84 protein-coding genes and 1 pseudogene are annotated in these 104,490 nt (G+C 67.2%); 54 read left to right on the forward strand and 31 right to left on the reverse strand.

Annotated features, from left to right (window positions below):
• From ACWF99_RS32290 to ACWF99_RS32300, 3 genes are all read right to left on the reverse strand, one after another.
• Positions 1-6,297: amino acid adenylation domain-containing protein (locus tag ACWF99_RS32290; RefSeq protein ID WP_452538234.1), on the reverse strand; the 6,297-nt coding region annotated here is incomplete at its 3' end.
• A gap of 144 nt (positions 6,298-6,441) precedes the next feature.
• Positions 6,442-6,861, reverse strand: coding sequence for an AMP-binding protein (locus ACWF99_RS32295; RefSeq protein WP_378633226.1), 420 nt, complete (start codon positions 6,859-6,861; stop codon positions 6,442-6,444).
• 189 nt (positions 6,862-7,050) lie between these two features.
• Entirely contained in the window at positions 7,051-7,854 is an 804-nt protein-coding gene (locus ACWF99_RS32300) for a VOC family protein (RefSeq protein ID WP_378633228.1), read from the reverse strand.
• A 297-nt stretch (positions 7,855-8,151) separates the two neighbouring features.
• Between ACWF99_RS32300 and ctaD the strand changes: the two genes are divergently transcribed.
• From ctaD to ACWF99_RS32350, 10 genes are all read left to right on the forward strand, one after another.
• Entirely contained in the window at positions 8,152-9,894 is a 1,743-nt protein-coding gene (gene ctaD, locus ACWF99_RS32305) for an aa3-type cytochrome oxidase subunit I (protein WP_378633231.1), read from the forward strand.
• Between the two features lie 81 nt (positions 9,895-9,975).
• Positions 9,976-11,205, forward strand: a complete 1,230-nt coding sequence (gene serB / locus ACWF99_RS32310) for a phosphoserine phosphatase SerB (protein ID WP_378633477.1) — start codon at positions 9,976-9,978, stop codon at positions 11,203-11,205.
• An 80-nt stretch (positions 11,206-11,285) separates the two neighbouring features.
• Complete coding sequence (locus ACWF99_RS32315) at positions 11,286-11,711, forward strand: hypothetical protein (RefSeq protein ID WP_452538235.1); 426 nt, start codon at positions 11,286-11,288, stop codon at positions 11,709-11,711.
• 110 nt (positions 11,712-11,821) lie between these two features.
• On the forward strand, positions 11,822-12,604 hold the full coding sequence (locus tag ACWF99_RS32320) for a peptidyl-tRNA hydrolase (RefSeq protein WP_378633235.1): 783 nt from the start codon (positions 11,822-11,824) through the stop codon (positions 12,602-12,604).
• A gap of 140 nt (positions 12,605-12,744) precedes the next feature.
• Positions 12,745-12,903: a hypothetical protein gene (locus ACWF99_RS32325; protein WP_378633237.1), complete on the forward strand. Its 159-nt coding sequence runs from the start codon at positions 12,745-12,747 to the stop codon at positions 12,901-12,903.
• An 18-nt stretch (positions 12,904-12,921) separates the two neighbouring features.
• The gene (locus ACWF99_RS32330; protein ID WP_358063630.1) at positions 12,922-13,758 is read left to right on the forward strand and encodes an ABC transporter ATP-binding protein; all 837 of its coding nucleotides are present in this window, start codon (positions 12,922-12,924) and stop codon (positions 13,756-13,758) included.
• Between the two features lie 209 nt (positions 13,759-13,967).
• A complete protein-coding gene (locus ACWF99_RS32335) occupies positions 13,968-14,774 on the forward strand; it encodes an NUDIX hydrolase (RefSeq protein WP_378633240.1) in 807 nt (268 codons plus the stop codon).
• A 9-nt stretch (positions 14,775-14,783) separates the two neighbouring features.
• Positions 14,784-15,560, forward strand: coding sequence for an enoyl-CoA hydratase-related protein (locus ACWF99_RS32340; RefSeq protein ID WP_378633242.1), 777 nt, complete (start codon positions 14,784-14,786; stop codon positions 15,558-15,560).
• Between the two features lie 216 nt (positions 15,561-15,776).
• A complete protein-coding gene (locus ACWF99_RS32345; protein WP_101466273.1) occupies positions 15,777-16,754 on the forward strand; it encodes a class I SAM-dependent methyltransferase in 978 nt (325 codons plus the stop codon).
• Positions 16,755-17,996 carry a THUMP-like domain-containing protein gene (locus tag ACWF99_RS32350; protein WP_452538236.1) on the forward strand — a complete coding sequence of 414 codons (1,242 nt, stop codon included), beginning with the start codon at positions 16,755-16,757 and terminating at the stop codon, positions 17,994-17,996.
• A 35-nt stretch (positions 17,997-18,031) separates the two neighbouring features.
• Here the strand turns inward: ACWF99_RS32350 and ACWF99_RS32355 are convergent, their stop codons facing one another.
• Both ACWF99_RS32355 and ACWF99_RS32360 read right to left on the reverse strand, forming a co-directional pair.
• A complete protein-coding gene (locus ACWF99_RS32355; RefSeq protein WP_452538237.1) occupies positions 18,032-18,571 on the reverse strand; it encodes a DUF1697 domain-containing protein in 540 nt (179 codons plus the stop codon).
• Between the two features lie 102 nt (positions 18,572-18,673).
• Positions 18,674-19,420, reverse strand: coding sequence for an acyltransferase (locus tag ACWF99_RS32360; RefSeq protein ID WP_378633250.1), 747 nt, complete (start codon positions 19,418-19,420; stop codon positions 18,674-18,676).
• Between the two features lie 122 nt (positions 19,421-19,542).
• Between ACWF99_RS32360 and ACWF99_RS32365 the strand changes: the two genes are divergently transcribed.
• The gene (locus tag ACWF99_RS32365; protein ID WP_378633252.1) at positions 19,543-20,835 is read left to right on the forward strand and encodes an outer membrane protein assembly factor BamB family protein; all 1,293 of its coding nucleotides are present in this window, start codon (positions 19,543-19,545) and stop codon (positions 20,833-20,835) included.
• Positions 20,836-20,844: 9 nt separating this feature from the next.
• Here ACWF99_RS32365 and ACWF99_RS32370 read toward each other — a convergent pair whose 3' ends face one another.
• Positions 20,845-21,834 (reverse strand): polysaccharide deacetylase family protein, encoded by a 990-nt coding sequence (locus tag ACWF99_RS32370; protein WP_452538238.1) that lies wholly within the window; start codon positions 21,832-21,834, stop codon positions 20,845-20,847.
• A 175-nt stretch (positions 21,835-22,009) separates the two neighbouring features.
• Between ACWF99_RS32370 and ACWF99_RS32375 the strand changes: the two genes are divergently transcribed.
• Positions 22,010-23,308, forward strand: coding sequence for a putative glycoside hydrolase (locus ACWF99_RS32375; protein ID WP_452538239.1), 1,299 nt, complete (start codon positions 22,010-22,012; stop codon positions 23,306-23,308).
• 119 nt (positions 23,309-23,427) lie between these two features.
• Here the strand turns inward: ACWF99_RS32375 and ACWF99_RS32380 are convergent, their stop codons facing one another.
• The 4 genes from ACWF99_RS32380 to ACWF99_RS32395 form a co-directional block, all read right to left on the reverse strand.
• Positions 23,428-25,368 (reverse strand): TerD family protein, encoded by a 1,941-nt coding sequence (locus ACWF99_RS32380; protein WP_452538240.1) that lies wholly within the window; start codon positions 25,366-25,368, stop codon positions 23,428-23,430.
• Positions 25,369-25,543: 175 nt separating this feature from the next.
• Positions 25,544-26,797 carry a glycosyltransferase family 4 protein gene (locus ACWF99_RS32385; RefSeq protein ID WP_378633263.1) on the reverse strand — a complete coding sequence of 418 codons (1,254 nt, stop codon included), beginning with the start codon at positions 26,795-26,797 and terminating at the stop codon, positions 25,544-25,546.
• Positions 26,794-28,338 carry a 1,4-alpha-glucan branching protein domain-containing protein gene (locus ACWF99_RS32390; protein WP_378651583.1) on the reverse strand — a complete coding sequence of 515 codons (1,545 nt, stop codon included), beginning with the start codon at positions 28,336-28,338 and terminating at the stop codon, positions 26,794-26,796. Before ACWF99_RS32390 ends, ACWF99_RS32385 begins: the two co-directional genes overlap by 4 nt.
• Positions 28,335-29,138 (reverse strand): class I SAM-dependent methyltransferase, encoded by an 804-nt coding sequence (locus ACWF99_RS32395; RefSeq protein ID WP_452538241.1) that lies wholly within the window; start codon positions 29,136-29,138, stop codon positions 28,335-28,337. The genes ACWF99_RS32390 and ACWF99_RS32395 overlap by 4 nt, the downstream gene beginning before the upstream one ends.
• Before the next feature lie 187 nt (positions 29,139-29,325).
• Here ACWF99_RS32395 and ACWF99_RS32400 point away from each other — a divergent pair, with 187 nt between their 5' ends.
• The 5 genes from ACWF99_RS32400 to ACWF99_RS32420 all read left to right on the forward strand — a co-directional run bounded on the left by ACWF99_RS32400 (position 29,326) and on the right by ACWF99_RS32420 (position 34,292).
• A complete protein-coding gene (locus tag ACWF99_RS32400) occupies positions 29,326-30,111 on the forward strand; it encodes an electron transfer flavoprotein subunit beta/FixA family protein (RefSeq protein ID WP_358105111.1) in 786 nt (261 codons plus the stop codon).
• A 37-nt stretch (positions 30,112-30,148) separates the two neighbouring features.
• A complete protein-coding gene (locus ACWF99_RS32405) occupies positions 30,149-31,105 on the forward strand; it encodes an electron transfer flavoprotein subunit alpha/FixB family protein (protein ID WP_378633270.1) in 957 nt (318 codons plus the stop codon).
• Between the two features lie 91 nt (positions 31,106-31,196).
• Positions 31,197-31,544: a hypothetical protein gene (locus ACWF99_RS32410; RefSeq protein ID WP_452538242.1), complete on the forward strand. Its 348-nt coding sequence runs from the start codon at positions 31,197-31,199 to the stop codon at positions 31,542-31,544.
• Between the two features lie 172 nt (positions 31,545-31,716).
• Complete coding sequence (locus tag ACWF99_RS32415) at positions 31,717-33,270, forward strand: protein kinase domain-containing protein (protein WP_452538243.1); 1,554 nt, start codon at positions 31,717-31,719, stop codon at positions 33,268-33,270.
• A 35-nt stretch (positions 33,271-33,305) separates the two neighbouring features.
• Positions 33,306-34,292: an aminoglycoside phosphotransferase family protein gene (locus ACWF99_RS32420; protein WP_452538244.1), complete on the forward strand. Its 987-nt coding sequence runs from the start codon at positions 33,306-33,308 to the stop codon at positions 34,290-34,292.
• A gap of 20 nt (positions 34,293-34,312) precedes the next feature.
• On the opposite strand, the gene ACWF99_RS32425 is transcribed toward ACWF99_RS32420, so the two are convergent.
• The gene (locus ACWF99_RS32425) at positions 34,313-35,167 is read right to left on the reverse strand and encodes a LysR family transcriptional regulator (RefSeq protein ID WP_378633279.1); all 855 of its coding nucleotides are present in this window, start codon (positions 35,165-35,167) and stop codon (positions 34,313-34,315) included.
• A 145-nt stretch (positions 35,168-35,312) separates the two neighbouring features.
• Between ACWF99_RS32425 and ACWF99_RS32430 the strand changes: the two genes are divergently transcribed.
• Complete coding sequence (locus tag ACWF99_RS32430) at positions 35,313-36,641, forward strand: NAD(P)/FAD-dependent oxidoreductase (RefSeq protein WP_452538245.1); 1,329 nt, start codon at positions 35,313-35,315, stop codon at positions 36,639-36,641.
• Between the two features lie 75 nt (positions 36,642-36,716).
• Here the strand turns inward: ACWF99_RS32430 and ACWF99_RS32435 are convergent, their stop codons facing one another.
• From ACWF99_RS32435 to ACWF99_RS32455, 5 genes are all read right to left on the reverse strand, one after another.
• Complete coding sequence (locus tag ACWF99_RS32435) at positions 36,717-37,478, reverse strand: ABC transporter ATP-binding protein (protein WP_378651563.1); 762 nt, start codon at positions 37,476-37,478, stop codon at positions 36,717-36,719.
• Positions 37,475-39,307, reverse strand: a complete 1,833-nt coding sequence (locus ACWF99_RS32440; protein ID WP_452538246.1) for a dipeptide/oligopeptide/nickel ABC transporter permease/ATP-binding protein — start codon at positions 39,305-39,307, stop codon at positions 37,475-37,477. Before ACWF99_RS32440 ends, ACWF99_RS32435 begins: the two co-directional genes overlap by 4 nt.
• Positions 39,304-40,245 carry an ABC transporter permease gene (locus ACWF99_RS32445; protein WP_378633289.1) on the reverse strand — a complete coding sequence of 314 codons (942 nt, stop codon included), beginning with the start codon at positions 40,243-40,245 and terminating at the stop codon, positions 39,304-39,306. The genes ACWF99_RS32440 and ACWF99_RS32445 overlap by 4 nt, the downstream gene beginning before the upstream one ends.
• A complete protein-coding gene (locus ACWF99_RS32450; protein ID WP_452538247.1) occupies positions 40,242-41,783 on the reverse strand; it encodes an ABC transporter substrate-binding protein in 1,542 nt (513 codons plus the stop codon). Before ACWF99_RS32450 ends, ACWF99_RS32445 begins: the two co-directional genes overlap by 4 nt.
• A gap of 197 nt (positions 41,784-41,980) precedes the next feature.
• Positions 41,981-43,075: an Lrp/AsnC family transcriptional regulator gene (locus tag ACWF99_RS32455; protein ID WP_378633293.1), complete on the reverse strand. Its 1,095-nt coding sequence runs from the start codon at positions 43,073-43,075 to the stop codon at positions 41,981-41,983.
• A 106-nt stretch (positions 43,076-43,181) separates the two neighbouring features.
• Here ACWF99_RS32455 and ACWF99_RS32460 point away from each other — a divergent pair, with 106 nt between their 5' ends.
• From ACWF99_RS32460 to ACWF99_RS32475, 4 genes and pseudogenes are all read left to right on the forward strand, one after another.
• Positions 43,182-44,477: an amidohydrolase gene (locus tag ACWF99_RS32460; protein WP_452538248.1), complete on the forward strand. Its 1,296-nt coding sequence runs from the start codon at positions 43,182-43,184 to the stop codon at positions 44,475-44,477.
• Positions 44,478-44,573: 96 nt separating this feature from the next.
• Positions 44,574-45,392, forward strand: a complete 819-nt coding sequence (locus tag ACWF99_RS32465) for a GNAT family N-acetyltransferase (RefSeq protein WP_378633297.1) — start codon at positions 44,574-44,576, stop codon at positions 45,390-45,392.
• 47 nt (positions 45,393-45,439) lie between these two features.
• Entirely contained in the window at positions 45,440-46,351 is a 912-nt protein-coding gene (locus ACWF99_RS32470; RefSeq protein WP_452538249.1) for a lysophospholipid acyltransferase family protein, read from the forward strand.
• A gap of 399 nt (positions 46,352-46,750) precedes the next feature.
• Positions 46,751-52,882 (forward strand): annotated as a pseudogene (locus tag ACWF99_RS32475) (amino acid adenylation domain-containing protein); the annotation flags it as partial.
• Between the two features lie 94 nt (positions 52,883-52,976).
• Here ACWF99_RS32475 and ACWF99_RS32480 read toward each other — a convergent pair.
• Complete coding sequence (locus ACWF99_RS32480) at positions 52,977-53,873, reverse strand: MBL fold metallo-hydrolase (protein ID WP_452538250.1); 897 nt, start codon at positions 53,871-53,873, stop codon at positions 52,977-52,979.
• A gap of 127 nt (positions 53,874-54,000) precedes the next feature.
• Between ACWF99_RS32480 and ACWF99_RS32485 the strand changes: the two genes are divergently transcribed.
• From ACWF99_RS32485 to ACWF99_RS32560, 16 genes are all read left to right on the forward strand, one after another.
• On the forward strand, positions 54,001-55,317 hold the full coding sequence (locus tag ACWF99_RS32485) for an NAD(P)/FAD-dependent oxidoreductase (protein WP_452538251.1): 1,317 nt from the start codon (positions 54,001-54,003) through the stop codon (positions 55,315-55,317).
• Entirely contained in the window at positions 55,314-56,582 is a 1,269-nt protein-coding gene (locus ACWF99_RS32490; protein ID WP_452538252.1) for a cation:proton antiporter, read from the forward strand. The genes ACWF99_RS32485 and ACWF99_RS32490 overlap by 4 nt, the downstream gene beginning before the upstream one ends.
• Complete coding sequence (locus tag ACWF99_RS32495; protein WP_452538253.1) at positions 56,579-57,115, forward strand: hypothetical protein; 537 nt, start codon at positions 56,579-56,581, stop codon at positions 57,113-57,115. Before ACWF99_RS32490 ends, ACWF99_RS32495 begins: the two co-directional genes overlap by 4 nt.
• 7 nt (positions 57,116-57,122) lie before the next feature.
• Positions 57,123-57,581 carry an SRPBCC family protein gene (locus tag ACWF99_RS32500; RefSeq protein ID WP_452538254.1) on the forward strand — a complete coding sequence of 153 codons (459 nt, stop codon included), beginning with the start codon at positions 57,123-57,125 and terminating at the stop codon, positions 57,579-57,581.
• 705 nt (positions 57,582-58,286) lie between these two features.
• Positions 58,287-59,645 carry an acyl-CoA dehydrogenase family protein gene (locus ACWF99_RS32505; protein ID WP_452538255.1) on the forward strand — a complete coding sequence of 453 codons (1,359 nt, stop codon included), beginning with the start codon at positions 58,287-58,289 and terminating at the stop codon, positions 59,643-59,645.
• An 11-nt stretch (positions 59,646-59,656) separates the two neighbouring features.
• Positions 59,657-60,814 carry an SDR family oxidoreductase gene (locus ACWF99_RS32510; RefSeq protein ID WP_452538256.1) on the forward strand — a complete coding sequence of 386 codons (1,158 nt, stop codon included), beginning with the start codon at positions 59,657-59,659 and terminating at the stop codon, positions 60,812-60,814.
• Positions 60,811-61,803 carry an NAD-dependent epimerase/dehydratase family protein gene (locus ACWF99_RS32515; protein ID WP_452538257.1) on the forward strand — a complete coding sequence of 331 codons (993 nt, stop codon included), beginning with the start codon at positions 60,811-60,813 and terminating at the stop codon, positions 61,801-61,803. Before ACWF99_RS32510 ends, ACWF99_RS32515 begins: the two co-directional genes overlap by 4 nt.
• A complete protein-coding gene (locus tag ACWF99_RS32520) occupies positions 61,800-63,278 on the forward strand; it encodes a PEP-utilizing enzyme (protein ID WP_452538258.1) in 1,479 nt (492 codons plus the stop codon). Before ACWF99_RS32515 ends, ACWF99_RS32520 begins: the two co-directional genes overlap by 4 nt.
• Positions 63,268-63,549, forward strand: a complete 282-nt coding sequence (locus tag ACWF99_RS32525) for an acyl carrier protein (protein ID WP_452538259.1) — start codon at positions 63,268-63,270, stop codon at positions 63,547-63,549. Before ACWF99_RS32520 ends, ACWF99_RS32525 begins: the two co-directional genes overlap by 11 nt.
• Before the next feature lie 48 nt (positions 63,550-63,597).
• Positions 63,598-65,313 (forward strand): AMP-binding protein, encoded by a 1,716-nt coding sequence (locus tag ACWF99_RS32530; protein ID WP_452538260.1) that lies wholly within the window; start codon positions 63,598-63,600, stop codon positions 65,311-65,313.
• Positions 65,310-67,091: a PEP/pyruvate-binding domain-containing protein gene (locus ACWF99_RS32535; protein WP_452538261.1), complete on the forward strand. Its 1,782-nt coding sequence runs from the start codon at positions 65,310-65,312 to the stop codon at positions 67,089-67,091. Before ACWF99_RS32530 ends, ACWF99_RS32535 begins: the two co-directional genes overlap by 4 nt.
• The gene (locus ACWF99_RS32540; protein WP_452538262.1) at positions 67,088-67,678 is read left to right on the forward strand and encodes a hypothetical protein; all 591 of its coding nucleotides are present in this window, start codon (positions 67,088-67,090) and stop codon (positions 67,676-67,678) included. Before ACWF99_RS32535 ends, ACWF99_RS32540 begins: the two co-directional genes overlap by 4 nt.
• 46 nt (positions 67,679-67,724) lie before the next feature.
• Positions 67,725-68,678, forward strand: coding sequence for a UbiA family prenyltransferase (locus tag ACWF99_RS32545; RefSeq protein WP_452538263.1), 954 nt, complete (start codon positions 67,725-67,727; stop codon positions 68,676-68,678).
• The gene (locus ACWF99_RS32550; RefSeq protein WP_387447240.1) at positions 68,675-69,976 is read left to right on the forward strand and encodes a beta-ketoacyl-[acyl-carrier-protein] synthase family protein; all 1,302 of its coding nucleotides are present in this window, start codon (positions 68,675-68,677) and stop codon (positions 69,974-69,976) included. Before ACWF99_RS32545 ends, ACWF99_RS32550 begins: the two co-directional genes overlap by 4 nt.
• Positions 69,973-71,187: a ketosynthase chain-length factor gene (locus tag ACWF99_RS32555; RefSeq protein ID WP_452538264.1), complete on the forward strand. Its 1,215-nt coding sequence runs from the start codon at positions 69,973-69,975 to the stop codon at positions 71,185-71,187. The genes ACWF99_RS32550 and ACWF99_RS32555 overlap by 4 nt, the downstream gene beginning before the upstream one ends.
• 31 nt (positions 71,188-71,218) lie before the next feature.
• Entirely contained in the window at positions 71,219-71,458 is a 240-nt protein-coding gene (locus ACWF99_RS32560) for an acyl carrier protein (protein ID WP_452538265.1), read from the forward strand.
• 165 nt (positions 71,459-71,623) lie between these two features.
• On the opposite strand, the gene ACWF99_RS32565 is transcribed toward ACWF99_RS32560, so the two are convergent.
• From ACWF99_RS32565 to ACWF99_RS32580, 4 genes are all read right to left on the reverse strand, one after another.
• The gene (locus ACWF99_RS32565) at positions 71,624-72,436 is read right to left on the reverse strand and encodes an AfsR/SARP family transcriptional regulator (protein ID WP_452538266.1); all 813 of its coding nucleotides are present in this window, start codon (positions 72,434-72,436) and stop codon (positions 71,624-71,626) included.
• 163 nt (positions 72,437-72,599) lie between these two features.
• Positions 72,600-73,451, reverse strand: coding sequence for a 3-hydroxybutyryl-CoA dehydrogenase (locus ACWF99_RS32570; RefSeq protein ID WP_452538267.1), 852 nt, complete (start codon positions 73,449-73,451; stop codon positions 72,600-72,602).
• Positions 73,452-73,597: 146 nt separating this feature from the next.
• Positions 73,598-74,242: a Rid family hydrolase gene (locus ACWF99_RS32575; protein WP_378651542.1), complete on the reverse strand. Its 645-nt coding sequence runs from the start codon at positions 74,240-74,242 to the stop codon at positions 73,598-73,600.
• A gap of 29 nt (positions 74,243-74,271) precedes the next feature.
• Entirely contained in the window at positions 74,272-75,837 is a 1,566-nt protein-coding gene (locus ACWF99_RS32580; protein ID WP_452538279.1) for a flavin monoamine oxidase family protein, read from the reverse strand.
• Between the two features lie 238 nt (positions 75,838-76,075).
• On the opposite strand from ACWF99_RS32580, the gene ACWF99_RS32585 reads away from it, so the two are divergent.
• Positions 76,076-77,569, forward strand: a complete 1,494-nt coding sequence (locus tag ACWF99_RS32585) for an APC family permease (RefSeq protein WP_452538268.1) — start codon at positions 76,076-76,078, stop codon at positions 77,567-77,569.
• The gene (locus tag ACWF99_RS32590) at positions 77,566-78,300 is read left to right on the forward strand and encodes an IclR family transcriptional regulator (RefSeq protein WP_452538269.1); all 735 of its coding nucleotides are present in this window, start codon (positions 77,566-77,568) and stop codon (positions 78,298-78,300) included. Before ACWF99_RS32585 ends, ACWF99_RS32590 begins: the two co-directional genes overlap by 4 nt.
• Positions 78,301-78,357: 57 nt before the next feature.
• Here the strand turns inward: ACWF99_RS32590 and ACWF99_RS32595 are convergent, their stop codons facing one another.
• From ACWF99_RS32595 to ACWF99_RS32615, 5 genes are all read right to left on the reverse strand, one after another.
• Positions 78,358-79,851, reverse strand: coding sequence for an APC family permease (locus tag ACWF99_RS32595; protein WP_378633315.1), 1,494 nt, complete (start codon positions 79,849-79,851; stop codon positions 78,358-78,360).
• Positions 79,848-80,930: a Glu/Leu/Phe/Val dehydrogenase dimerization domain-containing protein gene (locus tag ACWF99_RS32600; RefSeq protein WP_452538270.1), complete on the reverse strand. Its 1,083-nt coding sequence runs from the start codon at positions 80,928-80,930 to the stop codon at positions 79,848-79,850. The genes ACWF99_RS32595 and ACWF99_RS32600 overlap by 4 nt, the downstream gene beginning before the upstream one ends.
• A gap of 181 nt (positions 80,931-81,111) precedes the next feature.
• Complete coding sequence (locus ACWF99_RS32605) at positions 81,112-84,585, reverse strand: indolepyruvate ferredoxin oxidoreductase family protein (protein ID WP_452538271.1); 3,474 nt, start codon at positions 84,583-84,585, stop codon at positions 81,112-81,114.
• 198 nt (positions 84,586-84,783) lie between these two features.
• Entirely contained in the window at positions 84,784-85,269 is a 486-nt protein-coding gene (locus ACWF99_RS32610) for an Lrp/AsnC family transcriptional regulator (RefSeq protein WP_378633322.1), read from the reverse strand.
• 46 nt (positions 85,270-85,315) lie between these two features.
• Positions 85,316-85,894: a dihydrofolate reductase family protein gene (locus tag ACWF99_RS32615; RefSeq protein WP_452538272.1), complete on the reverse strand. Its 579-nt coding sequence runs from the start codon at positions 85,892-85,894 to the stop codon at positions 85,316-85,318.
• A gap of 90 nt (positions 85,895-85,984) precedes the next feature.
• On the opposite strand from ACWF99_RS32615, the gene ACWF99_RS32620 reads away from it, so the two are divergent.
• The 6 genes from ACWF99_RS32620 (at position 85,985) to ligA (ending at position 92,757) form a co-directional block, all read left to right on the forward strand.
• A complete protein-coding gene (locus ACWF99_RS32620) occupies positions 85,985-86,248 on the forward strand; it encodes a hypothetical protein (RefSeq protein WP_452538273.1) in 264 nt (87 codons plus the stop codon).
• Between the two features lie 48 nt (positions 86,249-86,296).
• Positions 86,297-86,731, forward strand: coding sequence for an ester cyclase (locus ACWF99_RS32625; protein WP_378633327.1), 435 nt, complete (start codon positions 86,297-86,299; stop codon positions 86,729-86,731).
• Positions 86,732-86,945: 214 nt separating this feature from the next.
• Positions 86,946-88,166: a cysteine desulfurase family protein gene (locus tag ACWF99_RS32630; RefSeq protein WP_378651521.1), complete on the forward strand. Its 1,221-nt coding sequence runs from the start codon at positions 86,946-86,948 to the stop codon at positions 88,164-88,166.
• Positions 88,166-89,284 carry a tRNA 2-thiouridine(34) synthase MnmA gene (gene mnmA, locus ACWF99_RS32635; protein WP_378633331.1) on the forward strand — a complete coding sequence of 373 codons (1,119 nt, stop codon included), beginning with the start codon at positions 88,166-88,168 and terminating at the stop codon, positions 89,282-89,284. Before ACWF99_RS32630 ends, mnmA begins: the two co-directional genes overlap by 1 nt.
• A gap of 201 nt (positions 89,285-89,485) precedes the next feature.
• Positions 89,486-90,544 carry a methionine synthase gene (locus ACWF99_RS32640; protein ID WP_378633482.1) on the forward strand — a complete coding sequence of 353 codons (1,059 nt, stop codon included), beginning with the start codon at positions 89,486-89,488 and terminating at the stop codon, positions 90,542-90,544.
• A gap of 89 nt (positions 90,545-90,633) precedes the next feature.
• Positions 90,634-92,757: an NAD-dependent DNA ligase LigA gene (gene ligA / locus ACWF99_RS32645; protein ID WP_452538274.1), complete on the forward strand. Its 2,124-nt coding sequence runs from the start codon at positions 90,634-90,636 to the stop codon at positions 92,755-92,757.
• Positions 92,758-92,778: 21 nt separating this feature from the next.
• On the opposite strand, the gene ACWF99_RS32650 is transcribed toward ligA, so the two are convergent.
• Positions 92,779-93,135, reverse strand: a complete 357-nt coding sequence (locus ACWF99_RS32650) for a hypothetical protein (protein ID WP_452538275.1) — start codon at positions 93,133-93,135, stop codon at positions 92,779-92,781.
• Between the two features lie 198 nt (positions 93,136-93,333).
• Here ACWF99_RS32650 and ACWF99_RS32655 point away from each other — a divergent pair, with 198 nt between their 5' ends.
• The 3 genes from ACWF99_RS32655 (at position 93,334) to ACWF99_RS32665 (ending at position 95,463) form a co-directional block, all read left to right on the forward strand.
• A complete protein-coding gene (locus tag ACWF99_RS32655) occupies positions 93,334-94,512 on the forward strand; it encodes an AAA family ATPase (RefSeq protein ID WP_378991587.1) in 1,179 nt (392 codons plus the stop codon).
• Positions 94,513-94,532: 20 nt separating this feature from the next.
• Positions 94,533-94,877: a hypothetical protein gene (locus tag ACWF99_RS32660; RefSeq protein WP_378633340.1), complete on the forward strand. Its 345-nt coding sequence runs from the start codon at positions 94,533-94,535 to the stop codon at positions 94,875-94,877.
• A 70-nt stretch (positions 94,878-94,947) separates the two neighbouring features.
• Positions 94,948-95,463, forward strand: a complete 516-nt coding sequence (locus tag ACWF99_RS32665) for a GNAT family N-acetyltransferase (RefSeq protein WP_378633343.1) — start codon at positions 94,948-94,950, stop codon at positions 95,461-95,463.
• A 5-nt stretch (positions 95,464-95,468) separates the two neighbouring features.
• On the opposite strand, the gene ACWF99_RS32670 is transcribed toward ACWF99_RS32665, so the two are convergent.
• Positions 95,469-96,119 (reverse strand): ACT domain-containing protein, encoded by a 651-nt coding sequence (locus ACWF99_RS32670; RefSeq protein WP_358105186.1) that lies wholly within the window; start codon positions 96,117-96,119, stop codon positions 95,469-95,471.
• 235 nt (positions 96,120-96,354) lie between these two features.
• Here ACWF99_RS32670 and gatC point away from each other — a divergent pair, with 235 nt between their 5' ends.
• Both gatC and gatA read left to right on the forward strand, forming a co-directional pair.
• On the forward strand, positions 96,355-96,651 hold the full coding sequence (gene gatC, locus ACWF99_RS32675; protein ID WP_101466314.1) for an Asp-tRNA(Asn)/Glu-tRNA(Gln) amidotransferase subunit GatC: 297 nt from the start codon (positions 96,355-96,357) through the stop codon (positions 96,649-96,651).
• A complete protein-coding gene (gene gatA, locus ACWF99_RS32680; protein WP_378633346.1) occupies positions 96,648-98,135 on the forward strand; it encodes an Asp-tRNA(Asn)/Glu-tRNA(Gln) amidotransferase subunit GatA in 1,488 nt (495 codons plus the stop codon). Before gatC ends, gatA begins: the two co-directional genes overlap by 4 nt.
• Positions 98,136-98,264: 129 nt before the next feature.
• Here gatA and ACWF99_RS32685 read toward each other — a convergent pair whose 3' ends face one another.
• Both ACWF99_RS32685 and ACWF99_RS32690 read right to left on the reverse strand, forming a co-directional pair.
• The gene (locus tag ACWF99_RS32685) at positions 98,265-98,696 is read right to left on the reverse strand and encodes an SRPBCC family protein (protein WP_452538276.1); all 432 of its coding nucleotides are present in this window, start codon (positions 98,694-98,696) and stop codon (positions 98,265-98,267) included.
• A 40-nt stretch (positions 98,697-98,736) separates the two neighbouring features.
• Positions 98,737-99,498 (reverse strand): hypothetical protein, encoded by a 762-nt coding sequence (locus ACWF99_RS32690; RefSeq protein ID WP_378633350.1) that lies wholly within the window; start codon positions 99,496-99,498, stop codon positions 98,737-98,739.
• A gap of 167 nt (positions 99,499-99,665) precedes the next feature.
• Between ACWF99_RS32690 and ACWF99_RS32695 the strand changes: the two genes are divergently transcribed.
• Both ACWF99_RS32695 and ACWF99_RS32700 read left to right on the forward strand, forming a co-directional pair.
• Positions 99,666-100,829 carry a sensor histidine kinase gene (locus tag ACWF99_RS32695; RefSeq protein ID WP_452538277.1) on the forward strand — a complete coding sequence of 388 codons (1,164 nt, stop codon included), beginning with the start codon at positions 99,666-99,668 and terminating at the stop codon, positions 100,827-100,829.
• 9 nt (positions 100,830-100,838) lie between these two features.
• Complete coding sequence (locus ACWF99_RS32700) at positions 100,839-101,504, forward strand: response regulator (protein ID WP_378633355.1); 666 nt, start codon at positions 100,839-100,841, stop codon at positions 101,502-101,504.
• Between the two features lie 10 nt (positions 101,505-101,514).
• Here the strand turns inward: ACWF99_RS32700 and ACWF99_RS32705 are convergent, their stop codons facing one another.
• On the reverse strand, positions 101,515-102,411 hold the full coding sequence (locus tag ACWF99_RS32705) for a serine hydrolase (RefSeq protein ID WP_378633358.1): 897 nt from the start codon (positions 102,409-102,411) through the stop codon (positions 101,515-101,517).
• Between the two features lie 154 nt (positions 102,412-102,565).
• On the opposite strand from ACWF99_RS32705, the gene ACWF99_RS32710 reads away from it, so the two are divergent.
• A partial coding sequence (locus ACWF99_RS32710; RefSeq protein ID WP_452538278.1) for a protein kinase domain-containing protein occupies positions 102,566-104,490 on the forward strand: 1,925 nt, incomplete at its 3' end.

Here is a 104,490-nt window from a genome sequence, read left to right on the forward strand (position 1 = left end):
GGCCGCCCCCGTCTTGGCCAGCGCCCACACGGCGACCACCGATTCCAGCGACCTGGTGAGCGCGAGCACGACGAAGATCTCGGGCCCGATCCCGCGGCGGAGCAGGACCCGGGCGAACCGGTTGGACCAGGCATCGAGGTCGCCGTAACTCATCCGCAGCTCGCCCGAGCTGACCGCGATCGCAGTGGGATCGATGCGCGCGCCGGCCGTGAGGATGTCGGGCAGCGTGCGCATCGGCAAGGGCGGTGGCCCGTGGACCGGTGCCAGCGTGGCCAGTTCCGCGTCGCTGCAATTTCGCAGTTGCGAGACCAGGGCGTGCGGATTCTCGGCGAGCTGGGCGAGCACCCGGACGAACCGGTCCAGGAGTGTCTGTGCCGCAGCGGGTTCCAGCTGATCGGCCATGAACTTCACCGTGATGCGCAAGGCGTCGCCCGCACCGGCCTCGCCGCGCAGCGGAATCACCATGAGGTTCAACGGGTACGGCGTGGCGTCGGTGCCCTCGACATCGAGCACCCGCATGCCCGCGATGTCCAGGGCCTGCGACAGCGCCTCCCGATCGATGGGGTAGGACTCGAAAACAGTGAGGGTGTCGAACAATTCGGCCAGCCCGGCAACGCGGTGGATGGCGGCGAGACCGACGTGCTGGTGGTCCATGAGCCGCGCCTGCTCGGCCTGCACACGGGCCAGCAGGTCGCAGACCTTCTCCGACGGATCCAGCGTCACCCGCACCGGGACGGTGTTGATGAACAGCCCGACCATCTCCTCGACACCGGGCAGCTCCGGCGGCCGGCCGGACACCGTGGCGCCGAACACCACATCGGTGCGACCGGTGAGCATGGCCAGCAGTAGCGACCAACCGGCCTGGACCAGCGTGTTCACGGTCGCACCCGCTTCTCTGGCCGCGGATTCGAGTACCGCGACCGTGGCGCAGGACAGATCGTGCGAGAGCATCGCGGTCTCGGTCGACTCGATGCCGACGAGGGTGGGGACGGCGCGGGTCGGCGTGTCGATCCCGGCCATGGCCTGTTTCCACGCCGACAGCGACGCCTCCGCATCCTGGTCTCCGAGCCAGGACAGGAAGTCGCGGTAGGACGGGGCGGGCGGCAACATCGACGCGTCGCCCGCGGTGACGTACAGGGTGAGCAGCTCCCGCACCAGCAGCGGCGTCGACCAACCGTCCAGCACCAGATGGTGATTGGTCATGACGAGCCGGAACGTTTCCTCGCCGGTCCTGACCAGGGTGAAGCGGAGCAACGGGGGCCGGGTCAGGTCGAAGCGGGTCAGCGCGTCGAGCTCGATCACTCGATCGAGCTCGCGAGCTCGCTGGTCTTCGTCGGCGATCCCGGTGAGATCTACTTCTTCCCAGCGGATCTCGGCGGCGGACAGGACGAGTTGACGAGGGCCGTCGTCGGTCTCGACGAAGGCCACACGCAGGTTCTCGTGCCGGTCGACGAGCGCCTGCGCGGCACCGCGCAGCCGGGTGGCGTCGACCGTGCCCGCGAGGGTGAGCAGCGATTGGACCGTGTAACCGTCGGCGGTGTCGGAGTCGTAGAGCGCGTGGAAGAGCAGGCCGTATTGCAGCGGCGAGAGCGGCCAGACGTCGGTGAGCGTCGGGTAGGCGTGCTCCCAGCGCTCGATCTGCGGCTGATCGACCGTGACGAGCGCGAAATCCGAGGGAGTGCGGCCACCCGCGTCGCCGGTTGCGGCATGGGTGACGAGTGCCCGCAGGGCCTGCGACCACAGCGCTGCCAACTCGCGCACGTCGGCCTCGTCGAGCAGTCTGCTCGCGTAGGCCCAGGTGACTTCCAGTCCGGCATCGGTCAGCACCGCGTTGATGTCGACGACGGCGGCCAGCGGGGCCCGGTCGTCGTTGGTCGCGGCGAAGCGCCGCGGTACCCAGGGATCGTCGCCGGTCACCGCCCTGCCGAGATAGTTGAAGCTCAGCTGGGGTGTCGGCGCGTCGGCCAGTGCCGCGGCGGACTCGTCGTTCAGATAGCGGAGCAAGCCGAAGCCGACACCGCGATCGGGGACCGACCGCAACTGCTCCTTGGCTGCCTTGATCGCCGAACCCGCCGCACGGCCACCGGCGAACGCGTCGCCGAGATCGATCCCGGTCAGGTCGAGCGCGACCGGGTACACGCTGGTGAACCAGCCGACCGTGCGCGCGACATCGGCGCCGGGCAGCAGGGATTCGTCGCGGCCGTGGCCCTCCAGCGTCAGCAGGGCACCGGTCCGGTCACGCCATCGGCACACGGCCATGGCGAGCGTGGCCAGCAGCACATCATCAGCGCCGCAATGGAACTGTTCGGGCACGCCGTGCAAGACGGCCTGCGCGACATCGGAAGGCACCGTCGACTGCCACTGCGCCATCGTGGCGACCACGTCGAGGGCGGGGTCGAAGGCGCAGGGGACCGAAACGGTCTCCGCCACCGAGTCGGACAGCTCGGAGCCGGCAGCCGGCGAGGCGACCTGTGCCGTGTCGCCGGACCGATCGGAAGTAGCCGAGGTGGCCCTCGCGCTGTCGGCGCTCCGACGGCCGGTGCGGGCGAACGGCGGGTCGGGCGTGGCCAGGATTCGCTGCCAGATCGGCAGTTCGTCGAGACGTGTCGCGGCGTTCTCGGGCTGGCCGTGCGCCCACCGGCGGAAGGAGGTGCCGACCTGGTCGAGCGCGCCGCCGAAGGACGCGGTCGCCAAGTCCGGCAACAGGATTCGCCAGGATATGCCATCGGTGACCAGGTGATGCAGGACCAGCCAGCACAGTGGGGCGGCGTCGGCGCGTTCGATCAACACGAACCGGGCAACGACGCCCGCGGTGGGATCGAGCAGGTCCGCGGCGTTCTGCAGGGCGCGCTCGACCGTGTCCTCGGTGTCGGCCCGGGTCACCTCGATCAGATCCTCGGCGTCGACCGAACCACGCTCGGCCACCACCCATTCCCAGCCGTCGGCGGTCGGTCGCAGTGACGAACGAAGGAGATCGTGGTGCTCGAGCAGGACCTGTAGCGCCGCCGCGAGCCGGAGGCGGTCGAAACCGTCGGGCAGCCCGATCAGGACGGCCTGCCCATAGCGGCCCCAGGTGTCCGGGTGCTCGACCATCGCGTGCACGATCGGGGTGAGCTCTACCGCGCCGACCCCGCCGCCGGGCAGCTCGTCCACCACGGGTACCTGGGTGTCGTCGGCGACAGCGGCCAGCGCGGCGACGGTCTTGCGTTCGAAGACGTCGCGGGCGCTGAACGAGATACCGGCGGCCTTCGCCCGCGAGACCAGCTGGATCGACACGATGCTGTCGCCACCGAGCGCGAAGAAGCTGTCGTCGACACCGACGGTGTCGAGTCCGAGCACCTCGGCGAACAGGGCTGCCAAGGCTTCCTCGCGCGGCGTGGACGGTGCCCGGCTCACGACGGTGCGGGCACCGAAGTCCGGTGCGGGCAATGCCTTTCGGTCCACTTTGCCGAGCGGTGTCAGCGGCACCCGGTCGAGCACCATCACGACGGCGGGCACCATATAGGCCGGAAGCGTCTCGCCGACAGCGGCTTTGACCGCCTCGGGATGGACATCGGCACCCGGTTCGGCCGTGACATAGGCGACGAGCGCGGTGGCGCCGGTCGGCGACTCGACACCGAGCGTGATCGCGAAGTCGATCTCGGGAAGCCGCTGCAACGCGGCATCGATCTCGCCGAGTTCGATCCGGTAGCCGCGCACCTTCACCTGGAAGTCGCTGCGCCCCTGGTATTCCAGGGTGACGCGGCCCTCGGTGTCGGTCCAGCGCACCAGATCGCCGGTGCGATACATCCGGTCGCCGGGTGCGTGCGGATTCGCCACGAACCGGCTCGCGGTCAAGCCGCTGCGCCGGTGGTAACCGCGCGCGACACCGGGGCCCGCGAGGTACAGCTCACCCACGGTGCCCGCCGGTACCGGACGCAGCCACGGGTCGAGGACCAGGCCGGAGACGCCACCGACCAGGCTGCCGATCGTCACCGGGGCGCCGGGCACCAGTGGTTCGCTCAGGGTGGTGGTGATGGTCGTTTCGGTGGGGCCGTACCCGTTGATCAGCGAGCGACCGGCCCATTTCGCCACCAGTTCCGGCGGGCACGCGTCACCGCCGACCACGATCGTGCGCAGGTCGGGCAGCGTCACCGGGTCGAGTGAACCGACAACCGCCGGGGTGACGTTGAGATGGGTGACGCGGTGGGTGCGCAGCACGCGCGCCATGTCCTCACCCGCGTAGGCCGACGGCGGGACCACCGCGAGGGTGGCACCGGCGGCCAGGGTCACCACGATCTCTTCGACCGAGATGTCGAAGCTCGGCGAGACCGCATGGGCGACAACAGAGGCCGGCTCGACCCCGAACCCGGCTCCCGAACTCGCCGCGAGGTTCGCCAGGCCGCGATGCGAGACCAGCACGCCCTTGGGCAGTCCGGTCGACCCGGAGGTATAGATGACGTAGGCGACCTGATCCGGCGCGATCGCGGCAGTGCGGTCGGCATCGGTGATCGGCGCGGGGTCATGGGTGGCGAGTTCCGCGGTGGTGGCCGCGTCGTCCAGCGAGAGCCAATCGACCTTGTCGGGCAGGGACTTTCGTACCTCGTCGACCGTCAAGCCGGTGACGACTCCGCTGTCGTCGATCATGTGCTCGATGCGATCGTCGGGGTAGGTCGGATCGACGGGCACGAACGGCGCACCGGTCTTGGCCACCGCGATGGTGGCGAGCACGGACTCCGCGGACCGCGGAATCGACAGTGCTACCGCGTGTTCAGGCCCCGCACCGGCGGCGATCAGCAGGCGGGCCAGGCGATTCGTGTAGTCGTCGACCTCGCGATAACTCAGTGTGTCGTCGGCCCCCCAGCGCAGCGCCACCGCGTCCGGGTCGAGCGCGGCGCCCGCCGCGAGGATCTCGGGCAGGGTGCGCGTCGCGACGCCGGCCGGGCCGCGCGCGGGCACCGAGGCCGCCTGCTCGGCCTCCGAGAGAACGGGCACCGTCGACAGCGGGGCGTCCGGTCCGGCGACGAGGAACCGGTGCAGGAACAGCAGGAATCGTTCGTGATGGCCCGCCAGGTCGGCGTCGCTGTACAGGTTCGCGTTGCCCTGCAGGTCGATGTGGGTGCTCTCGCCGCCGACGCCCGGGTACAGGTTGACGAACAGGTCGTCGATCAGGCCGGAGGTGAGCACGTGGAGCCGCCCGACGACCGGGCCCAGCGCGATCTTGGTGTCCACCATCATGAGATTCACGGCGGGACCGAACGACGCCGCCTCGTCCATCGCCCAGCCGAGATCGCGGACGATGTCCTCCTGGCGGTAGCGCTGGCGTCGCAGCGCACCGGTCAGCTCGCTCTGCACGGCGAGAATCGCCGCCCCGACGGTGGTGGTGGGGTCGAGTCGCACGCGCAGCGGCACGACATTGGCGAGCATGCCGCCCGAACGACGCAGGGTCGCCGAGGTCCGTGCGGAGACCGGCAGGCTCAGCACCACTTCCGGCGCGCCGGTCATCGCGGCGAGATAGGCGCCGAAGGCCGCGACCACGGTCGGCGCGACACCCGAATTCACCGAGGCCGCGACCGAATCCAGCAGGGCTCCGGTCTCGGCGGGCAGCGCGCCCGATACCCGGTTGGGGTGGGCGTCGACCTCGGCGTCGCGGCCGGCGAGCGTCACCGGGTCCGCCAGCGCGGCCAGGTGCTCGCGCCAGTACTCGCGGTCGGTGGTGAAACGGCCGGAGGTGCGGTACGCCAGATCGGCATCGACGATCTTCTGCAAGGGCTCGGCCTTGGTGGCCGGGGGCTCACGGCCGTCGAAGGCGGCGTTGTAGAGCTCGCCGACGCGCTGTACCAGCGCCAGCGCGCCCATCCCGTCCAGCACGATGTGGTGCATGCGCGCGTACCAGAACCAGCGATCCTCGGCGACACGCAGCAGGGCGATGCGGACTAATCGGTCGTGCATCACATCCAGAGGTGCGGTGTACTCGGCGCGCATCCACGCGTGCGCGGCCGCTTCCGGGTCGGGGCGGTCACGCAGATCCAGTTCGGCGACGTCGTCGTCGAGGGTCAGGTCGACGACCTGATGGGGGTGGCCGTCGATATCGACCAGCCGCAGATAGCCGGTACCGAATTCACGACCGGTCCGCTGGACCGCGTCGATCAGCAGCGCGAGGTCGACCGCGCCGGACAGCTCCACGTACTGGGCGATGGAGATGGGGGTATCGCCCGCGATGTGCTGGGCGAACCAGATGCCGCGCTGGGCGGCCGACAGGGGAAAAGGGCCTTCGGGTGCGACGGCATCCGACGCATGCGAAGAGGACTGGATCATGAGCGAACCTGCGTTCTCATGTCTGGAGCTGGGCGTTCACCTCTGGTTCCCGACCGTCGGGTAGCTACCTGGTAGGTAGTACCCGCCGTTGCGTACTGCGCTCTATGTTCATTCTGAACCTGTATCGAGCGCATCGGAATGGGTTCAGCAGACTGCGCGCAGTTCCGTGGCCGCCAGCGGCGCGTCGGAGGTGACCAGATAGCGCTGCAGGGTCGAGCGCTCGTCGAGCACCAGCCAGTCGGCGCCGTCGCCGAGTTCGCCCCGGCGGGCCCTGGTGGTGATCCCGAATCCGGCGCCGTGGGCGGTGGACGCGCCCTCGATCGGCGACACCGGGATCGCACCGATCTTGCGCACCGCGGCCTCGGCGACGACCGACTCGATCCGGGGGTCGACAGCGAGGGCGATCCGGTCGCCGGCGTCGGCGCCACGGGTGAGCAGGAGCCGGGCCAGGCGGTTCGCCCAACGGTCCAGATCGGCGTCGGCGAGGTGACCGGCGACCGGCGCGGCGGAGCGGCTGCGCATCGGGATGACGTTGTCGGCGGGTGCGGTGACCAGGGTGCTCATCGTGTTCCCCTTCGAAGGCTTGACGGGTGTCTGTGGGTACACCTCTAATCTCGTCTTCGGGAGGGGGATCCGACAGCAACCCCAGCGTTGGTGCGCCGACTCCCAGGGGGACCGATTACCACCCCTGGGTGGGCGAACCCCGGCGGCGGCAGCCTCGTGCGCGCGCCACCGGCCGCCGTGGGTTTCGCCTCAGCGGGCGTTTCCGCCGATGCTGAAATGCGCGCCGGTGGGGTCGATCAGGCCGGCGAGGCGGCCGTAGGGGGTGTTCATCGGTTCGAAGGCGACGGTGCCGCCGAGGGCGACCGCTTGTTCGGCGGACTTGTCGACGTCGTCGGCGCCGAAGAAGACCGTCCACGAGCCGGGTACGCCGTCGGCGAGATGGCCGTTGGCGTCGAGGATGCCGCCGCCCATGGGCGGGGTCGCGTGGATGGTGGTGTAGCGGAAGTCCGCGGTGTCGGCGATGGTGAGGGTGTCGCGCCAGCCGAAGATGTCGCGGTAGAAGACCAGGGACTCGTCGTAGGCGCGGGTGATCAGCTCGAACCAGGACGGGACGCCGATGTGGTCGGTCCATGTCCCGTCGGCGACGATGCCGACCGCTTCGAAGCCCGCGAAGGTGTCGGCTTGCCAGACGCCGACGCCGATACCGCTGACATCGGCGATCACCGCCATCGCACCGAGATCGCCGACCGCCATCGGTTCGACGATGACATTGCCGCCCGCTCGACTCACCTTCGCCGTCGTCGCGAGGGCGTCGGGGGAGTTCAGGTAGACGGTCCAGCGATCGGGGTACGGGTCGCCCGGATCGTCGTGCCGACCCATCGCACCGGCCACGGCTCGGCCGTCCTTGCGCAGGGTGGTGTAGCCGCCGAACTCCTCGCCGCCGCGTTCGGCGGTCCAGCCGAACAATTCGCCGTAGAAGGCGATCGCGCGGTCGAGATCAGTGGTGTAGAGGTCGACCCAGGTGGGATCACCGGGCTTCGGGCTGAACGACATGACTTCTCCTCGGCTGAAGGGGTAGCGCGATAGAGACGCTGGCATGTTCGCGCGTCGGCATCGATCATGACGCGCCGACCGCCGAAAAGTCATCGCCGACAACCGTTGCACCCACGCGACCTGCGGAGGAAGATCGGGATCGCGAACTACGGCGCGCCGAATACGACACAGAGTAGGACCCGCGCGGAATGCTGCGGCAGCACGGTTTACGATTCACTCCAACGCATGTCTGCTGCTGTCCGTCATGGAGGCGCGGCCGACGCTGCGAGTGACGTACAGGCATCTTCAGGAGGATCAGTGACTGCGGTAGAGCCCAGGCCAGTCCCTCAGTTGGAAGCGACTCGACCGTATCCGGCCCGGACCGGGCCGAAGGGCTCGTTCCTCTACAAGGCGGTCACCACCACCGACCCCAAGGTGCTCGGCACCATGTACCTGGTCACGGCGATCAGCTTCTTCATGATCGGCGGCCTCATGGCGCTGCTCATGCGTGGTGAGCTCGCACGTCCGGGTCTGCAGTTCCTCTCGCCCGAACAGTTCAACCAGCTGTTCACCATGCACGGCACGATCATGCTGCTGTTCTACGCGACGGCGATCGTGTTCGGCTTCGCCAACATCGTCCTGCCGCTGCAGATCGGCGCCCCCGACGTCGCCTTCCCGCGACTGAACGCGTTCAGCTACTGGCTGTACCTGTTCGGTGCCTCCATGGCGACCGCGGGCTTCGTGACCCCCGGCGGCGCGGCGGACTTCGGCTGGACGGCTTACGTGCCGCTGACCGACATCCTGCACTCGCCCGGTGTCGGCACCGACCTGTGGATCCTGGGTCTGGCCGTCTCGGGTCTGGGCACGATCCTCGGTGGCGTCAACATGCTCACCACCGTGGTCTGCCTGCGCGCACCCGGTATGACCATGTTCCGCATGCCGATCTTCACCTGGAACATCGCGGTCACCTCCGTGCTGGTGCTGCTCGCGTTCCCGCTGCTCACCGCGGCGCTGTTCGGTCTGGCCTACGACCGCCACCTGGGCGGCCACATCTACGATCCGGCCACCGGCGGCATCCTGCTCTACCAGCACCTGTTCTGGTTCTTCGGCCACCCCGAGGTCTACATCATCGCGCTGCCGTTCTTCGGCATCGTGTCGGAGATCTTCCCGGTGTTCAGCCGTAAGCCGATCTTCGGTTACACCACGCTGGTCTACGCGACGCTGGGTATCGCGGCGCTGTCGATCGCGGTGTGGGCGCACCACATGTACGCCACCGGCGCGGTGCTGCTGCCGTACTTCTCCTTCATGACCTTCCTCATCGCGGTCCCGACCGGTGTGAAGTTCTTCAACTGGATCGGCACCATGTGGCGCGGTCAGCTGACGTTCGAGACACCGATGCTGTGGTCGATCGGCTTCCTGGTGACCTTCCTCTTCGGTGGTCTGTCGGGCGTCATCCTGGCCTCGCCGCCGCTGGACTTCCACGTCACCGACTCGTACTTCGTCGTCGCGCACTTCCACTACGTGCTCTTCGGCACCATCGTGTTCGCGACCTTCGCGGGTATCTACTTCTGGTTCCCGAAGATCACCGGTCGCATGATGGACGAGCGTCTGGGCAAGTGGCACTTCTGGACCACCTTCGTCGGCTTCCACACCACCTTCCTGGTCCAGCACTGGCTGGGCGCCGAGGGCATGCCGCGTCGCTACGCCGACTACCTGCCGTCCGACGGTTTCACCACGCTGAACACGATCTCCACGATCGGTGCGTTCATCCTGGGCTCGTCGATGCTGCCGTTCATCTGGAATGTCTTCAAGAGCTTCCGCTACGGCGAGGTCGTCACGGTCGACGACCCGTGGGGCTACGGCAACTCCCTCGAGTGGGCCACCACCTGCCCGCCGCCGCGCCACAACTTCTACGAGCTGCCGCGGATCCGGTCCGAGCGTCCCGCGTTCGAGCTGCACTACCCGCACATGGTCGACCGCATGAAGGCCGAGGCGCACGTCGGCTGGGGCTCGGGTAAGCACAGCACGCACGTGTCCGAAGGCGCGCTCGCGAAGAAGTAGGACACCACCGAACGACAGGGTGTGCACCTGCTGGGTGACCAGCGGGTGCACACTCTTTTTGTGGGTAATCGAACGGAGCAGATCGACTTGGCCGACACCACAGTTCTCGTGACCGTCACCGGCCCCGACCGACCAGGCGTCACCTCGGTGCTGCTGGCGACGTTGTCCCGGCATCAGGTGAGCTTGCTGGACGTGGAGCAGGTGGTCATCAGGGGTCGCCTCACCCTCGGGGTGCTGGTGTCGTGCCCCAACGACCCCGAGGCGTTGCAGGACGAGCTCGAAGAGGCGATGAACACCGTCGGCATGCAGGTCGACGTGTCGGTCGACGCGCAGATCGGCAAGCCGCCGATGTCCACGCACGCGGTCGTGGTGCTCGGCGCCCCGGTCACCGCGAAGGCCTTCAGCGCCATCTCGCGTGAACTCGCCACCGGTGGCGCCAACATCGACTCCATCCGTGGCATCGCCGACTACCCGGTGACCGGGATGGAACTGATGGTCACCGCGACCGACACCAGCGACGAAGGCGACGCGCGGCTGCGCACCGCACTGGCCGAGGTGGCCGTCGCCGAACAGGTCGACATCGCGGTGGAACGGGCCGGGCTGGCCCGCCGCGCCAAGCGCCTGATCGTGTTCGACGTCGACTCCACCCTGATCACGGGCGAAGTGATCGAGATGCTGGCCGCGCACGCCGGCGTCGAAGACCAGGTCCGCGAGGTCACCGAGGCCGCGATGCGCGGTGAGCTCGACTTCGCCGAATCGCTGCGTCAGCGAGTGGCCACCCTCGAGGGCCTCGACGAGTCGGTGATCGAGGAGGTCGCCGACCGGATCGAGCTCACTCCGGGCGCGCGCACCACGATTCGTACCCTGCGCAGGCTCGGCTTCCGCTGCGGCGTGGTCTCCGGTGGGTTCCGGCAGGTGATCGAGCCGCTCGCGCACGAGCTGGAACTCGATTTCGTGCAGGCCAACACCCTGGAGATCGTCGACGGCAAGCTCACCGGGCGGGTCGTCGGCGAGATCGTCGACCGGGCGTTCAAGGCGACCGCGCTGCGCAAGTTCGCCGCCGAGGCGGGGGTGCCGATGGAGCAGACCGTCGCGGTCGGTGACGGCGCGAACGACATCGACATGCTCAACGCGGCCGGGCTCGGCGTGGCGTTCAATGCCAAGCCCGCGCTGCGCGAGGTGGCCGACACGGCGCTGTCGCACCCCTACCTGGACGCGGTGCTGTTCATCCTCGGCGTCACCCGCGACGAGGTGGAAGCGGCCGACGCGCGTGACGGTGGCGTGCGACGGGTTCCGCTGCTCGGCCGGTAGCGTCACGCGGAATCGCGACCTCACCGACGTAGAGTGACGGCACAGGCACGTCGTCACCGCTCGTCACCGGGAGGTTGTTTGTGCGCAGGTCATTGCTCGTCCTGGTCGCCCTGGCGGGGCTCGGCGGATCGACCGCCGCATGCGGTGGCGACGAGACCGAACCGTATGACGTCACCCTCCAGCCGACCGCCGTCGCGCAGTCCGCGGCCGATCCGCTGACGATCGAGCTGCCTGCCAACGGCAGCACGGTCGTGGCGACAGTGGGCCAGCGCCTGTTGGTGCGCCTGCCGCGGGATCCCGCGTCGACCGGCGAGTGGGGGATGGTCAACGCCGAGAAGGGCATCCTGATCACCGACGGTGGGCCGACCAGTGAGGGCAACGCCACGGTGTGGCCGTTCCGGGCGATCGAACGGGGGGTGACCTCGCTGCAGTTCACGTACGGGCCGGCCAGCGAACCATCGATCGGCCCCGAGCCGACCTTCATGGTGGATGTCCGGGTGATCTGAGCCCGGTCGGCGCGAGACCACCCTTGTCCCGGGGAAAGGCCCGGGAAGGCCACGCGCCCGCACTATTAGGCTGGCGGGCGGACTGGTGTCGATCGAACGGGTGTTGTGGCATGGGTAGTGGGTTGGAAACCGAGGAAGAGGCCGAGGTCCCGGTCCGCGACGAAGCGGCCGAATTCGCCGCTCGGCACGCGGAATTGGCGCAGGGCTACGGCGGCGGCGGTGACCCCGACGATCCGGCGATGGTGCAGGCGATGCAGATGGTGTTGCACATTCCCAAGGCTGACCCGCCCGCCCGCAGCGCACTGCTGGAAGCGGCCGCCGCCGCGGCGGTCGCGGTGTGCCTCGACCCGCGTTCGGGGCCCGGCGGGGAGTGGGAGCCGCGGTACCTCGCGTGGAAGCGGTCGCGGATCAGGAAGGTCGCCCGGCGGGCGCGTGGTGCGCAGTGGGTGGCCGCGGGAGACGTCGACGGGGTGACCGTCGAGGTCGACGGCGCGCAGGCCCGTGCGTTCGTTCCCGGCCCGGTCGGGGAGATCGATCAGCGCATCCGCAAACTCCAGATCGGCGGAACCGATCTCGACCACGACGAGCCGGGCCCGGCGGATCCGGCATCGCCGGTGCTGTGGGTGAACGCGGCGCTGGAGATGTCGGTGGGCAAGGCGGCCGCACAGGTCGGGCACGCGAGCATGCTGCTGGCGGGTGCGCTGCCCGTGGCCGCGGCGGCCGCGTGGGCGGAGCGCGGATTCCGCTGCGCGGTGCGCGACGCCGGCGAACAGCAGTGGGCGGGGTTGGTGGCCGAGGTGGCGGCGGGTCGTGCGGTGGCTGTGCGCGACGCCGGTTTCACCGAGGTGGCGCCCGGTTCGATGACGGTGATCGCGGTGCCGCCACGGCAGTGATCGCCGCGACACGCGCGACGCGAATCCGGCAGTTGGGTTGCGGTTTTCGCGACTCGCCGCGATAACGCGGTGTGGCGGCAGCGCCTCACGGGTATACGTAACCGACAGCCGTGCACGTCGAGGTACAGGGAGGTTCCGCGATGATGACGACGATTGTGGTGATCCTGATCGTCTGGGTTGTGCTGTCGGTGCCGGTCTCCTTCGTCGCCGCGCGGATGTTGCGCAGCGAAGTTCGCAGCCCGGGTGACCCGTCGACGACCAGGATCGACGAATCTCGCACGGGCCGGTCGCTGCGCTGAGAGCCCGCGTGGGCCAAGATGGAGCGCGTGTCGCAACCCGATCCCGATCTGCTCATCGACTTCTCCGATGTGACCATCCGTCGCTCGGGCCGAACCCTCGTCGGCCCGGTCTCCTGGCAAGTAGAGCTCGACGAACGCTGGGTGGTGCTCGGCCCGAACGGCGCGGGCAAGACCTCGCTGCTGAGAATGGCCGCCGCCGAACTCCATCCGACCTCCGGTAACGCGAATCTGTTGGGGGAGACGCTCGGTCGCGTCGACGTCAGCGAATTGCGGCCACGTATCGGACTGTCCTCGGCGGCGGTGGCCAGCCGCATCCCGGTGGACGAGAAGGTCAGTGACCTGGTGGTCTCGGCCGGCTACGCCGTGCTCGGCCGCTGGCGCGAACGCTACGAGGACATCGACACCGAACGCGCGGTCGACATGCTGGAAACCCTCGGCGCCGAACACCTTTCCGACCGTACGTACGGCACCCTGTCCGAAGGCGAACGCAAGCGGGTGCTCATCGCGCGCGCCCTGATGACCGATCCGGAACTGCTGCTGCTCGACGAACCGGCCGCGGGCCTCGACCTGGGCGGGCGTGAGGAACTCGTCGAACGGCTCGGCGATCTCGCCGCCGACCCCGACGCGCCCGCGATGGTGCTGGTGACCCACCACGTCGAGGAGATTCCGCCCGGCTTCACGCACGCGCTGCTCCTCAAGGAGGGGGAGGTGGTTGGCCAGGGTCTGCTGGGCGATGTACTCACCGCCGAGAATCTGAGCAACGCCTTCAGTCAGTCGATCGCGCTCGACCGGGTCGACGGGCGGTGGTTCGCGCGGCGGGCTCGTCGTTCGGGCGGGCACCGGCGCCGCAACTGAGCGTCGGCTCGCCGCACCGGCTCGCGGGCCGCGATTGCGTACCGACGGCCGGGCTGACCTGGCTGGGCGTCCGGTCGCCGGGAATCCCGGCTCACGGCCGACCAAGCGAGCGTTAGGGTGCTGACAGGGCTGCGCTCGAAGGAGACAGCCGGTCCGGTCGGCAGATCGGTGTTCGCCGGGCGTGCGGCTCGGTGGTGGAGAGGAACGATATGAGTGAGTCCGGGGTCTCCGTGCGGGACGCGTCGACCGTGATGCTGGTGCGTGACGGCGAGGCGGGTATCGAGGTGTTCCTGCAGCGCCGGGTCAAGGGGATGGCGTTCGCGGCCGGGGTGACAGTGTTCCCCGGCGGTGGCGTCGACGCCGCCGACGGCACTGCCGACATCGCCTGGACGGGCCCCGAACCCGCCTGGTGGGCCGAGCGTTTCGCCACCGACGAACAGACCGCGCAGGCGCTCGTCGCCGCGGCCGTGCGGGAGACGTTCGAGGAATGCGGCGTGCTGCTGGCCGGACCGACCGCGGATTCCGTCGTCGACGACTCGGCGCGCTATCGCGCGGCGCGCGGCAAGCTCGAGCGCCGCGAATTGTCGCTCGCCGACTTCCTCGCGGCCGAGGGCCTGGTGTTGCGCGCCGACCTGCTCCGTCCGTGGTCGAACTGGATCACGCCGGAGGCCGAACCCCGCCGCTACGACACCCGCTTCTTCGTCGCGGTGCTCCCGCAGGGCCAGATCGCCGACGGCGCCACCTCCGAGGCCGCCCAGGTGGCCTGGCGGACACCGCAGGACGCCCTGGCGAGCTGGCGGGCAGGCGAACACGTGCTGATGCCACCGACGTGGTCGCAGCTCGACGCCCTGTGCGGGTTCGCCGACACCGCGGCCGCGCTGGCCGCCGACCGCGTCGTCGAGCCGATCATGCCGAAGTACTCGCCCGGGGCGGGCGGGCGTCCGCTGTCGGACTTCCCCGACAACGAACGGTATTTCGACGAGCTGCCGCAATTGGGTGCACTCGGCGGCCGGTAGGTTGCTCCCATGGCCGAATTCGTGACCCTCGAGCTGCCCGCCGAGCCGACCACCCGTGGCGTCGCGCTGTTGCGCATCGATCGTCCGCCGCTGAACCTCGTCGACGCCCAGCTGGCCCGTGAGGTGGCGGCCGCGGCGGCCACGGTGGCCGAGCATCCCGGGGTCTCGGCCCTGATCGTCTACGGCGACGAGCGGGTGTTCAGCGCGGGCGACGAGATGTCGGAGCTGGCCGAGCTCGACGCCGGACAGGCCGCCGCCATGGCCGCCGATCTCCAGGCCGCGCTCGGCTGCCTCTCGCGGGTTCCGCAGCCGACGGTCGCCGCGATCACCGGCTACTGCCTCGGCGCCGGCCTCGAACTCGCGCTGGGCGCCGACCACCGGATCGTCGGCGACAACGTGAAACTCGGTCTGCCGCAGATCAAAGCGGGCCTGATTCCGCTCTCCGGCATCCGAAGGCTCTCGCTGCTCATCGGCGCGAGCCGGGCCAAGGATCTCGTCTACACCGGTCGTTTCGTCGGCGCCGAAGAAGCCGAGAAGATCGGCCTGGTCGATGAGGTCGTCGCGCCCGACGATGTCCTCACCGCGGCGCGTGCGTGGGCCGCGCAGTTCGTCACCGCCGCACCCCGCGCCCTCGCCGCGGCCAAGGCGGTTTTCGAGTCCGGGCCGCACGGCCATTCCACCGCTGTCACCGAATGGTCGGCGCTGTTCGACACCGACGACGCCCGCACCGGCACCCGCACCTTCGCCGCGGAAGGACCCAACGCCGCGACCTTCACGGGTCGCTAGCAACACCGCCGGAACCTGGGTTAACTTCGTGCGGGCCGGTGTTGTGAGAACCCGGGTAACATCCCAGCCATCCCGCGCTGAGGCGGTGCGAACCGGCCGTCCGGTCCGGTGGCGGCTCGCGCTCGTGGGAGTCCGGCGGCCGGTCGTGAGCGCAGGAAAGAGCAGTCTCTTGTCCCAGCAGCGGCGTGCCCGGGCGCACATATTAGGCTGGCCTGCATGACGGTCCATCCCGACGACCCGGCGCCGAACCCCCACGCCACCGCGGCCCAGGTCGAAGCAGCGCGCAAAGACACCAAACTCGCCCAGGTCCTGTACCACGACTGGGAAGCGGAGACCTACGACGACAAGTGGTCGATCTCCTATGACGAACGCTGTATCGCGTATGCGCGCGGCCGGTTCGACCTCGCCGTCGGCCCCGCTCCGCTGCCGTACGAGCGTGCGCTCGAGCTGGGCTGTGGCACCGGATTCTTCCTGCTCAACCTGATGCAGGGTGGCGTCGCCAAGTCCGGCTCGGTCACCGACCTCTCGCCCGGCATGGTGAAGGTCGCGCTGCGCAACGCCGAGCACCTCGGCCTCGATGTCGACGGTCGCGTCGCCGACGCCGAGACCATCCCGTACGACGACGACACCTTCGACCTGGTGTGTGGCCACGCCGTGCTGCACCACATCCCCGACGTGGAACTGGCGCTCAAGGAGTGCCTGCGCGTGCTCAAGCCGGGCGGACGCTTCGTGTTCGCCGGTGAGCCCACCACCATCGGCAACATCTACGCCCGTCGCCTCGGCCAGGCCACCTGGAAGGTGACCACCGAGATCACCAAGCTGCCGTTCCTGTCGGGCTGGCGTCGTCCGCAGACCGAACTGGACGAGTCGTCTCGCGCCGCCGCGCTCGAGGCCGTCGTCGACCTGCACACCTTCGACCCGAGCGATCTCGAGAAGATGGCGAAGTCGGCCGGTGCCGTCGATGTGAAGGCCACCACCGAGGAACTCGCCGCCGCCCTGTGGGGCTGGCCGGTGCGCACCTTCGAGGCCGCGGTCCCCGACGAGAAGCTGACCATGCCCTACCGCCTGGCGCAGTACCGCGCGTGGCTGGGCCTGAGCTGGCTCGACGAGAACGTGCTGCGCAAGGTCGTGCCGCGCGAGTTCTTCTACAACGCGATGATCACCGGCGTGAAGCCGGGCGCGGCGCAGAAGTAGGTGGGCTATCGCTTCGGCCGCGACGATGTCGCCTATCTCGGCAGCGCGGCAGGCCGTGCCGCGCTCGCCGAGGTCGACCGGCTGGAGCTGACGACCGCGACGCACCTGCGCGATATCGAGCAGGTGCGTCGTGCGCACGGTGCACTCGCGCCCGCCTTGATCGAGACGGTGCGGTTGCGCCGTAAGGCCGTGGTGAAGCTGCCCACGGCAGGGGAGTGGCTGTTCACCGACGACGCGCTGCAACAGGCGACGCCCGCGCTCGTCGCCCGGCATCGGGCGACCCGCCTGGCCGGCCGCGCGGTGCACGACGTGACCTGCTCGATCGGCGCGGAACTGTCCGAGTTGGCAGCGGCCTGTCCGACTGTGGTCGGCAGCGATCTCGACGACGTCCGCTTGGCCATGGCCGCCCACAATCTCGGGGTGGGGCCGGTATCGGCGGTGGACCGCGGCCCGGTGACCGGTTCGGATGCCGCCCCGTCAGCGGCTGGTAGTCGAAACATCGTGTTGGCCAGGGCCGATGCCCTCGTACCGACCACGCGCGACACCGTGATCATCGCCGATCCGGCTCGTCGGGCCGACGGCCGTCGCACCTACGATCCCGCGAAACTCCAACCCCCACTTCCGGATCTGCTCGCCGCCTACGCGGGCCGCGATCTCGCCGTGAAGTCCGCACCCGGCCTGGATTTCGACCGCCTCGGCTGGGACGGTGAGGTGGAGATCGTCTCTCTCGACGGTGCCGTCCGCGAAGCCTGCCTCTGGTCGCCCGGCCTCACCGAGCCCGGCGTCACCCGCCGCGCCACCGTCCTGACTTCCCACGGCGGCGCGACAACGCTCACCGACGCCGCCCCCGACGACATCCCCGACCGCGCCCCCGGCGACTGGATCGTCGACCCCGACGGCGCCGTCGTCCGTGCGGGCCTGGTCCGTCACTACGCCGCGAAACACGGCCTCTGGCAACTGGACCCACAGATCGCCTATCTCACCGGCGACACGGTTCCCACGGGCATGCGGGGCTTCCGCATCGAGGACCGTTTCGAACTCCGCGAGAAGACCCTCCGCCAGGAACTGAACCGCCGTGACTGCGGCTCCCTGGAAATCCTCATCCGCGGCGTCGACGTCGACCCCGATGGACTTCGCAAGAAGCTCAAGCAGCGCGGCTCGACGCCGTACACCCTGGTGATCACCCGCATCGGCCGCGCCGGCGTCGTCTTCCTCTGCCGAGCGGTCGCTCCCACCCGCTGACAGCGCGGCTATGGCCGGCCGCACCTGGTCACGGGTCAGGCTTCCATCTTCCTCACCACGCGCTGCACCGTGAGCCAGGTACGGGTGGTGATGTCCTTGCCGTAGATCTTCTCCAGGCGGGCCATGAAGTCAGGGGTCGCGCCGGTGCTGTTGTCGATGACGGTGAGGAAGGCGCGGGCCTTGCGGTCGTAGCCGATGACGCGGGTGAGGGGGTCGTCGTCGAAGGTCTTGGTGTCGGCTTCGCGCATCTTCGTCTTGAAGAAGGTGACGGTGAGATAGGAGCCGCGTTCGTGGGGGAGACCTTCGAAGGGGTCGCGGTCGAGGAGCGCGCGCAGTTCGGGATGGCTGCGGACGATGGTGCCGCCCGGGATGCCGAGTTCGGCGTTGAGTGCCTGCTGGATGCGATCTTCCAGGTCGGCGGGGTCGTCGGCGGTGCGGAAGACGACATTGCCGCTCGTGAGTACCGACGCGACCTTCTCGAAGCCCAGCCCCTCGAACACCCCGCGCAACTTCTCGTTGCGCATGTTCGGGTTGGTCGGCATGATCCCCCGCAGCAGCGCCGCATAGCTTTCCACGTCGCTGACCGTACCGACCCCCACCGACAGAAACCATCGCATCCGGCGGCCGTGTCAGCGCGATTCGGCCGATTCCCGCGAATCGGCCGAATCACCCGGGAGTCAGGACTGAGCGGCGGCGTTCTTCTTGCGCTCGATGTCGGCCAGCGCCGCCATGTAGGCCTCGCGCTCCTCGGCACTGGCATCCCAGGCGACCTTGCGGTTCTTCACAACCTTGGCGGGAGCGCCGACCGCGATGCTGTAGTCGGGGACATCGCCACGCACCACCGCGTGCGCGCCGAGCACGCAACCGCGTCCGACCCGGGTGTCGCGCAGGACGGTCACCTTCGCCGCGATCCAGGTGTCGGGGCCGATCCGCACGGGACTCTTCACGATGCCCTGATCCTTGATGGGCATGTTGATGTCGTCCATGCGGTGGTCGAAGTCGCAGATGTAGCACCAGTCGGCGACCAGGGTCGACTCACCGATCTCGATGTCGAGGTAGGTATTGACGACGTTGTCCTTGCCGAACACCACCTTGTCGCCGATCCGCAGCGAGCCCTCGTGGCAGCGCAGGGCGTTGCCGTCGCCGATGTGCACCCACCGGCCGATCTCCATGCGCGCGAGTTCCGGGGTCGCGTGGATCTCCACATTGCGGCCGAGGAACACCATTCCGCGCAGCACGATATGCGGGTTGGCCAGGCGGAACTTGGCCAGCCGGTAGTAACGCACCAGGTACCAGGGGGTGTAGGCGCGGTTGGCGAGCACCCAGCGCAGCGAATCCCTGGTCAGAAATCGGGCCTGCTGCGGATCGCGGCGGCGTGATCCACGCCAGCGCGCGCTCAGTGGCGCGCCCCACATGCTCGTCACGAACTACTCTCCCGTCATGATCGCACCGGGCGTGCCCCGGGGATTCGGTCGTCGGGTACACAGAGTACTTTCGCAGGGCACACTTACCGTGCCATACCCCGATTACACAGGGAGATCAGCAGGTGCGAACTCGGACTCGCGTCGTTGCCTCGCTCGCTGCCGCCGGTGTGGTGGCGCTGGCCGGGTGCGGCACGGATGTGGACGACATCACGGTCGGCGCCGGAAAAGGCTGGCCCGCAACGCATCACGATGGCAGCAACGCGAGCGGCAGCCCGGTGCGGGGTGCGGACTCGATGTCGCTGAGCTGGTCACGTCCGGTGGGCGGCCCGATCGCCCAGCCGTTGACGATCGGCGCCGAGGGTCAGATGTTCGTCACCACGAGCACCGGTAACTGTGCGATCTTCTCGTTCCAGATGCTCACCGGCCGCAAACGCTTCTGCAACCCGCTCGGCCCGTCGACGATCGAAGCGCCGACCGTGCTCGACGGAGTCAGCAATGTGTACGTCGGTGACGACGGCGCGGTGAATTCGTTCAACTACCTCGGTCAGCCGCGATGGCGCACCCCGGTGGCGGGCGTGCCGGTGGCGATCCAGTTCACCGGTGACGGCAACGTGCTGACGGTGACGCAGTCCGGTCAGGTCGACGTGCTGAGCCGTCAGACCGGCGGCCGGGTGGTGCCGACCCTGCAGTTGCTCGGTGAACCCGACTTCCTGAAGTACCCCGGTCTCACCCGTCCCGCCTCCGGCGACGGGCTCGACGACTGCCGGACCGGTGGTCCCCGCTGCGCCGTCGCCAATACCACCGCCGTCGACCCGTCGACCGGGCGCTTCTTCGTCACCGTCTGGGAGCCGGGCAAGCAGGCCGCCGCGCTGCGCGCGATGCGCTACGCCGACGGCGCGGTGACCCAGGAGTGGAGCGCCGAGGTACTCACCGGCGGCAGCGCGACCAGCCCCTCCCTCTCCGCCGACGGCGGCACCGTCTACATCGGCGACAACAGCAAGCGCCTGATCGCCCTGAACACCACCGACGGCGCCACCCGCTGGACCCAGCCGTTGCCGTGGGCGCCGCAGGGCGGCATCTCCGTGGCGGGCGACCTGATCATCCCGGCGGGCGACGACGGCTACCTGACCGCGCTGCGCGACCAGGACGACAAGGCCGAGATCGTCTGGGAACGCAAGGACCTCGCCCTGCGTGGCACCCCGGCACACACCTCGGGCGACATCGGCTACACCGTCGCCGCCATCGGCGCGGGCCTGAGCCTCATCACCTTCGACACCACCACCGGCAACACCATCGACTCCGACCCCCTGCCGGCTGCCACCGGCACCACCACGGGCACCTCCATCGGTCCGGAAGGTGAAGTCGTCGTCGCCACCCGCCTCGGCGAGATCTTCGCTTTCACCCCGGACGCCTGAGTACCCGCCTCAGTACGGGTTGGCTCGGTCCAGCCAGCGCGCGTCGAGTTCCGTCGCGCGCTGCCGGGTGAAGGAAATGCGCGCCGGATCGCCGTCGGCGGTATAGCGCTGGTCCGGGTTCGCGGCGAGCCAGTCCAGCCAATAGGCCGAATCGAACGGGACCGCACCCCGGCCCGATCGGATGCGCGGCACCCCGCCGGGGTCGACCGCGCCGTAGGGGGCGGGGGCGGGGTTGGAGCCCACCAGCATCACGGCGTCGAAGCGGTAGGAGGTGCCGTCCCAGTGGCCTGCCGTGGCCAGTGCGTGATCGCGAGGATGGATGCCGAGCGGTAGCGCCATGGTGCGCACGACCGCTCCGGGCGCCGCCGTGGTCACCGCGCGCACGTTCTGCACCAGTTCGCGTTGCACGCCGTCGGCGTCCAGGCTCGCGAGGTTGGCGTGATCGGCTGTGTGCGCGCCGATTTCGTGGCCGTTCGAGACCAGCCATGGCAGCGCGCGCGGGTCTGCGCCGAACGGCTCGTTGTTCACGTAGAAGGTGGCCACCGGGTGGAAGTCGGGGTAGCGGGCGCCGAACTCGGCGAGAATGCCCGCGGCACTGTCCGGTGCCACCGCGCCGGTGTCGGTGAAACCGAGTTGGCTGCCGGTGGAATCGTCGAAGGTGAGTACCACCGGGTGGGTACCGGCGGGCAGGTCGAGGTCGCCGGAGATGTAGTGCGCGGCGGTCACCGGGCGGTAGTTCTCGCGGTACAGCCGTTCGAGTTCGTCCCGGAATTCCGCCGGGGTCTGGTCGTATTCGCCCGCCGGATTCGGGGTGATCTGGTGATACATCAGAACCGGGACGAATCCCAGTTCGTTGGCGGCGATTTCGGCCGGATTCGGCGGTGCCGGTTTCGCCGTCGTCACCGGCACCGTCGTGTGCGCCGGAACCGCGTCATCGTTCACCGTGGTACAGGCCGTGAGTGCGGCCGCCAGCGCTGCCGCCGACACGAGCCGAAACATTGTGTTCGAACCGCCCATCATCAATGCGATATTACGCCGCGGCGACGGATTACAGTCGATCTATCGATACCGAGTACGCCGCGTCGGAACTGCGAAATAGTTGGCGTGTCAATGGTTTTGAAAGGCGGTGTTGACGGTGGAATGGCAGCTCCGATCGGCTGATCGACGGCGATGGATGGCTCCCGTTATCGGTGTTGCCCTCGCGTCGCTGGTCGTCTCCCTGGTAGCCGGATTCGCGCTGAGCAGATCCGCGGAATCGCCCGTCGCCGACACCGTGCCGCCGACATTGCGGATGACACCGACCGATCCGGTGAGCTCCTATCGCGCGCCGGTCGTGGTGCGCGGCACCGCCACCGACACGGCTCGCGTGTCCATCGGACCCGATTCGGTGGTCCCCGCCGCGGACGGGACATTCGAACTCTCGGTGCGATGGGCCCCCGCGTTCGAGGTCGTCGCGACGGACGCCGACGGCAATCAGACCAGCAGCACGGCGGTCACGTCGAGCACGCTGCCGAGGATGCGCGCGGTGCACGTCACCGCGCACGCCTGGTCGCACGAGGGACTGCGCGAAGCTGTCCTCGATCTCGCTCGTGAGGGCCGTATCGACACCGTGCAGCTCGACATCAAAGACGAGGACGGCGTGATCGGCTACGCCTCCCAGGTGCCGCTCGCCCTCGAATCCGGTGCCGCCGCGGCGATCTACGATGCCCCGGCGGCTCTGCGGCAATTGCACGATATGGGCCTGCAGGTAGTCGGGCGTATCGTCGCATTCCGCGATCCGACTCTCGCGGGCTGGGCCTGGCACAACGGCCGACCCGACTGGGTTGTCCAGAATCCTTCCGGGCAACCCTATTCCAGCCACTACGGCCCGATCGCCTTCACCAATTTCGCCAACCCCGACGTTCGTGGATACAACATCGCTCTCGCGGTAGAGGCAGCGCAACTCGGCTTCGACGGCATCATGTACGACTACGTCCGCCGCCCCGACGGCAGCCTGAACAGCATGCGTTTCGCCGGCCTCACCGATACCCCCGCGGTCGCGGTCGCCGGGTTCCTCGCCGAGAGTCGCTACCCCGTGCACGTCGCGGGGGCGCACCTGAGCGCGGCGGTCTACGGAATCGCCTCCACCCGCCCGGACGAGATCGCCCAGGACATCCCGCTCATCGCCCGCAGCGTCGATTTCGTCGCGCCCATGATCTACCCGTCGCACTGGGGCCCCGGCGAATACGGCGTCGCGAACCCCAACGACCAGCCCTACGACATCATCTTCCGCTCACTGCAGGACTTCACGGCGGCCACGGCGGGCACGGGTGCGAAAGTGGCCCCGTGGCTCCAGGACTTCAGCCTCGGCGTCACCTACGGCGACGCCGAACTCCGCGCCCAGATCGCCGCCACCCGAGACGCGGGCATCGACAGTTTCTTCCTCTGGAACGCCGCCACCCGCTACCACGGCGGCGGCCTCCAACCGGCCTGACGCGGAACAGGTTTCGCAACGACAACGAGCTGACCCCCGACAGGACACAGCGCGGATCATCGCCCCCACCTCACCCGTCACCGATGAACCGCCCAGAACCCCCGCCGGGGGCTTTCGAACTACTCGGCTGTTTCCGTCGGGTCCAGGCCGGCCTGTTTCGGCGCTGCGGGAACCCACTCACGCAGCGGTTGCATCACCGCGCCGTAGAAGGCGTCGGTGGCTGTGGTGACGCTGGCGATGAAGCTGGCAGCGGTGCCCGAGCGTTTGTTGCCCATCGGGAAGGTCTGTTCGAGGGTGAACGAGACAATCGGGGTGGTGCGGCCGTCGATGAGTGACTTGGGCGTGGTGCGGACGGTGTCGAGGAATTCGCATGTTTCGTTGCCACGTTCGGCGAAGACTGCTTCGACCTGGACGCGGCCGGGCGCATCGGTGAGCTGTTTGGTCAGCCACGACACACGGCGGGCTTGTGTGCCCTCGTCGGGCGCGGCGATGGTGGTGCGGCAGCGGACCTTGTTCGTCCGCACATCGGCGATGACAGTGAGGTCGCCCGCGGTTTCGGGGATGCGCAGAACGGCCTCGAACGAACCGTCGGTGGCCAGCCGTTCGGCGACGGCGGCGGCCCGCACCGCCGGATCCGACTGGAACTTGCGGGCGAGGACGTGCTTGACCTCGACACCGAGTTCGGCGGTGAGCCGCAGCGCGAGGTGCCTGCACAGCGACACCCATGTGTCGGCGACCGTCAGCGCTTTCGCGTCGCCCGCCCGCAGTGTTCCCTGGGTGACGGCGTCACGGACGGTGACCCAGTGTCTGCCCATGTCGACGAACTCGGCCGCACCCGAACGTGGATGATCGAGGAAGCGCAGGAACTCGGCGAGAATCCAGGCTTGCAGTGCGTCGTCGATACCACCGTGTGTGGTGAGCATGCGCGCCTCGTGGGCCACTTCGGCCCACGACAGGTGACGCAGTGCCACTTTCGTCAGCTTGCGACGGTCCACTTGGACGGGTAGTTCGCCCGGCCCGGCGGGGATGTCGTTGGACAGGCTGACGACGGCGTCATACTTCTTTCGCCGCGCGACGTCGAGGTAGCTCTCCAGCTGATCTCGCCGGAGCTTGCCATTGCCCGTCTTCACTTCCAGCAGCCCGGTCCACTGTTTGGCACCGCGACTCACCTTCAACACCGCGTCCGGGATGACTTTGGTATCGCCCGATTCGTACTGCACTTCGAGATAGCCCTCGAAAGCCCCAGCGGGTGCGCCCATTCGAGCACAGATTGCCCTGGCGAAGGGCCGTACGGCCTGCATGGTGGCGATGAGTGCGGAGGTGGTGCGCCGTTCCTGTTCCTCGCCCGCGCCGACCCCGATGACCGAGAACAACCGAGCGGGTTGCCAGGTATCCGATTCGGCCTGCCTGAATTCGATCGGCTTGGGTTTGCGCACAACGCGCCTGGCGGTTGCTACTCCGCGCGACGGTGTTTGCACGGCGGGGGGCTCGGGGACAACGACTTCCGGCTCAGCGGGTGCCGGCGCAGTGTCCTCGACAGTGACCCCGAAATCGGTTGCCAGCCCGGACAGGCCCGACTCCCAGCCCTGCCCGACAGCCCGCACCTTCCAGTTGCCGTCGCGCCGATATACCTCGCCGAAGACGAATGCCGACTCCGTGTCCGCGTCGGCCGTCAGATATTCGGCCAGCGAATGCCCGGCCGGATCGATGACGTGGAACGCGAGTTTGCCCAGCGCACCGAATGTGCCCTCGCCGACGCTGCCCGCCAATGCGATGGTGTGGACGTGCACGGGAACCGCCGACAGGTCGATCGAGATCCTGGCTTGCTTTCCTTCCTCGGTGGCGCTCGTTCCAAGGAAACATACTGAGCCGTCGGGTGATTCGGTCTGGTTGTAGAAGACGAAGTCGGCATCGGACCCGACGCGCCGGTCGGCGCCGAGTAGCAGCGCGGAGGCGTCGACTTCGATCTCGGGTTCCGGCCAACCGATCACGATGTCGACGCGGTCGACATCCTCGGGAAGCGGAATGTTCTGGCCCTTGGACAGCAGCGGAGACGACACAGTGGCGGTTCACCCTTCGAAGGTCGGCGTTCAGTCGCAAGGCTGATGCAGCCGACCCGCTCGCTGACCCCCTTGGCGCACACCGCGATGGCATGACGGTGCCGAGGGTTGTCGGCGGCGAAACCTACTCTGTTACACGGATCACGTTTGAATGATCGCCCGAATGGAAAGGGAGCTACTTCGGATCGCGTTCCGGTAGGGGTCTTTCCACGATGTCCGGGCGGCCGAGGGAGGTGCGGACTCGGCGTTTGGCGGCGGTGTAGACCTGGGCGGTTTCGGCGGCTACCACGTCCCAGGCGAAGTCGGCGGTGAGGCGTTCGCGGGCGGTGTGGGCGCGGGCCTGGGCGGTGGCCGGGTCGTCGAGGACGGCGCGGGTCGCGTCCACCAGGCCGTCGATGTCGGCGGGGGCGAAGGACGCGCCGGTGACGCCGTCGATCACCGCTTCGCCCAAACCGCCTGCGGTGGAGGCGATCAGGGGAACGCCCGCGGCGGCGGCCTCGAGGGCGACGATGCCGAAGGGTTCGTAGCGGCTCGGCAGGACGATGGCGTCGGCGCCGTGCAGCCAGCCGAGGAGTTCGTCGTGGCCGAGGCTGCCGACGAAGTGGACCGCGCGGGCGACGCGGTGCACGCGGGCGCGTTCACGCAGCCACTCGAACTGGGTGCCGACACCGGCGACGGTGAGCGTGGTGCCGGGGTGGGCGCGGCGGATGCGGGGGAGAGCGGCGATCGCGTCCTGCACACCCTTCTCGTACTCGAGGCGGCCGACGTAGAGCAAGCGCGGCGGGCCGGAGCGCGGCGCGCGGGAACGAAAGGTCCAGGAGCCGACGTCGATGCCGTTGCGGATCACCGTGATCGGCGCGAGCTCGGGTCCGTAGAGCCGGTCGACTTCGTCCTGCATGGAGGTCGAGCAGGTGATGAGCTGATCGGACTCGTTGGTCAGCCACCACTCCACCGAGTGGACCTGCTTGTTGACCCGGCCCGACACCCAGCCGCTGTGGCGCCCGGCCTCGGTGGCGTGGATCGTCGAGACGAGCGGCACGTCGTAGTACTCGGCGAGCGCGATGGACGGGTGCGCGACGAGCCAGTCGTGCGCGTGCACCACATCGGGCGTCCAGCCCTCGCCGACGCCGGGCTTGCCGAGCGCTACCCCGGCACGCACCATCGCGTGCCCCATGGCCAGCGTCCAGGCGAGCATGTCCTCGCCGAAGTCGAAGCACGGCGGGTCCTCGGCCACCGCGACGACGAGCACGCCGTCGGCGATGTAGGAGTGGGTGGGGTGGGTGAGCGAGTCGGTTCCCGTTGGCCGGCGTGCCAGGACGACGACCTCGTGACCGGCCGCGGCCAGCTCGACGGCCAGGTGATGCACATGCCGACCGAGCCCACCGACCACGACCGGCGGGTACTCCCACGACACCATCAAAATCTTCATGCGGATCCTTCAACGGCGGCCGACGGGACAGCGGTCGGCAACCGCCGCGCGTCCAGACCAGGGAAGAATCCGTCGGCCATCGCCCATCCTGCCGCGAGACGGGCCGCTTTGGCGAACTGACCGGCGCCGATCGCCTCAGCGAGCTCGCGGACGGCGTGCGCGTGTTCGTGGGCCCGATCGCGGGCGTACCCGGCGGCGGAGTCCTTGCTGACCATGAACGCCCAGTCGCTGGAGACGGTGAGAATCGCCTCACGCAGCAACTGATCGGCGACCGGGTCGCGCAGCGATCCGTCGCGGCGCACCTTGTCGAGGGTGTCCAGGGCCAGGCGAACGATGTCGGCGTTGAGCTCGACGAGGTCGGCGACCTGGTCGCCCGCCCAGACCCGCCAGTCCTTGCCCGAACCCCACGAGGAGTCGTTGAGCTGCACAGGTTCGCCGACGAAGCCCTTCTCGCGGGCATCGGCGAGGGTGCCGACGTTCACCCCCGCGTCGGGCAGCGCGCGCAGCACCTGTTCGAGCCACTGCGGCCCCTCGTGCCACCAGTGCCCGAACAGCTCGGTGTCGAACGCGGCCACCACGAGGGCCGGCCTGCCGATCCGCGCGGACTCCTCGATCAGCCGGGCACGGACGGTCTCGACGAAGTCGGCGACGTCGCGGGTGACCGCTTCGGCCGCCAGTTCGGGATCGTAAGGGGCCTTGTCAGGACCGTCGACGGTCTTGCCGGTGACGCGCGAGGGTTTGAGCCCGGTCGCGTGGTCGTAGTGGTGAAAATCTCGGTAGGCGCTCTGGCCGGGGTAGCCCTGTTTCGGCGACCAGACCCGGTAGCTCACGGCCAGGTCGCGTCCGAAGGCGACGACCTCGGAATCGCGGACCGGCCTGCCGAGCGAGGTGTCGCCGCGCAGCGAGGGGCCGTCGACCATGAAGTGGGTGATGCCCGCGGCGTCGTAGCCCCGTTCCATGCCGGGTGTGTAGCCGCATTCGGGCGCCCAGATGCCGGTCGGTGTGGTGCCCCAGCGCAGGTGCGCGTCGGCCAGGCCCTCGGTGAGCTGGAACTGGCGCAGGCGCGGATCGAGCAGCGGCTGGAACGGGTGCGCCAGCGGTCCGCCGAGCAGTTCGATCGCGTCGGCGTCGATCAGCGACCGCCAGACCGGCGAACCGCCGTGCTGCCAGTTCTGTTCGAAATCGGCCAGCGCTGTCGCGGCGAGCCGATGTTCGTGACGGCCCAGCGCCACATTTCCCGACATCGACGCCTCGTCGGCGCGCAACTGCCAGTTGCCCAGCCAGTGATGCATGCCCGCGAGGCAGTGTGGATCGTCGAGCTGCGCGGCGAGCACCGGTGTGATGCCGAGGCTCAGCAGATGCGAACGCCCTTCGGCGGCAAGATTTTTCAGCACCTTGACCAGCGGCAGATAGGACGCGGCCCAGGACTGGTAGAGCCATTCCTCGCCGACCGGCCAGCGCCCGTGATGGGCGAGCCACGGCAAGTGGGAGTGCAGGACCAGTGTGAACTGGCCCGGCACGGCGGAGCGGGAATCGGTCAATTTCTTGCCTTCTCGGCATCTGCCTTTTCGGCGATCGCGACCAGATCCAGGCTCGCGTCGATATCGCCCGCGCGCAGGTCGAAATCGTCGATGGTGACAGCGGCGACGTCGGCGGTGAGGTCGGCGGGCCACGGCTCCCCCGCCAGCGCGCGCTCGATCTGGGCGTCGATGAACGACCCACCGTGCTTGGCGTCCAGCGCTTTCAGGCTCGCACCGTGGTGCACGCCCAGCATCTCGGAGACGGTGAACCCGGCGTCGACGAGCAGTTCGGTCAGCTCGGCGGCGTTGAGTTCGCGGGTGTGGAACGGGTTGAGGGGGGTGTCGCGACCGGGGGAGAAGGTGATGCGATTCGGGGTGCTGATCAGCAGCACGCCGCCGGGGCGCAGCACGCGCAGGCACTCGCGCAGGAACTGTCCCTGGTCCCAGAGATGTTCGATGACTTGGAAATTCACCACGACGTCGACGGATTCGTCGTCGAGGGGCAGCGCGGCGAGATTGCCCTGGATCATCTGCACGCGCGGGTAGCGCGCGCGGACGTGCGCGACGGCGCTCTCGTCGTAGTCCAGACCGGTGACGCGCTGGGCGACGCCCGCGATCATGTCGGCGCCGTAGCCCTCGCCCGAGCCCGCCTCGAGCACGATCTTGTCGGTGCAGCGGTCGAGCAGTCGGGCGTAGGCGATCTCGTGCCGGCGGAACCAGTAGTTCTCCTCGGCGATGCCGGGCACCGTCCGCTCGCCGGTCAACGGCAGTGGTTCATGTGTGGCGGCCACGGGTGCGGCAGGGATCACAGCCTCGCTCATTGGTCCGAGGTTACTGGTACCGCCGGTTCACGCAGGAGTCAGGGACCTCTTGCGCGGGTAGGTTACCCACGGGTAACTTAGCGTAGGGTAGTGTTCCGATCTGAGCTAGATATCTCACACGGACGTACGGCTCAGCTCGTGCGGCCCCACCACACACGTGTCCCCAGAAGGAGGTCGACGAAGACCGATGCCGAACATCGTCGTACTCATCAAGCAGGTCCCCGACACCTGGTCCGAGCGCAAGCTGACCGATGGTGACTACACCCTCGACCGCGAGGCCGCCGACGCGGTGCTCGACGAGATCAACGAGCGCGCCGTCGAAGAAGCGCTGCTGATCAAGGAGGCCCAGGGCGGCGAGGTCACCGTGCTGGCCGCCGGTCCCGACCGCGCCAACGAGGCCATCCGCAAGGCGCTGTCCATGGGCGCCGACAAGGCCATCCACATCAACGACCCGGCGATCCACGGCTCCGACGCCGTGCAGACCGCCTACGTGCTGGCCGCCGCGCTCGGCCAGGTCGAGGGTGTCGAGCTGGTCATCGCCGGTAACGAGGCCACCGACGGCCGCGCCGGTGCCGTGCCCGCGATCATCGCGGAGTACATCGGCATCCCGCAGCTGACGCACCTGCGCAAGCTCACCGTCGACGGCGACAAGATCACCGGCGAGCGGGAGACCGACGAAGGTGTCTTCAAGCTCGAGGCGTCCCTGCCTGCGATCGTCTCGGTCACCGAGAAGATCAACGAGCCTCGCTTCCCCTCCTTCAAGGGCATCATGGCCGCGAAGAAGAAGGAAGTTCTGGTCTTCACCCTGGCCGACCTGGGCGTCGACCCGGAGACCGTCGGTGTCGCCAACGCGGGCACCCAGGTCACCAGCGCCACCCCGAAGCCGGCTCGCACCGCGGGCGAGAAGATCGCGGACGAGGGCGAGGGCGGCAACCAGATCGCGTCCTACCTCATCGGTCAGAAGATCATCTGATCCGGCGCCGTCCGAGACTTCTAAGGAGAAAGAACTAATGGCTGAAGTACTTGTGCTCATCGAGCACGCCGACGGTGCCGTGAAGAAGGTCAGCACCGAACTGCTCACCGCCGCCCGTGCGCTGGGCGAGCCCGCCGCCGTCGTGACCGGTCCCGCCGGTACCGCCGACAAGCTGGCCGCCGCGCTGGCCGCCGGTGGCGCCGAGAAGATCTATGTCGCCGAGTCCGACGACATCGAGGGCTTCCTGGTCACCCCGAAGGTCGACGTCCTGGCCGGCCTGGTCGATTCCGCCGCGCCCGCCGCCGTGCTGGTCGCCGCCTCCGCCGAGGGCAAGGAGGTGTCGGGCCGCCTTGCCGCGCGCATCGGCTCCGGTCTGCTCGTCGACGTCATCGGCGTCAACGCCGACGGCTCCGCTGTGCACTCCATCTTCGGTGGCGCGTTCACCGTCGAGGCCAAGGCCACCGGCGACGTGCCGGTGATCTCGGTGCGCCCCGGCGCCATCGAGGCCGCTCCGCAGGCCGGCGCCGGCGAGCAGGTCGTCGTCGAGGTTCCGGCGCAGGAAGACGGCGTCGTGAAGGTCATCTCGCGTGACCCGATCGTCGGTGGCGACCGCCCCGATCTCGCCGAGGCGAGCATCGTGGTCTCCGGTGGCCGCGGCGTCGGTTCCGCCGAGAACTTCTCGGTCGTCGAGGCGCTGGCCGACTCGCTGGGTGCCGCTGTCGGCGCCTCGCGTGCCGCCGTCGACTCGGGCTACTACCCGGGCCAGTTCCAGGTGGGTCAGACCGGCAAGACGGTCTCCCCGCAGCTCTACATCGCACTGGGCATCTCCGGCGCCATCCAGCACCGCGCCGGCATGCAGACCTCGAAGACCATCGTCGCTGTCAACAAGGACGAGGAAGCACCCATCTTCGAGATCGCCGACTACGGCATCGTGGGCGACCTGTTCAACGTCTCCCCGCAGCTGACCGAAGCGGTCAAGTCCCACAAGGGCTGATCACCACCCGGTCGGTTCGACCTCGGCCCGCGAAACCTGTTGTCTCCACAACAGGCTTCGCGGGCCGTTGTCGTTCGGTGCGCCCCAACTGATGAGGGCGGCCGTTTCGCCATATTTGAGGCAGATCTGTTTCAGAATTAGCGACGACGGTGAATCGACGCCGGCGGAGATGAGGATTCTTATGTGGAAGACCGTAGTGGCCGGTGGGCTCGTCGGGGCGGCGTTGATCGGTGGTGGTGGTGTTGCGGCGGCGTCGGGTAGTGCCGTGTCCGACGCGAGGGATGTCGCGGACACCGCCGCGTCCAGTGGTTCCGGTGACCTGGGAAGTGTCGTAGGTATTCCGCTGTTCTTGCTGCACAACTTCATTGAGAACCAGTTCCTGTGTCCGCTTGCCTCGGCCAGTGGTGAGCCGCCGTGCGAGTATCGCGGTATCGGATAGATCGGCCCGACCTGGTCTGATCGACCTGTTGAGTCGGTGTCGGCAGGCTGGGTTGATGTCGTTTCTGCTGTGTGGAATCGGCAGCGGATACTGTCCGTAGATCCAGCCGTCGAGTTCTGCCGCTGAAGTGCTTGCGTGCGACGTGGACCGCGATCCCTGTAGCGTGCGGGTTGTGTTGGAATCGGGGGCGGGCTTCGCTGGATATCGCTTGGAGCGGGTGCTCGGGCAAGGGGGGATGGGGACGGTTTATCTGGCCGAGCATCCTCGGTTGCCGCGCAGCGTCGCGCTGAAATTGCTGAATCGGGAGTTCTCGGCCGATCAGGAACTGCAGCGGCGGTTCGAGCGGGAGGCCGATGTTGTCGCGCAGCTGGATCATCCGAGCATCGTCGGGGTGTACGACCGTGGCAGCGATGACGGGTATCTGTGGATCGCGATGCAGTTCATTCGCGGAACCGATGCCGCCACCTGGGATTCGCGTGCGCACGAGCCGGGGGTCACCGCGCGCCTGATCGGGGAAACGGCGTCGGCACTGGACTACGCCAACCAGCACGGGGTGCTGCACCGGGACGTGAAGCCGGGCAACATCCTGATCGCCGACGCCGAACACGGTCGTGAAATCCGGGCGGTACTCACCGATTTCGGGATCGCCCGGGTGGCCACCGCCAACACCCAGCTCACGGCGACGGGGACTTTCACCGCCACCCTCGCCTACGCCTCACCCGAGCAGCTCTCCGGTGAGATCGTCGACCATCGCAGCGACCAGTACTCGCTGGCCTGCACCCTGTTCGCGATGTATGCCGGTCATCCGCCCTATACCGCCACCAACCCCGGACAGGTGGTCGCCGGCCACCTGTCGCAGCCGGTGCCGCGGCTCACCTCGGTCAGAACGGATCTGCCGCCCGCGGTCGACGGCGTCATCGCCCGCGCGATGGCCAAGCGTCGCGACGAGAGATTCGGCAGCGCGACGGAATTCACCGATGTATTGCGGGACGTGCTCGAGGGGAGGCATGTCGCCGCGCCGACCGTGCGTCAGCCGTGGACCGACTCCGAGCACCGGGTCCCTGGCTCGGGTGAACACGCGCAGCGGCCGTGGACAGATCCCGCCCAGCGGTGGCACGGCTCCGAGGGGCACCCGCAGCAGTCCGTCCCATCCGGGTACGTCCAGCAGCCCGCCCCGCAGGCATTCGGCTCCGGTGGGCAGGGGCAGGCGGGTTGGGGGCGTGCGGAATACGGTGTGCCGGTCGGCGATCCGCGGATATACCCGGGTCCGTGGCAGCAGGCCCCGGTCGGTGGCCCGGAGCCGTCGAAGGCCGCCGCGTTCTTCGTCGGCATCGTGACGCTGCTGTTCAGTCTGTCGATCGCGGCTTTCCTGATCTACGGCATCACCGAAACCCTCGACGAGATCGACCGGGGCAAGGATCCGAGCGGGTCGTTCATTGCGATCGCGATTCTCACCGTCGTCGTCGCGTTCACCGGCAGCGGCGCGATACTGCTGCTGTGCGCGCGCACCGCCGGTCGTGTCATGTCGATCATCACCGCGGTGCTCGTCGGGCTCTTCGCGCTGTTCGGGGTCATCGGGTCGGCGGTGGGCGAGGTCTACGCCGCGACCGCCGCCAGTGCTGCGGTGTTCGTCCTCGCGGCGGCGCTGGTCGGTTTCGCGGCATCACCGTCGACCGGGCGCTGGATCCGGTATCGCAAGGCGGTGCGCGCGAGTCGCTGGCGATGACCTGCGGTGTAGCCGGCGGTCAGTAGGGTGGGCTGATGTCGTCGGGGCGTGTGGCGGTGGTGCTGCCATCGTCGGTCGAGGAGACGGTTCGCGCGGTGTTCGGTGCGGCCGGGGCGCGGTGGATCGATGCGTTGCCCGAGGTGGTGGCCGGGTTGGCCGCGCGGTGGGGGCTGACGGAGTTCTCCGCGCCGTTCGGTGGCGGAACGCATGCCTATGTGGCGGCCGCGCGGCGCGTGGGCGGGGCATGGGTGGTGTTGAAGGTGCCGATGGTCGACGAGGAGAACCTCGCCGAGGCCACCGCGCTACACAGCTATGACGGCGACGGTGCGGTCCGGCTGCTCGATTTCGACCCGGCCAGCGGTGCGATGCTGCTCGAATGGGCCCGTCCGGGCACGGAATTGCTCACCCAGCCGGGGTTCCCCAGCCTGGAGGGGCGACCGGAGAACGCCGACAAGGTGGCGTTCGCCTGCGGGTTGTATCGCCGCCTGCGGCGCCCCGCGACCACGGTTCCCGCCGGTTTCCCGGAACTGCCCGTGGCCATCGACATCGTGACCGGTCTGCGTGCGCGGCTGGCCGATCCGGAACCCGCACTGGCCGAACACATCTCACCGCTGCTGCGAGAACGGGCAGCGCGCGGGTGCGCCGAGTTGAGCGAGCCGGCCGGTGAACTGCTGATCGTCAACCGCGACACCCATCTCGGCAATATCGTGGCCGCCGAACGTGAACCGTGGCTGCTGATCGACCCGAAACCCTGCCTCGGCGAAGCCGCCTTCGACGCGGGCTTCCTGATCATGATCCAGGTTCAGACGATGCCGACCCCCGAACACGCGCGCGCCGTCGTCGTCACGACCGCGCGTCACCTCGATGTTCCGATCGACCGCGCGGGCGCCTGGGCTTTCCTGCGCGCGATCGAGGAGATCGTCTGGTCGGTCGAGGACGGCGACGACGACACCCTGCCACTGCACGTGGCGGTCGCGACGGCGCTGGCAGGCGACCCGTGGCGATCCGGCGACCCGATCTGAACGGCCGGGGCCACCACGACTCACGGTCGGTGCAGCGCATCCAGCAGGGTCTGCACGATCGGGTTCTCGCGCGCGTCCTCGCGCAGGACCGCCGACACCGGGATGCGAAGGCGGTGGTCGGTGAGGTCGAGGGTGAGCAGGCCCTTGGTAGGGCCCTCGTAGAGGATCGTCCAGGACTCGGGGCGGTTGAGCAGCTCCATCGTGGCGGTGTGATCGGGCGGGATCGGCGGGCCGAAGGTGGGCCCGGTCGGGAGGTCGGCGAAGGCCGAGCGGATCAGTGTGTGCAACAACACCTGCTCCTGCTCGGGCGGGAGCAGCAGGGGATAGGGGCTCAGATCGGCGAGGGTGACCGCGCCGCGTTCGGCCAGCGGATGATTGCTCGAGATGGCGATCACCAGGTCCTCGACCCACAGCTGTTCCACCGCGAGGCCGGGCTGTTCGACACTGCCGCGGATCAAGGCCAGATCACAGTCGCCGTCGGCCACCGCGGTGATCCGCTGCCGGAACGGCTTGATCACGTATTCGATCTCGGCGTCGGGGTGGGCGGCGCGCGCGGTGGCGATCGCCGACAGCGAGGGCGCGGCGAAAGACATGTTGGCGGCCAAGCGAATTCGCGGTCCGGTGGTGCGCACGGCGGCACGGATCGCCGATTCCAGGCTCAGCATCTGCTTGGCCAGTGGCAGCAGGCGCGAGGTCGCGTCGGTCGGGACGACGGCGCGGGTGGTGCGCTCGAACAGTTGCGCGCCGAGGTCACGTTCCAGTCTCGCGATCTGATGGCTGATCGCGGATTGGGAGATGAAGCAGCGGTTGGCCGCGCGGCTGAAACTGAGCTCCTCGCAGACGGCCACGAAGTAGGCCAACTGTCGAAGTTCCACCAGGTACCTCCTATTGATTAGTTATGCAGATAAGAGTCATCTCTATTATGCGCCCAGGCAGTGGAAACATCTTCGTTCCGCATCGCGTTTACTCATAGGAAAGGACTTATTACCGATCTGGAACGCGATCTTGGAGCGAGTGATCATGGAACACACAGATGTCGTCATCGTCGGCTCGGGCTTCGGAGGCCTGGCCGCAGCCAAGCAACTGGCCAAGTCACGAGTCGGTGTCGTGCTGATCTCGAGCACGCCCGAACACCTGTTCCAGCCGCTGCTGTATCAGGTGGCGACCGGCGTGCTCGCGCCCGAGGAGATCGCGCCGCCGATCAAGAACGTACTGCGCCGCCACCCCGAGATCGACGTCCGCCTCGGCAAGGTCACCGGCATCGACGCGGAGAACGCGGTCCTCACCTACGAGACCGCCGACGGTCCCCGCCAGATCGCCTACGCCTCGCTGATCGCCGCCACCGGCGCCAGCCAGAGCTACTTCGGCCGCGACGACTTCGCCGAGAAGACCTTTTCGCTCAAGACCATCGACGACGCCCAGCGCCTGCGTGACCAGATCGCCCACGTATTCGCCCTGGCCGAGGGTGCCGACGAGGTGACCAGGCATCGCCTGCTCAGCTTCGTGGTGGTCGGCGCGGGCGCGACCGGTGTCGAGGTGGCGGGCCAGATCAAGGAACTCGCGAAACGGCACTTCCATCAGGAGGTTTCGGTGACCCTGGTCGAGGGCGCCGGCGAGGTGCTGCCGCCCTTCGGCGGCGGGCTCTCGGAGTACGCGAAGCGCTCGCTCACCGACAGCGGCGTCGAGGTGCTGCTCGGCACCTTCGTCACCGACATCGACGAGGGCAAGGTGACGGTCAAGGACAAAGAGGGCATGGAGCGCCGGATCGCCGCCGAGACGGTGGTGTGGTCGGCGGGCGTGCAGGTCGGCGGCTTCGCGACCCTGCTCGCCGAGGCCACCGGCGCCGAGACCGACCGCGCGGGCCGCATCCTGATCAACCCCGACCTGACCGTCGGCGGCCACGCCGACATCTACGCCATCGGCGACATGACCTCGCTCAACGGCTACCCCGGCCAGTCGCCGGTCGCCATGCAGGAGGGTCGCCACGCCGCCGACATCATCCGTCGCAAGAAGGACGCGGGCACGCCGTTCGTCTACTGGGACAAGGGCAGCATGGCCGTGATCAGCCGCTTCAGCGCGGTGGTGAAGCTCAACGAGCGCGTGACGTTCAAGGGCACCATCGCCTGGGCGATGTGGCTGGCCGTGCACCTGATGTATCTGGTCGGCTTCCGCAACCGCTTCGCCGCGGTGGCGGGATGGCTGGTCGCGTTCATCGGGACCGCACGACCGGGCTTCGACGAGGCCACCGAGGTTCGAGCCGTCGCCACCAAGACTGACGCCCCGGTCCGGAACGAGGCCGCTCCTGACGTCGTGGCCGAGACCGACTCGCGCGAGCGCGTCACCGTCTGACCCGAAACAGCAACGACCCGTCACCATCGTGGCGGGTCGTTGCTGTCGCCGAGGGCGGCAATCCGGCGGGGAGGCTCAGGCCGTCGCGAACGTGGGCACGCTGGCGAGCAATTTCCGGGTATAGGCCTGGCTCGGATTCCCGTAGATCTGTGCGCAGGAACCGGATTCGACGAGCTCGCCGTGGCGCAGCACCGCCACCGCATCACTGACATGACGCACCACCGCCAGGTCGTGCGAGATGAACAGCATCGTCAGCCCGAGGCGTTCACGCAGATCGAGCAGCAGATTCAGGACCTCGGCCTGGACCGAGCAGTCCAGCGCGGAGGTGATCTCGTCGGCGATGATCACCTCCGGCTCCACTGCCAGGGCACGCGCCACCGCGATCCGCTGACGCTGGCCGCCGGAGAACTCGTGCGGATAGCGCTGGGCGACAGCGGGGTCGAGCGACACCGTTTCCAGCCAGCGCCCGATCGCCTCGGTGTGTCTGCGCGGATTGGCGCGGGCCGGGTCGATGGCTTCGGCGATGGCGGCACCGATGGTCATGCGCGGGTTCAGCGAGGCGTAGGGATCCTGGGAGACCAACTGCACACGTCGCCGCGACTCACGCGACGGCTTCCCCGTCAGTGACTGCCCGTCGAGGGTGATCTGTCCGGCACTCGGTGCCAGCAGTCCGACCACGGCTTTCGCGATGGTCGACTTGCCCGACCCCGATTCGCCGACCAAGCCCAGGGTTTCGCCGGTCGGCACCCGAAGCGTCACGTCGTCGACCACGGTGACCCCGCGTCGGCCGGAGCCGTACGAGACGGTGAGTCCGAGGATTTCGAGTCCACTGCTCATCGCGCGGAGACCTCCTGTGCGAGTGGGGCATTGACAACATGGCAGGCCACCCCGCCGACCTGTGGTGGCAACTCGGCCTCACACCGGGGCACCGCGAGCGGGCACCGTGGTGCGAACGCGCATCCGGCGGGCCTGTCCGCGGGGGCGGGCGGGCGGCCCGGAATGGTCGCCAGCCTGCCGCTGGAAGCGCTGCCGTCGAGAGTGGGGCTGGCCGCCAGCAAGGCCTGGGTGTACGGATGCCGAGCTCGCCCGGCTCGCAGCTCCTCGGCGGTCAGCTCCTCGACGACGCGGCCCGCGTACATCACGACCACGCGATGACACAGTGTGCCGACCACGCCGATGTCATGGGAGATGAACAGCATGCCGGTGCCACGGTCGTTGATCTCGCGCAGCAGGTCGAGAACTTCCGCCTGCACCGTCACGTCCAGCGCCGTGGTCGCCTCGTCGGCGATGATCAGCCGCGGATCGGGCAGCACAGCCGCGGCGATCATCGCCCGCTGACGCATGCCACCCGAGAGCTGATGGGGGTACTGGCCGAGCACGGTCTCGGGGTCGCGCACATGCACGCGCCGCAACGCCTCGGCCGCCGCCGCCATGGCATCGCGTCGGCACGTCTCGAGATGTACGCGAAGCACTTCGGTGAGCTGACTACCGATGCGCTGCGCCGGATTGAACGACGCCGACGGATCCTGGTAGACGATGCCGATCGCCGTCGCCAACCGCACCGGATCGCTGTCGGCGGCGGTCAGGTCGAGCCCGTCGAGATCGAGACAGGCCGCCCGGGTGCTCAGTTCGTCGGGCAGCAGTCGCGCCACCGCCATCGCCGTGAGGGACTTGCCCGAGCCGGATTCGCCGACGAGGCCGACGATTTCACCGGGCGCCACCTGCAGGGAGACCGAATCGACCAGGCGCACACCGTTGTCCAACTCGATGCTGAGGTCGGTCACCGTCAGCAACGCCTCGGGCGAGGGAGCCTGGGGGGCGAGCGGTTTCGGCACCGCCGTCACGCGTCGCTGCTCGGTGCGTTCGCGCGGGTCGAGGGTGGCGGCCAGACCGTCACCGATCAGCGAGGCGAACACGCCTGTCACCGTGATGGCGACGGCGGGCCCGAGCGCTTCCGACGGGGTGGTGTAGAGCGAACGCAGGCCCCCGTTGAGCATCGAGCCCCAGTCGTATTGGGGATTCTGCACACCGAGACCGAGGAACGACAGCCCGGAGAGGGCGACCAGAACCTGCGCGTACGCGGAGGACAGCAGCACCAGTAGCGGCCCGGCGATGTTCGGCAGCAGGTGCCTGCTCATCACCCTCGCCGGTGAGACGCCGAGTAGCTTGGCGGCGGAGACGAAGTCGCGCCCGGCGACCGAACCGGCGAGGTTGGCGGTGAGCCGCGCGAACGACGGTGAACCACCGAGCACGATGGCGATCACCGACGCAGTCGGTCCGGCGCCGAGAACGGTCGCCACCACCAGCGCCATGATCAATGTCGGTGCGGTGACCATGATGTCGATGATTCGCAGTCCGATTTCGCGTACTCGCGGCCCGGACACCCAGACCGCGGTGCCGATCGCGATACCGAGTGCGGCCGCCAACGCTGTCGCCACGGTGGTCAAGACCAGGGTGAGCCGGGCCGCGACCAGGGTGCGTGCCCAGACATCACGCCCGAGCGAGTCGGTGCCGAGCCAGTGCTCGGCGCTGATCCCCGCCCGCACGGTCGAGGACATGGCGGCGGCGGTGTCGCCCAGCAGTGGCGGCGCGATCAGCGCGACGAGCGCGACGGCGGTGAAACCGATCGCACCGACCACCAGGGAGGGATGGGGACGAGTCTTCATCGGTTACCTCCGGCCAGCGACGAACGCGGATCGAGGATCGCCAGCGCGATATCGACCAGCAGGTTGAGAACGGCGGCCAGCAGACCGAGGACCAGCACACAGCCCTGGATCACCGGGTAGTCGCGCACCAGCAGCGCGTCGACCACTCGCTGCCCGATCCCCGGCCACGCGAACACCGTTTCCACGATCACCGTGCCACCCAGCATCGAGGCGAGCACCAGACCACTCAGGGTCATCACCGCGGTGAGCAGATTGGGGAGCACGTGGCGGGTGTACAGCCGCAGCGGGGGCAGACGCCTACCGCGCGCGGTGCGGATGTAGTCCTGAGACAGCACTGTTCCGGCTTCGCGTCGCACCACTCGCGCCATCACACACATGCTGGGCAGGCTGATGGCCAGCACGGGCAGGATCAGCGATTGGGTCGTCTGTGCCCCACCCGCGGGCAGCAACCCCAGGGTGATCGCGAAGACCACCACCAGGGCGGTGCCGACCACGTATTCCGGTACGGCACCGAGCAATCCGGTCGACAGGGTGAACGCCCCGTCGGTGCGTCGACTGTGCCGGGCCGCGACCGCGATGCCGAGCGGCAGCGCGATCGCCAGGACCAGGATCAGCGAGAACACGGCCAGCTGCGCGGTGAACGGCAGCCGCGCCGCGATCACGTCCGAGACTGCCTCCCTGGTCTGGAAGGAACGACCGAGGTCGCCCTGCAGCAGGCCCGACACGTAGTCGAAGAAGCGGGTGAGCACCGGGCGGTCGAGCCCGAGTTCGGTCCGGATCCGGGCGATGTCGGCCTGGGTCGCGTTCTGACCGGCCAGTGATTCGGCCGGGTCACCGGGGATGAGCTGGATCATTGCGAAGGTGACCACGACGAGCACCACCGCCACCGCGAGGAGTCCGGCCGCGCGGCGCAGCGCGAAGCCGAACCACCCTGTCACGAGCCGATCCGGAGGGTGCTGAGGTCGATCTGACCGTTGGGGATATGGGCCCGCACACCGTCGCTGAACACGTAGCGCACGTTCAGCGTCGACAGCGGCACGATGTCGACGGCGCTGAGCAGACCAGCCTGGCCCTGCTGCCAGGCGGCGCACTTGGCCGTCTGATCGGTGGTGACGACGGCCGCGCGCAGACCCTGGTCGAAGGCGTTGTTGTGGGTCGCGCCGTAGTTGCGGCCCTGGGGCGGTTCGGCGCCGGTGAGCAGGTTCGACGCGGTGAGCAGCGTGGTCGACAGTGACGCCATCACATTGATGTCCCAGTCGCCGCTGGGCAGCACCGACGATGCCCAGGTGTTGTTGTCGACATTGACCAGCTTCACCTCGGCGCCCGCCGCGCGCAGTGCCTCGGCGACATAGGTGTTGCCCGCGCCGTCGGCGATCGCGTTGGTGCCCGTCACGGTGATCTTCTTGCCCGTGAGGACTCGGGTGGCCGAGGCGAGATCGTGCTGGGTCAGCAGGGCGTCGTCGGTGTTGGCGCAGACGTTGGCGGTGCTGTCGACATAGCTGTTCAGCAGGGTTCCGGAGCCGCCGAGAACCTTGTCGTAGGCCCTGGCGTCTACGGCCTGCGCGACGGCTTTGCGGAATTCCGCGTCGGCACCGGCCTTGCCCGCACGCTGGTTGAAGAACAGGAAGTTGCGGATCATCGGCGCGGTCGCGGTCTCGAATCCCTGTTCCAGCCGGGTGCCGTCGGGACCGGTGAAACCGGCGAAGTCGAGCTGACCGGTCTGCAGGAGATTGGCCGCCGCCGATTCACTCTTGACGATGCTGAGCTCGATCGTGGCGGGCGAGCGACCGGACCGGTCGGCGGCGAAGGCGGGAAACGCGTCGAATCCCTCGCGCAGGGACGCGGTGTAGCGGGAGCCGCGTTCGCTCGCGGTGATGACGTAGGGACCTGTACCCGCGCCCGGCACCGAGCCGGTGGCCAGGCCGGTGGGGTCGTCCAGGCCAGGTTTACAGATGATGCCCGCGTTGACCAGGCCCAGCGAGGGGAGCAGCTCCGACCACGGGTTGGCCATGCGCACCGAGACGGTGCCTGCGGCGTCGTCGCCGGTGATGGTGGTCTTGTCGCCGGCGTTGGCCGCGCCGAATGTGTAGGCCGCGCCGGGGGCGGTCTTGCGGAAGTACTCCAGCGAGGCAGCGACCTGGCTCGCGGTGAGCGGGGCACCGTCGGAGCAGGTCAGGCCCTTGTTCAGGGTGAAGGTCGCCTGCGTCGCGGTGACGTCCCAGCTGGCAGCCAGCCGGGGGACGACGACGTTCTTGTCGTCGAGACCGACCAGCGTCGAGTACAGCAGACGACCGAAGGCGTAGTCGGAGGAGCCGGCCGCCCGCGCGGGGTCGAAGCTGCCCAGATCGGAGGTCAGGGCCAGGCGCACGGTCGCGTCGGACGCGGCCGAGCCCGGACCGCTGGTCTGTGATGTCGTGCACGCGGCGAGCGTCGCGGCCGCCGCGACACACGCTGCGGCGAAGAGGGGGCGTTTCATGCGAACTCCTTGATGCGTGAGGTGACATCAAGGAATCAGTGCCGCTGTCAGGACCTGACTGTTCGCAGCTATCAGCCGCAGGAAGGCCGTGGTATGCGGAAAAAGGGCAACCTCAGCTCATGTGCTGCGGATATTCGCCAGGTCGAGGGGGCTCTGGTCCGCCCTGTCCGGTGGCCGAGGCGGCTGGGTGCCGAATTTTATTGTGCGATAGCCGCGGTGACCGAATCGGGGCGACCGCGCAGGAGGTCGACGAGGGCGTCCTCGGCACTGGAGGCCGCGCCGTCCTCCCAGCGCCCGATCGGGATGTGGCGCAGGTGGCGCCCGTGCGGGTCGAGCAAGGTGGCCCCGATCTTCAACGGCCACAACGCCATCGAGCGATCGGCGATGGTCAGTTCCGGCATGGCTTCGGTGAGCCGCGCCTCGAACGCGGGCATGTCGGCCATCGTGCGCAGCCAGACGTTGAAGATCAGATTGCGTGGACCGGTCAGCGAGTAGCACATGCGGGTCTCGCGCATCGCCGCGATCGCGTTGCCGATCTCCGGCACGCGCGACAGTGGCGCCGCGGCCCAGAAGGTGACGCTGAGCGGCCAACCCGAGATGGAGCGGGCCACCTCGCAGCGATAGGCGATGGCATTGTCCTGCTCGAGCCGGGCCAGCCGCCTGCGCACGGTGGTGGGGCTCATCTCGGTGCGTTCGGCCAGCGCGGTGACCGATTGGCGGCAGTCGCGACTGAGCTCGGTGACCAGCGGGATGTCGTCGGCGTGGATCGAGCCGTAGCCGGGGGAGCGTCGGCGCGCAGGGGCGACCAGCGAGGTGTGAGCCATCCGTGCGCGGTCGAGTCGCCAGCGGCTGCCCTCGGTGAACGAGGTGGTCACCACCTGGGAGCGGGTGGTGACCACGCCGTCGAGCGTGCCGAGCCGGAAGGTGATGTAGCGGGCCAAGGACGCGTGGTCGAAGAACACCGCGGTGATCATCAGGTCGCGCGCGCCCGTGGTGAGTTCGACGGTCACCAGGTTCACGTCTAGCGCGAGTTCGGCCGCGACCTCGTGCAGACGTCTCGGCGCGCAGTCGATTTCGATGATGGCCAGAAGCGGCGATACGCCGTCGATGCTGACCGGATAGCAGGTGAGCCAGGCCAGCCCCGCGTTCTGCAGACGCGTCCAGCGGCGGGCAGCGGTGGAGCCGTCGATGCCCAGCGCACGGCCGATCTGCTGCCACTGTGCCCGCGGCGCCACCTGCAACGCGGCCACCAATTGGTAGTCCAGTTCGTCCAGAGTGGCGAAATTCTGCATAGTTTTGCCTTTCGGTGGCGAGATCCGGCGAATTCTATCGGCCCGGTGACTCGGTCGGCACGGTGATGTGGCCCGCCGCTTCCCGGACCCGAAGGACTTCGCAGTGATGAACGAAATCAGCGCGCCGCCACAATCCCTGCTCGCCGGTCTCGGCCGCTCGGTCGTCGCAGCGCCCACCGAGGACCGCTGGCAGCAGCTGTACCGCCGGTTCCACGCGTATCCGGAACTGTCGGGCGTGGAATTCGCGACCGCGAGCTTGGTGGCCGAACAGTTGCGCACGCTTCCCGGCTGGGAGGTGACCGAACGAGTCGGCGGCACCGGCGTGGTCGCGGTGTTGCGAGGCGGGCCCGGACCCGTCGTCTGGATGCGCGCCGATATGGACGCCCTGCCGGTGCAGGAGGACACCGGCGTCGACTACTCCTCGACCGTCTCGGGTGTCATGCATGCCTGCGGACACGATGTGCACGTCACCGCCCTGCTCGGTGCCTGCGCGGAGCTGTCCGCCGACGACACGCTGACCGGCACCGTTGTCGCGATCTTCCAGCCCGCGGAGGAAACCGGCGCCGGCGCGGCCGGAATGCTGAACGACGGTCTGCTGGAACGCTTTCCACGGCCGGATATCTGCCTCGGTCAACACGTGGGACCGACGCCCGCCGGTCTTGTCGTGACCCGCGCCGACATCGTGATGGCGGCCTCGGATTCGGTCCGGGTGCGGTTGGCCGGGGTCGGCGGACACGGTTCGACTCCGCACCTGGCCGTGAACCCGTTGACCATGGCGGCGTCGCTGGTCCTGCGCTTGGAGGCTCTGGTGGCACGACAGGCGGCGGTGGCATCGGGGCCGGTGCTCACCGCGGGGTCCTTGCACGTCGGCACGAGGCCGAACATCATCGCCGAGACCGCGGAACTACTACTCACCCTGCGCACGTTCTCCGATCGATCGCGCGAGCAGATGATGGAGGCGATCAGGCGGGTGGTCGCGGCCGAGGCCGCCGCCGCGGGTGCGCTCGTCGACCCGGAGGTCGAGTTCTTCCACCCGTTCCCGATGACGGTGAACACCCCCGGCGACACCGAGCGGGTGATGGCCGAACTCGGCGCGTCCGGGCTGGCCGTGCTGCCGCTACGCAATCCCCTCAGCGGCAGTGAGGATTTCGGCCTGCTGGGGACCGCGGCGGGCTGCCCGTCGGTGTTCTGGAACGTCGGTGGCTTCGGCGCCGACCGATTCGGCCCCACCGAAGCCGCGTACATGCTGGCAGAAGGCACGCTGCCGCCCTATCTGCCCACCAATCACTCGTCGCGATTCGCTCCAGATCCCGCGGTGACACTGCCCGCCGCGATCACCGCGATGAGCGCTGCGGTACGGGCGGAACTGGGTGTCGGCGAACGTTGCGCAGCCGTGAAATGAACGCTCGGTGTGACTCCCGTCTCGTTCACCGAGCTGGCATCGACACGACACTGAGGTGTCGCCCCGATGCCAGCTCGGACTGGCTTCATCAGCAGTATGACAATTTCGTCCGTGTTGACCGCCCCGGCGCCGGACTCCGGGGTGGGGAAATCTCGGTACTCCTTGGTCGTCGCGTCTGATGCCGAGCACCGGGAAGCCGCACAGCGACTGCGCTATCAGGTGTTCGCCTCCGAACCCGGTTTCCAGATGCCCGAGAACGCCACCGGCCTCGACGCCGACAAGTTCGACGAGCACTGCGACCACCTGCTGGTTCGGGACGAGTTCTCCGAACAGTTCGTCGGCTGCTACCGCATGCTGCCGCCGGACAAGGTCGACGCGGCGGGCGGCTACTACACCGCCACCGAGTTCGATCTGACCCAGCTCGATCCCACGGGCAACCGGATCGTCGAGATGGGCCGGGCCTGCGTGGTGCCCGATCACCGCAACGGTTCGGTGCTCACCCTCATGTGGGCGGGCATCCTGCACTACATCCAGCTCACTGGCTACGACTGGGTGATGGGCTGTGTGTCGGTGCCGATGCGGGATTCGCCGACCGATCCGGCCGGAGTGAATGTGCGCGGCGTGCGCGATCAGCTGCTCGGCCGCCACGCGTGCGACCCCGAGCGTCGGGTGCACCCGTACAACCCGGTCGTCGTCGACGGACTCTCCCTCGATCAGATGACCCCGCCGAGCCGCCCCAAGATGCCGCCGCTGCTGCGCGGCTACCTGCGCCTCGGCGCCGAGATCTGCGGCGAACCGGCCCATGATCCCGATTTCGCCGTCGCCGACTTCGTCGCGCTGCTCGGCATGGAAACCATCAACACTCGGTACCTGGAGCGGCTGCAGAGCGCGGCCGCCAATTTCGACGGGAAGTAAACCCCATGGTGTTCGACGCGCCGCTCGCAACGCACTCTCATTCGTGGATGCCGTCGAGCCCCTGTGGGTCCGGCTGCATCGAGCCGATCGACGAGGTCGGCACCGCCAGGATGTTCGCCCGGCTGGCCGGAATGGCCGGGCTGGTACTCAGCTTCCCGGTACTGACCGTGGCCACTCCGAAGTCGCGGCGCGAGCAGTTGCAGCGCCGCTACGCCAGGGCGGCACTGAGTTGCCTCGGGATGCGATTACGCATCATCGACAATCGGATTCCCGAGCAGTCCTCGACGGAGGGCTTCGCCGACACCGGCACCGCGGTGATGATCGTGGCCGGGCACATCGGCTGGGCGGATGTGGTGGCGCTGGCCGCGGTGCAGCCGGTCAGCTTCGTGGCTCGTGCCGACATGGTCGAGTGGCCGCTGCTGGGCAAACTCGCCAAGCTCACCCGCGTGATCCCGATCGAGCGGGCGCGACTGCGGGAACTGCCCGGTGTGGTCGGGCAGGTGGCCGACCGGCTGTCCGCGGGTAACCGGATCGTCGTCTTCCCCGAGGGCACCACCTGGTGCGGCCGGGCCTACGGCTCGATGCGGCCCGCCATGTTCCAGGCCGCCGTCGACACCGCCACCCCGGTCCAGCCGGTGCGGCTGCGGTACCTGGACAGCGACGGAATGCCGTGCACCGTACCGGGTTTCGTCGGCACCGATACCTTCGCCGATTCCGCGAAGCGGGTGCTGCGCAGCAAGGGCATGATCGCCGAGATCGTGCTGGAGCCGCTCGAACACCCCGGACCGGATCGCCGGGATCTGGCCCGGCGCTGCGAGGCGGCGGTGCGTGGCACCGACCGTTCCCGCCACGGGGTGGCCGACACTCAGTGGATCGAAGCGGGCAATACCCGCGTGCAGGACCCCTCGATGGGGGAGCAGGGGGAGGTTCGCCGCCCGGCGAGGGCTACTGCCTGGTAACCATTCCCGGCCGGAATCATCGACGACCGGAGACCGCGTTCGCGGTCTCCGGTTTTGTCGTCTGCGCCGGAGGAATCGTCACGGATGTGCAGGTCGGTGATCGAGCGACGAATAGTGGAAATGTGAAACGCTCCTGTCCGCTCGGAGATGTTTCGTCCTGCGTATGACCTGCGTATGAGCTGTGTAACAAACTGGCCAGTCGGCTATACCCATTGGTGTGTACGTTGAAACGATCAAATTGCCACTGCGCCGAAATTGATGAGATATTTGCGGTACCGTCACGCAGGATTTTTCCGATACCCCGTGTAGCCGAGAGTCCAGGCGATGTTCGAGATGTGCGATCGCAAGGGTGATCCATGGTGAAGGGAAGCCTTTCCGGTGACTGAGCAAGCTTCTGGCGTACGCCGTCGCGCCGCACGGCGAATCCGCCGCGCGCCCGTGACGTCCACGTTGCCGCGCCTCCTGCTGGCCGCCGTCGAGCGCGCCCCCGAGGCGCCCGCGTTGCGATTCGCCGGGCAGACCCTCACCTACACCGAACTGGACCAGTGGTCGTCGCGTCTGGCCAGGGTGCTGATCGCCCGCGGCCTCGGCCCCGGTGACCGGTTCGTCCTCGCGCTGACCCGCTCGATCGAGTCCGTGGTCGCGGTCTGGGCGGCCGCCAAGTCCGGCGCCACCTTCGTGCCCGTCGATCCCCGCTACCCGGCCGAACGGGTGGCCCATATGCTCGCCGACTCCGGTGCCGCGTTCGGGCTGGCCAAGACGGCGGACGCGGCCCGGCTCGACGCCGGGATCCAGTGGCTCGCCCTCGATTCCGACGAGTTCGGCGCCGAATGCGCCGCGATGTCGGACGAACCCGTGAGCGCGGGCGAACGCGTCCGCAGGCTTTCCCCGGACGACCTCGCCTACATCATCTACACCTCCGGCTCGACCGGCGTCCCCAAGGGGGTCGCGGTCACCCACACCGGCCTGGCCGGTCTGTGCGCCGAACAGGTCCGCCGCTTCGGCATCACCGCCGCCTCGCGCACGCTGCACTTCGCCTCGCCCAGCTTCGACGCCAGCATGCTGGAGATGCTGCTGGCGATCGGCGCGAGCGCGACGATGGTCATCGCGCCGCCCGATGTCTACGGTGGCGACGAACTGACCGAACTGCTGCGCGCCGAACGGGTGACCCACGCCTTCATTACGCCCGCCGCCCTGGCCGGGCTCGACCCGACGGCGCTGCCGGAACTGGCCGCGCTCGCCGTCGGCGGTGAGGCCTATCCGCCCGAGTTGATCGCGCGGTGGGCGCCCGGCCGCGCGTTCTTCAATGTGTACGGCCCGACCGAGACCACCATCGTCTGCGCGATGAGCGATCGGCTGACCGCCGACGACGTGATCACCATGGGCGACACGATCCCCGGGATGACGGCACTGGTCCTCGACGCCCGCCTGCGCCCGGTTCCGGATCGGGTGCCCGGCGAGCTGTATCTCACCGGCGAGGGTCTGGCCCGCGGCTACCACGATCGCGCCGGGCTCACCGCGAGCAGATTCGTCGCCGACCCGCTCGGTCGCGGCAGGCTCTATCGCACCGGTGACCTGGTGCAGTGGGTTCCCGTGCCCGGCGGGGTCGGCCTGAAATTCCTCGGGCGCACCGACGCGCAGGTGAAGCTACGTGGTTTCCGCATCGAACTCGGCGAGATCGACGCGCTGTTCGCCGCCGACGACGCGGTGCGCTTCGCCGCCACGCTGATCCGGACGCTGCCCAGCGGGGAGAGCGCGCTCGTCTCCTACCTCGTCGCGGCCCCGGGTGCCACGATCGACACGGCGGCACTCACCCGGCTGGCCGAGCGGCACCTGCCCCAGCACGCGGTGCCCGCCGCGATCGTGGTGCTCGACGAGGTGCCGTTGACGCCGGTCGGCAAGCTCGATCACCGGGCACTGCCCGCGCCGGAACTCACCGCCCGCGAGTTCGAGGAGCCGCGCGGTGACACCGAACGCACCGTGGCCGCGGTCTTCGCCGAACTGCTCGGCGCCGACCCGATCGGGCGCGGCGACGACTTCTTCGCCCTCGGTGGCAATTCGCTGCTCGCCACCCAGCTGGCCGGCCGGGTCGGTGCCGCGGTGGGTGTGCGGGTACCGGCCCGCACCGTGTTCGAGCACGGCACGGTGGCCGAGCTGGCCGGTGCGCTCGACGCGCTGGTCGGTGCCGCGTCGGCGCGGGTGCCGCTGACCCGCCGCGAACGTGGTGCGCACGTCCCGCTGTCGCTGGCCCAGCAGCGCATGTGGTTCATGGCGCGGCTGGATCCCGACTCCAGCGCCTACAACATCCCGGTCGCGCTGCGGCTGACCGGCCCGCTCGATACCGTCGCGCTCACCGCCGCACTCGACGACGTGCTCGAACGCCACGAGGTGCTGCGCACGGTGTATCCCGAGCACGAGGGCGCGGGCTTCCAGCAGGTGCTGCCCCTGGCGCAGGCCGGCCTCGACGTGGTGGTCGACCCGATCGCGGAAGCCGATCTGCCGGGCGCACTGGCCAGGCTGACGTTCGGCGGATTCGATGTGTGCCGTCGAGTTCCCGTGCGCGCGGCCGTCTTCCGGCTCTCCGCGACCGACCATGTGCTGGCGGTGGTCGTGCACCACATCGCCACCGACGGCTTCTCGCTCGGCCCGCTGACGCGCGACCTGATGACCGCCTACGCCGCCCGCGCCGCCGGTGCGGCGCCCGGCTGGGCGCCGTTGCCCGTGCAGTACGCGGACTACACGCTCTGGCAGCAGGAAATGCTCGGCGCGGCAGACGATGCCGGCTCGCTGCTGGCCGAACAGCTCGGGTTCTGGCGCACCGCGCTCGCCGGTGCCCCGGCCCTGCTCGAGCTGCCCACCGACCGGCCGCGTCCGCCGGTGGCGGGCACTCGCGGCGCCGCCCAGGATTTCGCGGTGTCCGCCGAGGTGCATGCCGCGCTGGAAACCCTGGCGCGCGAACACAATGCCTCGCTGTTCATGGTGGTGCGGGCGGCGCTGTCGGTGCTGCTGGCGCGGGTCGCCGGTACTGAGGACGTCACCGTCGGCGCGCCGGTCGCGGGCCGTGGCGAGCCCGAGCTCGACGATCTCGTCGGCATGTTCGTCAACACCATCGTGTTGCGCACCCGCGTCGACGCCGCCGAATCCTTCGCGTCCCTGCTCGATCGGGTTCGCGATATCGATCTGGCCGCCTTCGCCCACGCCGATGTGCCGTTCGAACGCCTTGTCGCCGAACTGGATCCGCCGCGCACCCAGGCGCACCACCCGCTGTACCAGGTGGCGCTGTCGTTCCAGAACTTCGGCGCCACGCGCCTCGAACTGCCCGAGCTGACGGTGTCGGCGGTGGATCTGGGCGAGGAAGCGGCACCGGTGGATCTCCAGCTCACCGTTGTTCCGCTCGAGGACAGTGACGGACCCGCCGGTCTGCGCTGCTCCTGGCGCTACGCCACCGACCTGTTCGACGCCTCGACCATGGCCAGGCTCGGTGCCCGCCTGTCCGGGCTGCTGGCCGCGGCGGTCGCCGCCCCGCACCGGCCCGTCGGCGACCTGCCGGTCCTGACCGAAGCCGAGCTGACCGAGCCCTCGGGCGAGCTCCGGCTCGTCCCCGACGCGACGTTGCTCGACGAGTTCCAGGCCCGCGCCCAGCACCGTCCGGACGCACCCGCGGTCACTTTCGGCGAGGTCACGGTGACCTACGGCGAGCTGGCCGGCCGGGTCAACCGGCTGGCCCGGCTGCTCGTCGCCGACGGTGTCGGCCCCGGAAGCACGGTGGGCGTGGCGATTCGGCCGTCGATCGATCTCGTCGTCGCCATGTACGCCGTGTTCGCGGCCGGTGGCGCCTATGTGCCGCTCGATCCCGATTCGCCCGCCGAGCGCCGCGCCGACATCCTCGCCGCCGCACGGCCGGTCTGCCTGCTGACCACCACCGGCGACGCGATCGCGGCCGACGGCCTGCCGGTCGTCACCGTGGACCGGGTGGCACTGTCGCACCTCTCGGACGCCTGGCTGACCGACGCCGACCGGCTGCGCCCACTGCACACCCTCGACCTGGCGTATGTGATCTTCACGTCCGGTTCGACGGGCAAGCCGAAGGGCGTCGGCGTGCCGCATTCGGCGATCGTCAACCAGGCCGCGTTCATGGTCGGCGAATACGGGGTGGGGGAGTCCGACACTGTCCTGCAGTCGATTCCGTTCACCTTCGATGCCTCGATGATCGGGTTCGCTTCCCCGTTGCGCGCCGGTGCGCACATGGTCGTGGCCGCCACGCAGGGGCTCACCGATCCCGCCTACCTCGCCGAACTCGTTGCCCGCCATCGTGTGACCGGCACGACCATCGTGCCCTCGGTCCTGCAGATGCTGCTGGATGCCGCGCCCACCGGCGCCCTGCGTTCGCTGCGCGCGGTGTGGGTCGGCGGTGAGGCGCTGCCGAATGCCACCATCGAACGCTTCACCACCGTCACCGCGGGTCGACTGCACAATCTGTACGGTCCCACCGAGGCCACCGTGTCGATCACCGGCGCCGATGTGACCGAGGTGGGCGACGGCATCGTTCCGATCGGCTTGCCGCACTGGAATTCTCGCGCCTACGTGCTCGACGCGCGGCTGCGGCCGGTGCCCGTCGGCACGCCCGGCGAGCTGTACCTGGCCGGCGCGCAGCTGGCCCGCGGCTACCTCGGCAGCCCCGACAAGACGATGGAGCGATTCGTCGCCGACCCGTACGGTCCCGTCGGTGAGCGCATGTACCGCACCGGCGATCTGGTGCGCAGACTCCCGTCCGGTGATCTGACCTACCTGGGCCGCACCGACGTTCAGCTCAAACTGCACGGCCTGCGCATCGAACCCGGCGAGATCGAGGCGGCGCTGCGCACGCATCCGGCGGTCGCGGGGGCGGCGGTCGCGGTGCATCACGAACAGCTGGTCGGCTACGTGACACCCCTCGACGCATCGGTCGACACCGCCGAGGTGCTGGCGACCATTCGAACCCTGTTGCCCCCGTACATGATTCCGCACCGTCTGCTGGTGCTCGACGAGTTCCCGCTCGGGGCCACCGGCAAGCTCGACCGCAAGGCGCTGCCCGCGCCCGCCGTGGAGATTCGCGAATACCAGGCTCCGGCCACCGCCGACGAGCAGATCGTCGCCTCGGCGATCGCCGGAGCGCTCGATCTCGACCGGGTCGGCCGTGACGACGACTTCTTCGTCCTCGGCGGCACCTCGCTCGCGGCGATCCGGGTGCGCGCCACTCTCGCCGAGCAACTGGGCATCGAGGTGCCGCTGCGCCTGTTGTTCAGCTATCCGCTGGTCAGCGACCTGGCACTGGCGTTGCGCGACGAGTCGTCGGCCTCGGCCGCCGGTCCCGATCCGGCCGTGGACGCGATCCTCGACCCGTCGATCGACCTCACCGGCTGCGCGCCCCAGCGCACCGGCGCACCGGCCACGCTGCTGCTCACCGGCGCCACCGGGTTCCTCGGCAGCTTCCTGCTGCGCGAACTCCTCGAACAGACGTCGGCGACCGTCCACTGCCTGGTCCGCGCCACCGATGACGCGGGCGCGGTGGATCGCGTCGTCTCCACCGCCGCGAAATACCACATCGACCTGCGGCCCTATCGCGACCGGATCGTCGGCGTCCCCGGCGATCTCGCGCAGCCGAACCTCGGCATGGACCCACTGCGCTTCGCCGAACTCGCTGCCAGGGCCGACGCGATCTACCACAACGGCGCGCTGGTGAACCACCTCGAACCGTACGCGCGGATGCGAGCGGCCAATGTCTGCGGCACCACCGAGGTGTTGCGCCTGGCCACCACCACCAGGGTCAAGCCGATCCACTATGTGTCGACCCTGTCGGTGCTGGCGGGGGTCCCGCAGGACAACGGGGTGCCCGCCGGTCTGCCCGGTTACGCGATGACCAAGTGGGTCGCCGAGCAGCTCGTGCACGCCGCGATCGAGCGTGGCGTTCCCATCGCCGTCTACCGCCCCGGCTTGATCACCGGCGACTCCCGCACGGGCGTCGCCCCCGCCGAGGACGCCTGGTGGACGATGTTGCGGTCCATGCTGGTGCTCGGGGTGGCGGTCGATGTGCGCGCGATCGCCATCGAGATGGCCCCGGTCGACCATGTCGCGGCGGGAATCGTCAGCCGGTCCCGCCAGGCGGCGGCCATCGGCAATATCTTCCGGGCCTCCGGTGCGCAGGTGCCGCTGCAGGTCGTCTACGAGGAGATCCGCAGTCGCGGATACCGTTTCGACTTCATCGACCCGATGGAATTCGGCCTCCAGCTCTCCACCGCGGCCGAACGCCGGGACGCGGACCCCATCCTGGCGCGGGCTTCGGCACTGAGCGGCAACTACGCGGCCGCGCTCGCCAAGGCGAATCCGGCGTCGGTGCTCACCGGCGTGGAATCGGCCCCCGCCGAACCCTTCCGCGGCCTGCCGATCGAGTTCCCCGCGGTCGACGCCGCGGTCATCGCCCGCTACTTCGACCACTACATCGACATCGGCTTCTTCCCGGCGCCCGGAGCGGAGAATCTCACGCCCGCGTGAGGTGCCGCTATTGCCCTGGCGTCCCGGGGAGTGCTTCACCGGTGCTAGCACTGAGTGTCACGGGCTGGGGGAAATGTCGTCGAACGGGGGTATGTCATGCGCGACAGGTCGGCAGGCGGCCGTGGTACCGAACCATCTCGGCGAACATCAGTCCCAGGTCAAGCGGATCACCCGGATCAGCGCCATCGGCCTCGGCGTACGCACGGTGCAAGTTCGGAACGAGCCGCTCGGAGTCGCGAAGTTCCGCATACTCGCCGAGACTGATCTGTGCAGCGAGTTCCAGCACGGTCAATCCCGCTGAAATCCCTATGTCGGCCTGTTCTTCCAGCCAACATAGGTAGTCAGTAGTGGCATCGAGTATTTCGGGCCCGCCTACTGGTCCATGGCCAGGAACGACTACGTCCGGCTGCAGCGCGCGTAGGCTGTCGAGGGCTGCGAGCGAACCTGCCACAGATCCCATTTGCACAAAAGGTGTGACGCCGGCCATGGCTATATCGCCGGTGAAGAGGACCTTCTGGTGTGGCAACCACACCACAGTGTCGTCAGCCGAATGCGCGGGTCCGGCATACCTGAGTTCGACCTCCAATTCGCCGACGTATACCCGCATTTGCTGGTTGTACGTTACCGATGGCGGTCTCAGTGCAATCTCGCCCCAGTCGACTTCCGGCCAGAGCGTAGTGAGATGTAATCCCGCTGTTCTGGCTTCCGACCGAGTTCGTTCGTGCCCGACGATAGTAGCTTCGGGAAAGACATGGTTTCCGAAGCAATGGTCACCATGGAAATGCGTATTGACAATGATATTGGGCGGTTGCACCGACAGTTCGGCCGCTGCTGCACGCAGTCGCAGCGCCCGCCGCGTAGTGGCCACCGTGTCGATGAGCATCAGCTCGTCACCGCCGCGCACTATACCCGCATTATTCAGGCACCAACTGCCGTCCGGCTGAACATATGCGAACACATCTGGCGCGACTTCTTGTGTCTCGGGCTCCACGGTGCGATCATCTTCCGCCTCGCTCGATATTCGATCAAGAATCGCTCGAATCCATGGACTCGAGTCAAAGACCAGCGTTGCTCTAGCGTGCTGTCCGAATCTTCCAGGGACCCGAAAGGAACCGAAGATGAACCTTCACGTCAGCGACTCTTCTCGCAACGATCAACTTCCCGATGAGCCTGATGTGATAGTCATCGGTGGAGGCCCTGCAGGGAGTACGGTTGCAAGTCTGCTGGCTAGAGCTGGACGTCGAGTTCTTGTCCTGGAGAGAGAGAAATTTCCCAGATATCATATCGGTGAGTCCCTGGTGACCGGCGTTATGCCGGCGCTCGACGAGCTAGGAGTTCGGCACAAGATCGAGGCGGCCGGCTTCCGGAAGAAGTACGGTATCAGCTTGCTATGGGGCGCCGAACGGGAATTGTGGAGCGTTGCCTTCGGCGAGGGCGGCCCATATGAGTATGCCTATCAGGTAAAGCGTGCCGAATTCGACGCGATGCTACTCGATCACACTCGTGAGTTGGGTGCGATCGTAGTGGAAGAAGCGACCGTATCGGACGTACTGTTCGAGGACGGCCGTGCTGTCGGTGTCAAATACTCGGTAGGCCGCAAAGGTCACCAGCGTGAGCTCCGCGCCCGCTATGTGGTCGATGCTTCGGGCCAGTCAAAACTCCTGGCCAGAAAGACCGGTCGTATCGAGTGGCTGGAAGACCTCAAGAATCTTGCAGTCTGGACCTACTACCAAGGTGGCAAGTCGCTGCCGGATGATATTGATCAAGGCAATATCCTGACCGAATCGCACACCGACGGCTGGTTCTGGGTTATCCCGTTCAGTGACGGATCGCGCAGCGTCGGGTTCGTCGGGCCGAACGACACCTTTGCACAATCGGGTCTGCCTCCCGAAGAGTTCTTTCAAGCCAGGTTGGCGACGGCAAACGTGGTGCGCGAACTTCTCGACGGCGCGATCCGGATCGCGGGATATCGAACGGCTAAGGATTGGTCCTACATGTCGGCGGCCTTCTGCGGCCCGGGGCACCTCCAAGTCGGTGACGCGGCGGCTTTCGTCGATCCGCTGTTCTCGACTGGAGTCATGCTCGCCATGCGAAGTGCCGTGAATGCCGCCCGCACTGTGGATGCGATTCTGCACGATCCTGGGTCCGAGACCATGCGGCAGGCCGCCTACGAGCACGGGTACCGCGAGTTCTTCGAGACGGTGGCGTCTTTTGTTCGGTACTTCTACGACGACCGTCGTCGGCGCGGCGAGTATTGGGAGCGCGCACAGGAATTGATCGATCCAGTCCGGGAACTCGGCGAGCGCGCCGACTTCGTCAAGTTGATCTCGGGGTTGAACGTCGAGCGCGCGGTCATGACCCTGCAGGGCGACTCCGCTATGTCGGGAGACGACGTCCCGCACACCGTCAGCTCGGCTGAGCGCCAGCCCACATGATCGCGGATCCGGCTGCGCGCCTGTTCGCGGCACTCGCCATGGTGACCCTGCTCGCCTTGGTCAGCGGCGTATTGGTACGTCGTATCGGACAGCCACCGGTGATCGGCGAGATCGTCGCGGGACTTCTGCTCGGCCCGGTGTTGCTCGGGCTCCTACCGAACAGCCCGATCGCCGCGATATTCGCCACGGATACACGTGCGTTGCTCGGCGCGATCGCACAGGTCGGTCTGGTCTGCTATATGTTCACGGTCGGTCAGGAAATGCGTGGACATCGGTTGGGCACGGGTATTGGTCGAACTGCCGTCGTCGTGCTGGCTTCGACGGCTGTCCCGATGGTGTGCGGCATCGTGCTCGGACTGCTTATCGTAGATTGGCCCGGTATCGGGGGAACGAGTCAACTTCCACTCATGCTCGGTGTATTGCTGTCCATCACCGCTGTGCCGGTGCTATCCCGAATTCTCGACGAACGCGGACTTGCCGAGTCGGCTCCTGGAATTCTGAGTCTTCGGGCAGCAGCCGTCACCGACGCGATTGCTTGGGCAGCCCTTGCAGTCATGTTCGCGGGCAATTCTGGTGGCGGCCTCGGTGCGGCGCCTTTGTTGCTCCTCGTATTCGTCGGCGTGATCACGACAGTCGGACGGGTCGCGCTACGCCGCGTAATCACCGGAGCACCCCATTCCCGATCGTGGGAGTTCGCCGTTATCGCGTGCATGCTGTTCGGTTGTGCCTGGGCGACATCGTCGATCGGGTTGCATGCAGTCTTCGGTGCGCTGCTCTGTGGGGTGGTCACGCCCACTCGTGAACGTGGGGTCCCCTATTCGCACCTATCGATGCCGTTTCGGTCGGTGGCGGTGCTACTGCTTCCGGTCTATTTCCTGACCACAGGCCTCGACCTGCAGTGGAATGCGATAGGCGAGATTGGTCCGGTCTTGTTGCTCACGCTGTGCGTTGTCGCCTTCGGCGCCAAGATTTTGCCCGCGGCCGGCGCAGCCAGAGCTGTTGGGCTGGGCGCGGCTGATTCCTGGTCGGTGGGCGTGCTACTCAATACGCGAGGGCTGACCGAACTGGTCGCGCTGAACATTGCATTGAAAGCTGGAGGTATCAGCCCACCGATTTATACCATTCTTGTTCTAGTCACGTTATTAACCACGCTGCTGACATGTCCACAACTCGCCGCAATCGCCTGGGTGCGCGAGCGTTACCATCGAAGTCTCGTCGAGGGTTCGGTGGCACCCAATTATCTGCATGATTGGAAGTCGGTATGAAAATTGAAAGCACTGATATGAACCTGGGAATAACCGCAGACACGTCTTCGGTATTTGACCACCAGTGTACGGAAGTAGCGGTGATTGCCGCACCGAGGGCCGCGGTTTACCAGGCACTGTTCGAAGTGTGGGACTGGCCGAAACGATTGCCGCACGTCGCACAGATCGACCTCCAGTACAATGATGGTCAATACCAAGAATTTATGATGACCGTTGAGTCGGACGCGGGCCACGCCCCGTTGTGTGTGCGGTCGATTCGCAATTGCCGGCCCGACATCATCGAGTTCTTCCAGCCTCAGCCCCCTGCCTTCCTCGCCCATCACGCAGGAGTTTGGCGTTTGAGCGATGGAGATTCGGATGGCACCAGGGTCGAAGTCACCCATGTATGGAATTTGGCGCCGGAAGTGGCAGCGGAGATCTATCCACCCGGTGCCGCCGGATCTACTGAAGACCAAGTAACGGCCGTGTTGGCCGGTCACTCTCGGGTTGCTTTACAGGGCTGGCAGCGCGTGTTCACGGAACAAGGCCGGTGAGTTGTGCATGCGTATCTCTGAATCTATTCGAATCATGGCGCCGATCGAAATCACGTATTCAGCTTTCGAGGATCTCGAACGGTGGCCGACCGTGCTACCCGACACGTTGCGGGTGGAGGTGCTGTACGACGACAGGTACAACCAGGAGTTCACCATGACAGTGGCGCGACCGAGTGGCCCCGAGACTGTCCGCGGCGTCCGGTACTGCAGGCGGCCGTTCGAACTCGAAATCTTTCACATAACGCCGCCACCCTTCGTGAAACGTATGAGCGGACGGTGGACGTTCAGCGACACGGGGGATTTCACCACCGTGTCGGCGGACCGCGAGTTCGAAATCTGCGATGACGCGAAGGGGCCGGATGGCGTATTCCTCGATGCGGAGCAGTTCGCGGTAAAGCTGGCGGAAAATTTGCGCACAAATCTCGCGCTGTTCCGCGATGCGATCGAGCAATATGTCGCCGACTGAGCGGACGGGGGTCGCAGACCATGTCGTTGCCGCAATTATGATCCCGGCGGCTCGACCGGAAGTCGCTACCCTGTTCTGGGATATCAAGGCGTGGCAGTACGTGTGGGATCATATTAGTCGGGTGGATGTGAGTTATGCAGACCCGGAACATCAGGAGTTCACGATGTCGGTAGAGCGTGACGGATGTGTCGAAAATGTGCGGACCGCCCGTTACCGGACCGCGGATGGTGACATCGAATTTTTCAGTCCGGTGCCTCCCTCGAAGATGGACTGTCACCGCGGGTCCTGGAGATTCAATGACGCGGACCATGGCTGTATGGTGACCGCTCGACGCGATTATGTCCTGACCAGATCGGAAAGCGAGAGTGCGTCGAATTACACGTTGCGTCGGGCCGTGTACAGAGACGAATTCACGCTGAGGCTGAACGCAATCTTGGAATCATTCCTACATCACTTTTGCATCGATGAGAACGGGGTCACCTTATGACCGAGTGCATCGGAGAGGTGCGAATATGTTGTAGCCCAGCTGCGCTGAGGTCCTACCTCGGGGATGTCAGGAATCTTCCGGCGTGGACGCACTTTTTTCGCTCAGTCGGGCCGGCTGATGGCAACGGCAGATACTCGGCTGAGTCAGCGGTGGGGTCCATCTCTACCTGGATCGAGTCCAGGCAGGAGGGAACTGCGACTTGCTTGCGGATTTGCTCGATGATCCACGGACGTGTCGAATATGCCGAACTTACCTTCGTTCCCGATCCGGCGGGGCAGTTGGTCAGGTTCGTCGTGACGCTTCCGGACGGAGTGAGCCCTGACCAGGTCGAAAAGCAGCGTAGCCGTCAGCGGTCGGAGCTGGGGGAACTTCGTCGAATCCTGGAGGGGTACGACCCATGGGATCTTCCTGACTCGGTGCTGACGAGAGAAGATTTGTCAGCACTCGTATCCTCGGCCGTGAGTTCCTTGCCCGACTTCGAGGGAATTACAAGGTTTCCACGGGATCTGATACAGAATCTGGCTGAGGCCGGCCTCATCGAACGTCGTTGGCGGCAACGGTCCGCCGGTATCGCGGGCGATGTGGAGTTCGGGATATTGCTCAGTGATGAGCTCGCGAGACAGGTTCCAGCCGGCGCGTGCATCGGATACTCGTTGCACACTGAAACCGTTCTGTCACTCCTGCATCGGTTCGGCGACAACGAATTCCTTACACAGCTACGCGCGGAGGCGATGGCCGGCCGGAAGATCGGTTGTATAGCCGCCAGCGAGTTTACCGGGGGCAGTGACTTGTCAGCCATCAAGACTCTCGCGACGCAGGTCGATGACGGGTGGGTGATCAGCGGACGAAAGAAGTTCGTTTCGTTGGGAGCCGTGGCAGATTTCGCAATCACTTTGTGCCAGATCGCCGAACCGTTGGGTGAACCGACCGGCCGGACAGCGCTCATCGTTGTTCCGCTGGACGAGACGGTCGTGGTCGCCGAACACGACAAGTTGGGAACGCACTGCCTGGATACGGTGGCAATCGAATTCGATCATGTCCTCGTACCTGACGATGCCTTCCTCGGCAGGAAAGGTTTGGGCGTACTCAGCCTGAACTATGGACTGACATTTGAGCGACTCGCGATCGCATCGCAGGTGACCCGTGGATGTGAACTTGCGCTAAGCATGGCAGTAGAGCACGCAGAACGACGACGGCAATTCGGCAAAGCGCTCAGAGATCATCAGTACTTGAGGTTTCGTATGGCAGAGCAATTGGCAGAGATTTATACACTGAAATCCGCGGTGTCCGATTTGGCACGAGAGGTCGCCCACAGCCCGATGAACCGCGGGCTGATGTCCAGAATAGCCGGGGTCAAACTAGTGGCTGCACGGGCCGGGGAGCGCCTGATCAGTGAGTCGATGCAGGTTTTCGGAGGTGCGGGCTATCTGCTGTCGGAGACGCCACTCGGCCAGTTCTGGAATGACGTGCGAGTGGCTCGGATCGGCGCTGGAACCGATGAGATGATGCTGAGCATTGTCTCGGAAATGCTCGCAGGTGAGACGGAACTGTACGACCGACTGGTGCGGATCTCGTGAACGGCGCGGCAATGGCAGTTCCGAACGGGTCGCGTCGCGTGATGAACACTCGTCGACACTGCATCGTCGCGGGGCTCAGTGGTCAGGTCGGCCAGGGACTGCTGGAGGCGGTCACGGGATTCGGCGAGCAGAGTGCGGTCGTGTCAGCAATCGTCCGGCGACGACGCCGGTCCAACCTCGATTCCCCGAACGTTGTGGTAGATCAGCACATAGGGGACGTCACACTTCCTTTCTGGGGCTTGGATGTCGACGCCGAGCAAAGTAATGACGTGGATGTCGTGGTCAATCTGGCCGGTATCGTCGATTGGACGGCATCGCAGGCGGAGATGAATCGGGTCAATTACCTCGGCGCGGTCAACGGTCTGCGCCTTGCTGAGGCTCTGAGCGAGAAACACGGGCGAACCGTCCCTTATGTGTACGCCAGCACGACATATGTAGCGGGCACATCGAGCGGGCTGATCGCGGAGTCGCTACATCCGGCGGATCCTGATCGCTCGGTGTATGAGTTAAGCAAGTGGTATGCTGAGCAAACACTAATCAGTGAAGCGAGGAGTACGGGCCATCCCGTTCTCGTCGCACGAATCGGCGGCGTCATCGGGAGCTCTATAACCGATGAAACAGTTCGAAAATCATCCCTCTACCAATTGGTCGCTTCATTGCGGCAGGCAGAGTGGCGTTATCTACCTGTGCGCTCCGGGGGGCGCGTGGATATTCTGCCGAGGAATATTATCGGTGAAGGTCTACTACGACTGATCTCGGCTGGAGCGGAACGGAACTTCGAGCCCTGGCGAGGCGGCCGACTGGTCCACCTCTGCGCAGGTGATCGGGCGCCCACGCTGGAGGCGCTGTTCTCTGTGCTGAAGGCGATGGATTGCGACCAGGTCTATTCGGTGCCCAAGCTAATTGCGGTGAACGATGGCACGCTGCGGCTTGCGGAGAACATCGTACTGAAATACATGCGCTGGGACCGGGAGAAGGGGAACCGACTCTTCGGTCTTCGCTACGTATCGATCGATCGCATCTTCGAGACGACAAATCTGACCGAATTGACCGACGGGTGGTACCCGGAGATGAGCCTGGACGACATCGTACGGATCACATTCGGTCTTGGTAGAGCAAGGAAGACGACCGTTCCCGGTACTGACTACCCGTTTGGGAGATTGTTGTGAAGGTCGCGGTCGTTGGAGCCACTGGGTATCTGGGGCGATCCGTTGTCGAGAGTCTACGGAGCGATGGCTGCGAGGTGATCTCGCTGAGCAGGCATCCCGAGGCGGACGGAGCTTATGGGGCGCTCGAGGCAGATGTGACCATGCCGAATCTCGGCCTCGGTCCATCGTCGATGGACGCTCTGCGGGGCACAGACGCAATCATCTCGTGCTTTGGATCTGTGTCGATGGAGACGAATCCCGAGTCGACCGTCGGGCTTCACGTTCATGGGACAGAACATGTCTTTGATCTCGCAGCCCGACTGGGGACGGTCGAACGCGTCGTTCATGTGTCGTCGGTGTTGGCGCTCGGGCGAGCGGAAGGGGAACTCGGGAATCGTGAGTTGTCACGAGACCAAAGTTTTCGTAACTGGTATGAGTACGCGAAGTACCGCAGCGAACTCATCGCGAGGAACGAGCGTAGAGTGCCGGTCAATATTCTTCGGCTCGGGACACTTCTCGGGCCGTCCCGGCCAGATATCATCCCGCTGAGCGGTGGGCCGACGGCCTTGCTCGCACATGTGTTGCGAGGGCTCCCGCTAGCATTGGTCGACCGGGGACGCTTTCCGATCTATGCGTCGGATGTAGCGATTGCGGCCCGGGCGATAAATATGATGATGAAACGCGGAGAGTACGGTATCACGGCAACCTATTTCGATCCGGAATTGCCGGATCTGTGTTACGTTCTGGAACAGCTCAGTCGTCCGTGGGGGATATTTCCGCGTCTGGTGGACGCTAGGGTTCCGACGTGGCTGCAGCGCATCGCAGCGCGGCGACTTGGCGTTTATGAAGAACTCTCTGAGTATTCGCGGCCGTTGATGACTTTCGGGCGTGATATCCTCACCCACCTCGGCGATCTGGCATTGGAGAGTCGGCCCGACTATATTTTTGAGACCGGGCGAGTGCTGCGTGATGGTGGGGTTTCTTTCGAGACGGGGGGATTGGCGCGATGACCGCTTATCGTCCGTACTGCAGGGTGGATACCTTTCCGCATCAAAAGCTGCAGATATATTCGGCCGGAAATTTCGGAGAAATTGCCCCGGAGCGGCTCTCGCCGCTATCCTGGTCGCTCATCGGATCGCCGATGGAGCGCGGCACTCGACGATTCGTGGATCGGATATTGAACAATCCAGTGTGGTCGAAGGGGGCAGACTATGTCTTCACCGGCTACTTCTACTGTCGGCCATACCACAACCTGACTGCGTACTGTCTTATCGCAGACGGCGTGAACCTCATCGGACCGCAGGACGTAACCGATGCGTATTTCGAGGGTATACCGCCGCCCCCGTCTCCGATCGGTGCGCGTCGGAGTTCGATTGCTCGGAATCTTTCGACGGTGAAGATGGCCAACGAACTGGTCACACTCCGGCCGCGCGTCATCGAGTTGGAACAACAGGTTTTTCAGTTCGAGAGACTCGTCCGTTCGGTAATCCGGCTCGGCCAGGACTGGCGTCTTGGAGAGCTGGCGTCGGAAGGTAGTCGGCTCCTGGAGCGCGCATGGTATCTACACATCGTTGGCACGTCGGGATCCATCGTTGCGGAAGTCGCTCAGAACCGGGTGATCGAACGGCTCGATCCGAAGAGCCTGAGCTTGGTTAACTGGTTCAAGGAGCCGGCGGAGCTTCCCTGGACCGGATTGATCGGGCTGACTTCGATCGGGGATGGGCCGGCGGAATTCCTCGATTACGGATTCTACGAAATAATGGACTCTGTCGAGCCGTGGTCTGACTTCGTTATTCAACCTGTCGGTCGCAGCGACTCCCGCTCCGGACGAGGTTCCCACATCACCCCACGGCAGGCGTTGGTCGACATGAATACGGGTATACGCGGCAAGATCATCGACAGCAGCGTGCTTTTCCTCGGCGACGTCATGTCGTTGCGAGAGCGCAGCAAGTCGCTGGCGATGCGACTGCTACACGCCTACCGGCTATTTGTCCCGCATATTGCGAGGATGCGTGACCTTGATCCTCTGAGGCTTCCGTATGTGTCCATCGAGGAACTGCGGGGTGATCTGCCGGATGCCGCAGAGATCGACGCGCGTCGTGTCTCGTGTTTCAATAGTATCGATTTCGAAGCTCCGGATTATCTAGACTTTTCGTCGGATCTGGACGCGCAGATACAGCCGAAACGTACCGCTCGCGGCGTTTCCGGCGGTATGCACACCGGGACAGTAATTGGCCTCGAAGACATTTCGGTAGCGGCAGGGTCCGTTTTGGTGTGTGAGAGCGCGGACGCGAACATCATGCCACTGTTGCCTTTTCTGGGTGCTGTGGTGACCGCACGCGGCAGCCAGTATTCCCATGTCGCGATTATCTGTCGCGAGATGGGTATACCAGCGGTTGTTTCACACCCGATTGCGAGGGAAATAGTCGTGGGGCAAAAGGTGCAGGTGAATGGTAGTACGGCGGAGGTAAAAATTGTCGAGTGATATCAATGCCGGCGTCGTCGATGACCCGGCAGCAGTCGTGCGATTACTGGAGGACTGGATCGCCGAGCATCGTCCGCGTATTGATCTGAAGTTGGAAGATTCGATACGTGACGATCTCAATGTCGATTCTTTGACCCTGATGGAAGCAATGTCGCGAGTCGAGGACAGCTTGGAGATACAACTGATCGACAACCCGCGGATACAAGATGTTGTCACCATTGCTGATCTTGTCGAACTGATCCAGTTGGAATGTCGAGGGAAGAATGCTTGACAGTGTAGGTCCTTCACATGCAGTCCGATTGTCGTCGGAGGACGAAGGATGAGTTTGATCGACTGGATGGGCGATGACGATGACGGGACAATGCACTTTTATTCCCAAGGTAAGTGGGGTGACGCGAGCTTCGACGAGCTGGCACGCTCCGTCAGCGGTGCGGCAGAGCTACTAACTGACGCAGGTGTCACGCGAGGCGATCGGGTAGCGCTGGTACTTCCGACCGGGTTCGACTTCTTCAACTACTTCTTCGGTGCAATTGCCATTGGTGCCGTCCCGACGGCCCTTCCGTCCCCCGGGATCGGTGGCAGGCAATTCTGCGGTAGTCATGTGGTGCCGATGCTGCGGACTCTCGCCCCACGGTTGGTGGTCGCGACGGCAGGGACCCTGGACCTGCTCGACGAATCGATCCGCTCGCTCGGTCTGATCCCGCTGGCCTCCGAAACACCTGTACCTGAAAGCGGATTTGCGGGTGCGTTCGCGCCGAACACAGGCTCGGAAACCGCTGTTATCCAATTTACGTCCGGGTCGACGTCGGCGCCTCGTGGAGTCGTGTTGACCGCCGATGCCGTGCAGCGCTACATGACCATCGTGAAGTCGATATTCCATCGTGGCGGGCGCGTGGGCTACAGCTTCGGTTCCTGGTTGCCGATGCATCACGACATGGGGCTGATCGGCATGTTCATGTTCGCGGCATGTTTCCGGACCGATGGATGGTTCATGCCGCCGGAAGTGTTCGTGCGCCGCCCGCTCGAATGGCTGAGCCTCTTTTCCGAGAAGGGAGTTAATCACTCGGCCATCCCCAACTTTGCGGTCGAACGTGTTATTCAGGTTCTGAAGCCGGAAATGCTTGCAGGATACGACTTCTCGAATTGGCGCACCTTGATTATCGGGTCGGACCGGATCAATTTCCACGCTATGCGCCAGTTCTACGAGATGTTGGCACCGTACGGATTCGGGTGCAACGTGCTCAAGCCGGGATACGGGATGGCTGAGACGACGCTCGGGGTGACTACCGCTCGTCTGGACAGTGTCTTGAATGCGATTGCCATCGATGATGAGCCGTCGGGGTCTGGACAGCCGGTGCGGATTCGCGGCGAGTATTCACTGACTGACCCGCTACCTAATTCGGACATTTCGGGTGACTCCCTGTATGTAGTCTCCTGTGGCGCCGACCTACCCGAAATGCGTTCTCGGATCGTGGATGCCGCAGGTTCCGTGCTCCCTGATCGTTGTGTGGGCGAGATCGTGGTGCAGAGTCCGGCCCTGTTCGCCGGCTACCTGGGAAAGCCCGCTACCGAGTCGATGTCGTATGCCACCGGCGACCTCGGTCTGAAGTGGAAGGGTGAGCTCTATGTTCTGGGCCGGGTCGGCAACTCAGTGAAGGTGAACGGTGGATTCGTCACTGCTGAAGATATCGAGGTGTTGGTAGCCACCAGGGTCGGTCTCACCCAGGCGAAGGTCACCGTAGTGCTCCGAGATCTCAGCGGCTTCGGCAGGCCGATGACGCTGCTGGTGATCCAACAGAAGGTTCACGAGTCCGCAGTCCCGGCCATCTGCGAGGCGCTGATCAAGAACGGCCTGTCAGCCGACCACGCGGCAGTAGTCGTTGTCGCACCCCGGGCGATCGCGAGGACCACCAGCGGGAAACCGAAACGCGCCGAGATCTGGAGCGGGTTGGCGAGCGGCAGGACGAAGGGCAGATTCCTGTTCATCGGCGAACGGTCGGTCTTCCATGCCGAGCAGGAGGTGCTGCAGGCGTGACAGTACATCGGTTCTGGCCGGAGCCTGATCGCACACATGGCTCGAAGGGATATTTCCTGGAGTTCCTTCGGGCCGCCGGATATCCGGTTCCGGCCTTTCGTGTCCTCGATCGAGACGGAGTCGCTGCAGTCGAGGACCTCCGTACACGAGTTACCGAGTTCGCGACCGCCATTGCCACCGAAGCTGCTGGGCAACAGGGTATTCCGTCTGATTCTGTGTCTTTCGCGGTCCGTTCGAGCGGTCAGCGGAGTATGCCCGGGATGATGGATACGGTTTTGTGCGTCGGCCTGACGGAGACGAATCTTTCGGCGCTCGAAGCGCGCCTTGGCAGTACTCAGGCGGCCTTCGACGCGCTCATCAAGGCAACCAGAGACTTTTGCGTCCTGGTCGGAGGAGTCGACCCATTGCTGGTGCACGCGGCTTCGGCTTCGTCAGAAGACGGGCCCAGCCAGGTCGCGAGCATGCGGGCACTATTCGAGACATCGACGGGCATCGTGTTTCCGCTCGATCCAGCCGAGCAGTTGGCGATGGCAGTAGAGGCTGTGGTGGCTTCCTGGGGCAGCGTGCGAGCGCGCTCTTATCGAGATCGTCACGCCATCCCGGATGCTGCGGGCCCGTGCGTGGTCATTCAGGCCATGATCCATGGCACGGCGCAGTTGACGTCGGGCAGCGGTGTTGTCTTCAGTCATGACCCGCTGACCGGTGAGCGGCGAATGACCGGCGAGTATGTTGAGCGATCGACAGGCGAGGGAATCGTGTCAGGCACCGTGACGCCGCTCGATGTGTCGACCCTCCAGGCCGCGGATGTGGCGGTGTTCGCCGAGTTGGAGCATCTGGTCGAGAGGCTGCATCAGAACCTGACCCGCATGGTCGAGATCGAGTTCGTTGTGGAACGGAACGTTTTGTGGCTCGTTCAAGTTCGACCGGCGGTAGGGGATGCTCAGGTCACCAACGCCATCGCGATCGACAGCTGGCGGTCCGGAATGATCGAAACGGATGAGATGTTTCGTCGGCTGTCGGCTGACGCACTTTTCAGTAGTACCTCGGCACGGACGTATAGGGGCGGGGGGCGGCTACTCGGGACCGGGATTCCCGCGTCCAATGGTGTCGCGAGCGGCATCGTCGTAGTGGATATGGCCGAGGCGGCGGTATGCGTGGGTGAGGACATCGTCCTACTTCGCGAAACCACGGAGCCGCGTGATTTCCCGGCCATGGTTTCCTCGGTCGCACTCGTCACCCTGACAGGTGGAGCGTCGTCGCATGCGGCGGTGGTGGCGCGCGAACTGGGTATCCCAGCCGTGGTCGGCGTCACTTTCAACGACCTGCAGTGGTTGGAATCTGCGACCGGAGCTCGCGTGACAGTGTTCGGAACCACCGGCGAGGTGTGGCTCGGCGATATCGAGACCGAGGTCGCCGGGACCGACGACTTCCCGCATGCCATCCTCGACGGCGCGCATACCCGTACAGCGATCGTCGGATCGTTGAGGGAGATCGAAGCACGGGGCGCGGAGATCCTGCGAACGAACGACCTTGCGCTGGGAATCTCGGCCGGTCCAGAAATCGTTGTGGCGACGACCGACACCGATCTCGCCGAGCAGCGGACGGCCGTTGGCGGCCGGGTGGCATTCCTCTGTTCCGAAGGCCCGCCTATGCAGCGATGGCGTGCGGTTCTACCCGCCCACCCGACCGAGTACGTCGTGCCGGCAGATGAGGTACAGGTCCCGTATATCCGGGTTCGCCTCCTCGTCGAAGCCGCCCATCGAGAGGATTACCTGTGACCGCGCCACACTCCATCACCGACCTGCGATTGCTGCGCTTCGTGAGTGTTCTCGGCATGATCCCGTTGGCAGATGTCGCGGAGTTCGTCGACATCGAGGATTTCGATCCGGCGGCGCTGTTCGACGCTGGTGGCGAGTGCTTCGCCGTGCAGTCATTACTGGGGCAGGACGTGTTGGTACTGACGCCGACCGGCCGTGCGGCTGCGACAACAGCACTGACCGACTTCCTTGCCGGGGCGACCGGGGTAGTTCGCGACCGAATCCCTGAGTTGCTGACAGAATTCGAAATTGTCGACCCTGCTTGTAAAATCGCTGTCAGCGAGTTCCAGCGCGCGCGATCGGCAGTGAGCGCGCAGGCCGTTCTGGATTTTCATCTCGGCGTCGCGGGTCTTTTGCGCGGAATAGTAGAAATCTGGCCACTGTGGCAGCACTACCAAAGGATGTTTGATTACGCAGTTCGGATGATCACCGAGGGCAACCACGACTACGTGGCGTCGCCGCGGTGTCGCAGCTACCACACACTCTGGCATGCGATTCATTTCGAGCTACGTACGGTCTCGGCAGAGCTGCAAGGAATTGGTTCATGAACATGGACCGGATGACAAGGATTATCGGCAGATGAAAACGAGTCCCATGAGTGCTAAGACGACGGAGAAACTAGTCGCGTACGTACGGTTGTCCAAGGTCTCCGCTTATCAACATTTCTATCTGTGGATTCTGGTATCCATGGTGTTGTGGTGCGAGGGGCACCTCGATTCCTCTGAGACCCGGATCGCGTTGGTTTGTTTCATTGTCGCGTCGATCTTCAGTGTCGCCAGCTCCGCCGCCGCTGACGATGTTGTCGGCTTCCGGGACGGCAGTGATGCCGCGAATTACTCAGGTGAATACCTTTCGCGCGATGTCAGAACCAAACCCTTGCTGTTGGGGATGCTCACCGAACCTCAGGCGGTCACTTTCGCCACCACGGCCTGGTTTCTAGGCCTGATGACCGGATTCGTCGGCATCGGCACACTTGGCTGGCGTGTGCCGGTGGCAGGCATCATCCTCTTCGTGGCGGTCCAGATGATTCTGGTCCAGTACAACTGGGGCGTCCGGATCAGTGCCAGGCCGTTCGGCTGTGAGGCTGTGATGTTCGTGGGGCAGGTGTCCGCAACGCTGCTGCCGTACTGGGCTATCACCGGTCGTGTAACCGCGCTCGTGGTGTATCTGACGCTGCTGCAGGGTATCTGGTTGATGACGATTCCTGCCGTTTCCAACGCGGGTGACGTCGACGGCGATCGTGCCGCCGGCCGAAACACCACGGCGGTGGTTGCCGGCCCCGAAGGGGTACGGGCCGAACTGCTGAGCGTGTGCGTTGTCAGCGCCGGATTACTTGTCATGCTGTGCCGCGAGGCCGGTTTTCGCTGGTCGATGGTACTCGTATTTCTGCCTTTTCTGGCGGTGCAAGGGTTGCTGTTGTGGTCCGGCGTGGTGCAACAGAATTGGGCTGTGGCGAGGAAGGCCGGGTTCGCATCCTACGGGGTGGGGACGTTGACACTGCTGGTCTTCGTTCTTGGGTACTCGTTCGGTTGGGGTTGGGCCGCGTGAAGCTCAATTCAACTCTCCGGCAGTACTCGGTGAGCCGACGTGTTGTCGTCACCGGGCTCGGTGTCCGCGCACCTGGCGGAAGCGGCCAGACGGAGTTCTGGAGCCTGCTGTCCGCCGGGCGTACAGCGACCCGCCGAATTTCCTTCTTCGATCCCGCGCCGTACAGGTCTCAGGTAGCCGGCGAGGTGGACTTCGACGCGGCTGCAGAAGGTCTGTCGCCGAAAGAGATACGACGAATGGACCGCGCTGCGCAGTTCGCTGTCGTTTGCGCACGAGAAGCTGTCGCCGACAGCGGTCTGGACTTCGGGGCGCTCGACCCACACCGAGTGGGAGTAAGTCTAGGAAGCGCGGTAGCTGCTGCCACCAGCCTGGAGCAGGAGTACCTGGTGCTCTCGGACTCGGGTCGTCACTGGATCGTCGACGAAGCCTGTCTGTCACCGCACATGTTCGACTACATGGTTCCCAGCGTGATGGCCGCGGAAGTTGCCTGGACCGTCGGTGCCGAGGGGCCTGTTGCGATGATTTCCAACGGGTGTACCTCCGGCCTGGATTCCGTCGGGCACGCTGTGCAGCTGATCCGGGAGGGGTCCGCTGATGTCATGCTCGCGGGTGCGTCGGATAGCCCTATTACCCCCATCGTAGTGGCCTGCTTCGACGCGATCAAAGCGACTACCTCGTTCAACGACGATCCCGGGCGGGCCTCCCGGCCGTTCGACAACTCACGCAACGGGTTTGTCCTCGCCGAGGGCGCGGCGATGTTCGTGCTCGAGTCCTACGATTCCGCCCTTGCCAGAGGTGCATCGATCTATGCCGAAATCTCCGGCTACGCGAACAGATGCAACGCATATCACATGACGGGGCTCAAAGCCGATGGCCGCGAGATGGCCGAGGCGATCCGAACGGCGCTGGACGAGTCAAGAATCGACCCGACAGCAGTGGATTACGTCAATGCGCACGGCTCGGGCACCCGGCAGAACGATAGGCACGAAACCGCTGCCGTTAAACGCAGTCTTGGGCAGCATGCCTACGAGACACCGATGAGTTCGATCAAGTCGATGGTTGGACACTCACTCGGCGCGATCGGATCCGTTGAAATCGCAGCATCGTTACTGGCTCTCCGACATCAGGTGGTGCCGCCGACCGCGAACCTCCATGCGCCCGATCCTGAGTGCGATCTGGACTATGTACCGCTGGTCGCGCGCGATCGTCGGATAGCCACCGTACTCACCGTGGGCAGTGGGTTCGGCGGATTCCAGAGCGCCATGGTGCTGCGAAGTCCGATCGGCGGGGTGGCATGACACTGGTCACTGGATTCGGTGTGATCGCACCGAACGGAACTGGGGCGGAGCGCTTCTGGGAAGCCGCCGTCGAAGGCAGGGGAGCGATCGCACCGCTCACCCGGTTCGACGTGAGTGGCTCTGCGGCGCAGTTGGCAGGCGAGGTAGCCGACTTCGACGCGGCTGAACATTTACCGAGCAGACTGTTGCCGCAGACCGATGTATCGACGCGGATGGCGTTGGTGGCCGCGGAGTGGGCGATCGACGATGCCAAGGTCGACACCTCCGCGGCAGATGATTACCAGATGGCGGTGGTCACCGGAAACGCCTGCGGTGGTTTCGAATTTACGCACCGTGAGTTCGAGAAGCTGTGGTCGCGCGGCCCCGAGCACGTCAGCGTGTACGAATCATTCGCCTGGTTCTACGCGGTGAATACCGGTCAAATATCCATCCGATACGGCATGCGTGGACCGAGCAGTGCGCTAGTTGCCGAGCAGGCGGGTGGACTGGACGCGATCGGGCACGCCTGCCGCACGGTGCGAGGCGGGACCTCGTTGGTCGTCACCGGCGGGGTCGACTCAGCTTTCGACCCGTGGGGCTGGGCCGCGCAGGTTTCCAGCGGGGAAGTCAGTACCGCAACCGATCCATTGCGGGCCTACCTCCCCTTCGACGTTCGCGCCGCTGGCTACGTGCCCGGCGAAGGCGGCGCCATGCTGGTCGTCGAGTCCGCAGAGAGCGCCCGCGCCCGCGGAATTTTGAAGGCCTACGGCGAAATTGCCGGCTACGCCAGCACTTTCGATCCGCCACCGGGTTCTGATCGCCCTTCCGGTCTGCGTCGTGCGGCAGATCTTGCTCTTGCCGCCGCGGGCCTGCGGCCGGGCGACATCGATGTCGTCCTCGCCGACGCTGCGGGCGTCCCCCAGCGTGACGGTGACGAGGCAGCAGCGATCGTAGCGCTGTTCGGTGAGAACGGCGTGCCCGTCACTTCGACGAAACCGCTGACCGGGCGCCTGCTTTCGGGGGCAGGGCCACTCGACATCGTGACCGCCCTGCTATCCATGCGGGATGCGGTGATCCCGCCGATCGCAAATATCACCGAGCCGTCCGGAGAACATCAGATCGACCTCGTCCTCGGAACAGCGCGATCTGCGCCCGTCGGTGCTGCGCTCGTCCTCGCCCGGGGTCGCTGGGGTTTCAATTCAGCGGTCGTAGTGCGAGCTATTCCCGATTAGAAACATCGAGCTTAGGGAAGTTGATATTAATATGAACATTGAAGAATTGCGCAAGATCCTCGTTGAATGCGCGGGCGAGGGTGACCTGATGGAGCTGAGCGGCGATATCGGCAACGTTGAGTTTGAGTATTTGGGTTATGATTCGCTCGCCGTCATCGAGACCGCTTCGCGAATTCAGCGCGAGTTCGGTATCGTGATCGCCGAGGAGTATTTGCTGGATGTCAGGACGCCCCAAGAATTGATCGACATAGTGAATTCCCAGCTTGGATGAAGCTGAATGGCCGGCCAGTCGAAAGTCTTGCCCAGGAGATTGATGGAACCTTATTCGATCTGCTTACAGAATCGAGAGGCTATGAAGGGAGCGCCCGTCGGATCGATTATTTCGATTCGACCGGGCGTCACCTCATGTTTGAACGAGAACTACGTCAGTCTTGTATCAGCTGGCCAGCCATATGGGAACGTCATAGTCAGCTGTATGGCCGAGGCATGGATCGTCGACCAGGATTGCCTGATGAAGTCGCCGCAGGAAAATCGACGGCTCGATCCCCATCTCGAGAACCAGCATCTGTCGGAGGCGTTGAAAGGCTTCCAGAGCGCGTCGGGCAGAACCGGATCGATACAATGCAAGCATGAATTGTCCACAGAACTTCTCGTCTCCTGGCTGGTCTGCGACGATTTGGCTCAATTCGTGCAGAAGGCTGCTGTGTCGTCCCAGCCTGAGTTCGGAGTCGATCCGACATTCGAGGACGTAGCGTCGCTTCTCTTCCAGTCCGACTATTTCTACATCGAGAACCGGGCCCGTTCGGATATCAACAAAAGCAGGTCCGCGCCATAGGTGCAGTGCTCTGGAGAAAAGTGCGGACGCGCCTTCATAGTTCTTTTCCTCGCGCATCGCGAAGGCGCGCGCCGTGAGGGTGTGGAAGCTGTCATGATCGGAAGCCCCCACATTTGGGGACAGCTTGTAGCCGCCGACATCAGTAACCAAGTAGTGTTTGGCGGAGATCTCTGATGAATCCGAGCTCGCCGCCGTTATGTGAGAGCGCAGATGGAGAATATATGTCTGCAATGTGGTTGCAGCGCTACGCGGCGGTCTTTCATTCCATAGTTCGGTTATCAGTGTTGAAACAGGAACGACTTGACCGCATCGAATGGCTAGCAAAGCCAGTACCTGACGTGGTTTATTGGCGCTTGGCACGATTGAATGGCCGTTAATAGAAATTTCGAGCGGCCCCAACAACTGTATGCCCATTAGTACTCCCCCTCCAAGTGGATCGACCACAATCTAACACGACTGCGAGTCGGGGTGCAGTTTCTGCGTATGCTAGGGGAGCATCGATCGGGCAGAGGGTCTGTCGGGGTCGTGCCGCTGCCGAGGTTCCCGCAGGAGCACCTGGCTCCTGCGGGAATCAGCGTTACTTCGCGTAGTCGTAGAACCCGCGTCCGGTCTTGCGGCCCAGTCGGCCCGCGTCCACCATCCGGCGCAGCAGCGCGGGCGGGGCGAGGTGCGGCTCGGCGAACTCCGCGTAGAGCGACTCCGACGCCGCGAGGGCGATGTCGAGGCCGACGGTGTCGAGCAGCGTCAGCGGGCCCATCGGGTAGCCGCAGCCGCCCTTCATCGCCGCGTCGATGTCCTCGGCGGTGGCGTAGCCCGACTCGAGCATCCGGATCGCCGAACACAGGTAGGGGATGAGCAGCGCGTTGACGATGAACCCGGAGCGGTCACCGGCCTGCACAGCCATCTTGCCGAGGGTGTTCTTCACGTAGTCGGTGACGGCCACGGCCGCTTCCGGCGCGGTTACCAGGGTCGAGATGATCTCGACCAGCGGCATCACCGGCACGGGGTTGAAGAAGTGCACGCCCACGACCCGCTCGGGCCGCTCGGTCGCCCCGGCCACCTTGATCACGGGGATCGAGGAGGTGTTGGTGGCGAGGATGCCCTCGGGCTTGACGATCTTGTCCAGCTTGCCGAAGATCTCGTACTTGAGCGCCTCGATCTCCGGCGCCGCCTCGATCACCAGGTCACGATCGGCGAACTCGTCCATGTCCAGGGTGACGCGCACCCGCGCGAGCACCGCGTCGGCCTCGTCCTGGGTGATCTTGCCCTTGGTCACGGCACGGCCGATCGAGGTGGCGATCCGGTTCTGTGCCGCCTCGGCGAACTCCGGCTTCGTCTCGAGCACGAGCACCGAGCTGCCCGCCTTGGCGCACACCTCCGCGATCCCCGCGCCCATCGTGCCGCCTCCGATTACACCGATCAACTCCACTGGAGAACTCCCAACATCGCATTGCCCTGGCTGTCCCGGGGATTATTTCACCCGGGCTGGCACTCAGTGCCACAGGCTGGCGAGAACGTGAGTTATCGCACCGGCTGGACGCGACCTTGACCAGGGAATTCGTCAGGCGAGCCGGCTCACTTACGGGCCGGGTACACAGCGTCGACTTCGACTTCGACCAGCCACCCCGCCACCGGCAGACTCGCCACTTCCAGGGCGAAGCGGCTCGGTCGTGCCGCGTTGCGGACCAGGGGTGCGGCCGGGGCGGCGCTGCCGAGGGGGACCAGCTCGGTGTCGCCGGTGGTGAGGTTCGTATTGGCGAAGAACTGCCGGTAGGCGCGGTTCCAGCCGGCGTAGTCGGCACGGTCGGTGCCGGGGGCGTTGTCGAGGAACACGCGCATGGTGATGACGTCGTCCAGGGTCAGGCCCTGAGCTTCGAGGTTCTCCCGGATTCTGGCCAGCACCGACATGCCCTGTGCCTCGGTGACGGTGACACCGGCCGGCAGCTTCGCGTCCGCGAACTGCTGGGTGTCGATGAAGGATTCGGGGCTGCCGGTGGGGGCGGCCTTGTTGGTGGCGGTGGGGCCGAGGCCGCTGGTCTTGTAGACGGTGGCGTCGGCAGCGATCGTCACGCCTTGGGCGATCATCGGATTCGCCTGTCCCGCTTCGAGAACCGAGGTACTCGGCGCAGCGGACGGCTTCGACTCGGCCGGGTCGGCCGAGCAGGAGGTGAGGGTCAGCGCCGCGAGGGCCGTCACGGCCAGGGTGATCGTCGTCTTCATGGTCGATACTCCTTGTCGGGGTGAGAGATTCAGGCGGCGACGCGAGCGTGCAGGGCGGTCACCACGTCGCGGGCGGAGGTGAAGGCGCCGTGCTGCCAGGCGATCGCGTTGGACAGGTGGTCCCCGGCGAAGTAGATGCGCTCCACGGGGGCAAGGAGCTTCGCGTATTCGGGGGTGGCCTCGCCGCCGTGGGAGCTGCTGCCCGACCACCCGACCCACGCGCCCTCGGAGTACTCGGTCCGCCGCCAGCTGCCGGAGAACGACGAGGCGATGTCGGCGCGGTACTTGTCGCCGTGAATCGCCGCGCCCTCGTCGACAGCCTTCGCCAGACGTTGCCGGTGGGTGAGCGATTCGAAGGCCTGATGACGTTTGCCGGTGTTGTAGTAGCCGACCACCACGCCACGGTCACCGTTGTAGTGGTCGTAGGGGAACATGATCTGCGCGATGTCCTTGTCGGTATTGCTCGCGCCGCCGTAGATCCGGTCGTCGAGCTCCCACCAGCGGCGCGAGTACTCGATGCCGAGCTTGCCCGAGGACACCGGGATCGCCGCTTTCAGCGCGGTGAGCACGTCGGCGGGCAGGTTGTTGGCCAGTCGGCCGACGAGATGAGGCGGCAGCGTGCAGATGCAGTAGTCGGCGTCGAGGGACTTGCGCGCGCCGTCCTGGGTGTATTCGATCCGCACACCCTCGGGGGTGTTCTTCATCGCCGACACCTCGGCGCCGAAATGGAGGCGCTGCGTGCCGATCTCGCGCTGGAAGGCGGCGTAGATGCGGTCCATGCCACCGACCGGGGTCATCATCATCATGGCCTGGTCGTAGCCGAATTCGAAACTGAAGTTGCGGCCGAGACCGCTGCGGATCGTGTCGGACATCGGGAACGGCTTCGGCTGTTCGCCGAAGTTCAGACCCGCGCCGGGTTCGGCGGTGTAGCCGCGCCGCGTCGAGCCGAGATAGCGGCCGTCACTGGAGAGGTCGCCGAAATCGCGCAGGAACGACGACAGCGCTTCCTTGTCGGCGCCGGAGAGCACGTCGTCGAGTGCGCCCCGCGTCGCGGCCTTCTGCAGCAGCTCGGACATGTAGCCGTACATGTCGGCCTTGGCGGCGCGGTACTGCACCGACTGCCCGGAGATCGAGGTGCCGCTCTGATAGTTGACCAAGGTGGACGCGTTCTGATTGCCGAACGGCTGGATCTCGACACCGAGTTCGCGACAGTAGTCGAGGGTGATGTGGCCCTGCGGAATTCGCGTGGCGCCCAGATTGAAGTAGTGCCCGTCGGCGAAGGTACAGCTCTGGGTTTCGCCGTTGAGATCGGTTTCGGTGGTGCCGTTGCGCACCGACCACACCCGCCCGCCCGCTCGCTTCCTGGCTTCGAGCACGGTCACGTCGTATCCGGCCTTGCCCAGTTCGTAGGCCGCGCACAACCCCGCGGGGCCGCCGCCGAGGATCGCCACTTTCGCGCCACCGTCGCTCTTACCGATGAGGTCGCCCATGGCGGGCGAGCGGAACGACACCTGCGCCGTGGCGGGCGCGAGGCCGAGGGTCGACATCGCGCCGTAGGCGAGGCCGGCCCCGCCGGTGATGCCGAGACTCTGCATGAATGATCTTCTGGTGACTGCCATGGGTAGCTCCGTCCGCCGCGATATCCGTTCTGCGACAGCGTCCGTCGACGGTGGGTCGGTGCCGCTACGCCGCGGAAAACGTTCACCGGTCGGCGAGTGGGATCGCCCGCCGTCACTTTCTCGCTCGGTTGCCACCGGTCGACTCGCGCCCGCAATACCGCCGAAACCAGGTCTGGATATCCTCGCCCGCACCGACAACGCTGGGAGGTGTGGGATGACGGCACTGGCCGACGCGGTCGCGCGCTCGTTCGCGGCCGGGGAACCCGAGCGCCCCGCGGTGTCGCCGTTGCGGGCGCTGGGGCGCAGGCAACTGCCGGGTGTGGCGTTGCTCGGCCAGTCGATCGCGACCACCGCGCCCGCCGCGTCGATGGTGCTGTTGCCGGTCACGATGCTCACCCACAACGCCCTGCTGCCCGGCCTGGTGACGATCGTCATCGCGACGCTGGTCATCACGCTGATCGCGTACTGCGTCGCACAGTTCACCCGGCGCCTGTCCGCGGCGGGTGGGCTCTACACCTTCGTCAGCCACGGCGCCGGACCGCGCGCGGCGCTGACCTGTGGTGTCGGAATGCTGGTGAAGTACCTGGGCAGTGCGTCGCTGACGATGTATCACGGGTCGCAGACCGCTCTGGCCTTGGCAGCGCAGCTGGGAATCACGCTGCGCGGCTGGCAGATCGGGGCCGTCTATCTCGGCATCGCGGTGCTGATCGGCGCGGTGCTGGTGCGTGGTGTGCGGTTCGCCGCGATCGCGATCCTGGCGGTCGAGGCGTGTTCGCTGGCCTTCATCATCGGCCTCATGCTGGTGTCGGGGCCTGCTGTCGCGATCACCCCGGCCGCACCGAATGTTCCCGCGGTGCTGGCCATCGCGATGTCGGCGCTGTTCGCGCTCGCGGGTTTCGAGAGCGCCACGTTCTTCGCACCGGAGACGCGGCGTCCGCTGGTCACCGTGACCCGAACGGTGCTGCTCACCCCGGTGCTGTGCGGGGCGCTGTTCATCTTCGCGTCGTGGGCGGCCTGGTCCGGGCATGCGGGGGCGGTGGTGAACGCGTATCTGCACGGGACGGCGAGTGGGTCGAGTCTGCTCGTGGTGATCCTGCTCGACGCGGGGCTGACGTGCTCGTGGCTCGGGTCGTCGATGGCTTCGTCGAACGCCGCGTCGCGGCTTGTGTATTCGATGAGCGTGGAGGGTGTGTTGCCGCGGGTTCTCAGCCGCGTCGGCATGCGGTTGCGGACCCCGCACGTGGCGTTGGTGGTGATCATCGGCATCGTCGCGACGGTCGGTTCGGGTTTCGTCGCGCTCGACGGTGTGCCCGCCGCGGCCAAGACCGTGATGCGCACGGCACTCGCGCTGTCCTACATCCTGGTCGCGGTGGGTGCTGTGCTGTTCCTCGGCCGGATCCGCGAGCGCAGCCGCGCCGACCTCGTCGCCGGGTGGGTCGGCAGTGGGGTGCTCGCCGCGGTGCTGGCCTGTCTGACGGTGTCGGATGCGAGCGAGGGTGTGGTGGTCGCGCCCGCGACGGTGCTCGCGGTGCTGCTGGCCGGTGCCGGCTGGTATCGCTATCTGCGGGACAGCTGTCCCGGAAGTCTCATGGCCATCGGTGTTTTCGACAGTCCCGAATCCGCGGACGTCCTGCCCGGCGCCGGGGTGTTCGCCGTCAACGCCCGCGGCGCGATGGCCCTGGTAGGGGCGGACCGCGCCGAACAGTGACAACGACGACCCGCCGCGACGGCCCGACCGGGCACGAGCCGAGGGCTGTCCAGAAGGCCCTCGCGCTGCTCGAGGCCGTGGCGCGACTGGGTTCGGGCGCCACCGCGAAGGACATCGCCGCGCAGACCGGCATCGCCCCTGCGACCGCGTACCGCCTGCTGAATCTGCTTGTCGCCGACGGGTACCTGGTGCGGATCGAGGACCTGTCCGGTTTCGCCCTCGGCCGCCGTACCCGTGAACTCGCCGGGGCGGCCGAGCCCGTCTCGGGCAATCCCCGGATCCTCGGCGAACTGCGCGCCCAGCTGCGCTTCGGCATCCATCTCGCCTCCTTCGCCGACGGCCGCATCAGGATGATCGACAAGGACCCCGACCACGAGCTCAGTGGTGAGAAGGTGCTGCTCACCTGCCCGCACGCCTCCGCTATCGGCAAGATCCTGTTGGCGCGGCATCCCGAATCCGTGGTCGAGGCAACGTTGCGCAGGGTCACCACCTCCACCATCACCGACGCCGCCGATCTCGCCGCCGAGCTGCGCCGAGTCGCCGTGGACGGCGTCGCCGTCGAGGTGAACGAATGCCGCCGCGGCCGCAGCGCCGTCGCGGTCCCGGTCCGCACCGCCGACGGCACCGTCACCGGGGCCCTGGCCGCGATCGGCAAGACCGGCCGCCTGCCCGTGCACGATCGCGACCTCATCGACCTGCTCACGGCGGCGGCCGATCAGCTGACACTCTGAGCGCACGCGCGAAGCCCGGCGATCAGGGGATCGCCGGGCTTGACGGGCATGCGGGGTTTATCGAACCGGTGTCAGCTCCGGTTCCGCGGAATCCGGTCGCTTGCGGCCGAGAACCGAGTGTCGGCGCCCGTAGGCGAAGTAGACGATGACACCGAGGGCCATCCAGATCACGAACCGCAGCCACGTCTCGATCGAGAGGTTGAGCATCAGCCACAGGCAGGCCAGGGCGCCGAGGATGGGAACCACGGGGACGAAGGGGACGCGGAACCCGCGCTGCAGATCCGGACGGGTGCGGCGCAGCACCAGGACGCCGATCGACACCAGGACGAAGGCGACCAGCGTGCCGATGTTCACCATTTCCTCGAGCGTGCCGAAGTCGACGAATCCGGCGAGCAGCGCGCAGACCACGCCGACGAGCACGGTCAGCCGGACCGGCGTGCCCTTCTTACCGGTCTGGGCCAGACTCCGGGGGAGCAGGCCGTCGCGGGCCATGGCGAACAGCACTCGGGTCTGGCCCAGGAACATCACCATGACCACCGTCGACAGCCCGGCGAGGGCACCGATGGCGATGATGTTCTTCACCCACGTATCGCCGTGGATGGCGAAAGCTGTGGCGAGCGTGGCATTGCCGTCGGCCAGTTCGGTGTAGGACACCATGCCGGTGAGGACCACCGAGACCGCGATGTAGAGCACCGTCACGATCGCGAGCGAACCCAGGATGCCGCGCGGGACATCGCGCTGCGGGTTACGTGTCTCCTCGGCGGTGGTGGCGACCACGTCGAAGCCGATGAAGGCGAAGAACACCAGGCTGGCCGCGGCGAGCAGGCCGTACCAGCCGTAGCTGGTGCCGCCGGATCCGGTGAGGAAGGCGAACAGCGACTGGTGCATCCCCTCGGCCTTCGCCGACGGTTGCGCGGGAGGGATATAGGGCGTCAGGTTCGACGGCTTGAAGTAGGTCGCGCCGACCACCAGCACCAGCGCGATCACACCGAGCTTGATCGCGACGGCGATGGCCGAGACCCGCGAGGACAGCTTGGTCCCGGTCGCCAGCAGCACGCCGACCACCGCGATGATCACCACCGCGCCCCAGTCGAAGGTCACCGATCCGAAGTGCACCACCGGCGCCGACGACCCGAGCACGTCGCCGAGGTACTGCGACCAGCCCTTGGCGACCACCGACACCGCGAGCGCGAACTCCAGGATCAGATCCCAGCCGATGATCCAGGCGATCACCTCGCCGAAGGTGGCGTAGGCGAAGGTGTACGCGCTGCCCGCCACCGGCACGGTCGAGGCGAACTCCGCGTAGCACAGGGCCGTGAGCCCGCACGCGATCGCCGCGAACACGAAGGCCAGTGAGACCGCCGGTCCCGCCACGGTGCCCGCGGTGCGCGCGGTGAGGGTGAAGATGCCCGCGCCGATCACCACGGCGACACCGAAGATCGTCAGGTCTTTGGCCGTCAGATCCTTCTTCAGCTTGGCATCGGGATCGTCGGTGTCGCGGATCGACTGCTCGACGGACTTGGTGCGGAACAAGCCGCTCTTGCTCGTCATGAGAGCGACCGCGGGATGGCATCGAGACGGCGCTCGGCGAATCGGTTGGCGGCGGCGCCGGTCCCGATCCCCTCGGTGATGGCGGCGGCGATGATCTCGCGGCAGCGCGGGTAGATGTCGGCGACCTCGGCTTCGACCTCGGCCGGCGTGGCGGCGCGCAGTTCACCGGCCACCTGGATGAGGCCACCGGCATTGGCCACGAAATCGGGCACCCAGGTGATGCCGCGGTCGGTGAGCGCCTGCTCGACCTCGGGTGTCGCGAGCTGGTTGTTCGCCGCGCCGCAGACGAGCTTCGCCTCGATCGTCGCGGCGCTCGCCGCGGTGAGGGTGGCGCCCATCGCACACGGGGCGTACACGTCGACCGGCGCGGTGGACACTGTCGACAGCAGCCGGACGGCGGGCAGTTCGCCGGTGATGCGCCGCAGCGCCGCCTCGTTCACATCGGTCACGCAGACCTCGGCGCCGTCGGCCAGCAGCAGGGCGGTGAGTTCGCGCCCGACCTTGCCGACACCCTCGACGCCGACCGTGCGACCGGCCAGTGTCGGTGCGCCCCAGACGAATTCGGCTCCGGCGCGCATCGAGTGGAAGACGCCGAGCGCGGTCAGCCGGGCACTGTCGCCGCTGCCGCCCGCGCCGACACTGCGGCCGGTGACGTGGCGGGTGTGCCGACCGATGACATCCAGATCGTCGGTGTTGGTGCCCACGTCACCGGCGGTGATGTAGCGCCCACCGAGGGTTTCGACGAACCGCGCGTAGGCGGCGAGCAGGTCCTCGCTCTTGAGGGTGGCCGGATCGCCGATGATCACCGCTTTGCCGCCACCGAGGTCGACACCGGCCGCGGCGGCCTTGTATGTCATCCCCCAGGACAGCCGCAGCACGTCCTGCAGGGCCGCGGATTCGTCGGCGTACGGGTAGAAGCGGGTTCCGCCGAGGGCCGGGCCGAGTGCGGTCGAGTGGATCGCGATGATCGCTTTCAGCCCGGACCTGTCGTCCTCGCAGAACACGACCTGCTCGTGGGCGCGGGCGCTCAACTCGTGCGATCGGCCGAAGACTCCTGCCTCGGTGTGCGCAACGGTCACTGTCGATTCCTTTCCGGTTTCCGCGCACCAGGGTTGTGCCCTGGCCGCGGTGTGGTGATGCCGCGGGTACGCGGCGGTTCCGTTGTGCCGCTGGTGCGGCGACGTGGTGGTACCGCGGGGCGCTCGGCCGTGGGTCGTGGCAGCCGAGTGGCACCGTGGGTTCGGTGGCAGCGTGGTTCGGTCAGTCCTCGATACCGAGCTCGCGCAGCCCGGCGCGGTACAGCTCGACATTGCCGAGCTTGATGTCCTCGTAGCCGCGCACGACATCGGTCAGTGCGGCTGCCGCGGTGGCTGTTTCGTAGTTCTCGGCGGTCAGATCGTGTGCCAGCCGGCGAACCATATCGGTGTAGTGGGCCAGCAGTTCGCGTTCGACCTTGCGGACGTGGGCGTAGCCGAAGGGGTCGAGCTTGGTGCCGCGCAGGAACTTGCCCTTGGCCAGAACCTTCAGCGCCACATGCGACTTCGGCCGCAGACCGATCTTCTTGTCGCGGCCCAGCGCACGCAGCATCGGCGGGTGCAGCTTGTAGGTGAGCTTCTCGCCACCGGGCACCTGGGCCTGCACGTCGGCGAGGAAGTCCGGGTCCACGAGCAGCCGGGCCACTTCGTACTCGTCCTTGTAGGCCGTGAACTTGTACAGCCCGCGCGCGACCGCCGCACTGAATTCGGTGCGCTCGGTGACCGAACGTTCTGCCGCCCAGACGGATTCGACCGTCTCGAGGTAGCGGAGCGCCACTTTCGCGTTCTGGTAGCCGATCAGCTGAGCCGCTCGCAGCTCCACGATCCGGCGCACCTCGCCCTCGACGCTGGTGTTCGCCAGCAGCTCCGCGGGCGCCACCGGCTGGGTGCGTCGCGGCCGACGTGAGTCGACCGCCGCCGCGAACGCCGCCGGATCGGCCACGGCGACGCGCCCCCACCGGAACGCCGCGATGGTGGCGTTCACCGCGACACCGTTGATCCCGATGGCCTCCTCGATCGCCGCGACCGGCAGGCGCAGCCCGCCGTTCTGGACGGCCGCGCCCACGATCAGGAAATTGGCCGCCGCCGTGTTCCCGAACAGCGTCAGCGCCGCCGCGAGCGCGTCGAAGTGACTGATCGAATTCGTCACCGTGGCAAGCCGATCCAGCAGGGTGTCCGTCGCCGGGTAGGCCACCGACTTGTCGAAGACCATGTCGCCGGTCGGGGTCTGGCTCGTCGACGCCACTGCCACGGTGCTCGCCGCGTCGCCGTACTGGAGGTAGCGGGGGTCGGTGGCGGTGAGCAGGTCGACGGCGAGCAGGCAGTCGGCGCTGCCGGGAGTGAGCCGATTGGCCGGCTCCAATTCCCCTGTGGAGAACCGCAGGTGGGACAGCACCGGGCCGGCCTTCTGGCTCAGGCCGATCTGGTCCAGACTCTCCACCTCGTAGCCCGCGCGCAGGGCGGCGGTGGCCAGGACCTGGTTCACCGTGACGATGCCGGTACCTCCGATTCCGGCGATCAGCACGTTCTGCGTGCGAGTCGGCGCGCCCACGCCCGGGTCGGCCACGGCGGGCGGCTCGACGGGTTCGCGCCGCCGGGACTTGCCCTCGGCCGGATCCACCTCCACCGTCACGAAGGACGGGCAGTCGCCGTCCAGGCAGCTGTAATCGGTGTTGCACGAGGTCTGATCGATGCGGGTCTTGCGCCCGAACTCGGTCTCGACCGGCTGCACCGACAGGCAGTTCGACTTGGCGCCGCAATCACCGCAGCCCTCACATACGGCCTCGTTGATCACCACCCGGGTGTTGCGGGTCGGCAGTGTCCCGCGCTTGCGCTGTCTGCGGGCGTCGGCGGCGCAGTGCTGGTCATAGATCAGCACTGTGACGCCCTCGATCTCGCGCAGCAGTTTCTGCGCCTCGTCGAGCCGGTCGCGATGCCACAACAGCGTGCCCTTCGCCAGCGCTCGCTTGCTGTGCCGCTTCGGCTCATCGGCGCAGATGACGACCTTGCGGACACCCTCGGTGGTGAGTTTGTGGGTGAGCTGCGCGACGGTGATCCCGCCCTCCACGTCCTGGGCGCCGGTCATCGCGACGACCTCGTTCCAGAGCAGCTTGTAGGTGATGTTCACCCCGGCCGCGACGCAGGCCTGGATCGCCAGCTGCCCGGAATGGAAGAAGGTGCCGTCGCCGATGTTCTGGAACAGATGCGGCACATCGGTGAACGGCGCCTGCCCGATCCACTGGCTGCCCTCACCGCCCATCTGGGTGAGCCCGGTGACCGCGCTGTCGGTGCGTCCGGACATGGTGACCAGGGTGTGGCAGCCGATGCCGCCGCCGCCGATCGAGCCGTCGGGCAGGGCGGTGGAGCGGTTGTGCGGGCAGCCGCTGCAGAAATAGGGCGTCCGCTTGGCGGAGAGAACTTCCAGCGGAAGTGCCGGCGGCGCTGCCCTTTTCAGCTCCACCCGTCCGCGTAGCACCCGGCGCAGCGGCGCCAGCAGCCGTCCGGCGGTGAGTTCGCCGTCGACCGGCATCAGGCGCGCGCCGCGCTCGTCCTGCTTGCCGAGCACGCGGGGCGCGTCCGGGGTGCCGTAGAGGATCTCGCGGACCTGCGTTTCGATGAACGCGGTCTTGTCCTCGACGACGATCAACTGCTCGAGCCCGCGGGCGAACTCGGTGAGCGCGGCCGTGCCCAGCGGATAGGGCATGCCGATGCGCAGCAACCGGATTCCGGCGCGGTGCATGGTCGCCTCGTCGACACCCAGATCCAGCAGAGCCTGGCGGACCGCGTCGAAGGTGGTGCCGGTGGCCGCGATCCCCACCTTCGCCTCGGCCGGGTCCACCTCGACGACGTCGAGAGCGTTGGCCGCACCGTACGCGTGCACCGTCGCCCAGCGGGGCCCGTACAGGTCCGCTTCGGCGAGCACGCTGTCGGTCGGAGCCGCCATCGGCCGCTGCCGGTAGACGAAAGTTGTTCCCTCCCACTGTACTTCGGGCACCGTCAGCGCGAGGTCGGCTACATCCGCGCCGACCGTCCACGCCCCGTCGGCGACATCGGCCACGATCTTCAACGCCACCACGCAACCCGACGCGCGCGACATCGCGATGCCCTGCATGCCGAGGGTGATGATCTCCTCGGCATTGCGCGGGAACAGAACGGGCACACCCATGGCGGCCAGCGAGCGTTCGCTCACCGCGGGCACGGTCGACGACTTCGAGGCCGGATCATCGCCCACCAGCAGCAGCACGCCGCCGCGCGGATTCACGCCGTACATGTTGGCGTGCCGGATGGCGTCGGTCGCGCGGTCGACGCCGGGACCCTTGCCGTACCAGACTCCGACCACGCCGTCGTGGGTCGGCCGCCCGGCGGGCACCTCGGCCTGGCTGCCCCAGACCGCGGTGGCGGCCAGTTCCTCGTTGAACCCGGGGACGAAGGTGATGTCGTGCTCGGTGAGCACCTCGGGCATGCCGAGCAGCATTTTGTCCACCCCGCCCAGCGGGCTGCCCTGGTAGCCGGAGACGAACGTCGCGACGCGGCGACCGGCGCGGATATCGCGCACGTGCTGTTCCACCAGCAGCCGGGCGATGGCCTGGACCCCGGTCAGCAGCACCGGGCCCGCGCCGGAGCGGTAGCGATCGGCGAGGTCGTAGGGCGCGGCCGGCTCGGCCGACGGTCGGGCAGTCGCACAGACGACGGTGGTCATGAACGCCTCACCACACTTTCCACAACCCAGATCGTGAGCTGCGCAACGAAGGAACTTGCTATCGGTGCTGCGAAATGTGCCGTGGAGGGGCAATCGGTGTCAACAGTCAGTCGAATAGTTGATCAGTCTGCTCAAAAGTGATCTGTACCACTGGGCTGGATGTGTCAATCTGCTCGAGGACGAGAGACCTGGGTCACATCACGGCTGATTCGTCCGGTTCGTCAGGTGCTCGACCAGCGGCAGGCTCCGATACCCGATCGGGGTGGCCAGGGCGAGCATGGTCTCGGTGTGGTTCACGCCGTCGATGGCGTGCACCCGCTGGATGATCTCCAGGAGATCCTGCTGCGATTGCGCGGCGATGCGCACCAGCAGATCGGCGCGGCCGGTGGTGGCGTGCACCTCGAGGACGTGCGGGAACCCGCGCAGCGTCTCGATGATCGGATCCATCTTGTTCTGATCGAGTTCGATGCCGAGGAAGGCGTGCACCGCGAACCCGATGGCCTGCACATCGATATCGGGCGGATAGCCCCGCACGGCACCCGACGCCTCGAGCCGCTTCATCCGCGCCTGCACGGTATTGCGGGCGACCCCGAGTCGCTGCGCCAGCTCGAGAATCGGCGCCCGCGGGTCACGGGCCAGTTCGGCCAGCAAGGCGGCATCGAGCGCGTCGAACTTGATGGTCATGGGCGCATTCTGACACGCACCGAACCCGGGAACCGCACACCTGATCTCAGCCGTGCAGGGACGGCCGGTAGACGAGTTCCTGGATGTCGCCGTCGAGCGTCCGGCTCTCGAGCAGTTCGAGGTCGAAGTCGGCCGCACCCCGGAAGATCGGGTCGTCACCGGTCTGTCCGGTGATCACCGGGAACACCGTCACCTGGACGCGGTCGACGAGCCCCGCGGCCATCAGCGCCCGGTTCATCGACAGGCTGCCGTGGGAGCGCAACGGCACGGCGGACTTCTCCTTGAGCTCGGCGACCACGTCGACGGCGTTACCGCGGGCGATCGTCGCGTCCGGCCAGTCGAGCGGCCCCTCCAGCGTGCTCGACACCACCGTCGCCGGGAGATCGCGCATCCGGGTGACCCAGGGGTCACGCACCTCCGCCACGTCGCCCGAAGCCAGCATCTCCGCGAACGCCCGATAGGTCTTGGGCCCGAACACCATCCGCTGATCCACCTCGAACAGCGCCAGCCGGTGGCCGAGCAGCTCCGGCCCTTGCTTGCCCCAGTACCCACCCCAGTCGCCCCCGCTGACGCTGCCATAGCCGTCGAGGCTGGAAAAGACATCGAATGTGTACGTGGTCGCCATCGGATTCTCCTTGTCGTCTGCGGGATGTATCGATGCAGACGACGTCGCCCCGGAAAACTCATCGCGCGGCGCGCCGACCGGGGAGGCCCGGTGGTCGTCGCCTTCGGTGTATCCGGCCGCGCTTTCTCGCTGTCGCCCCTTACCTTGCTTGCGAAAAAGGCGCACAATTATTCCGTACACCGGCTTCACGTTTGCGCCCGGTGGGGAGTCGAATGCTTGCCGGGCAACATCTGGGCGGGCATCCTCCGTGATGGCAGCGTCCTCGTATCGGGTTGTGACGGCTGGATTCCGTCGGCATCGCGGCCCGAGCGTCACACCATGCTGAACGCCGGGCGCGGCGAAGGCTGCCTGTAGTGACGAGCCCCTTCGCCGGTTCGGCGTCACTACCAGTTAGGAAACGCCATGTCAGAGCAGAACAAGGCTTCAGCCAAGCGCATTTTCGACGCGTGGAACTCGCGAGACCTCGATGTCTTCGACGAGGTCATGGCCGACGGCTGCATCAACCACGATCCGCAGAACCCGTTCGCCGAGGTTCATGGCCCCGAAGGCCTCAGGCGGCTCGTGCAGATGTATCTCGCCGCTTTCTCGGATCAACGGTTCCTGATCAACGAACAGATCGCCGAAGGCGACTTCGTCACCACCCGATGGACGGGAACCGGAACCAATGACGGCGAGATGATGGGTATGCCCGCCACCGGCAAATCGGCAGTTGTTCAGGGAATTACGATCAATCGTTTCGAGGACGGCAAGATCATCGAGAGTTGGGCCTCCTGGGACACGCTCGGGATGATGCAGCAACTCGGCGTAGTCCCGGCGGCGCACTCCGCGACAACCTGACCCGTGACGTGGCAGACCGCACCCACGCAATGACGCACGGAGGGAGCTGAGGTCGATCTGATCGAGCGGATTCCCGGCGTCTGTCCCGTCGATCCGGGAATACCGATCGGTGATGCCCGCGTTGAGGATCCTGGGTAAATCGTCGAAAAATCGTAGGAAGCAGGGGTGGACCCCGAAGATGACCAGGTCAGCGGTGGTATAGGCTTTGTCGGTCATGAAGTCGGCTTATTCGGGTCCGGTCAACGGTGCGCCCAAGACGGTCTACCTCGATCACGCGGCGACCACTCCGATGTTGCCCGCCGCCGTCGAGGCGATGACGGCTGCCCTCGGGGCGGTCGGCAACGCGTCCTCGCTGCACGGATCGGGGCGGGCGGCGCGGCGGTCGCTGGAAGAGGCGCGCGAGTCGATCGCCGCTGATCTGGGTGCGCGGCCGTCCGAAGTGATCTTCACTTCCGGGGGTACCGAGAGCGACAATCTCGCCGTCAAGGGGATCTTCTGGGGGCGCAGGGCGGCTGATCCGCGGCGCACCAGGATCGTCACCAGCTCGGTCGAGCATCACGCGGTGCTCGATGCCGTGGAGTGGTTGGAGAAGCACGAGGGCGCGCAGGTCAGCTGGCTGCCGGTCGACGCGGAGGGCGTCGTCTCGCCGCAGGTGCTGCGCGAGGTGCTCGCCGCGCATGCCGACGAGGTGGCGCTGGTCAGTGTGATGTGGGCCAACAACGAGGTCGGGACCATCGAGCCGATCACCGAATTGGCTGCTGTGGCACAGGAATTCGACATCCCGATGCACAGCGACGCCATCCAGGCGGTGACCCAGATTCCGGTCGACTTCGCCGCGAGCGGGCTGGCCGCGCTGAGCGTGGCCGGGCACAAGGTCGGCGGTCCGCACGGGATCGGCGTACTGCTGCTGGGCCGAAGTGTGCCGTGTGTGCCGCTGGTACACGGCGGCGGGCACGAACGCGACCTGCGCTCCGGTACCTCCGATGTGGCCGCGGCGATCGGGATGGCCGCCGCGCTGCGCGATGCCGTCACCGACCTGCCCGCGCGCGCTCAGCGGTTGCGGGCGTTGCGCGACGAGCTGATCGACGGTGTGCGGGCCGCGGTGCCGGATGCCGTGCTCAACGGGCCCGCGCAACGACTGCCCGGCAACGCTCACTTCACGTTCCCCGGCTGCGAGGGCGACTCGCTGCTCATGCTGCTCGACGCCGCCGGTGTCGAATGCTCCACCGGTTCGGCCTGCAACGCGGGCGTCGCCTCGCCCAGCCATGTGCTGATCGCGATGGGTGTGCAACCGTGGCAGGCGCGCAGTTCGCTGCGCTTCACGCTCGGTCACACGTCGACCGGAGCCGATGTCGAAACACTGTTGACCGTGCTGCCGCAGGTCATCGATCGGGCCAGGGCCGCAGGCCTGGCCGGCGCTAGAGGAGGTGCCTGATGAGAGTTCTCGCCGCGATGAGTGGTGGTGTCGATTCCGCGGTGGCCGCGGCGCGGGCCGTGGACGCCGGGCACGAGGTGGTCGGGGTGCATCTGGCGCTGTCGGCGAACCCGGGCACGCTGCGCACCGGGTCGCGTGGCTGCTGCTCGAAGGAAGACGCCGGTGACGCGCGTCGCGCCGCCGACGTGCTCGGAATCCCGTTCTACGTCTGGGATTTCGCCGATCGCTTCAAGGAAGACGTGATCGACGACTTCGTCGCCGCCTACGCCGCGGGGGAGACCCCGAACCCGTGCCTGCGCTGCAACGAGAAGATCAAGTTCTCCGCGCTGGCCGATCGCGCGCAGGCGCTGGGCTTCGACGCGGTGGTGACCGGGCATTACGCGCGGCTCGACGAGGGTGTACTGCGTCGTGCTGTCGACGCGGACAAGGACCAGTCCTACGTGTTGGCGGTGCTCACCGCCGAGCAGCTCGCGCGGGCGATGTTCCCGGTCGGTGACACCCCCAAGCCGCGGATCCGCGAGGAAGCCGCCGAGCGTGGGCTGGCGGTGGCGAACAAGCCCGACAGCCACGACATCTGCTTCATCCCGTCCGGGGATACCCGCGCCTTCCTCGGTGCCAAGATCGGCATCCGGCCCGGTGCGCTGGTCGATTCCGACGGCACGGTGCTCGGTAGTCACGAGGGTGTGCACGGGTTCACCGTCGGTCAGCGCAAGGGCCTCGGCCTGAGCCACACCGCCGCCGACGGCAAGCCGCGGTATGTGACCGGGATCGATCCCGATTCGGGGACCGTGAAGGTCGGTTCGGTCGAGGATCTGCAGGTCGACATCGTCACCGCCGACCGCGCGATCTGGACGTCCGGCGTGCGCCCGACCTCGTCGATCGAGTGCGTCGTGCAGGTGCGCGCGCACGGCGGGACCGCGCCGGCCGTGGTCGAGCCCGAGGGCGACGGCTTCGTCGCCAGGTTGCGTGAGCCGCTCACCGGCGTCGCCAAGGGTCAGGCCATCGTGCTGTACCTGCCCGACGACGACGGCGGCGACACCGTGATCGGCAGCGGCACCATCAACGGCACCGACCGTGCCGCGGACGTCGAGTCCGGTTCGTCGGCGGCGTCAGCCTGATCGTGTCGTGGTGGGTGCGCCGGTAGTCGGCGCGCACGGCAGGATGGCGGGTGACGGCCCGCGCCGTGGTGCGGCGCACGGTTCGTGGTGGTCGGCGCCGATCCGGTGTGGACCACTGATCCAGACGACACGAAAGGTGTTGAGCGCGTGACGTTGTGGCGTGGTAGTGAGCAGTCCGACGACCGATCCGCGGCGGAGCCGGTGGACTTGCTCGCCGGAGCGTTCGCCACCGGTCTCGGTTCCTGGCCGGGCACCGATCCACTCGAGGCGGCGACCACCATCATCGGTGAACTGCCGGAACTGCCCCACCTCGTCGAACTTCCCGATCGCGGGATCGGCGCCGACATGATCGGGCGCGCCTCCGCGCTCCTGGTCGATCTGCGGTTCGACGCGACCACCCGCGGTTACCGGCTCGCCGACCGCCCGGGTTCGGTCTCGCGCAAGGCCCGCGACTTCGTGCGCGTAGATCTCGACGCGATCGAGGAAGCCTGGGAGACAGCGGGTCTCGTCGGTTCCGGCCGGGTGATCAAGATCCAGTCGGTCGGGCCGCTCACCCTCGCCGCCGAGGTCGAACTGCCCGGCGGTCATCGCATCCTCACCGATCGCGGTGCGCTGCGCGACCTCACGGACTCGCTGGCCGAGGGCCTTGCCCTGCACGCCGCCGAGATCGGTAAACGACTCGGGGCGAAAGTGGTTGTGCAACTGGACGAACCGCAGTTGACAACGGTTCTCGACGGATCGCTGACCGGCCCGAGCGTGCTCAACACCGTCCGTGCGCTGCCCGGGCCGGAGGCGATCCACTTCCTCGACGTCGTGATCAACGCCCAACCGGGACCGGTCGTCCTGCACACCTGCGCAGCCCGCCCGGCCCTGCCCACCTTGCGCCGCACCGCGGCCGCCGCCCTGTCCTTCGACGCGTCGACCATCACCACCGCCGACTTCGACGACATCGGCGAAGCCGTGGACTCCGGCAAGAAGCTGGCTCTCGGACTCATCCCCACCGAACCGCCCACGAGCCCGCTCACCTGGCGCACCGCCGCCGAGCCCGCGGTCCGGCTCGTGGACGACCTCGGTTTCCCTCGTGCGGCCCTCACCCAGGTCCTGGTCACCCCCACCTGCGGTCTGGCGGGAGCTCCGCTCGCGTGGTCTCGCAAGGCCCTCGCGCTGGCCGCCGACGTCGCCCGCGCCTTCGCCGAGGACCCGGACTCGCTCACCATCGAGCGGCCGGAACAGTCGCGGTCGGGCCGCGGTCATCGGTGAGTTAGTTCCCGCCGATCTCCACGAAATCTCGTTCCCGCACGGCTGCGACGTGCGTGGATGTGTCGGTGTGCTCGACTAACCTCGGGTGGGTGAGTGACAGCGACAGCGCGGTTTCTGTGAGTGCCGAAGCCGCTACGCCCGAGCAGCGGGTGCAGTGGCAGCAGTTGGCCGACGAGGTGCGTGGGCATCAGTTCCGCTACTACCTGCGGGACGCGCCGATCATCACCGACGGCGAGTTCGACGCGTTGCTTCGCGAGTTGCAGGCTCTCGAGGACGCGCATCCGGATCTGCGGACTCCCGATTCGCCCACGCAGCTGGTCGGCGGTGGATTCGCGACCGAGTTCACCGCGGTCGACCATCTCGAGCGGATGCTGTCGCTGGACAACGTGTTCGACTACGACGAGCTGCGCACCTGGGCGAGCAGGGTCGAAGCCGAAACCGGGTCCGGGCTGCACTATCTGTGCGAAGTCAAGATCGATGGCGTCGCGTTGAACCTCGTGTACGAGAACGGCAAGCTGGTGCGCGGCGCGACTCGCGGTGACGGGCGCACCGGGGAGGACGTCACCCTCAACGCGCGCACCATCGAAGACATCCCCGCAGAGCTCACCCCCACTGAGGAATTCCCGATCCCGGAGCTCCTGGAAGTTCGCGGCGAGGTGTATTTCCGGCTCGAGGACTTCGAGACGTTGAACGCGCAGATCGTCGCCGAGGGCAAACCGCCCTACGCGAATCCGCGCAATACCGCCGCCGGTTCGCTGCGCCAGAAGAATCCCGCGATCACCGCCCAGCGTCGGCTGCGGATGATCTGCCACGGGTTCGGCCGTATCGAGGGTTACCGCCCGGCCTCCCAGCACGAGGCCTACCGGGCACTGGCTGCCTGGGGCCTGCCGGTCTCGGCCCACACCCGCCTGGTCGAGGGCATCGACGCGGTCATCGAGCGGGTCGCCTACTGGGGCGAACATCGCCACGACATCGAGCACGAGATCGACGGTCAGGTGATCAAGGTCGACGAGACGGCCCTGCAACGCCGCCTCGGCTCCACCTCACGTGCCCCACGCTGGGCCATCGCCTACAAATACCCGCCCGAAGAGGCCACCACCACGCTGCTCAACATCGAGGTCAACGTCGGCCGCACCGGTCGGGTCACCCCGTTCGCGGTGATGTCGCCGGTCTCGATCGCCGGCTCGACCGTGTCGATGGCGACCCTGCACAATGCCTCGGAAGTGAAGCGCAAGGGCGTGCTCATCGGCGATACCGTCACGATCCGCAAGGCCGGTGATGTGATTCCCGAGGTCCTCGGGCCCGTCGTCGACGCGCGCACCGGTACCGAACGCGAATTCGTCATGCCGACGCACTGCCCCGAGTGCGCCACCGAACTCGCCCCCGCCAAGGAGGGCGACGCCGACATCCGCTGCCCCAACCAGCGGCATTGCCCGGCCCAGCTGCGCGAACGCGTTTTCCACCTGGCCGGTCGCGGCGCCTTCGACATCGAGGCCCTCGGCTACGAAGCCGCCAACGCCCTGCTCACCTCGGGCGCGATCACCGACGAAGGCGACCTGTTCGCCCTCGACGCGCAGGATCTGCTCGGCGTGCCGCTGTTCACCAAACAGGACGGTGCCCTCTCGGCCAACGGTGCCCGCCTGCTCGAGAACCTCGAAGCGGCCAAGGACACTCCGCTGTGGCGGGTGCTCGTCGCGCTGTCCATCCGCCATGTCGGTCCGACCGCGGCCCGCGCGCTGGCCGCCGAGTTCGCGGACCTCGCGCGCATCGAATCCGCGACAGGAGAAGAACTGTCAGCCACCGACGGTGTCGGCCCCACCATCGCCGCGGCGGTCGTGGAATGGTTCACCGTCGACTGGCATCGTGCGATCGTCGACAAGTGGCGTGCGGCCGGGGTGCGGATGGAAGACGAGCGCGACGAATCCATCGAACGCAACCTCGACGGTCTGTCGATCGTCGTCACCGGATCCCTGCAGACCTTCAGCCGCGACGGCGCGAAGGAGGCGATCCTCGTTCGCGGCGGCAAGGCGGCGGGCTCGGTGTCGAAGAAGACCGCGTTCGTGGTGATCGGCGAGGCGCCCGGTTCGAAGGCGGCCAAGGCGGAAGAGCTCGGCGTCCAGATCCTCGACGAAGACGGCTTCCGGCGGCTCCTGGAGGGTGGCCCCGACGCGGTCAGGATCGCACCGGACGAGGATCCGGTCGTGGCGGACTAGCCGAGCCCGAACACCCCGGCGTCAGTTCGGGGTGACGGTGACCGTGTTGCCGATCTGGGTCTTCATGTCGAACGACGCGCACTGCCCGTTGCTGAGCTCCTGGGTACGCAGCGGCCGCTTCTTGATGTTGGTCTGGATCTCCACCGTCACATCGGTGCTCGTCATCGAGCACACCTTCGACACCGGAGCGTCGGTGTAGGACACCGACCCCGCACCCTGACACGAGTTGGTCGAGTTCCCCAGGAACACCCGCGCAGTTCCCGCCGGGCACGGATCGGCCAGCGCGCTGGGCGCACTCACCAGCGCCGCGGGCACGAGCGCTCCCGCGGTCACTGCGGCAACGACAACTCCGCGAACCATCACCCGAACCGCCATCACGCGCACCCATCCTCATCGCCGACCGCTGAAACCCGCGACGAACCAGCCGCAGTGTCCAGCACCTTAGTGCGTCGGAACCGAACACGCGCGGGATAGTGCGGTCGTTCGCCGGATCAGGCTGCCGCGTCGGCGAGCCCGCACGTCCCTTAGTCTTGCCAAGAATCTCGGAGAGGCGGACCCTTGCTGCGCAGTTTTCAGGTGACCAATCATGGATCGCTGGCGGAGGCTCAGCAGTTGCGGCTGACCAAGGGGGCCGGCGGGCCGTTGGCGGTGCCGGTGACCGCGGTGCACGGGGTGGCGGCGGCCGGGAAGACGAGCGTCATCGACGCGATCGGGCAGATGCGGGATGCGGTCCTGAATTCCGTGAGCGGATGGGATCCCTACGCGGGCCCGGTGCGGCGACCGCATCTCGGGTTCGCCGAGCGGCCGACGGAATTCGTGGCCGGATTCGTCGCCGAGGGCGTGCCCTATACCTACGGGTTCCGGCTCGACAACGCCGACGTGGTCGCGGAGTGGCTCTACACCCATCCTCGGTCGCGCAAGCGGATCGTGTTCGAACGCCGGGGTGACGAGGTGAAGATCGGGCCGATGTTCGAAGCGGCCCGGTACGGGGTGGCGGCGCTGGTGCCGTTGCTGCGGCCGAACGCGCTGCTGCTGAGCTTGGCGGGGCAGATGTACGCCGAGGCGCTCGTGCCCGCGTACCGGTGGTTCGCGGCGAATCTGACTGTGCAGCAAGGCGATGTCGACACCGACGCGCTCGCGCACGACCTCGGCAGCCATATCTCCCGCTCGCCCGACAACGCGGCGCGTCTGCTGATGCTGCTGCGCACCGCCGATCTCGGGATCGAGGATCTGCTCGTCGCCGAACACGATCCGATGTACGCGGACTACCTGCGCGATCTGGACGCCGAGATCGGCGCGCTGGCAGGCCATCTCGACCACCCCGAGCAGATTCTCGTGGATCGCGAACTGAGCACCCTTCGCGCGGCACGTGACGCGCTGTACCGGCGCATGGTCGACCGCCGCGGCGCGGGGCTGAGCCTGGTGCACGAGGGCATCGACGTCCCGTTCGAACTGGCCGACGAATCCACCGCCACCCGTTCGCTGCTGCGCGTACTGCCCGCCATGCTGGAAGCGCTCGACACCGGCCAGGTGCTCGCGGTCGACGATCTCGGGGTCGGCCTGCCGGTCGAGGAGACCGACCGCCTCGTCCAGTTGTTCCAGAACCCGGAGACCAATTCCCGTGGCGCACAACTGATCTACACTACCGCCGATCGAGCGCTGATCGACCGCGGCAACGGCCGCTCCCAGCGCACCCGCACGGCGGTGTGGCAGGTGCGCCGTGCGCTGGGGGTCAGCGAACTCACGCCGCTGTGAGCGGGGCATAGCATGGGCGCATGCTCGAAGTGGTGATGGCGGTAGCGCTGGTGACGATGCTGGTGGTGACGATCGCGGCCGTCGTCTCCGGGCGGACCGGCCGGGGCAGGGCGAACCTCGAACACGGGTCGCTCTACGTGACCGGTGTCAGCCCGCTGCCCGCGATGACCGGTGAGCACTACGTGACGATCACCGGCACCGTCACCGGCCCGTCGATCACCGGCAAGGTCGTCTACCGCCGCTTCGCCTGGGACGCCGCACACTGGCCCGCACCCGGCGACCACCTCGCCGTGGCCTACCCACCGCACAATCCCGACGACTGGCACACCGAGCACCCCGGCTTGCGCCCCTACCTCGGCTCCTGAGCGACCTCACCGTCCTCGCCGGGCATGGGTGAGTCGGAGCTCACAAGCGTCCGGATGGGACCATTCGGGGATGCACGGTACCGACGACCAGACCACCGGACTTCTGATCCGGCCCGCCCACCCCGACGAATACGACGCGGTCGCCGCGCTGACCGTCGAGGTGTACGTGGGCGACGGCTATGTCGCCGACGGGGACGACTACGTGCGCGAACTCGCCGACGTACCGCACCGGGCCGCCGAGGCCGAGGTCCTCGTGGCCGTGCACGACGGGGAGGTAGTCGGCTCGCTCACGGTCGCGAAGCCCGGCACGCCCTACGCGGAGATCGCTCAGCCCGGCGAACTCGAGTTCCGGATGCTCGCGGTGTCGAAGCGGGCCCGCGGACTCGGCGTCGGCACCGCACTGGTTCGCGCCGTCGTCGACGAGGCGCGATCAGGCGGTTTCGACGCGGTCGCGCTCACCACGATGTTCTCGATGGTCGACGCGCACCGGCTGTACGAGCGCCTGGGCTTTGTCGGTGTCCCCGAACGTGATTGGGCCACCCACGACGGACTGCAGCTGTTCGTGATGCGGCTCGCGCTGCGCTGACCCGATCAGTTCAGCACGGTGGCGACGATGCCGGCGAGGTAGCCGAGCCGCGCCACTTCCGACGGGCGGAAGTCGGGCCCACCGGGGCGACCGAGGAGCAGTGCCCGGCCGGTGTTGCCCAGCGGTGCGGCGGCGAGCTTGGTGTCCATGTCGCGCCAGATCTCCGGCACCCATTCGGCCTCACCGTCGAGCCACATCGGCTTCTCGATGGGCATCCACGGGGCCGAACCCGCTTGTGTCTCAGGGGCGCTCGGGCTGCCGACGATGCGGTAGGCGCCTGCCGGGCCGAGGCCGATGATCGTGGACCAGCCGACGCGCAGCACCCGCGGGCAGCCGTCGACGAGCACCTGGAGCCGGTCGTCGCGAGCGCTGGCGACCTGGTCGATCAGCTCGAGCTCGCGGTGGGTGTCGAGCACGCCGGAGTACGGGCGGATGGAGTCGACGCTCACATCGCGCACCGATTCCGCGGCGGTGATGAGGGTGTCGGGAAGTGCGCCCGTGGGGACTTCGACGACGAGATCGTCGATCGCGAAGCCGGCGCCGCGTTCCACGACATCGAGCGAGAGAATGTCCGCGCCGACCCCGCCGAGGGCGAGTGCGAGGGAGCCGAGGCTTCCCGGTCGATCCGGAAGTTGCACGCGGAGCAGGTATGACACGTGCGTTCCTTTCCATAACGGCCGGGGTTGTTCGAGACGAATACCCGGTGAAGCAATACTTACACCCCTGAACGCGGGTTCTCGACCCGAAGTATGACCCCATCGGCGCGACATGCGCGAACTTTCGTGTGCGGCGGGTGCGTCCGAGCTGCGGGGACGGGCGCGTAAAAACCTCTGGGCCCCGCCAATTAGGCTGTACCGAATACTGCCCACCGAAGCCGAAAGGGGTCCCGCGGTGCCCGCAATCTCCCGCGACGAGGTCGCTCACCTCGCCCGGCTGTCCCGGCTGGCGTTGACCGACGCCGAACTCGACCAGTTCGCCGGTCAGCTGGATTCGATCCTCAGCCACGTGCAGACCATCACCGAGGTCGCCGCCGACGTCCCCGCCACCGCGTCGCCGAATCCGACGACCAATGTGACCAGGCCCGATGTGGTCACGCCCGGCCTCACCCCCGAGCAGGCGCTGGACCAGGCGCCCGCCGTGGAAGAACAGCGTTTCCTGGTCCCGCAGATCCTGGGAGAGGGCGAATGACGGAGTTGACGCAGCTGTCGGCTGCGGAGCTGGCGAGCAAGATCCACGGCGGCGAGGTGTCCTCCACCGAGGTCACCCAGGCGCACCTGGATCGCATCGGCAAGGTAGACGGTGAGCTCAACGCCTTCCTGCACGTGGCGGGCGACGAGGCCCTCGCCGCGGCCGCCGTGGTCGACGCCGCGCTCGCCGCGGGCGAAACGCCCGCCTCGTCGCTGGCGGGAGTTCCGTTGGCGCTCAAGGACGTTTTCACCACCACCGACATGCCGACCACCTGTGCCTCGAAGATCCTCGAGGGCTGGATGTCGCCGTACGACGCGACGGTCACCGCCCGGCTGCGGGCCGCGGGCATCCCGATTCTCGGCAAGACCAACATGGACGAGTTCGCGATGGGCTCCTCCACCGAGAACTCCGCCTACGGTCCCACCCGCAACCCGTGGGACACCACCCGCATCCCTGGTGGTTCCGGTGGCGGTTCGGCGGCGGCCCTGGCCTCGTTCCAGGCACCGCTGGCGATCGGTACCGACACCGGTGGCTCGATTCGTCAGCCCGCCGCGGTCACCGCGACGGTCGGGGTGAAGCCTACCTACGGCACCGTCTCGCGCTACGGCCTGATCGCGTGCGCGTCGTCGCTGGATCAGGGTGGTCCGTGTGGTCGCACCGTGCTCGACACCGCGCTGCTGCACGAGGTGATCGCCGGGCACGATCCGCGCGACTCCACCTCGCGCAATGTTCCGGTGGCGCCGGTGGTGGCCGCCGCCAAGCAGGGCGCCAACGGTGACCTGACGGGCGTGCGCGTCGGCGTGGTGCGCGAATTGCATTCCGACAGTTACCAATCCGGCGTCATCGCCTCCTTCGACGCCGCCGTCGCGGTGCTGAAGGAACTGGGCGCCGAGGTGGTCGAGGTGTCGTGCCCCAGCTTCGAGTACGCGCTGTCGTCGTACTACCTGGTGATGCCGTCGGAGGTGTCGTCGAACCTGGCGCGCTTCGACGCCATGCGCTACGGCCTGCGCGTCGGTGACGACGGCAGCCACAGCGCCGACCAGGTGATGTCGCTGACCCGTGAGGCCGGTTTCGGCCCGGAGGTCAAGCGCCGCATCATGATCGGCACCTACGCGCTGTCGGCGGGCTACTACGACGCCTACTACGGCCAGGCGCTCAAGGTCCGCACGATGATCGCGCGCGACTTCGACGCCGCCTACGAGCAGGTCGACGTGCTCGTCTCGCCGACCAGCCCGTTCACGCCGTGGAAGCTGGGCGAGAAGGTCGACGACCCGCTGGCCATGTACCTGTCGGACCTGTGCACCCTGCCGACCAACCTGGCGGGTCACCCCGGCATGTCGGTGCCGTCGGGTCTGTCGGCCGACGACAACCTGCCGGTGGGTCTGCAGATCATGGCCCCCGCGCTGGCCGACGACCGCCTGTACCGGGTGGGCGCGGCCTACGAGGTGGCTCGTGGCGCGCTGCCGACCCCGAGCGCGGTCTGAGAAATTCCCCGAGCGGGGCGCGCTGGTTCGAAAGAGCCGGGCGCGCCCCGTTTTTGGTGAGTCGCGGCCGGGGGTTGCCGTGCAGGCGGCCGCCTCGGTGTGGGCCTGGCGGTACCCGAACGAGTGCGCTCAGGCCACCGCGCGCTGGCCGACGCCCGCTGTCATCGCGGTGAAGCCGGCTCGCAGATCCTTGCCGAGCGCCAACTTCACCACGGGGCTGAACCAGCCGGCCAGGGTGAACCGGGACTCGTAGCGGCACCGGTCGGGGCCGAGGGGGACGACGGTGTGCGAGCGCAGGCTGTGCAGCGCGCCCAGCGGCACCGGCTTCATGGTGTAGCTGAACTCGACGCCCGGGGTGTGGCTGCGGATCCATTCCCGCTGTGGACGGCGGTTGCTGCCCAGCTGGACCCGCATGTCGATGGTCGAGCCCGGTTCCAGCGTGCTCGACGCCTCGTAGCAGAAGGTGTTCCACTCGCCGTAGCGCTCGAAATCTGTGAGCACCTCCCACACCTTCGCGGCGGGGGCGTCGATCTCGATCGTTTCGTCGATGACTAGAGACATGTGTGAAAACTAGGACATGTTCTAGTTTTCGGCAACCGCATCAGACGAAGCGCCGGCGGAACTTGCGCAGCGCGTCGATGATCACGGCCGAAGCCGCCGTCACCGCGAACAAGCCGAGAACGGTGCGGGCGAGCGGCCAGAGGTTGGGCCGGTCAGCCGGGTCGGTCTGGGCGAAGACGTTCTCGACCACCGGTGCGCCGTACTCCTGACGTCGCGAGTTCACGTCCACGGCGGTGAACGCGATATCGGCCATCACGCCGCAGCGAGCACGGGAGAACTCGTCGTCGCGCTGCTGACACGAGGCGTGGATACGCCGGTTCAGCGCCGCGTCCACCGAGCGGCGCGCCCACCCGCCGAGGGGTTCGTCGACCCGCTCGGCATAGCGCAGCACGTCGTAGCCCAGGTCGTGCGCCTTACACGCCGACTCGAACTCGGCGGGCAGCGTCACCGGTGAGGAGCAGCCACCGTTCGGGTTCACCAGCAAGCCGTCCAGCTGGACGGGGTCGTAACCGAACTTGTAGCCGAAATCGCGGGGGATGAGCGAGGTGGCGTCCGGGCTGTCGTCGATGAGCGCGCGCACCGCGGCGGCGGCCGCGACGTTCTCGCTGCCGGTCGGGGTCGTACCGCCCATGGCGCCCGGTGCCGACATGACCACGGCGGCGGCCATGGCCAGCCCGGCCGTGCACAGCGCGACACCGCTACGACGGCGGTGCTGCGCGGAATCGGGGGACGGCGCGGAGGCGGCGGAATCTGCGGTACGGGCCCGAGCGGCGGCGGGTACCGGGCGAAGCGGGGTGTTCATGGCCTCCGACGGTAAGGAGCGGGTCACGCGGCGGGCATCCCGCTACGGACTTGTTTATCGGGGCGCGCGGGTGGCAGGCCCGGCGCCGGGGTCACACCAGGGTAGGGGGTCGTATTCGGTTCGTGGGTATGAGGTCCGCTGACCGGACGGTTCGTAGGCTCACTGTCATGACCGCACCACTGCGCCCCGCCGCGCGAGGAATACCCGCGCGCACCTGGTTCGACTTCGCAACGGTGCTGGTCGCGCTGATTTTGTACAGCATCGCGTGGCCGACGTTGTTCGTCACCCACGAGGTCTCGCCGGTCACCGCGCCGCTGCTGTCGGCGCTGGCGGCCTTTCCCATCCTGTTCGTGCGGGTCAACCCGGCGATGGGGTGGGCGATCTCCGCCGGGGCCGCGCTGCTGTTCTCGATCGGCATGCAGCCGGGCGCCGACAACGATCTGCCCTTCCAGGTCGTGCACATCATCGTGCTGTTCGTGCTGTTGTTCGCGGTGGCGTTGCGGGCCGCGGTGCCGATCGTGGTCGTCGCCTGGGCGGCCACCTCGATGCTGTTCGCCACGACGATGCCCGGCTCGGACACCGGTCCGCTGTGGGGCTGGGCGATGGGGTTCGGCGCGCTGGCGCTGTTCGGCTATCTCGTGCGGATCCTGCTGGCCTCGCGGCGCAAGCTCGAGCGGCAGGAAGAGGTGACCGAGCTCGAGCGCGCGCGCCGGGCGATCCTCGAGGAGAAGGCGCGCATCGCCCGTGACCTGCACGATGTGGTCGCCCATCACATGTCCATGGTGGTGGTGCAGGCGCAGACCGCGCCGTACCGGATCACCGACCTCGACGCCGCCTCACGCGCCGAGTTCGAGTCGATCGGCGCCACCGCCCGCACCGCGCTCAACGAGATCCGCGGCCTGCTCGGGGTGTTGCGCAGTGATGGCCAGCTGCCCGAACACGCGCCGCAGCCGCGCGCCTCGGACGTGCCCGCCCTCTGCGCGTCGGCCCTGCGTGCGGGTCTGCCCGTCGACTGGACGGTGACCGGGGATCTGGAATCGGTGCCGGAGACGACCGGGCTCGTCGTCTATCGGGTGGTGCAGGAGTCGATGGCCAACTGCGCGCGGCACGCACCGGGTGCCGCGGTGCACGTCGCGGTGGCGGTGGGCCCCGGCGAGGTGAGCGTGACCGTGCACAACGCGGCGACCGCCACGGTGCCCCAGCCCGGTGCGGGCGGTGGGCACGGCATCGAGGGCATGCGCACCCGCGTTGTCGCGGTCGGCGGTGAGCTCCACGCGGCGCCCACGCTCAGCGGCGGATTCGAGGTCTCGGTGACACTGCCCACCCACTAGGGTGGTCGGGTGGCTATTACCGTTTTGATCGCCGACGACCAGGCGATGGTGCGCCAGGGTTTCGGCGCCCTGCTGGGTGCGCAGACCGATATCAGCGTCGTCGGCGACGCACCCGACGGGAAGGTGGCGGTGGCCGAAGCCAAGCGGCTGCGTCCCGACGTGGTGCTGATGGATGTGCGGATGCCGGAGATGAACGGCCTCGATGCCGCCCGCGCGATCCTCACCGCGAATCTCGACCCGCCGGTGCGGGTGCTCATGCTCACCACCTTCGACATCGACGACTACGTCTACGAGGCGCTGAGCATCGGCGCGAGCGGGTTCCTGCTCAAGGACGCGCCCGCCGAGGAATTGGTGCGCGCGGTGCGGGTGGTGGCCGACGGTGAGGCGCTGCTCGCGCCGACGATCACCCGCAGGCTCATCGCCGACGTCACCCGCAGGCGCAATACCGTGCGTACCGCCCCCGCGCCCGCGCTCGGCACCCTCACCCCGCGCGAACGCGAGGTCCTCGAACTGGTGGCCAAGGGGCTGTCGAACACCGAGATCGCCGCGGCACTGTTCGTGGCCGAGCAGACCGTGAAAACCCATGTCTCCAAGGTCTTCTCGAAGCTCGGGCTGCGCGACCGCGCCCAGGCGGTGGTCCTGGCGTATGAATCCGGCCTGGTCGTTCCCGGCTGAGCCGGTACGCTCAGCGCGGGCAGACGCCGCCGCGCAAGTTCGGAAGGTGCCGAGCCAGCAGCAGCGCCATCCGGTCGAGCAGCGCGGTGGTGTCGTCGAACGAACCCGAATCGGCTTGTGCCGCAAGGGCTACCGCGAGCTGACCGCTGCCCACGGGCACCAGTCCGAACTGACGCACGGTGTAGACCCCGGTGACGTCGTCGGGACCCCAGCCACCCTTGAACTCGGTATCGTCCAGCAAGCCGAGACCCCACCCCTGATCCTCGGTGATCTCACCCATCAGCGAGGTGACGACCTCGGCCTGCGGCAGGCACGGCAGCCGCGACGCGAACCGCACCTGGTTGGCCAGCGACCATTCGGTGCCGCCGAAGGAGGTGCCGTCGAGTTCGGTGCGGGTGCCCGACTTGCCGGTGGCCGCGTCGCCCGCCTCGTCGAGGATCTGCTGCACGGCGTCGGCGGCTTCCGGTGCGTCACCGAGGGATTCCCACAGGCCTTCGGCGGCGTCGTTGTCCGACACCGTGATCGCGGCCTCCACCATCTCGAAGATCGACTGGTCGGAGTCGTGGCGCAACGCGGCGACCGCGAGCGGGATCTTGATCGTGGACCAGGCAATGCCGGTGGTCCAGTCGCCGTAGATCGTCATCCGGCCGCCGCCGACCGGCATCAAGGCCATGCCGACCTGGCCCGGCAGCTTCGACTGCAAGAGGGTGAACTCCGCGGCCAGCGAATCGGGCAGCCCGATGGACAGGCCGGGATGCCAGGCGTCTTCGCTGTTGACGGTGACCGTGGGCGCGCTCACCGCCGTCGGGGTGCCCGGCGTGGCACACGAGGTGGACAGTGCGGCAGATGCCAGCACCCCACAGAGCAGCAGCCTGCGACAGGCAGCCGCCGTTCCGGTCGACTTCACCACCGAATCCTCCCCACCACCCATTGCGCGTGCTCCGGCGGTGCAAACTTCTCGTCGAACGCGTCCGGTCACACCCGGACGACTGTTAGCAAGTTTCACCGATTTTCGGCGAGAATTCGAATGAACGTGGTCACACGGTCGGAAGGGGGTCGTAGTGCACGACATCGGTGAGGTGTTCGCGGGGTTCACCATCGAGGCGATGCTGGGCCAGGGCGGCATGGGCACGGTGTATCTGGCCCGGCATCCGCGCCTGGACCGGCTCACCGCGCTCAAGCTGCTCAACCGGGATCTGTTCGCCGACGAGCGCGTTCGCGCGCGGTTCGAACGGGAGGCCGATCTCGCCGCCGGGCTCGACCATCCCGGCATCGTCACCGTCTTCGACCGGGGGACCGAGGGCGAACAACTCTGGATCAGCATGCAGTACGTCGACGGGATCGACGCCGCGACGGTCGACCCGATGGCGCTGCCGCCCGAGCGGGCCGTGCAGATCATCGAAGGGGTCGCCGACGCGCTGGACTACGCGCACGGCAGGGGAGTGCTGCACCGAGATGTGAAGCCCGCCAACATCTTGCTGGCCCGCTCCACCGGCGGCCAGGGCGAGCGGGTCTTCCTCACCGACTTCGGTATCGCCCGTCTCCGCGCCGACTCCACCCACCTCACCCAGCAGGGAATGTTCACCGCGACACTGGCTTACGCGTCGCCGGAGCAGATGACCGGCGCCGAACTCGACCATCGCTCCGACCAGTACTCGCTGGCGTGTTCGCTGTACTGGTTGTTCACCGGACTGGCGCCCTTCGACTCCGCCGATCCGAACGAGATCATCCGCGGCACCCTCTACGCCGCGCCCCCGCCCCTGGCGCTGCGTCGCGCGGGTCTGCCGCCGATCATGGACGCCGTCCTCGCCGCCGCGATGGCGAAACATCCTGCGGCACGGTTCGATTCCTGCGCGGCGTTCGCCAAGGCGGCCCGCCAGGCGCTGACCTCCAAGACCCCACCGGTCCTGCCACGCCCGCCCGCGAACCCGATGCCGGGTTACTACCCGCCCGCCCCGCAGCAAGGACCTGCCGCGCCTTACGCGCCGCCCGGTATGGCACAGCCCGGGTACCCGGGTCCCCCCGGACAACCTGCGCCACAACCTCATTGGCAACCGCCCTCGCGGCCTTTCGGAGCTGTCCCGCCGGTCGCCCCGCGCCCGGCCGCGCCCAGCGGTGCGGTGCCGCCCGGCGAAGTACCTCCGGTGGTCCAGCGTCCGGCCGCGAGTCCCGCTGCCGGACAGCCGAATGCGCGCCGACCCGCGCCCGTGCCTGGTGCGGCGCCCATGGCTGCCGCTGCGCCTGCGGTCGCGGCCTCGGCTGCCGTGCCGCCATCCGCGGGCGTGCAGCCCCCCGCGCCGGGCGTCGCCGAAGCTGGGGCCGCGCCCGTGGGCGATGCCGGAATATCTGCCAGCCCAGTGTCTCTCGACAAGCCGTCATCCACGGCGGCTCGATCGGATAGCGACGCAGCGACCGGCGGTGCGGAGTCCGGCGAGGTATCGGCCACTGCGGCAACCGATGTCGTATCGATGCGCGACGCGGGCGAGCTGGACGCGGCGAACGCGGCAGCCCTGACCGAGGTGACGTCGATCGCTGAGGCCTCGAACACGGCCCCAGCCGGGCCTGTGGCGCGGGAGGGGGCCGCAGGGCAGTTCAGCCAGCCGGGACAGCCTGGCAGCGCAGCACAGAGCAATGCGAGTCAACCGGGCAATGCGGGTCAGCTGAGCAATGCGGGTCAGCTGAGCAATGCGGGTCAGCCGAGTAGCGCGGGTCAGCCGAGTAGCGCGGGTCAACCGAGTAACGCGGGTCAACCGAGTAACGCGGGTCAGCTGAGCAATGCGGGTCAGCCGAGCATTGCCGGTCAGCCGAGCATTGCCGGTCAGCCGAGCATTGCGGGTCAGCCGGGCAGCCCAGGCCAGCCTGGTGGTGCGGGGCAGCCGGGTGGCGCGGGGCCTCAGGTAGACGCGGGCCAGTCGGCGGCGGCGGGGCAGTCGGGTGGCCCGGTCATGCCGGGTGGTGCGGGGCAGCAGCACGGGCCCCCGCGGCC

This window comes from Nocardia sp. NPDC055002, from assembly GCF_053608825.1.

Bases quoted from the DNA above. Each gene is read 5' to 3' on its own strand.
- ACWF99_RS32295 (WP_378633226.1), bottom strand. From the start codon at position 6,861: ATGAGCACCCTGGTCACCGCACCCGCCGACAACGTCATCCCGATGCGC.
- ACWF99_RS32300 (WP_378633228.1), bottom strand. From the start codon at position 7,854: ATGTCGTTCAGCCCGAAGCCCGGTGATCCCACCTGGGTCGACCTCTAC.
- ACWF99_RS32320 (WP_378633235.1), top strand. From the start codon at position 11,822: ATGGGTAGTGGGTTGGAAACCGAGGAAGAGGCCGAGGTCCCGGTCCGC.
- ACWF99_RS32325 (WP_378633237.1), top strand. From the start codon at position 12,745: ATGATGACGACGATTGTGGTGATCCTGATCGTCTGGGTTGTGCTGTCG.
- ACWF99_RS32330 (WP_358063630.1), top strand. From the start codon at position 12,922: ATGGAGCGCGTGTCGCAACCCGATCCCGATCTGCTCATCGACTTCTCC.
- ACWF99_RS32335 (WP_378633240.1), top strand. From the start codon at position 13,968: ATGAGTGAGTCCGGGGTCTCCGTGCGGGACGCGTCGACCGTGATGCTG.
- ACWF99_RS32340 (WP_378633242.1), top strand. From the start codon at position 14,784: ATGGCCGAATTCGTGACCCTCGAGCTGCCCGCCGAGCCGACCACCCGT.
- ACWF99_RS32345 (WP_101466273.1), top strand. From the start codon at position 15,777: ATGACGGTCCATCCCGACGACCCGGCGCCGAACCCCCACGCCACCGCG.
- ACWF99_RS32370 (WP_452538238.1), bottom strand. From the start codon at position 21,834: ATGTTTCGGCTCGTGTCGGCGGCAGCGCTGGCGGCCGCACTCACGGCC.
- ACWF99_RS32375 (WP_452538239.1), top strand. From the start codon at position 22,010: ATGGCTCCCGTTATCGGTGTTGCCCTCGCGTCGCTGGTCGTCTCCCTG.
- ACWF99_RS32385 (WP_378633263.1), bottom strand. From the start codon at position 26,797: ATGAAGATTTTGATGGTGTCGTGGGAGTACCCGCCGGTCGTGGTCGGT.
- ACWF99_RS32395 (WP_452538241.1), bottom strand. From the start codon at position 29,138: ATGAGCGAGGCTGTGATCCCTGCCGCACCCGTGGCCGCCACACATGAA.
- ACWF99_RS32400 (WP_358105111.1), top strand. From the start codon at position 29,326: ATGCCGAACATCGTCGTACTCATCAAGCAGGTCCCCGACACCTGGTCC.
- ACWF99_RS32405 (WP_378633270.1), top strand. From the start codon at position 30,149: ATGGCTGAAGTACTTGTGCTCATCGAGCACGCCGACGGTGCCGTGAAG.
- ACWF99_RS32410 (WP_452538242.1), top strand. From the start codon at position 31,197: ATGAGGGCGGCCGTTTCGCCATATTTGAGGCAGATCTGTTTCAGAATT.
- ACWF99_RS32420 (WP_452538244.1), top strand. From the start codon at position 33,306: ATGTCGTCGGGGCGTGTGGCGGTGGTGCTGCCATCGTCGGTCGAGGAG.
- ACWF99_RS32430 (WP_452538245.1), top strand. From the start codon at position 35,313: ATGGAACACACAGATGTCGTCATCGTCGGCTCGGGCTTCGGAGGCCTG.
- ACWF99_RS32435 (WP_378651563.1), bottom strand. From the start codon at position 37,478: ATGAGCAGTGGACTCGAAATCCTCGGACTCACCGTCTCGTACGGCTCC.
- ACWF99_RS32440 (WP_452538246.1), bottom strand. From the start codon at position 39,307: ATGAAGACTCGTCCCCATCCCTCCCTGGTGGTCGGTGCGATCGGTTTC.
- ACWF99_RS32450 (WP_452538247.1), bottom strand. From the start codon at position 41,783: ATGAAACGCCCCCTCTTCGCCGCAGCGTGTGTCGCGGCGGCCGCGACG.
- ACWF99_RS32455 (WP_378633293.1), bottom strand. From the start codon at position 43,075: ATGCAGAATTTCGCCACTCTGGACGAACTGGACTACCAATTGGTGGCC.
- ACWF99_RS32460 (WP_452538248.1), top strand. From the start codon at position 43,182: ATGAACGAAATCAGCGCGCCGCCACAATCCCTGCTCGCCGGTCTCGGC.
- ACWF99_RS32465 (WP_378633297.1), top strand. From the start codon at position 44,574: ATGACAATTTCGTCCGTGTTGACCGCCCCGGCGCCGGACTCCGGGGTG.
- ACWF99_RS32470 (WP_452538249.1), top strand. From the start codon at position 45,440: ATGCCGTCGAGCCCCTGTGGGTCCGGCTGCATCGAGCCGATCGACGAG.
- ACWF99_RS32485 (WP_452538251.1), top strand. From the start codon at position 54,001: ATGAACCTTCACGTCAGCGACTCTTCTCGCAACGATCAACTTCCCGAT.
- ACWF99_RS32490 (WP_452538252.1), top strand. From the start codon at position 55,314: ATGATCGCGGATCCGGCTGCGCGCCTGTTCGCGGCACTCGCCATGGTG.
- ACWF99_RS32495 (WP_452538253.1), top strand. From the start codon at position 56,579: ATGAAAATTGAAAGCACTGATATGAACCTGGGAATAACCGCAGACACG.
- ACWF99_RS32500 (WP_452538254.1), top strand. From the start codon at position 57,123: ATGCGTATCTCTGAATCTATTCGAATCATGGCGCCGATCGAAATCACG.
- ACWF99_RS32505 (WP_452538255.1), top strand. From the start codon at position 58,287: ATGATCCACGGACGTGTCGAATATGCCGAACTTACCTTCGTTCCCGAT.
- ACWF99_RS32510 (WP_452538256.1), top strand. From the start codon at position 59,657: ATGGCAGTTCCGAACGGGTCGCGTCGCGTGATGAACACTCGTCGACAC.
- ACWF99_RS32520 (WP_452538258.1), top strand. From the start codon at position 61,800: ATGACCGCTTATCGTCCGTACTGCAGGGTGGATACCTTTCCGCATCAA.
- ACWF99_RS32530 (WP_452538260.1), top strand. From the start codon at position 63,598: ATGAGTTTGATCGACTGGATGGGCGATGACGATGACGGGACAATGCAC.
- ACWF99_RS32545 (WP_452538263.1), top strand. From the start codon at position 67,725: ATGAGTGCTAAGACGACGGAGAAACTAGTCGCGTACGTACGGTTGTCC.
- ACWF99_RS32555 (WP_452538264.1), top strand. From the start codon at position 69,973: ATGACACTGGTCACTGGATTCGGTGTGATCGCACCGAACGGAACTGGG.
- ACWF99_RS32560 (WP_452538265.1), top strand. From the start codon at position 71,219: ATGAACATTGAAGAATTGCGCAAGATCCTCGTTGAATGCGCGGGCGAG.
- ACWF99_RS32565 (WP_452538266.1), bottom strand. From the start codon at position 72,436: ATGGGCATACAGTTGTTGGGGCCGCTCGAAATTTCTATTAACGGCCAT.
- ACWF99_RS32575 (WP_378651542.1), bottom strand. From the start codon at position 74,242: ATGAAGACGACGATCACCCTGGCCGTGACGGCCCTCGCGGCGCTGACC.
- ACWF99_RS32580 (WP_452538279.1), bottom strand. From the start codon at position 75,837: ATGCAGAGTCTCGGCATCACCGGCGGGGCCGGCCTCGCCTACGGCGCG.
- ACWF99_RS32585 (WP_452538268.1), top strand. From the start codon at position 76,076: ATGACGGCACTGGCCGACGCGGTCGCGCGCTCGTTCGCGGCCGGGGAA.
- ACWF99_RS32595 (WP_378633315.1), bottom strand. From the start codon at position 79,851: ATGACGAGCAAGAGCGGCTTGTTCCGCACCAAGTCCGTCGAGCAGTCG.
- ACWF99_RS32605 (WP_452538271.1), bottom strand. From the start codon at position 84,585: ATGACCACCGTCGTCTGTGCGACTGCCCGACCGTCGGCCGAGCCGGCC.
- ACWF99_RS32610 (WP_378633322.1), bottom strand. From the start codon at position 85,269: ATGACCATCAAGTTCGACGCGCTCGATGCCGCCTTGCTGGCCGAACTG.
- ACWF99_RS32615 (WP_452538272.1), bottom strand. From the start codon at position 85,894: ATGGCGACCACGTACACATTCGATGTCTTTTCCAGCCTCGACGGCTAT.
- ACWF99_RS32625 (WP_378633327.1), top strand. From the start codon at position 86,297: ATGTCAGAGCAGAACAAGGCTTCAGCCAAGCGCATTTTCGACGCGTGG.
- ACWF99_RS32630 (WP_378651521.1), top strand. From the start codon at position 86,946: ATGAAGTCGGCTTATTCGGGTCCGGTCAACGGTGCGCCCAAGACGGTC.
- mnmA (WP_378633331.1), top strand. From the start codon at position 88,166: ATGAGAGTTCTCGCCGCGATGAGTGGTGGTGTCGATTCCGCGGTGGCC.
- ACWF99_RS32660 (WP_378633340.1), top strand. From the start codon at position 94,533: ATGCTCGAAGTGGTGATGGCGGTAGCGCTGGTGACGATGCTGGTGGTG.
- ACWF99_RS32665 (WP_378633343.1), top strand. From the start codon at position 94,948: ATGCACGGTACCGACGACCAGACCACCGGACTTCTGATCCGGCCCGCC.
- gatA (WP_378633346.1), top strand. From the start codon at position 96,648: ATGACGGAGTTGACGCAGCTGTCGGCTGCGGAGCTGGCGAGCAAGATC.
- ACWF99_RS32685 (WP_452538276.1), bottom strand. From the start codon at position 98,696: ATGTCTCTAGTCATCGACGAAACGATCGAGATCGACGCCCCCGCCGCG.
- ACWF99_RS32690 (WP_378633350.1), bottom strand. From the start codon at position 99,498: ATGAACACCCCGCTTCGCCCGGTACCCGCCGCCGCTCGGGCCCGTACC.
- ACWF99_RS32695 (WP_452538277.1), top strand. From the start codon at position 99,666: ATGACCGCACCACTGCGCCCCGCCGCGCGAGGAATACCCGCGCGCACC.